This is a genomic window from Pedobacter gandavensis (assembly GCF_014172405.1).
Classification (GTDB): Bacteria; Bacteroidota; Bacteroidia; order Sphingobacteriales; family Sphingobacteriaceae; genus Pedobacter; species Pedobacter gandavensis.
In genome coordinates this window covers 1-115,343 of sequence record NZ_WNXC01000007.1, presented here as the reverse complement: position 1 = coordinate 115,343, position 115,343 = coordinate 1, and the positions used below count along the sequence as shown (strand labels likewise).

The 115,343-nt window shown below is 39.7% G+C and carries 99 protein-coding genes, 1 tRNA gene and 1 other RNA gene (1 of these 101 running past the window's edge); 50 read left to right on the top strand and 51 right to left on the bottom strand.

Annotated features, from left to right (window positions below):
- Nucleotides 1-861, bottom strand: partial view of an LptF/LptG family permease gene (locus GM920_RS17745; protein WP_182959956.1) — the 5' portion only. 243 nt of this gene lie to the left of the window's left edge; the window shows 861 of its 1,104 coding nt (coding positions 1-861); its start codon is at nucleotides 859-861; the stop codon falls past the left edge of the window.
- Nucleotides 862-1,992 carry a tRNA guanosine(34) transglycosylase Tgt gene (gene tgt / locus GM920_RS17740; protein ID WP_182959955.1) on the bottom strand — a complete coding sequence of 377 codons (1,131 nt, stop codon included), beginning with the start codon at nucleotides 1,990-1,992 and terminating at the stop codon, nucleotides 862-864.
- Between the two features lie 129 nt (nucleotides 1,993-2,121).
- Between tgt and GM920_RS17735 the strand changes: the two genes are divergently transcribed.
- The 4 genes from GM920_RS17735 to GM920_RS17720 all read left to right on the top strand — a co-directional run bounded on the left by GM920_RS17735 (nucleotide 2,122) and on the right by GM920_RS17720 (nucleotide 7,041).
- Nucleotides 2,122-3,243, top strand: a complete 1,122-nt coding sequence (locus GM920_RS17735) for a glycosyltransferase (protein WP_182959954.1) — start codon at nucleotides 2,122-2,124, stop codon at nucleotides 3,241-3,243.
- Nucleotides 3,234-3,866 carry a 16S rRNA (guanine(527)-N(7))-methyltransferase RsmG gene (rsmG, locus tag GM920_RS17730; protein ID WP_182959953.1) on the top strand — a complete coding sequence of 211 codons (633 nt, stop codon included), beginning with the start codon at nucleotides 3,234-3,236 and terminating at the stop codon, nucleotides 3,864-3,866. Before GM920_RS17735 ends, rsmG begins: the two co-directional genes overlap by 10 nt.
- A 569-nt stretch (nucleotides 3,867-4,435) precedes the next feature.
- Nucleotides 4,436-5,527: a DNA-processing protein DprA gene (dprA, locus tag GM920_RS17725; RefSeq protein ID WP_182959952.1), complete on the top strand. Its 1,092-nt coding sequence runs from the start codon at nucleotides 4,436-4,438 to the stop codon at nucleotides 5,525-5,527.
- 152 nt (nucleotides 5,528-5,679) lie between these two features.
- Nucleotides 5,680-7,041, top strand: coding sequence for a pyridoxal-phosphate dependent enzyme (locus tag GM920_RS17720; RefSeq protein WP_182959951.1), 1,362 nt, complete (start codon nucleotides 5,680-5,682; stop codon nucleotides 7,039-7,041).
- Nucleotides 7,042-7,157: 116 nt separating this feature from the next.
- Here GM920_RS17720 and murA read toward each other — a convergent pair whose 3' ends face one another.
- The 5 genes from murA to GM920_RS17695 form a co-directional block, all read right to left on the bottom strand.
- Nucleotides 7,158-8,483, bottom strand: coding sequence for a UDP-N-acetylglucosamine 1-carboxyvinyltransferase (gene murA / locus GM920_RS17715; protein WP_182959950.1), 1,326 nt, complete (start codon nucleotides 8,481-8,483; stop codon nucleotides 7,158-7,160).
- A 39-nt stretch (nucleotides 8,484-8,522) separates the two neighbouring features.
- Nucleotides 8,523-9,218 (bottom strand): DUF4290 domain-containing protein, encoded by a 696-nt coding sequence (locus GM920_RS17710; protein WP_182959948.1) that lies wholly within the window; start codon nucleotides 9,216-9,218, stop codon nucleotides 8,523-8,525.
- Between the two features lie 210 nt (nucleotides 9,219-9,428).
- Complete coding sequence (locus GM920_RS17705; RefSeq protein WP_182959946.1) at nucleotides 9,429-11,735, bottom strand: ATP-dependent helicase; 2,307 nt, start codon at nucleotides 11,733-11,735, stop codon at nucleotides 9,429-9,431.
- Between the two features lie 121 nt (nucleotides 11,736-11,856).
- Nucleotides 11,857-13,419 (bottom strand): PH domain-containing protein, encoded by a 1,563-nt coding sequence (locus tag GM920_RS17700; protein ID WP_182959944.1) that lies wholly within the window; start codon nucleotides 13,417-13,419, stop codon nucleotides 11,857-11,859.
- Nucleotides 13,406-14,017: a PH domain-containing protein gene (locus tag GM920_RS17695; protein WP_182959942.1), complete on the bottom strand. Its 612-nt coding sequence runs from the start codon at nucleotides 14,015-14,017 to the stop codon at nucleotides 13,406-13,408. The genes GM920_RS17700 and GM920_RS17695 overlap by 14 nt, the downstream gene beginning before the upstream one ends.
- 101 nt (nucleotides 14,018-14,118) lie before the next feature.
- Between GM920_RS17695 and GM920_RS17690 the strand changes: the two genes are divergently transcribed.
- The 3 genes from GM920_RS17690 (at nucleotide 14,119) to GM920_RS17680 (ending at nucleotide 17,153) form a co-directional block, all read left to right on the top strand.
- Nucleotides 14,119-14,664 carry a hypothetical protein gene (locus GM920_RS17690; protein ID WP_182959941.1) on the top strand — a complete coding sequence of 182 codons (546 nt, stop codon included), beginning with the start codon at nucleotides 14,119-14,121 and terminating at the stop codon, nucleotides 14,662-14,664.
- 120 nt (nucleotides 14,665-14,784) lie between these two features.
- Nucleotides 14,785-16,155 carry a dipeptidase gene (locus tag GM920_RS17685; protein WP_182959940.1) on the top strand — a complete coding sequence of 457 codons (1,371 nt, stop codon included), beginning with the start codon at nucleotides 14,785-14,787 and terminating at the stop codon, nucleotides 16,153-16,155.
- A gap of 77 nt (nucleotides 16,156-16,232) precedes the next feature.
- Nucleotides 16,233-17,153, top strand: a complete 921-nt coding sequence (locus tag GM920_RS17680) for a glycoside hydrolase family 25 protein (protein WP_182959939.1) — start codon at nucleotides 16,233-16,235, stop codon at nucleotides 17,151-17,153.
- Between the two features lie 12 nt (nucleotides 17,154-17,165).
- Here the strand turns inward: GM920_RS17680 and GM920_RS17675 are convergent, their stop codons facing one another.
- The 4 genes from GM920_RS17675 to GM920_RS17660 form a co-directional block, all read right to left on the bottom strand.
- On the bottom strand, nucleotides 17,166-17,504 hold the full coding sequence (locus GM920_RS17675; protein WP_182959938.1) for a MarR family winged helix-turn-helix transcriptional regulator: 339 nt from the start codon (nucleotides 17,502-17,504) through the stop codon (nucleotides 17,166-17,168).
- Nucleotides 17,505-17,798: 294 nt separating this feature from the next.
- Nucleotides 17,799-18,893 (bottom strand): mandelate racemase/muconate lactonizing enzyme family protein, encoded by a 1,095-nt coding sequence (locus tag GM920_RS17670; protein WP_182959937.1) that lies wholly within the window; start codon nucleotides 18,891-18,893, stop codon nucleotides 17,799-17,801.
- A gap of 78 nt (nucleotides 18,894-18,971) precedes the next feature.
- Nucleotides 18,972-19,220: a hypothetical protein gene (locus tag GM920_RS17665; RefSeq protein ID WP_235964574.1), complete on the bottom strand. Its 249-nt coding sequence runs from the start codon at nucleotides 19,218-19,220 to the stop codon at nucleotides 18,972-18,974.
- A gap of 131 nt (nucleotides 19,221-19,351) precedes the next feature.
- On the bottom strand, nucleotides 19,352-19,813 hold the full coding sequence (locus tag GM920_RS17660) for a hypothetical protein (protein WP_182959935.1): 462 nt from the start codon (nucleotides 19,811-19,813) through the stop codon (nucleotides 19,352-19,354).
- Nucleotides 19,814-20,183: 370 nt separating this feature from the next.
- Between GM920_RS17660 and GM920_RS17655 the strand changes: the two genes are divergently transcribed.
- From GM920_RS17655 to GM920_RS17645, 3 genes are all read left to right on the top strand, one after another.
- Nucleotides 20,184-20,684, top strand: coding sequence for an FKBP-type peptidyl-prolyl cis-trans isomerase (locus GM920_RS17655; RefSeq protein WP_182959933.1), 501 nt, complete (start codon nucleotides 20,184-20,186; stop codon nucleotides 20,682-20,684).
- Between the two features lie 301 nt (nucleotides 20,685-20,985).
- The gene (locus GM920_RS17650; RefSeq protein WP_182959932.1) at nucleotides 20,986-21,453 is read left to right on the top strand and encodes a RidA family protein; all 468 of its coding nucleotides are present in this window, start codon (nucleotides 20,986-20,988) and stop codon (nucleotides 21,451-21,453) included.
- 12 nt (nucleotides 21,454-21,465) lie between these two features.
- Entirely contained in the window at nucleotides 21,466-22,536 is a 1,071-nt protein-coding gene (locus GM920_RS17645) for a dipeptidase (protein WP_182959930.1), read from the top strand.
- A 68-nt stretch (nucleotides 22,537-22,604) separates the two neighbouring features.
- On the opposite strand, the gene GM920_RS17640 is transcribed toward GM920_RS17645, so the two are convergent.
- From GM920_RS17640 to GM920_RS17615, 6 genes are all read right to left on the bottom strand, one after another.
- Entirely contained in the window at nucleotides 22,605-23,039 is a 435-nt protein-coding gene (locus GM920_RS17640; protein ID WP_182959928.1) for a Fur family transcriptional regulator, read from the bottom strand.
- A 2-nt stretch (nucleotides 23,040-23,041) separates the two neighbouring features.
- Nucleotides 23,042-23,479: a hypothetical protein gene (locus GM920_RS17635; protein WP_182959926.1), complete on the bottom strand. Its 438-nt coding sequence runs from the start codon at nucleotides 23,477-23,479 to the stop codon at nucleotides 23,042-23,044.
- 16 nt (nucleotides 23,480-23,495) lie between these two features.
- A complete protein-coding gene (locus tag GM920_RS17630; RefSeq protein ID WP_182959924.1) occupies nucleotides 23,496-24,707 on the bottom strand; it encodes an ABC transporter permease in 1,212 nt (403 codons plus the stop codon).
- Nucleotides 24,704-25,333: an ABC transporter ATP-binding protein gene (locus GM920_RS17625; RefSeq protein ID WP_182959922.1), complete on the bottom strand. Its 630-nt coding sequence runs from the start codon at nucleotides 25,331-25,333 to the stop codon at nucleotides 24,704-24,706. Before GM920_RS17625 ends, GM920_RS17630 begins: the two co-directional genes overlap by 4 nt.
- A gap of 217 nt (nucleotides 25,334-25,550) precedes the next feature.
- Nucleotides 25,551-25,952 carry a MerC domain-containing protein gene (locus tag GM920_RS17620; RefSeq protein ID WP_182959920.1) on the bottom strand — a complete coding sequence of 134 codons (402 nt, stop codon included), beginning with the start codon at nucleotides 25,950-25,952 and terminating at the stop codon, nucleotides 25,551-25,553.
- A gap of 173 nt (nucleotides 25,953-26,125) precedes the next feature.
- On the bottom strand, nucleotides 26,126-27,748 hold the full coding sequence (locus GM920_RS17615; protein WP_182960330.1) for an ABC-F family ATP-binding cassette domain-containing protein: 1,623 nt from the start codon (nucleotides 27,746-27,748) through the stop codon (nucleotides 26,126-26,128).
- Nucleotides 27,749-27,840: 92 nt separating this feature from the next.
- On the opposite strand from GM920_RS17615, the gene GM920_RS17610 reads away from it, so the two are divergent.
- The 3 genes from GM920_RS17610 to GM920_RS17600 are packed head-to-tail and all read left to right on the top strand — an operon-like array spanning nucleotide 27,841 to nucleotide 29,535.
- Nucleotides 27,841-28,458, top strand: a complete 618-nt coding sequence (locus GM920_RS17610) for a hypothetical protein (protein WP_182959918.1) — start codon at nucleotides 27,841-27,843, stop codon at nucleotides 28,456-28,458.
- The gene (locus GM920_RS17605; RefSeq protein ID WP_235964573.1) at nucleotides 28,430-29,080 is read left to right on the top strand and encodes a nitroreductase family protein; all 651 of its coding nucleotides are present in this window, start codon (nucleotides 28,430-28,432) and stop codon (nucleotides 29,078-29,080) included. The genes GM920_RS17610 and GM920_RS17605 overlap by 29 nt, the downstream gene beginning before the upstream one ends.
- Nucleotides 29,080-29,535: a 3-oxoacyl-ACP synthase gene (locus GM920_RS17600; RefSeq protein ID WP_235964572.1), complete on the top strand. Its 456-nt coding sequence runs from the start codon at nucleotides 29,080-29,082 to the stop codon at nucleotides 29,533-29,535. The genes GM920_RS17605 and GM920_RS17600 overlap by 1 nt, the downstream gene beginning before the upstream one ends.
- A gap of 87 nt (nucleotides 29,536-29,622) precedes the next feature.
- Here the strand turns inward: GM920_RS17600 and GM920_RS17595 are convergent, their stop codons facing one another.
- A complete protein-coding gene (locus GM920_RS17595; RefSeq protein ID WP_182959914.1) occupies nucleotides 29,623-30,498 on the bottom strand; it encodes a polysaccharide deacetylase family protein in 876 nt (291 codons plus the stop codon).
- 8 nt (nucleotides 30,499-30,506) lie between these two features.
- Complete coding sequence (locus GM920_RS17590) at nucleotides 30,507-31,394, bottom strand: polysaccharide deacetylase family protein (protein WP_182959912.1); 888 nt, start codon at nucleotides 31,392-31,394, stop codon at nucleotides 30,507-30,509.
- 201 nt (nucleotides 31,395-31,595) lie between these two features.
- Here GM920_RS17590 and GM920_RS17585 point away from each other — a divergent pair, with 201 nt between their 5' ends.
- On the top strand, nucleotides 31,596-34,094 hold the full coding sequence (locus tag GM920_RS17585) for a S9 family peptidase (RefSeq protein WP_182959910.1): 2,499 nt from the start codon (nucleotides 31,596-31,598) through the stop codon (nucleotides 34,092-34,094).
- Nucleotides 34,095-34,496: 402 nt separating this feature from the next.
- On the opposite strand, the gene GM920_RS17580 is transcribed toward GM920_RS17585, so the two are convergent.
- The gene (locus GM920_RS17580) at nucleotides 34,497-35,600 is read right to left on the bottom strand and encodes a C1 family peptidase (RefSeq protein WP_182959908.1); all 1,104 of its coding nucleotides are present in this window, start codon (nucleotides 35,598-35,600) and stop codon (nucleotides 34,497-34,499) included.
- 141 nt (nucleotides 35,601-35,741) lie between these two features.
- Nucleotides 35,742-36,365, bottom strand: a complete 624-nt coding sequence (locus GM920_RS17575; protein ID WP_182959906.1) for an outer membrane beta-barrel protein — start codon at nucleotides 36,363-36,365, stop codon at nucleotides 35,742-35,744.
- A 430-nt stretch (nucleotides 36,366-36,795) separates the two neighbouring features.
- Here GM920_RS17575 and GM920_RS17570 point away from each other — a divergent pair, with 430 nt between their 5' ends.
- Nucleotides 36,796-38,403 (top strand): glycoside hydrolase family 130 protein, encoded by a 1,608-nt coding sequence (locus tag GM920_RS17570; protein ID WP_235964571.1) that lies wholly within the window; start codon nucleotides 36,796-36,798, stop codon nucleotides 38,401-38,403.
- Here the strand turns inward: GM920_RS17570 and GM920_RS17565 are convergent.
- On the bottom strand, nucleotides 38,400-39,407 hold the full coding sequence (locus tag GM920_RS17565) for a glycosyltransferase family 4 protein (RefSeq protein ID WP_182959904.1): 1,008 nt from the start codon (nucleotides 39,405-39,407) through the stop codon (nucleotides 38,400-38,402). The two genes, GM920_RS17570 and GM920_RS17565, sit on opposite strands and share 4 nt — an antisense overlap.
- 2 nt (nucleotides 39,408-39,409) lie before the next feature.
- The gene (locus GM920_RS17560; RefSeq protein WP_182959902.1) at nucleotides 39,410-41,704 is read right to left on the bottom strand and encodes a glycosyltransferase family 4 protein; all 2,295 of its coding nucleotides are present in this window, start codon (nucleotides 41,702-41,704) and stop codon (nucleotides 39,410-39,412) included.
- 120 nt (nucleotides 41,705-41,824) lie between these two features.
- Here GM920_RS17560 and GM920_RS17555 point away from each other — a divergent pair, with 120 nt between their 5' ends.
- On the top strand, nucleotides 41,825-43,036 hold the full coding sequence (locus GM920_RS17555; RefSeq protein ID WP_182959900.1) for an MFS transporter: 1,212 nt from the start codon (nucleotides 41,825-41,827) through the stop codon (nucleotides 43,034-43,036).
- A 72-nt stretch (nucleotides 43,037-43,108) separates the two neighbouring features.
- Here GM920_RS17555 and GM920_RS17550 read toward each other — a convergent pair whose 3' ends face one another.
- From GM920_RS17550 to clpB, 3 genes are all read right to left on the bottom strand, one after another.
- Nucleotides 43,109-43,735 carry an outer membrane beta-barrel protein gene (locus GM920_RS17550; protein ID WP_182959898.1) on the bottom strand — a complete coding sequence of 209 codons (627 nt, stop codon included), beginning with the start codon at nucleotides 43,733-43,735 and terminating at the stop codon, nucleotides 43,109-43,111.
- A gap of 25 nt (nucleotides 43,736-43,760) precedes the next feature.
- Complete coding sequence (locus GM920_RS17545) at nucleotides 43,761-44,396, bottom strand: outer membrane beta-barrel protein (protein ID WP_182959896.1); 636 nt, start codon at nucleotides 44,394-44,396, stop codon at nucleotides 43,761-43,763.
- A gap of 155 nt (nucleotides 44,397-44,551) precedes the next feature.
- Entirely contained in the window at nucleotides 44,552-47,146 is a 2,595-nt protein-coding gene (clpB, locus tag GM920_RS17540; RefSeq protein WP_182959895.1) for an ATP-dependent chaperone ClpB, read from the bottom strand.
- 378 nt (nucleotides 47,147-47,524) lie between these two features.
- Here clpB and GM920_RS17535 point away from each other — a divergent pair, with 378 nt between their 5' ends.
- Both GM920_RS17535 and GM920_RS17530 read left to right on the top strand, forming a co-directional pair.
- Entirely contained in the window at nucleotides 47,525-48,754 is a 1,230-nt protein-coding gene (locus GM920_RS17535) for an MFS transporter (protein WP_182959893.1), read from the top strand.
- A 7-nt stretch (nucleotides 48,755-48,761) separates the two neighbouring features.
- Nucleotides 48,762-49,592, top strand: a complete 831-nt coding sequence (locus tag GM920_RS17530; RefSeq protein WP_235964570.1) for an endonuclease/exonuclease/phosphatase family protein — start codon at nucleotides 48,762-48,764, stop codon at nucleotides 49,590-49,592.
- Nucleotides 49,593-49,671: 79 nt separating this feature from the next.
- On the opposite strand, the gene GM920_RS17525 is transcribed toward GM920_RS17530, so the two are convergent.
- The 4 genes from GM920_RS17525 to GM920_RS17510 all read right to left on the bottom strand — a co-directional run bounded on the left by GM920_RS17525 (nucleotide 49,672) and on the right by GM920_RS17510 (nucleotide 52,167).
- Nucleotides 49,672-50,070, bottom strand: coding sequence for an SRPBCC family protein (locus GM920_RS17525; RefSeq protein WP_182959891.1), 399 nt, complete (start codon nucleotides 50,068-50,070; stop codon nucleotides 49,672-49,674).
- A gap of 7 nt (nucleotides 50,071-50,077) precedes the next feature.
- Nucleotides 50,078-50,737 (bottom strand): orotate phosphoribosyltransferase, encoded by a 660-nt coding sequence (pyrE, locus tag GM920_RS17520; protein ID WP_202986142.1) that lies wholly within the window; start codon nucleotides 50,735-50,737, stop codon nucleotides 50,078-50,080.
- 128 nt (nucleotides 50,738-50,865) lie between these two features.
- The gene (locus GM920_RS17515) at nucleotides 50,866-51,033 is read right to left on the bottom strand and encodes a hypothetical protein (RefSeq protein ID WP_182959889.1); all 168 of its coding nucleotides are present in this window, start codon (nucleotides 51,031-51,033) and stop codon (nucleotides 50,866-50,868) included.
- Nucleotides 51,034-51,543: 510 nt separating this feature from the next.
- Nucleotides 51,544-52,167 (bottom strand): hypothetical protein, encoded by a 624-nt coding sequence (locus GM920_RS17510; RefSeq protein WP_182959887.1) that lies wholly within the window; start codon nucleotides 52,165-52,167, stop codon nucleotides 51,544-51,546.
- 254 nt (nucleotides 52,168-52,421) lie between these two features.
- Between GM920_RS17510 and GM920_RS17505 the strand changes: the two genes are divergently transcribed.
- Complete coding sequence (locus tag GM920_RS17505) at nucleotides 52,422-53,054, top strand: NUDIX hydrolase (protein ID WP_182959885.1); 633 nt, start codon at nucleotides 52,422-52,424, stop codon at nucleotides 53,052-53,054.
- Here the strand turns inward: GM920_RS17505 and coaD are convergent.
- Genes coaD through GM920_RS17490 form a run of 3 tightly spaced genes read right to left on the bottom strand, consistent with a single transcriptional unit; the run spans nucleotide 53,022 to nucleotide 54,899 of the window.
- On the bottom strand, nucleotides 53,022-53,486 hold the full coding sequence (coaD, locus tag GM920_RS17500; RefSeq protein ID WP_182959883.1) for a pantetheine-phosphate adenylyltransferase: 465 nt from the start codon (nucleotides 53,484-53,486) through the stop codon (nucleotides 53,022-53,024). The two genes, GM920_RS17505 and coaD, sit on opposite strands and share 33 nt — an antisense overlap.
- Nucleotides 53,487-53,538: 52 nt before the next feature.
- Entirely contained in the window at nucleotides 53,539-54,078 is a 540-nt protein-coding gene (locus tag GM920_RS17495; RefSeq protein ID WP_182959881.1) for an RsmD family RNA methyltransferase, read from the bottom strand.
- Nucleotides 54,069-54,899 (bottom strand): DUF3822 family protein, encoded by an 831-nt coding sequence (locus tag GM920_RS17490; RefSeq protein WP_182959879.1) that lies wholly within the window; start codon nucleotides 54,897-54,899, stop codon nucleotides 54,069-54,071. Before GM920_RS17490 ends, GM920_RS17495 begins: the two co-directional genes overlap by 10 nt.
- Nucleotides 54,900-54,967: 68 nt before the next feature.
- Here GM920_RS17490 and GM920_RS17485 point away from each other — a divergent pair, with 68 nt between their 5' ends.
- Both GM920_RS17485 and GM920_RS17480 read left to right on the top strand, forming a co-directional pair.
- The gene (locus GM920_RS17485; RefSeq protein ID WP_182959877.1) at nucleotides 54,968-56,404 is read left to right on the top strand and encodes an ATP-dependent DNA helicase; all 1,437 of its coding nucleotides are present in this window, start codon (nucleotides 54,968-54,970) and stop codon (nucleotides 56,402-56,404) included.
- A 24-nt stretch (nucleotides 56,405-56,428) separates the two neighbouring features.
- Entirely contained in the window at nucleotides 56,429-57,118 is a 690-nt protein-coding gene (locus GM920_RS17480) for an MCP four helix bundle domain-containing protein (RefSeq protein WP_182959875.1), read from the top strand.
- Nucleotides 57,119-57,136: 18 nt separating this feature from the next.
- Here GM920_RS17480 and GM920_RS17475 read toward each other — a convergent pair whose 3' ends face one another.
- On the bottom strand, nucleotides 57,137-58,015 hold the full coding sequence (locus GM920_RS17475) for an AraC family transcriptional regulator (RefSeq protein WP_235964569.1): 879 nt from the start codon (nucleotides 58,013-58,015) through the stop codon (nucleotides 57,137-57,139).
- Between the two features lie 162 nt (nucleotides 58,016-58,177).
- Between GM920_RS17475 and GM920_RS17470 the strand changes: the two genes are divergently transcribed.
- The 4 genes from GM920_RS17470 to GM920_RS17455 all read left to right on the top strand — a co-directional run bounded on the left by GM920_RS17470 (nucleotide 58,178) and on the right by GM920_RS17455 (nucleotide 63,565).
- Nucleotides 58,178-60,007: a sodium:solute symporter family protein gene (locus tag GM920_RS17470; protein WP_182959873.1), complete on the top strand. Its 1,830-nt coding sequence runs from the start codon at nucleotides 58,178-58,180 to the stop codon at nucleotides 60,005-60,007.
- A gap of 9 nt (nucleotides 60,008-60,016) precedes the next feature.
- A complete protein-coding gene (locus GM920_RS17465; RefSeq protein ID WP_202986141.1) occupies nucleotides 60,017-61,195 on the top strand; it encodes a glycoside hydrolase family 130 protein in 1,179 nt (392 codons plus the stop codon).
- Between the two features lie 237 nt (nucleotides 61,196-61,432).
- Nucleotides 61,433-61,843 carry a GtrA family protein gene (locus GM920_RS17460; protein WP_182959871.1) on the top strand — a complete coding sequence of 137 codons (411 nt, stop codon included), beginning with the start codon at nucleotides 61,433-61,435 and terminating at the stop codon, nucleotides 61,841-61,843.
- Nucleotides 61,844-61,855: 12 nt separating this feature from the next.
- The gene (locus GM920_RS17455) at nucleotides 61,856-63,565 is read left to right on the top strand and encodes an ArnT family glycosyltransferase (RefSeq protein ID WP_182959869.1); all 1,710 of its coding nucleotides are present in this window, start codon (nucleotides 61,856-61,858) and stop codon (nucleotides 63,563-63,565) included.
- Between the two features lie 16 nt (nucleotides 63,566-63,581).
- Here GM920_RS17455 and trxA read toward each other — a convergent pair whose 3' ends face one another.
- On the bottom strand, nucleotides 63,582-63,872 hold the full coding sequence (gene trxA, locus GM920_RS17450) for a thioredoxin (RefSeq protein WP_182959867.1): 291 nt from the start codon (nucleotides 63,870-63,872) through the stop codon (nucleotides 63,582-63,584).
- Between the two features lie 151 nt (nucleotides 63,873-64,023).
- Nucleotides 64,024-64,320, bottom strand: a complete 297-nt coding sequence (locus tag GM920_RS17445; protein WP_182959865.1) for a Dabb family protein — start codon at nucleotides 64,318-64,320, stop codon at nucleotides 64,024-64,026.
- A gap of 311 nt (nucleotides 64,321-64,631) precedes the next feature.
- On the opposite strand from GM920_RS17445, the gene GM920_RS17440 reads away from it, so the two are divergent.
- From GM920_RS17440 to GM920_RS17400, 9 genes are all read left to right on the top strand, one after another.
- Nucleotides 64,632-65,225 carry an RNA polymerase sigma factor gene (locus GM920_RS17440; protein ID WP_182959864.1) on the top strand — a complete coding sequence of 198 codons (594 nt, stop codon included), beginning with the start codon at nucleotides 64,632-64,634 and terminating at the stop codon, nucleotides 65,223-65,225.
- 71 nt (nucleotides 65,226-65,296) lie between these two features.
- On the top strand, nucleotides 65,297-66,418 hold the full coding sequence (locus tag GM920_RS17435) for a FecR family protein (protein ID WP_182959862.1): 1,122 nt from the start codon (nucleotides 65,297-65,299) through the stop codon (nucleotides 66,416-66,418).
- 291 nt (nucleotides 66,419-66,709) lie between these two features.
- Nucleotides 66,710-70,042 (top strand): SusC/RagA family TonB-linked outer membrane protein, encoded by a 3,333-nt coding sequence (locus GM920_RS17430; protein WP_182959860.1) that lies wholly within the window; start codon nucleotides 66,710-66,712, stop codon nucleotides 70,040-70,042.
- Nucleotides 70,043-70,065: 23 nt separating this feature from the next.
- Nucleotides 70,066-71,628, top strand: coding sequence for a SusD/RagB family nutrient-binding outer membrane lipoprotein (locus GM920_RS17425; RefSeq protein ID WP_182959858.1), 1,563 nt, complete (start codon nucleotides 70,066-70,068; stop codon nucleotides 71,626-71,628).
- 60 nt (nucleotides 71,629-71,688) lie between these two features.
- A complete protein-coding gene (gene eat, locus GM920_RS17420; RefSeq protein WP_182959856.1) occupies nucleotides 71,689-73,005 on the top strand; it encodes an ethanolamine permease in 1,317 nt (438 codons plus the stop codon).
- On the top strand, nucleotides 73,002-74,360 hold the full coding sequence (locus GM920_RS17415; RefSeq protein WP_182959854.1) for a glutamine synthetase family protein: 1,359 nt from the start codon (nucleotides 73,002-73,004) through the stop codon (nucleotides 74,358-74,360). Before eat ends, GM920_RS17415 begins: the two co-directional genes overlap by 4 nt.
- A gap of 10 nt (nucleotides 74,361-74,370) precedes the next feature.
- Entirely contained in the window at nucleotides 74,371-75,519 is a 1,149-nt protein-coding gene (locus GM920_RS17410; RefSeq protein ID WP_182959852.1) for an iron-containing alcohol dehydrogenase, read from the top strand.
- A 30-nt stretch (nucleotides 75,520-75,549) separates the two neighbouring features.
- On the top strand, nucleotides 75,550-76,266 hold the full coding sequence (locus GM920_RS17405; protein WP_182959851.1) for a gamma-glutamyl-gamma-aminobutyrate hydrolase family protein: 717 nt from the start codon (nucleotides 75,550-75,552) through the stop codon (nucleotides 76,264-76,266).
- Nucleotides 76,263-77,627 (top strand): aldehyde dehydrogenase family protein, encoded by a 1,365-nt coding sequence (locus tag GM920_RS17400; RefSeq protein WP_182959850.1) that lies wholly within the window; start codon nucleotides 76,263-76,265, stop codon nucleotides 77,625-77,627. The genes GM920_RS17405 and GM920_RS17400 overlap by 4 nt, the downstream gene beginning before the upstream one ends.
- A 99-nt stretch (nucleotides 77,628-77,726) precedes the next feature.
- Here GM920_RS17400 and GM920_RS17395 read toward each other — a convergent pair whose 3' ends face one another.
- The gene (locus GM920_RS17395) at nucleotides 77,727-78,764 is read right to left on the bottom strand and encodes an Atu2307/SP_0267 family LLM class monooxygenase (protein WP_182959849.1); all 1,038 of its coding nucleotides are present in this window, start codon (nucleotides 78,762-78,764) and stop codon (nucleotides 77,727-77,729) included.
- Nucleotides 78,765-78,876: 112 nt separating this feature from the next.
- Complete coding sequence (locus tag GM920_RS17390) at nucleotides 78,877-79,842, bottom strand: polysaccharide deacetylase family protein (protein ID WP_182959848.1); 966 nt, start codon at nucleotides 79,840-79,842, stop codon at nucleotides 78,877-78,879.
- Between the two features lie 176 nt (nucleotides 79,843-80,018).
- Here GM920_RS17390 and GM920_RS17385 point away from each other — a divergent pair, with 176 nt between their 5' ends.
- On the top strand, nucleotides 80,019-80,207 hold the full coding sequence (locus GM920_RS17385) for a hypothetical protein (RefSeq protein WP_182959847.1): 189 nt from the start codon (nucleotides 80,019-80,021) through the stop codon (nucleotides 80,205-80,207).
- A 64-nt stretch (nucleotides 80,208-80,271) separates the two neighbouring features.
- On the opposite strand, the gene GM920_RS17380 is transcribed toward GM920_RS17385, so the two are convergent.
- Nucleotides 80,272-80,691, bottom strand: a complete 420-nt coding sequence (locus tag GM920_RS17380; protein WP_182959846.1) for a hypothetical protein — start codon at nucleotides 80,689-80,691, stop codon at nucleotides 80,272-80,274.
- Between the two features lie 257 nt (nucleotides 80,692-80,948).
- Between GM920_RS17380 and GM920_RS17375 the strand changes: the two genes are divergently transcribed.
- From GM920_RS17375 to GM920_RS17320, 12 genes are all read left to right on the top strand, one after another.
- The gene (locus GM920_RS17375; protein ID WP_182959844.1) at nucleotides 80,949-82,256 is read left to right on the top strand and encodes a hypothetical protein; all 1,308 of its coding nucleotides are present in this window, start codon (nucleotides 80,949-80,951) and stop codon (nucleotides 82,254-82,256) included.
- A gap of 250 nt (nucleotides 82,257-82,506) precedes the next feature.
- The gene (locus tag GM920_RS17370; RefSeq protein ID WP_182959842.1) at nucleotides 82,507-82,863 is read left to right on the top strand and encodes a hypothetical protein; all 357 of its coding nucleotides are present in this window, start codon (nucleotides 82,507-82,509) and stop codon (nucleotides 82,861-82,863) included.
- 156 nt (nucleotides 82,864-83,019) lie between these two features.
- Complete coding sequence (locus GM920_RS17365; RefSeq protein WP_182959840.1) at nucleotides 83,020-83,175, top strand: hypothetical protein; 156 nt, start codon at nucleotides 83,020-83,022, stop codon at nucleotides 83,173-83,175.
- Nucleotides 83,176-83,221: 46 nt separating this feature from the next.
- Nucleotides 83,222-83,578, top strand: coding sequence for a hypothetical protein (locus GM920_RS17360; RefSeq protein WP_182959838.1), 357 nt, complete (start codon nucleotides 83,222-83,224; stop codon nucleotides 83,576-83,578).
- 184 nt (nucleotides 83,579-83,762) lie between these two features.
- The gene (locus tag GM920_RS17355) at nucleotides 83,763-84,329 is read left to right on the top strand and encodes an RNA polymerase sigma-70 factor (RefSeq protein ID WP_182959836.1); all 567 of its coding nucleotides are present in this window, start codon (nucleotides 83,763-83,765) and stop codon (nucleotides 84,327-84,329) included.
- A 72-nt stretch (nucleotides 84,330-84,401) separates the two neighbouring features.
- Nucleotides 84,402-85,550 carry a FecR family protein gene (locus GM920_RS17350; protein WP_182959834.1) on the top strand — a complete coding sequence of 383 codons (1,149 nt, stop codon included), beginning with the start codon at nucleotides 84,402-84,404 and terminating at the stop codon, nucleotides 85,548-85,550.
- Between the two features lie 164 nt (nucleotides 85,551-85,714).
- Nucleotides 85,715-89,074, top strand: a complete 3,360-nt coding sequence (locus GM920_RS17345) for a TonB-dependent receptor (RefSeq protein ID WP_182959832.1) — start codon at nucleotides 85,715-85,717, stop codon at nucleotides 89,072-89,074.
- 12 nt (nucleotides 89,075-89,086) lie between these two features.
- On the top strand, nucleotides 89,087-90,700 hold the full coding sequence (locus tag GM920_RS17340; RefSeq protein ID WP_182959830.1) for a RagB/SusD family nutrient uptake outer membrane protein: 1,614 nt from the start codon (nucleotides 89,087-89,089) through the stop codon (nucleotides 90,698-90,700).
- 128 nt (nucleotides 90,701-90,828) lie between these two features.
- Nucleotides 90,829-91,293 carry a glycoside hydrolase N-terminal domain-containing protein gene (locus GM920_RS17335; RefSeq protein ID WP_202986140.1) on the top strand — a complete coding sequence of 155 codons (465 nt, stop codon included), beginning with the start codon at nucleotides 90,829-90,831 and terminating at the stop codon, nucleotides 91,291-91,293.
- A gap of 16 nt (nucleotides 91,294-91,309) precedes the next feature.
- Entirely contained in the window at nucleotides 91,310-93,172 is a 1,863-nt protein-coding gene (locus GM920_RS17330) for a right-handed parallel beta-helix repeat-containing protein (protein WP_202986139.1), read from the top strand.
- Between the two features lie 32 nt (nucleotides 93,173-93,204).
- Entirely contained in the window at nucleotides 93,205-97,146 is a 3,942-nt protein-coding gene (locus tag GM920_RS23625; protein WP_202986138.1) for a beta-galactosidase, read from the top strand.
- A 153-nt stretch (nucleotides 97,147-97,299) separates the two neighbouring features.
- The gene (locus tag GM920_RS17320; protein WP_182959828.1) at nucleotides 97,300-100,149 is read left to right on the top strand and encodes a glycoside hydrolase family 2 protein; all 2,850 of its coding nucleotides are present in this window, start codon (nucleotides 97,300-97,302) and stop codon (nucleotides 100,147-100,149) included.
- Nucleotides 100,150-100,198: 49 nt separating this feature from the next.
- Here the strand turns inward: GM920_RS17320 and ssrA are convergent.
- From ssrA to GM920_RS17305, 3 genes are all read right to left on the bottom strand, one after another.
- Nucleotides 100,199-100,565, bottom strand: a transfer-messenger RNA (tmRNA) gene (ssrA, locus tag GM920_RS17315).
- A 28-nt stretch (nucleotides 100,566-100,593) separates the two neighbouring features.
- A complete protein-coding gene (locus tag GM920_RS17310; RefSeq protein WP_182959826.1) occupies nucleotides 100,594-101,796 on the bottom strand; it encodes a pyridoxal phosphate-dependent aminotransferase in 1,203 nt (400 codons plus the stop codon).
- A 61-nt stretch (nucleotides 101,797-101,857) separates the two neighbouring features.
- Nucleotides 101,858-102,250, bottom strand: coding sequence for a DUF1573 domain-containing protein (locus GM920_RS17305; protein WP_182959824.1), 393 nt, complete (start codon nucleotides 102,248-102,250; stop codon nucleotides 101,858-101,860).
- A 132-nt stretch (nucleotides 102,251-102,382) separates the two neighbouring features.
- Between GM920_RS17305 and GM920_RS17300 the strand changes: the two genes are divergently transcribed.
- The gene (locus GM920_RS17300) at nucleotides 102,383-104,806 is read left to right on the top strand and encodes an alpha-ketoacid dehydrogenase subunit alpha/beta (RefSeq protein ID WP_182959822.1); all 2,424 of its coding nucleotides are present in this window, start codon (nucleotides 102,383-102,385) and stop codon (nucleotides 104,804-104,806) included.
- 113 nt (nucleotides 104,807-104,919) lie between these two features.
- Here GM920_RS17300 and aroC read toward each other — a convergent pair whose 3' ends face one another.
- The 6 genes from aroC to GM920_RS17270 form a co-directional block, all read right to left on the bottom strand.
- Entirely contained in the window at nucleotides 104,920-106,014 is a 1,095-nt protein-coding gene (gene aroC, locus GM920_RS17295; protein ID WP_182959821.1) for a chorismate synthase, read from the bottom strand.
- 23 nt (nucleotides 106,015-106,037) lie between these two features.
- Nucleotides 106,038-107,291: a 3-phosphoshikimate 1-carboxyvinyltransferase gene (locus tag GM920_RS17290; RefSeq protein WP_182959820.1), complete on the bottom strand. Its 1,254-nt coding sequence runs from the start codon at nucleotides 107,289-107,291 to the stop codon at nucleotides 106,038-106,040.
- Between the two features lie 2 nt (nucleotides 107,292-107,293).
- Nucleotides 107,294-108,433: a chorismate mutase gene (locus tag GM920_RS17285; protein ID WP_182959819.1), complete on the bottom strand. Its 1,140-nt coding sequence runs from the start codon at nucleotides 108,431-108,433 to the stop codon at nucleotides 107,294-107,296.
- A gap of 60 nt (nucleotides 108,434-108,493) precedes the next feature.
- A complete protein-coding gene (locus GM920_RS17280; RefSeq protein ID WP_182959818.1) occupies nucleotides 108,494-109,330 on the bottom strand; it encodes a prephenate dehydratase in 837 nt (278 codons plus the stop codon).
- 400 nt (nucleotides 109,331-109,730) lie between these two features.
- Nucleotides 109,731-110,795 carry a 3-dehydroquinate synthase gene (gene aroB, locus GM920_RS17275; RefSeq protein WP_182959817.1) on the bottom strand — a complete coding sequence of 355 codons (1,065 nt, stop codon included), beginning with the start codon at nucleotides 110,793-110,795 and terminating at the stop codon, nucleotides 109,731-109,733.
- Nucleotides 110,795-111,001 carry an RNA-binding S4 domain-containing protein gene (locus GM920_RS17270; protein ID WP_182959816.1) on the bottom strand — a complete coding sequence of 69 codons (207 nt, stop codon included), beginning with the start codon at nucleotides 110,999-111,001 and terminating at the stop codon, nucleotides 110,795-110,797. The genes aroB and GM920_RS17270 overlap by 1 nt, the downstream gene beginning before the upstream one ends.
- A 97-nt stretch (nucleotides 111,002-111,098) precedes the next feature.
- Here GM920_RS17270 and GM920_RS17265 point away from each other — a divergent pair, with 97 nt between their 5' ends.
- Nucleotides 111,099-112,283, top strand: a complete 1,185-nt coding sequence (locus GM920_RS17265) for a proline dehydrogenase family protein (RefSeq protein WP_182959815.1) — start codon at nucleotides 111,099-111,101, stop codon at nucleotides 112,281-112,283.
- Nucleotides 112,284-112,379: 96 nt separating this feature from the next.
- Here GM920_RS17265 and GM920_RS17260 read toward each other — a convergent pair whose 3' ends face one another.
- The 3 genes from GM920_RS17260 to GM920_RS17250 all read right to left on the bottom strand — a co-directional run bounded on the left by GM920_RS17260 (nucleotide 112,380) and on the right by GM920_RS17250 (nucleotide 114,997).
- Complete coding sequence (locus GM920_RS17260; protein ID WP_182959814.1) at nucleotides 112,380-113,885, bottom strand: catalase; 1,506 nt, start codon at nucleotides 113,883-113,885, stop codon at nucleotides 112,380-112,382.
- A 108-nt stretch (nucleotides 113,886-113,993) separates the two neighbouring features.
- A complete protein-coding gene (locus GM920_RS17255; protein WP_182959813.1) occupies nucleotides 113,994-114,311 on the bottom strand; it encodes a DUF962 domain-containing protein in 318 nt (105 codons plus the stop codon).
- A 50-nt stretch (nucleotides 114,312-114,361) separates the two neighbouring features.
- Nucleotides 114,362-114,997 (bottom strand): HAD family hydrolase, encoded by a 636-nt coding sequence (locus tag GM920_RS17250; RefSeq protein WP_182959812.1) that lies wholly within the window; start codon nucleotides 114,995-114,997, stop codon nucleotides 114,362-114,364.
- 67 nt (nucleotides 114,998-115,064) lie between these two features.
- Here GM920_RS17250 and GM920_RS17245 point away from each other — a divergent pair.
- Nucleotides 115,065-115,138: transfer RNA gene (locus GM920_RS17245), tRNA-Ile, on the top strand.
- The last annotated feature ends 205 nt before the right edge of the window (nucleotides 115,139-115,343 follow it).

Here is a 115,343-nt window from a genome sequence, read left to right as displayed (position 1 = left end):
TAGATATCGTTTGTAGCGTTCAAATAAAAGGTCGTTCATGATACCAGAACCACGGATTTCTTCTTTTTTTATCTTTTCAGAAAGATCCTTATTAGATAGGTTTTCATAGATATTGTCATAGGCGGAGAAATCATCAGGACGCATATCCAAGACCGTATCTTTCGTTTTATTGCTACCATTAATCATGGTTTCTTTTAAGCCATCGATGTTTCTGATAGAATAATTGCTGAGCTTCCAGGAACGTTTCAAGGAATCCCATTTGATTTCGTCAGCTACAATTTTCTTGGTCATCACATCTCCTTTAAAGTTGTCTAAAGAGAACTGTACCCCGGTTTTAGTCTTATTGTCAAAGCTCCTCATGTAGATGTAAGTCTTCGCATCCAGCTTCATGTGAATGTCTGATTTGCTCGTCGGATCATTCTTTTTAATAAAGGTGTTTTCGAAGTTGTTCTTAATCTGGTTCGTATAAGGAAGGATGTACAGATTTGAGCCCAGGTTGAACGCAAAAATGATAAATGCCGAGATAAAATAAGGAAGGAGGAAGCGGTTAAAGCTTACTCCTCCACTTAAAATAGGAACAATTTCCGTCTGATCGGCCATCTTTGCTGTAAAAAAGATTACCGCAATAAAATTGATCAGCGGAGAAAGCATGTTGACATAGAATGGGATAGACCCTGCATAATACAGGGAAACCACTTGCCAAAAGGTCAGGTTGTTACCGAGAAAGTCATCGAGTTTCTCTGAAAGGTCAAAGATGACAATGATGACTACAAAAAGCGTTAGGGTATAAAGGAATGTACCCAAATACTTACTGATAATGTACCAGTCGATGATTTTAATCCTGCCTTTTAAAAAGCTCATTTATAATTTATTACCTAATATGGTCACCATTTTATTTTTCCAGGCATAAAACTCCCCACTAATGATTTTTTCTCTGGCAGTATTTACTAGCCACAGGTAAAAATGCAGGTTGTGTAAAGTAGCAATTTGTGCACCTAACATCTCTTTAGAGTGCATTAAGTGTCTTAAATAAGCCTTCGAGTATACTTGATCGGCGTATAAATCACTTTCTGCATCAATAGGAGAGAAATCATCTGCCCATTTCTTGTTACCGATGTTAATGATTCCATTTCTGGTGAATAACATTCCATTTCTTGCATTTCTGGTCGGCATTACACAGTCGAACATATCAACACCTAAGGCGATATTTTCCAAAATGTTGATTGGTGTACCTACGCCCATTAAATAACGTGGCTTCTCATAAGGTAAAATGTCACACACCACTTCGGTCATGCCGTACATTTCTTCTGCAGGTTCTCCAACAGATAAACCGCCAATTGCATTTCCCTCGCGGTCCATACTGGCTATAAATTCTGCAGATTTCTTTCTTAAATCTTTATATACAGATCCTTGTACAATTGGGAATAAGGTTTGATTGAAACCGTACTTTGGTTCTGTCGTATCAAAGCGCTTACAGCAACGTTTTAACCAACGGTGCGTCATATTGATCGAGTTCGCCGCATATTTATAATCACATGGGTATGGCGTACATTCGTCAAATGCCATGATGATATCCGCCCCGATAGTACGTTGGATGTCCATCGCATATTCTGGCGTAAATAAGTGTTTTGAACCGTCAATATGAGAACGGAAAGTTACCCCTTCCTCTCTAATCTTATTTACTTTACTCAAAGAATAGACCTGGTAACCTCCACTATCCGTTAAAATCGGACGGTCCCAGCCAATGAATTTATGCAATCCACCGCTTCTTTCAATAATGTCTAAACCTGGTCTCAGGTATAGGTGATAGGTATTTCCAAGAATAATCTTGGCGTCAATATCCTCTTTAAGTTCTCGTTGATGAACTGCTTTAACAGTCCCGGCAGTGCCTACAGGCATGAAAATAGGGGTTTGTATATCCCCATGATCTGTTGTTACTGTTCCTGCTCTTGCCTTTGAATGTGTATCTTTTGCCTGTAAGGTAAATTTCATAAATCTGTATGCTCCACTAAAATCTGCCAAAAATAGCAAAAATAACGCTATAAATGGCCCTAAATTTTTATCCACATAAAGGAATTTACAGATTAAAAACCTGAAATTTGGAGGCTACAAAAATACGACGTGGAATTAACCTTACTAGAGACCTGCCTGCTGGGCGCATTCATCTTCTGTTTCCTAATACAACTATACTTTAGCCTGTTTGTTCATCTGAAACTTGCATTTTATCCCGTAGAGCCTATCCCTGAAACGGCAAAAAAACCTTTAAGTGTGGTCATTTGTGCCCGCAATGAAGTCGAAAACCTGACCGCTTATTTACCCTCAGTATTGGCGCAAAATTACCCTGATTTTGAGGTGATTGTAGTGAACGATCGCTCCTGGGATGGTACAAGACAGTTACTGGAGAACTTTGCCGCACAACATAGACGATTAAAAATTGTAACCATTGGAGAGGGCGAGAAGTTCATCGCCGGAAAGAAATTTGCCGTAACGATGGGGATTAAAGCCGCGACTAATGATTGGTTGGTATTTACAGATGCGGATTGTCTTCCCGCTTCAGAAAACTGGTTGATGGGCATGCAACAAAGTGAAGATCCAGAGGTGGATATCGTTTTGGGCTATTCTCCATACTTGAGGAAACGAGGAATATTGAATGCCTTAATTCGTTTTGAAACCTTTTTTACCGCAGTTAATTACTTATCCTACGCCATTAAAGGCATGCCTTATATGGGAGTAGGTAGAAACATGGCCTATAAAAAGACACTTTTCTTTAAGAATAAGGGTTTTGCTGCTCACATGCATATTCCTTCCGGAGATGATGATTTGTTCGTCAATGCAAATGCAACTGCAGCCAATACAGAAATTCGGATCAATAAGGATGCCCAGGTATGGTCTGAACCAAATACAAGTTTTGGAGCCTACCTGCGACAAAAAAAGCGCCACTTCGGTGCTGGAAAGTTCTATAAAGGCAAGCATAAATTCATTCTTTCTTGTCAGATTATCTTTCAATTCCTCTTTTATGCATTCTTTACGGCATTGTTGTTCTTTAAAGCTACTTTATACCCGGCATTGGGTATCCTTGGCCTGAGCATTCTGATCCGTTGTTTTATCTATCCCCGCATTTTAAAGCGGCTTAATTATAGTGATTTAAGATGGTGTTTTCCGATTCTGGACATTCTCTTATTCATTTTCCTCGTGTTTAATGGCATTCTGTCTATATTTGTAAAAAAGGTAAAGTGGAAATAAGATCAACGCTAATACAAGAATATTTTAAGGATCTGACTGAAGAGCAAATTGCTCAATTCGATCAGTTATATGATTTATACAGTTTCTGGAATGCCCAGATCAATGTGATCTCCAGAAAAGATATTGAAGAACTTTATGTTCGTCATATCCTTCATTCTTTGGGAATTGCTAAGTTTTGTACATTCAAACCTGGTACAAAGGTGCTTGATGTGGGTACGGGTGGTGGTTTCCCTGGAATTCCGCTGGCTATTATGTTCCCGGAAACGCAGTTTCACCTGGTAGATTCTATAGGTAAAAAAATCAAAGTAGTCACAGAAGTTGCTGCTGGTTTAGGTTTGAAGAATGTGAAAGCGAGTCACCTCAGAGCAGAACAGGTGACTGATAAATACGATTTTGTAGTATCAAGAGCCGTGACACGCCTGATTGACTTCTATCCTTGGGTACAAGGTAAATTCAATAAAGAATCCAAAAATGCAATAGCAAACGGAATTCTTTACCTGAAAGGTGGTGATTTGAATGAAGAGATTAAAGAATCAAGATTGAAAGCAGAACTTTATCCTTTGGCAGATTACTTTAAAGAAGACTTCTTTGAAACGAAGTTTGTGGTGTATATTCCTCAATAATAGTAATTCTTCTCTTTGAGACGTACCATAAAAAAAGCAGTGACTCTTTTCATCCCCGAATATTTGCTGAAGGGCAAATCTTCGAATGTCTTCAAAGAGCAACTGCTTTTTTTCCAGGAGACCCTACATGCGGTTCATCGCTGGGAAAAGGGAAGGTCTGCCAGACTGCTTCAATCTAAAAGCAGTAATTAACCAATACTCCTTCATAATAAGCTTCCTAATCTGGAGCGCTACCTTAATCTTATTTCAATTCGATATTGCGTCCCGTTTAGTTATTGTGTCTTTACTGAGGTATTGTTCTCCTTATTAATCATTGCTCTTTTTTGTTTCATCCTACCATGGACTGCCGTGATCTTCATCATTGACCCCAGGTCTGTTTGGTTAACCAGACTTTTAAAATCGTAGTATTTAAAGGTAAAAAGAGGTTTTGCAAAAAACGATCTAGGAAATTTTGTGCTTTTTTAGCGCAAAAGATTCCAGTCGTTGTTGCTGAAACCTCTTTTTACAACGCATAATATCAGGATTTCAAAAGTATTTGATAATCCAACAGATAACACATAAGTTAGCCTATGAGCTTAATTTATAAAATTGCCCTAAGCATGATCCAAAATGTAGGGCACATCACAGCAAAACATCTGTTAAACCATTTTATTACACCAGAAGCGATATTTAAAGCGAGTAAGCAAGCATTAATGCGGGTTCCTGGGGTAGGCGTGATCACTGCGCAACATATTCTAGGGAAGGAAGCGCTGGAAAAAGCCAGGGAGCAGTTGAAGTTTATAGAGAAGTATCAAGTACAGGTATTGTTTTATACCGATGATAATTATCCTTATCGCTTGAAAAATTGCGAGGATGCGCCGATCTTATTGTACTATAGAGGAACGGCCAACCTGAATCATCCACGAGTCATAAGTATCGTTGGTACGCGCATGGCTACCAGTTATGGTAAGCTGCTCTGTAAGCAGCTTGCAGAAGTACTGGCTCCTTATGAGGTCTTAATTGTCAGCGGACTCGCCTATGGCATCGATGTAAACGCTCATCAGGAAAGCTTAACCCATGGAATTCCAACGATTGGGGTATTGGCGCATGGTTTGGATCGGATGTATCCACAGGTACATGGAGCTATTGCAAAAAAAATGGCATTGAATGGGGGACTATTGACAGAATTTCCTTCTTTTACGAATCCCGATAAGGAAAACTTCCCAAAGCGAAACCGCATTATTGCGGGAATTTCTGATGTGACGATTGTGGTGGAAGCGGCATCAAAAGGAGGGGCGCTTATCACTGCTGACATTGCAAATTCTTACCACAGGGACGTTTATGCTTTCCCGGGAAGGACTACAGATGTTTACTCTGAAGGCTGTAATGTTTTAATTAAGACCAATAGAGCTGGATTGATTAATCATGCTAAGGATCTTCCTGATTTTTTGGGTTGGGAGGAACCTTTGAAAAAGCTGGTCACGATAGCAGAAGTGTCGCCATTAACACTTGATGAAGTGGAACTGAGGATACTAAAAGTGCTAAAAGTTTCAGATTTAAACATTGATGAGCTATCCCGGCAATTAAAACTTCCGCAAAGTAGGCTATCCTTGCATTTATTGAACCTGGAAATGGAGGGCTTGCTGATTTCTTTACCGGGCAAGCGCTATCAACGCTGTTAAGATATTCTTTCTTCACCTATATAATAGATGGTAAATAAGTCTATTGGACTAGTAGATTAAAATATAATTCCGTTTATTTAGTATTTGTAATATTAAATAATGAATTATGATTTGTAAATAGAATTCTAAGGACCAATTCGTATTTTTGTATCATGTGGTACAATAATATTTTGGAAACCATTGGTAATACGCCATTGGTAAGATTGAATACAATTACGAAGGAAATTCCGGCTACGGTATTGGCTAAAATTGAAACCACTAACCCTGGGAATTCGATTAAAGACCGTATGGCACTTAAAATGATTGAAGACGCGGAGAAGAGCGGTAAGCTGAAGCCGGGTGGAACCATTATAGAAGGAACATCTGGAAATACCGGAATGGGGCTGGCTATGGCGGCAATTATTAAAGGCTATAAATGTATTTTCACAACTACAGATAAGCAGTCTAAGGAGAAAGTAGATGCTTTACGTGCTTTTGGTGCGGAAGTAATCGTTTGTCCGACAAACGTAGAACCTGAAGATCCAAGGTCTTATTATTCAGTTTCTTCGCGGTTAGAACGTGAAGTTCCGAATTCATGGAAGCCAAATCAATATGATAATCTGGCGAACTCTCAGGCACATTATGAGCAGACTGGACCAGAAATCTGGGCACAAACCGAAGGAAAGATTACTCATTTAGTGGTAGGAGTAGGGACTGGTGGTACAATTTCCGGTACAGGAAGGTACTTGAAAGAGCAGAATCCTAACATTAAAGTATGGGGAATAGATACTTATGGTTCTGTATTTAAGAAATATAAAGAAACAGGAATTTTAGATAAAAATGAGATCTATCCTTACATTACTGAAGGGATTGGGGAAGATTTCCTGCCAAAGAATGTAGACTTTGACGTCATTGATCTTTTTGAGAAAGTGACGGATAAAGATGCAGCCTTAATGACCCGTGAGATTGCACGTAAAGAAGGAATCTTTGTTGGTAATTCAGCAGGATCAGCTATTGCTGGATTACTGCAGTTGAAAGATAAACTGAAACCTGAAGATGTGGTTGTCGTGATTTTCCATGATCATGGAAGCCGTTATATGGGTAAAATGTACAATGAAGATTGGTTGAGAGAACGCGGTTTCCTTAAGGATGAGAAGCTGACTGCAAGGTCAATTCTTGCTAAGAAAGAAGCTACGGAAATCATTACAATTGATTGCGAGAAAAGCATTTTGGAAGCCATTAACAATATGAATACTTTAAATATCTCTCAGATTCCAGTTACCCAACAAGGAATGGTGGTAGGTAAATTAGCCGAGAGTGATATCTTGAAAGCACTTTTAGAGAATCCTTCTTTAAAATCTGCTCCGGTAAAAGAAATCATGTCGACCACTTTCCCTTTTGTAGATATGAATACTTCAATTGATAAGATCTCAGCATTGATCAATAAAGAAAACTCTGCGGTTTTGGTGGAAGACGAGCAAGGTAAGATTGAAATTATCACTCAGTATGACATCATCAACGCAATTTCTGGCTAGGACAGATTTGCATTGAAAACATATTTATTAGACATAAAAAAATCCCTGATTTTCAGGGATTTTTTTATGTCTTGTTATTTTGGGAGGGTCAACGTGGTTAACCCTTTTCTTGTATCCTAGTGACTTGGTGCCGAAGCATCGATACGTTTAATCTGCGCACCAAGGGCACGTAGACGCGTATCAATATCTTGGTAACCACGTTCAATTTGCTCAATATTGAATATCGTTGATTTTCCTTCAGCAGATAAAGCAGCGATCAACAGTGATACTCCCGCACGGATATCCGGAGAAGTCATGCTGATACCTCTTAGTTTATATTGCTTGTTGATGCCGTTAACCGTTGCTCTGTGTGGATCACAAAGTATGATTTGCGCACCCATGTCGATCAATTTATCGACAAAGAACAGACGGCTTTCGAACATTTTCTGGTGAATCAATACTGATCCTTTAGCCTGAGTAGCTACTACCAATACAATGCTCAATAAGTCAGGAGTAAATCCTGGCCATGGGGAATCTGCAATGGTTAACATTGATCCATCGATAAATGACTCAATGACATAGTGTTTCTGAGAAGGGATGAAAATATCATCACCTTTAAGTTCAAATTTAATACCCAGTTTTCTGAAAACTTCAGGGATAATTCCCAGTTCAGCATAGCAAACATCTTTGATGGTAATTTCTGATTCTGTCATTGCCGCAAGGCCAATGAAAGAACCGATTTCAATCATGTCAGGTAACATACGGTGTTCAGTACCACCCAATTTGGTCACACCTTCAATGGTCAGTAAGTTAGAGCCTACCCCAGTGATTTTTGCACCCATTCGATTCAGCATTTTACACAGTTGCTGTAAGTAAGGCTCACAGGCAGCATTGTAAATTGTAGTAATTCCTTTAGCCATTACTGCCGTCATCACAATATTTGCAGTACCGGTTACAGAAGCTTCATCCATTAGGATGTAAGCACCTTTAAGGGCAGTTGCATCTACGTTGAAGAACTCTTTTTTCGAGTCATACACGAATTTTGCACCCAGTTTCTCGAAACCTAAGAAATGCGTATCTAGCCTTCTACGACCGATTTTATCACCACCTGGTTTAGGGATTGCTGCTTTACCAAAACGAGCCAAAAGTGGTCCGACGATCATAATTGATCCTCTCAAACTACCACCTTTAGATTTAAATATATCTGATTGGAAGAAATCCAGATTGATGTTCTTTGCCTCAAAAGTATAAGTGTCTTTTGAAAGGCGTTCTACGGTTACACCAAGGTCTCCTAAAAGTTCAATTAATTTGTTGACATCTTTAATGTCAGGGATATTGCTGATCGTTATTTTTTCTTCAGTTAATAAAACTGCAGAGATAATTTGTAGGGCTTCATTCTTTGCCCCTTGAGGTGTGATCTCACCTTTTAACTTTTGTCCACCAATTATTTCGAATGCATTCATGTTGTAGTAAGCTTGTATAGTATTGTAAATTGGTAAGAACTAGTGACGTGGTTTTGGATTATTATTGTTACGCTGTGGGCGGTTGTTGTTACTATTGCTAGCGTTGTTTTGTCTGCCTTTACCGTTGTTGTTATTGTTTTGTCTGCCGCGGTTATTGTTGTTTGTTGGTCTGGCTACTGCAGGCTTAAATTCAACCTTTGCCAGGTTTACATTCTCGTCTAATTGTAGTTGTCCACCCGATAGCTCGCGTAAATTTTTAAGGATAGTTTCATCAGCTACACTATCTTTATTCCAGGTTACGTAAGCCATTTTCATGAAATTCGCGATGCCCTGTACCATTGCAGCTCTGCGCTCAGGATCGTCCACTGCCTTGGCTTTTTCGATCATGGTTTCTACAGTTTTACCGTAATGTTTATAGGTGATTTTTTGCTGAGGATAACCGATATGTTTTGGTTTTACCAATGCATCTTCTGGTGTAGGCTTAGGATATGGACAGTCTACATCGATTTTGTAACCTGAGATGATGTGTAAATGATCCCATAGTTTATGCTTAAAGTCAGCAACATCACGCAAATGGGGGTTCAAGAATCCCATAAGATCTATCACCGCCTGAGCGTATTTATTACGTTCTTCAAGCTCGGGTAATTCAATAATGTACTTCACCATGTTCTGTACATTACGGCCGTATTCGGCGAGGATTAGCTCGTTTCTTGTGGTATTATAATCGAAATTCATCTGTATAATTATACTTTATTATTTTTATGTGCGACCGGTTTTGCAGACCGGCCGGCCCTATTGGGCGTATTAAATCTTCTTGAGTAGGCTAAATCTGCTAAAGGCCGATCGTATCAGGTGATAACGAGATAAAGCCATTATTTGTATAATCGTTATTTAAATTAGTAATCAGGGCTTTATAAACTCATCCAGATTCTGTAAAGATATATTTTATTTAACAATTCGCAATTTAGCAAATTTTAATAATAACTGTTTATTACCCAGACCTTGAAAAAATACCGTTGCTTTTATATCTGGTAGACTACCTTCCAGACTCACAATCTTACCGAAACCGAACTTCTCATGTTCTACTTCCATTCCATTTTGGAATAGATTGGCCGCATCAGGGGCGAAGCCTGGCGTAGGAACGTGAGCTTTAGGTAAGACAGAAGTTTTTGGTCTGGAGGCCGTAGAGGTACCTGTGGTAGTAGTTGAACTGGCCGGTTTAGGCTTACTAAAACTATCTCTTTGTTGCGTCCAGCTTCTGCGTTCTGAAGAGAAACTGTCATCGCCAGTAACAGGTTTAGCTGCTTTTGGCACTTCTATCTCCAGGTAACGAGGGTTGATCTCTTCGATAAAACGACTAGGTTCACAATTGGTTAGTGTACCCCATCTGTATCTTGAAGTAGAATAAGTAAGGGTAAGTTTCTTTTCTGCACGGGTAACCGCCACATAGAACAACCTGCGTTCTTCTTCTAAGTCAGATCTTGAGTTCAATGACATTTGTGAAGGGAAAAGATTTTCCTCTAAACCAACTACAAAGACGTTTTTAAATTCCAGACCTTTTGAAGAGTGGATGGTCATTAAAGAAACCGTATCCACATTTTTGTCATTTGATTTATCATCGTTCGTCAACAAGGCGATATCCTGCATAAATACTTCCAGACTACGGTCTTCAATATCTTCGCGTTCTCCAAATTCTTTGATCCCGTTTAATAATTCCTGTATATTTTCATGTCTTCCACGACCTTCATCAGTCATGTCCGAATGTAGTTCTTTTAGAATTCCAGAGTGTTGTGCAATGTATAATGCAGCTTCATAGGCGTCCAATTTCTTGGCTTCCACAGTAAAGCTTTTGATCATCATGGCAAAATCATTCAATTGATTGGCGATTCTTCCTGCGATATATTGTTGCGGGTTACAAACTACCTCCCACATGGTGGTGTTGTGCTCATCTGCAGCAACCAATAGTTTTTCTACAGTAGTATCTCCAAGTCCTCTTTTTGGGTAGTTGATGACCCTTTTAATGGCCTCCTCATCACTTGGATTAAAGGTTAATCGGAAATAGGCGATTAAATCTTTGATCTCTTTACGTTGGTAGAATGATAGTCCGCCATAGATCTTATAAGGAACATTGAGTTTTCTTAAACCTTCCTCCATTGCTCTGGATTGCGCATTGGTACGGTATAAGATGGCAAAATCATTGTAGTTATAGCCTTTAGAACTGCGTTCCTGAATAATGGCCTCCGCTACAATTTTACCTTCCTCATTGTCAGTAAATGCACGCTGAACCCTGATCCTGTCGCCAGACTCATTGTCGGAGAATACATTTTTTTCCAATTGGTTTTTATTGTTGGCGATGATGCTGTTTGCAACTTCTACAATATTCTGGGTAGAGCGGTAATTCTGCTCTAATTTATAAACTTTTAAATCTGGGTAATCGCGTTCAAAATTTAGGATATTCTGAATGTTGGCCCCCCTGAAGGCGTAGATACTTTGCGCATCATCACCTACCACACAAATGTTCTGGTAAGCCGCCGCAAGCTTTTTGACAATTGTGTACTGGGAAAAGTTAGTATCCTGGTACTCATCTACCATCAGGTACTTAAATTTCTGTTGGTACTTGTTTAATACATCAGGATGGTTTTTTAACAATACATTGGTTTTGAACAATAAATCGTCAAAATCCATTGCTCCTGATTTGAAACAACGTTTGGTGTACGTTTCATAGATCGCTCCAATTAAGGGGCGTTTATTGCTAATGTCTTCTGCCTGAATTTCTGCATTCTCCTGGTATTCAATATGGGAAACCAGGTTGTTTTTTGCAGAAGAGATTCTGTTATAGACGAAATTCGCATTGTAAAGCTTGTCGTCCAGCTGCATCTCGCGTAAGATCGCTCTGATCAGACTTTTACTGTCGTCTGTATCATAGATGGTGAAGCTGGAAGGATAGCCGATTTTTTCTGCTTCTACTCGTAATATTTTCGCAAATACAGAGTGAAAAGTTCCCATCCAAATGTTTTTTGCTTCTGCGCCAATCACTTTCATGATTCTTTCGCGCATATCTTTCGATGCTTTATTCGTAAAAGTAAGCACCAAAATATTGAATGGATCAACTCCTTTTTCAATCAGGTGAGCTACTCTATAAGTAATGACACGTGTTTTTCCGGAGCCGGCACCTGCGACAATCATTGCTGGTCCCTGGGTGTTTTCTACTGCTGCGCGTTGTTGGGGGTTTAATCCTGCTAAATAATCCAAAATGCTATCCTGTTTCTGCTTTTTAAAGGTATTGTTTAAACCATGTATCGTTGTCGGCTTCCCCTGAGGTTGGCCCTGCTACATTCGGACAAAAATAAGAAAACTATGTCTCTTATTGGAGTTACATCCAATCTTTTTTGCCCGACTCTACTTTATATAACCAATAGTTTACCATACGATGAATATCGGCATACTTTCCATACTTAAAATGTAAGGTGCCAGCAGCAGTATGTAGGATTAAATGTCCAATATCTGCTTTTTTATGCCAGAAATATTGTTTTGTGGTTATCTTTTGAATTTTATGTGGCTCTAGCGTTTGGTACTCTATGTCCCAGATGCCGCTTTTTTTGATGATGAATTCTTCCGATACATAAAGGCGATGATGGGCATACTCAAAGTATAGCCCAATCCCTACCAAAATGGCGTAAGGAATAATCCAATATAAGTACTCCCGCAATGGAGGGTAGGATGTAGCTATGCCTGAAAAAACAAGTGCTGGAATCACGATTCGCAACATTACCATGAGGAATAAAAACCTATAGTTCGGAATAAAAAGCTTTCCCTGAACCGGAAGCTGGTTGTAGATCATTTTAAGGATTTCATTTCTTTCCTTTTCATCACATCCAGGAATCTCGATATCGTGCTTTTTATTGTCTTGATCGGCTTCCGCGGCTGTGCTGAAAGCCGCCTGTTTGAATCTTAAATTGATGAGATTTAGTTTCTTTTGAAAGTAATTCTGACTATAACTGCTGATTTGTACGCGTGCAGGCTTCAATAAGGTATGTTTCTTGTCAAAAAGTCCAGAGTTGATAGATAAGAAGTTTTTTTCTCTCCTGATCTCGAAGTCGAAGTATTTAACGAAGGTTCTGATCAGGTTAGTACCCAAAACAATCAATAAAGCAATAACCAGAAGTATACACAGCGAAATTAAACCCAATCCTTTGGTTGATAACTGGCTGATGGGATTTTGCTCTAGTTGAAAAGCTTCAGTATAATTTCTTGTAGCCTCGATGATGGCAAAGATAAAACCGGTCAATAGTGCAATGCTTGCTCCATAATTGGAGGTTAAGCCTATTTTTAATAGGCTGGAACTACTTAGTTTTAATAATGGCTGAATATTTCTACTTTGCGAAACTGGCTCATTTACATCGGCACCGATATGATCAGGTTCCGAAAGATTAGACTGCTCTGTATGGGAATGACCATTCGCTGTCTGATAGGTTCTAGCCAGTAGTTTTTCCCGTAGTATGGTGGCAGACTGATGGTCTATGGCCTTGATGCTGGCTTCTTTTTTATCGCTCCCCGCGGTATCAATTTCCAGGCTATAAACCCCAACAATTCTTTGGATAAGCGACTGATTGATGTTTACTTGTTGGATTTTATCAAGCCTGATGATCAGGTTTTCCCTATTAAAAATACCCTTCTGGATGATAAACTCTTGTTTCTCTTCATCGAGGAAAAAAGTAAATTTTAAGTAGCTGAGGTATGAATAAATGGCAAGAGTGATCAGGAAAAGCAAAATTCCGAATAGGATGTAGCCCTGAGTAATGCTTTTAGATTTAATAACGAGCACCAGGATCGGAATGATCAGGGCCCGAATACTATGTTGCAGGTGACTAAGGAACATAATGAGAACGCCCATCGCTGATTGCCTTTTCGGTGCGGAGAAATTAGTTTCCATCATGATCCTTGCTTAACTCTTGATGATCATTATTTTTCTGCGACTTTTCTAAACTGTGTTCTTTTGAATTTTGATGGGGGGTGGGGGTATCTTGATGGTTAACTTGTTTGGTCAGTTCTTCTTTAATAGATTTGGCGAGTTCAATATCCAATCCAGGGATCACAATGTTTCCTGAAATGCCGCCAGCAGTGTAAATGTGTAAAGCTGCCAAGTTAAACATTCTGGAAAATATACCTTCATTGAGGGTAATGTGTTGGATCCTGCTGAAAGGAATAACGGATGTCGAAATGGAAACAATACCACTTTTATAAATCAGGTCTTTTTCCCGGATCGCATAGCCTCTTTTCTTTATACTGATGGCATAAAACATCACCAGGAGGATCCCAAACAGGAGATATCCACCAATAAATAGATAGGGCTCAGGATTTGATGATTTTAACAAGAAAAACAGTAAGTAGCTGGCCAGCCCTAAAAAGAGCATAAAGACAGCGATGTTTAACAAGATGACCTTCCAATAGTTCTTATGAAGCTCACTAAGCGTCACGGTCTCATATTTTGGTAGTCGGCTTAGGTCTAAATTCTCGTTCGTAAAATCTTGCATTTTGTTTTAAAATAGCGTTCGAAACGAAGTTAATAAATTATTCTTATGGCAGGGCTCAGGTGGATTTGTGTTTATTTTCATATTTTTATAAAAAATTTTTTATGAAGTTAGAAATTGAAGTAGATGTTATAGGTGTTCATTTGGCTGATTTTGAGGGAAAGATAGTAGCACCTGCTTTTATTGATAGTGTGGATGGTGGTGTTAAATTGACGTTTTTGGGTATTGATTCCCTAAAAGAATATAAGTCAGAACTGATGAAGGAAGATGCGGAAGCTGTATCCGGACCAGAAACAGAAATAAAAGAGAAAATTAATAAGGGACTGAAAAAAGCGATTTCTGATCACATTAATGTGATGGAGTCCATTCGAGTTTACTCTGAAGCTTTATTCACTTTTATATATAGCACGGACGCGCATAGAGAAGATAAGAAATATATCTTCAATGAACTTATTGAAGGTTTGCGTATTGCAGAAAACGATGGCGAGTTGGATACCGCAATTAAGGACAGTACTTATGAAATGGGAGAATTTACAATCGGGTATAAAATGGCCTTCAGAAAGTATTCTTGTGATTTCGTAAACTATGATTTCCTTGCACTTAGAGATCAGTTGGTCACTGACTTGGTTGGCTTGCAAAAGAGTTTGTAAGGGAATTTTCCTTTATCTAACCCTTATTAATGATATTAATAAGGGTTTTTTTATGCGCTTTTCAGAATAAATTTTTCTAGTTTTATCGACTCAAATTATAGCGTTAAATAACCATTTGTTATGCAAGAGATTAAAAAATATGTAGAAGACAACAAACAACGTTTTTTAGACGAATTGTTTGAACTGTTACGTTTTCCATCAGTAAGTGCAGATCCTAAATATAAAGGTGATGTATTGAAGACAGCTGATTTTGTAGCTGAGAAACTGAAAGAAGCTGGTGCGGATAATGTTGAAATCTGTGAAACAGCAGGCTATCCTATTGTATATGGTGAGAAAATCATTGATGCAAAATTGCCTACCGTTTTAATTTATGGTCATTATGACGTGCAACCAGCAGATCCTTTGGAGCTTTGGAAAACGCCTCCTTTTGAGCCAACAGTACGTGATGGTAAGATCTATGCACGTGGTGCCTGTGATGATAAAGGTCAGTTCTACATGCATGTAAAGGCTTTTGAGCTGATGATGAAAACCAATACTTTGGCTTGTAACGTGAAGTTCATGATCGAAGGAGAGGAAGAAGTAGGTTCTGCAAATTTAGGTGTGTTTGTAAAAGCAAATACCGAGCGCTTAAAAGCAGATGTGGTATTGATTTCTGATACTTCTATGATCAGCATGGAAAACCCTTCTATTGAAACCGGACTTCGTGGTTTGGCTTATATGGAAGTGGAGGTTGTTGGTCCTAACCGTGATTTACACTCAGGTGTATATGGTGGTGCTGTGGCTAACCCGGCAACAATCCTATGTAAACTGATTGCCTCTCTGCATGATGAAAATAACCACATTACAATTCCTGCATTTTATGATAAGGTAGTAGAATTGACTGAGGCAGAAAAAGCGGCTTTAAATTCAGCACCATTCGACTTGAATGAATATAAAGAAGACTTGGAGATCGGTGCAGAATGGGGTGAAAAAGGTTATTCTACCCTGGAACGTACTGGAACAAGACCAACTTTAGAAGTAAACGGTATCTGGAGCGGTTACACAGGTGAAGGTGCCAAAACAGTATTGCCTTCTAAAGCCAATGCTAAGATCTCTATGCGTTTAGTTCCTAATCAGACTTCTGAGGAGATCTCTGAAATTTTTGCAAAACATTTTGAAAGCATTGCTCCTGATTATGTGAAGGTAAAAGTTACCGCACATCATGGTGGTGAACCGGTAGTAACCCCAACAGATAGCGTTGCTTATCGCGCAGCTGAACAGGCGATCCTGGATTCATTTGGTAAAAAACCAATCCCTACAAGAGGTGGTGGTAGTATTCCAATTGTAGCTTTGTTTGAAAGCGCTTTAGGGATTAAATCAGTATTGTTAGGATTCGGACTAGATAGCGATGCTTTGCACTCTCCAAATGAGAAATATGACATCTTTAATTATTACAAAGGAATTGAGACATTGCCTTTATTCCATAAATATTTCGCGGAGTTGAGTAAATAAACGCTTGATTCTAAATCGAATAAATAGTTATTCAAAAAAGGGCAGCCAAATCGGCTGCCCTTTTGTATTTTTACACCATGCCTTTAGTACCCCCAAATTCTCCTTTACTAAAAAAAACACCTGTTGCAAGAAAGCCGGCTGCACCTAGAAAGAAGCCTGCCGTAAAGCGTAAAGTCGTAAAGAAGAAAAAGCCATTGGCTTTGGAGTGGAAGTTTGCTATCGTTGGGCTTATGTTGATTCTATTGTCGCCATTTTATTATGGTTATATCATTAAAGGGTTTAGTTCTACCTGGCGCTGGGTGAAGGACTGGGGACAGGATCCGAATTACCGTACCTATAGCAGTTTTGATATTAAAATTCCCAAAATGCACTCGATTCATGGTATTGATGTTTCTTATTATCAGGGGAAGATCGATTGGCGCAAGGTAAAAGCAATGAAAGAGGATGAGGTACAGGTGAAATTTGCTTTTATTAAGGCTACAGAAGGGATTTTAAGCGTAGACCCATATTTTCAACGCAACTGGAGAGAAGCGGCAAAGGCAGGCGTTATTTGTGGAGCCTATCATTTTTTTAGAGCACAGAAGTCGGGAGAATGGCAAGCCAAATTTTTTCTGCAAACCGTGAAGTTTGAAGAAGGGGATTTACCCCCGGTTGTAGATATTGAGCAGTTGAATGGTGTAGATCCTGCAGATATGCGTAAGGAACTAAAAGAATTTATCAGTTATGTAGAGAAAAAGACTAAAGTAAAACCGATTATTTATTCGGGCCTTACTTTTTATAGAGATTACCTGAAAGGGCATTTTGATGAATATCCGCTATGGATTGCACACTATCACCAGGCAAAGTTGAAAGTAAGCAAGGATACCAATTGGTTCTTCTGGCAACATTCTGATAAGGCCAGAATTACCGGGATCAATCATGTGGTAGATTTCAATGCGTTTAATGGGGATAGTACTGCGTTTGAGCGACTGAGGATTCCTAAAATCCTCAGTTACTAAGTCGTTATTTTACTAGCCATGGGTGCCACCCATCAGATGGCATTGATGTAATTTTTCATGGAAGTGAATCATCTTTTCCATAGTTTCAGTCATCATTTCCAATTGCTTTTTTCCAATCAACTTTTCATATTTACTGGTGAGTAAACTTGCTTGTTGCGCCACTTGTAGATAGAAATTACGTCCATCTTCAGTCAGTTGAAGCAGATTGGAACGGGCATCGGTTCTACTTTTTTCTACTTTAATAAGCCCGTTCTGTTCTAGCTCCTTCATAATCTTACCGGTAGCTTGTCTGCTCACTTTAAGTGCTGCTGCAATTGCACTGCTTGACCTACCTTCTAGTCCAACAGCCATAAAAAAGGGCATAAAGGCCATGTTGAAGTGTGGCTGGTGCAGAGGGCATATATTTTTCTCGCCCCAGTCGTCTGTTAATTTTTTGAGGACGTATAGCTGTTGAAATAACACAGCTTGTTTATGGTAGTCTATCATCAATGTGGTGGTGTTTGTAAACTAAGTTTACCAAATTAATGAAATTGATTAAAAATATCAAGAGGTGTTTATACGGGAATTATTGAATTTTATTCTGGTAAAAATTAGGTATTAATGTAAAATGGCAGGAATGGTCTTGGTGTAGCGCTATTTGGATGGTTATATCAAGAAGCGTTCGCAGGTTTTTAAAAACGCTGGGTCTGCATCCGCACCGATACCGGGACTTTCCGGAACTTCTAAAAAGTAGCCATCATAAGTTAGTCCGCCAATTACCGGGTCAATCAGGTGTCCAAGTAAGCAGGTATCCAGGTCATAGAAGATTATATTCGGACAGGATAAAGCAAAATGAAGATTTGCAGTAGCCGCAATCCTGCTTTCCAACATCCCGCCAATCATACATTTCGTGCCAGTTTGAAGGGCAATTTCATGAATCTTTTGCGCCTCCAGGATGCCCCCTGATTTGGCGAATTTTATATTCAGATAGTCACAGGACTTACTATTGATGAGTTTACGTGCATCATGGTGGTTGTAACAGCTTTCATCGGCCATGATCTTAACGGGAGAGTTCAGGTTTAACTCCGGTAAGTAATCGTCATACCAGGTACGCATGGGTTGTTCACAGAATTCTATGTTGTATTCCTCAAGCTTGCCCAAGCCAAAAAGTGCATCGTCAAAATTCCATCCCTGATTTGCATCCAGACGGATTTTCATATTTTCTCCAACACCCTCCCGAATCTGTTTAATCCGTTCGATATCTTCTTTGATGTTTTTGCCAAGTTTGATTTTTAAAATATTGCAGCCTTGTTGCTGGTACTTTATTGCTGCTTTGGCCATAATTTCCGGCTCGTCAATACCAATAGTCATGTCGGTTTCGACTATCCTCTTTTGTCCGCCAAGAAATTGATATAAGGGTTGTTTGGCTTCTTTTGCGGAAATATCAAATAGGGCCATGTCAAAGGCACTTTTAATGGTTCCATTTTGTGCATAACCCATGAGATCATTCATTCTCTCCGGAATGTCAAGCGGATCTTTTCCAACCAGTATTTTAGCAAATACTTTTGCCACCGCCAGACAGGTTTCCTGGCTCTCTCCAACAATCATTGGAAAGGCAGAGCATTCTCCAACACCGTAAATTCCAGTATCAGTATGTATTCTGATCAATACATTCTGCGCGAAATCCATCGTTCCGGTTGCAATTACAAAAGGAACCATAGGAATGCTAAAGCGATAGATTTCTATATGTGTGATCTTCATGGCAATCAGGGTTTTCTTAAAAGTACTGATTTTGTGCCATTTGTCCTTGTCTTATTGAGGCAATAAACGGGAGGAGTATTATTTTTTAATCGTAATGGTTCTACCGGTGACCAAATGGAAGTTATAGATCCTATATAAGCCGTCGTCCGTAGTTTCAATCTCTTCTACCAGACCAGTTTTGCTAAATGTATCGGTCACTAAATCACCTTTTTTCACTTCCTGTAATACTTCTGATGGGGTGTCCTTATTTAATCTGATCATTTGTGATGTTTTATCTGCCTTGAATTTATGGTTAAAGATAGGGGCATCTATGGCTATTTTTGTCATGAATTGGAATATAAATACCAATGGACCTCAGGAGGAATCTCGAATAATGTAATCTCTGCATCAAATTCAACCACTCATGAGCAATAATGCTATGTAATTCAAGTGATTACTAATTGATGTATAATTGGAAACTAGCGCGTACTAATTTTTGGAGGTAGCGCACTCAAATTTTCTAGTTTAGAGCCATTATTTAGCATCTGATTTATTGCTTTAAAATCACCACTATGGAATAGAACCATACCTATATCACGACTTAAATATTCATCCCAATTATTTTTAATAGTTGTATACATTTTGGAATAAATGTTGGAGTCAGAGAATTTCATTTCGATTTCCTCTCCATTATCATTGGGGCATATGAAATAATCGGTCCATTCAACTTCTGGAAAAGTTAACCGACAAAATATATGAGGAATAAATAAAAACAACATCATTTCCTCTTGGTCAGATTTAGCTATCTTTTTAATTTCAGCTTTAATTTTACCGGGCTCTTGGTAATAAGTGAAAAAAATATCTACAGATTGCGCTATTGTTTTTGAAAATAAATCTACTTCATTTTTTTTCTTACCAAAGATCTTGTGAAATAATTGCATAGAGGTTCGTTAATCTATTTTTTTGTCGAATATACTAAACTAATAATATTAAATTTTATGCCTTTGAATTTCTTATTGAATAGCATGTTTCTCAGTAAACGAACAGATGTAATGAACAATAGTTACCACATTAATGGTTGGGATTTTAAGACTTATTGGTTGCTAACAGGGGGAATAGGTCGATATAAATAATAGGTTTTAATGAACAATGAAGCCTGTTTTTCTGTTGGATTATAAAATAGCTAATATTCCCAACGATTAAATAAAGGGGTTTATTTAAATCTGGCTATATTTGCCGAAAATAATTGTGCCAGTTGCCAGTAATTACTGTTGAGGAAGCATTGAAATTGATAACTAAAATAACATCATAATGAGTATTAAACCCAACACAGTAGTATCATTAACGTACGAATTGCATACGACTAATGAAGAAGGACAACAAGTTTTTGTAGAGAAAGCAGATGAGCAAAATGCGCTTGTGTTTTTATATGGTACAGGAATGATGTTACCTAAGTTCGAAGAGCATTTAGCAGGATTAAATGTTGGTGATGAGTATAGCTTCGAGCTTACTGCTGCTGACGGTTACGGTGATTTAGATCCGGGAGCGTTTGCTGACTTGCCTATTGAAATGTTCAAAGATGCTGGTTTACCTGCTGTAGGTGATGTAATTCCTTTGCAAGATAACCAAGGTAACCATTTCAGAGCTGGTGTTACTGCAATCCATGAAACAACTGTTTCTGTAGATTTGAATCACCCAATGGCTGGTAAAAACCTAATTTTTGCAGGTAAAATCCTTTCAGTACGTGAAGCAACTGAAGAAGAATTAAGTCATGGCCATGCACACGGTGCAGATGGTCACCAAGGTCACTAGTAGATCAGATCTTAATTGACATTAAAGAGGGCATCCTAAGGATTGCCCTCTTTTTTTTTGTTGCATAATTTTTGCAATACCGACTTGTGGTTCTGCCGATTTCGTTTTCATCATTGAGGGATTGTCACCAGTTTTAGCGGCGGGTTATAAGTTTGTGCGAAAAACATTTGCAAATAATATGCAGTTTAGGTAAAACAATTTTATATTTGATTTCCTGCCCGGCCTTTAAGTCAGCCGGCGCTTCTGTTGCCTATTTTGGTTTCAGTAAATAAAAAATATTTTAACACCAAATTTTAGCACCATGAATTTATCAGCCCAAGAAGCATTTTTGAAATTAGACCTTGTATTGCCACCTGCACCAAAACCACTTGGAATTTACAAGCCGTTTTTAGTAGATGGCAAATATTTATATTTATCAGGACATGGGCCTGTACAGCCAGATCAATCGTTGATTATTGGACGTATTGGTGAGGATATGGATCCTGAGGCAGGTAAGCTTGCAGCCAGACAGGTAGGCCTGACGATGCTATCTACTATTGTTACTAATTTCGGGAGTCTCAATGTGGTGAAAAGGGTGATTAAAGTCCTGGGAATGGTCAACTGTTCCGCTGATTTTGAAAAACATCCTTTTATCATCAATGGTTGTAGTGAGTTATTTGCTGCTGTATGGGGACAAGAGCATGGAATTGGGGTAAGAAGTGCAGTAGGGATGGGTTCTTTACCCGATAATATTCCAGTAGAAGTAGAAGCTGTTTTCGAATTATTCTAACCCTTAGAACCTATGTTTATAATTGATGCTCACCTGGACCTTAGCATGAATGCCATGGAATGGAACAGGGATTTGAGGTTGCCGGTAAGTACGATCCGAACCCTAGAAAAAGGAATGACGGATAAACCCGATAGAGAGAAGTCTACGGTATCTTTTCCAGAATTGAGGAAAGGGAATATTGGGATTGTGGTGGCCACGCAGATTGCTCGATATGTAAAACCTGATAGTTTAATTCCTGGTTGGAATTCTCCAGAACAGGCCTGGGCACAAACTCAGGGCCAGCTGGCCTGGTATAAAGCAATGGAAGAGGTTGGAGAGCTACAGCAGCTCAGGAATGCCGAGCAATTGAAAAGTCATTACGAGTTGTGGAATGACGGAAGTCCCAATGATAAGAAGCCAATTGGTTATATCCTGAGTTTGGAAGGTGCGGATTCTATTGTCGACATTTCTTATCTGGAACGTGCACATCAATATGGCCTGAGAGCAATTGGTCCGGCACATTATGGCCCTGGTCGATATGCGAACGGAACAGATGCCACTGGAAAGATGGGGAAAATGGGTTTGGACTTATTGAAAGAAATGGAGCGGTTAAACTTTATTCTGGATGCAACCCATCTTTGTGATGACGCTTTTTGGCAAGCATTGGATCATTTTTCCGGCCCGGTTTGGGCCAGTCACAACAATTGCCGGGCATTAGTAAATCACAACAGGCAATACAGCGACGAGCAGATTTTGGCTTTAATCAATAGGGGAGCGGTCATTGGTGGTGCTTTAGATGCCTGGATGTTGGTTCCAGATTGGCAAAGAGGGCTTTCTACACCAAAAGGCACAAACTGTGGCTTGCAAAAAGTTGTAGAGCATGCAGATCATATTTGCCAGCTGGCAGGTAATGCCAGGCACATTGGTATCGGATCTGATCTGGATGGTGCATTTGGTACCGAGCAGTCGCCGTACGACCTTGATACGATTTCCGATTTGCAAAAAATGCTGGGAATGTTTAGTGCGAAAGGTTATTCGGAAGCAGAGCTAGAACTTATCTTTCACAAGAACTGGCTCAATTTCTTGTATAAAGCATGGGCTTAGTCGATAAACCTAAAATAAAAAAAGCCGTTCGCAATCATTGATGCGAACGGCTTTTTTGTGAATGGGTATTATGCAGAAATTGGGACCTGGGCATTGCATTTTTCGCAAGTGCCATAGGCCGTCGTATTGACAGTCTTCGCAGTGAATCCATTCGGCATTTTAATTTTTGGTACGGTTACTTCAAGACAGTAGATTTTACCACAGGTCGTGCAGTTAAAATGTACATGTTCATCGTGATGGTGGTCTTCAGTGCAGGCAGAGGAGCATAAAGCATAGTTTGCAGTGCCATTCAGGTCCATAATACGGTGAACAATTCCCTTTTCTTCGTAAGTATTGAGGATTCTGTAAAGTGTTACACGATCGATCTCTTTACCCAGTTTTTTTTCTAATTCTGGCTGTGAGATCGCCACCGTATCCAAAGCAATTTCTTCCAGAACACGTACCCTTTGTTTGGTGTGTTTAAGCTCGTGTTCTTTTAAAATATTTACAGGATCTAATTTCATGGTTATAATGTTTTTGCGTTGACCAGGGAAATTGGTGGATTATCCATTGCATTTCCAGCGTTTAATTTCAACGTGCCTTTTACGACAATTGTTTTATAAGTGAATTTTATCGGTTCTGTCATTTCCACCAACACCATAATTGGAACGCCATTTTTACCACAGTAAAAGCATTGATTGATAGGTAAAGTAGAAAGCATAAACTTCGTTTGTTTCATACCATCTTTAATTGGAACAATATAGCCTTCCAATTCAAATGTTTTGTTGGCATGTTTCTTAATTTCAGGTGTATAGACTGCATACATTTCTGAGTCTTTAACAATTTTAAAGTCAACACCACCTACAACATCCCAGTTGTCAGACAGGATTTGATCATCAGGATTGTGCTGTGCTTTTACCGCAAATCCGGTAAAGAGTAAAATAGCGAGTAGGAATCGTTTCATTTCTTTTGTATTTGTGTTAGTTTTTAGACAATATCTTAGAAATATTGGACCTGTAAGCCTGTATTGCTGGGATGATAGCGGCAAATATACCAATCGCCAGGCCAGCAACAAATAAATATATTTCCTCCTTTAGGAAAATCATTCCGCTGAGACGGGCTTGGTTGCTCTCTTGGTAATGGCCAATAAATTGTAGGGCAAAATGGCCTAGTGCTAGGCCAATGATGGTACCAATAAGGGTAAGAATGATCCCTTCAATGATGACAATCAGAAAGAGTTTCCCTCTTGAAGCACCCAGTGTACGCATGATGGCCAGGTCATATTTACGTTCTTTTAAGGAATTGTAAAGGTTTACGAATACACTGATTGCTGCAATAAGCATGATTAAAACGGCAAACCATTGCAAGGTTTCTACACCAACACCAATTAAAGAAAATAACCTGGTGCTTTCCTGTGCAGGAGAGGCAGCTTGCATATTGGTGGTCTCGTTAACCATTCTAGGAAAGATCGCAACAGACATTGGGGAGCGGTATTGAATGAGTAAAGAAGTGAGTTCTTTATGGTCTTCTTCTCCGTCATGCTCATGATCATCATGTTTTTTGTTATCCTCCTCATGGTCGTCATGCATTTTCCAAACACTGGCGATATTGGTTAAAATCAGGTTGTCCGTGACATTTCCTTGTGATTCTAAAACTCCGGTTACCTTATAAGGGTGGCTTTTATGTACATCGCTGCTACTGCTTAATCCATGTGCGCCATAAAAAGTATCTCCAACTTTTAGCTGCTGACTTTCTGCTACACCAGCTCCGATAGTAGCTTCAAAATCACTGTTCCAAAACTTTCCTTGCGTTAGTTTCAAATGATATAGGGCTACGAAGTTGCTGTCTGTTCCAACAATTCGTGTTCCATTGTAATTGTCGCCTAAAGCCAATGGAACTGCCCTTTTTACAAATGGGCTGCGGGATAGCTCCTTAGCTGCTTTGAGTGGGATGTTTCCGGTTGGGAAATCTATATAATAAATGCTGCTTAGAATCAATTGCAGTGGACTTCCTTTGGCTCCTACAACCAAGTCAATATCTTTGGAGTTATTGTCTAGTTTTTGAGAGATCTGGTTAGATGCCAATAACAATATGGTCAATATTCCAGTACCAAAGGCGATGAGCATCATGTTTAATGCGGAAGAAAGTGGCTTCGACCATAAGCTCTTCCAGCTGATTTTTATAGGGCTCATGATAGTTCGTAAGTATGTTTAAAGGCGTCTTTTACTCTTTTGTCGTGGGTAGCTACCAGTAATGTAGCTTGGTTGGCTCCCGATTGTTGCATCAATAAATCAAGTACAACGGCTGCATTATTGTCGTCCAGACTCGAAGTTGGCTCATCAGCAATCAGTAATGCAGGCTTGTTAATTACTGCTCTGGCAATAGATACCCGTTGTAGCTGTCCTTGGCTCAATTGATCTGGATAGGCATTTTTCTTATGTGAAATACCTAAAGCATCCAATACCTCGTTCACCCGTTTCAGATCAGTAGGTAATTTTGCAAAACTTTGTGCAATTACTAAGTTCTCTGATATACTCAGGCTTTTAATCAGGTGTGGTCGTTGAAAAACGATCCCGATATTCCTTCCCCTGAACTGATCAAGTTCTTTGGAGGACAGGTCATAAATTGAGGTTCCTTTGATGCTAACACTTCCTTGTGTAGGCTTTAAAATACCTGTCAGGATGTGAAGTAAGGTTGATTTTCCACTTCCTGATGCCCCAAGGAGGAGCCATTGTGATCCGGCATCAATTTGCCAGTCCTCAAAACGGATGTCTTGTTGCTGGTCATATCGATGAGCCACAGATTTTAATGAAATCATAGATGTTTGGTATTTATTACACGGCTTTTTAAATATTTTAGGTACAGCTTTTTGCCATCTGGATGTTGGTGTGTGCAACCCGGATTAACCATGCTTACAAAAAGTAAAAATACACCGAATATCAGTTTGTTGTTCATGTTGTGTGCAATTACAAAAGTAGTGAATGCCATAAGATTGCAAGTGCTTTTGTTGTAAAGTATTTGCTACTGCCTTAATTTTAAAAATGATGCGCACAGTTCCGCGCATATTTCCAATTGAGCAGGTGTGCGAGCGCAATGGTAAAGCCACCTAATGGAATCAGTATCGCTTCTAAAGAATGTAGACCATAATGGCCGGTTCCAATTAGCATAAATCCGAGAATAAGTGTAAGAATGGGGATGATGCGTTTGTGTTTGGGGTAAGATGTGGCCAAAGACCAGGTTCCTATAAGCAGCGATAGGCCGATCATGCTAAACTCTACCCAGGGATTTGCGAGAAAACTCATGCCCCAGAGTGGCAGTAAAGTGATGAGGAAAGGTAATGCAGCACAATGGATGGCACAGGCTATAGAAGCGGTGATTCCAAACTGGTCTAAACGACCTGATTTTAATAAAGTTTTTTTGTTAGTGGCTTTTATCATAATGTAAAGATTCAGGTTACAAAGATAAAAGCAATAGTGTTGCGTTTGTTATATTATTTGCAACTTAATTGCAATAATATAAAGGGAGATGGTTATTCAGGATTCCTGAGCTGTCAAAAGAACAAGCTCAACCACTAGGGCATAAAAAAAAGGGGCCTCATGGCCCCTTTTTTTTATTTATACATTTCTGCTCTTAGTAGCGCAACATCTGGACTTGTAATGTAATCGTCGTAAGTCATCATTTTATCAATCACCCCTTTTGGCGTCAATTCAATAATTCTTGTCGCAACTGATTCCGTTAATGCATGATCTCGTGAAGTAAACAAAGCGGTACCTCTGAAATCTTTTAATCCATTATTTAGTGCCGTGATCGACTCTAAGTCCAAGTGATTCGTAGGCTCATCTAATAACAATAAATTCGCATGTTTTAACATCATTTGAGAGAACATACAACGCATTTTCTCACCACCTGACAATACTTTCACGTTTTTCAAAACCTCTTCACCTGAGAATAACATTCTACCTAGGAAGCTTCTTACAAACTGCTCATCCATCTCAGTACCTGAATACTCACGTAACCAATCTACCAGATTCTCATCTTTTCCTTCGAAATAAGGAGTATTGTCGTTAGGGATATCTGCCATACTAATGGTGATACCAAATTTAAACTCACCTGTATAGTTCTGCTCACGAGCAGTTAATACATTGTAAAAAGCAGTGGTCGCTAAGCTATTCTGAGACAGAATAGCTACTTTATCTCCTTTATTTACCATGAAGTTGACGTTTTTAAACATCACATCTCCATTTAAAGTACAAGAAAGATTTTCTACCTGTAGAATCTGGTCACCAGCTTCTCTACCCAGGTTGTTGAATAAAATTGCAGGGTATTTTCTGCTGGAAGCTTTAATTTCTGAGATGTCAATTTTATCTAAAGCTTTCTTACGGGAAGTTGCTTGTTTCGACTTCGAAGCATTTGCACTAAAGCGCTGAATAAATTCCTGAAGCTCTTTAACTTTCTCTTCCAGTTTCTTATTTTGATCACCACGTTGTTTCAACGCAAGTTGACTCGACTCATACCAGAAGGTATAGTTACCCGAGTAAATGCTCATTTTGCTGAAATCAATATCAACGATATGCGTACATACCGCATCTAAAAAGTGTCTATCGTGTGATACTACCAATACGATAGTCTGGTAATCAGCAAGGAAGTTCTCTAACCAGGCGATTGTTTCAATGTCCAAATCGTTGGTAGGCTCATCCAGTAGCAAAACGTCAGGATTACCAAATAAAGCTTGTGCCAATAACACACGTACTTTTTGGGTACCATCAAGTTCTTTTAACTGCTTGTAGTGGTATTCTTCTTTAATTCCTAAATTACTCAACATGGTGGCAGCATTGCTTTCCATGTTCCAGCCATCCATTTCTGCAAATCTATTTTCCAGCTCACCAGCACGCTCACCATCTTTGTCGGTAAAATCTTCCTTCAAATAGATGGCGTCTTTTTCCTTCATGATGTCATACAATTCCTTGTGACCCATCATCACCGTTTCAATCACCGGAAATTCATCAAACTCATAGTGATTTTGTTTTAAAACGGCCATACGTTCACCAGGAGTAAAAGCCACACTACCTGAAGTTTGGTTTACTTCTCCTGAAAGAATTTTAAGGAAGGTGGATTTACCTGCGCCGTTCGCCCCAATTACACCATAGCAGTTGCCATGAGTGAATTTTAGGTTCACATCTTCAAATAAGGTACGTTTTCCGTAACGGAGGGATAAGTTAGAAACTGAAATCATATTGCTGATAAAATAAGCCGCAAAGGTAGTCATAATTTATAAAATGATTTGAATAGGGATTGATTAGTTTTGTTATTCTAAAATTCAATAATGTGACCAAGGATGAATTAACAACCCGATTGGGTGCCCCTATGGAGGCTAAAATGGTAAAGGTGCTTTCAGAAATTGCAGACAAAAGGAATTTTTACAATAAATCTGAAGAATACTTTACAGTTAAAGATGTCATTGAATTGACCTTTCACTCCCGGAAAGAGCTGGCTTTCAGGGCGGCATGGATGCTGGAATATATTTTTCTGAACTACTATTGTTTGGGAGATCATCTGGAAGACTTTCTCAGTCGATTTCCAGCGAGAAAACAACATGGTCCAATGCGGCATTACGGTAAAATCCTTGCCTTTCTGACCAGTAAAAAAGCAAAAGGTTTGCATCCCGGACAACTGGAAAGGATAGATTTTGAACCCTTAATCGCTTTGATGTTCGATTGGTTGATTGACGAGGAGGTCTTGGTGGCTGCCAAAGTACATGCGATGCAAGTGCTCGCGAATCTTGCGCCAAGGTACCCATGGATCAAAGATGAATTACTGGAAACTATTGGCCATCTGGAAGATATGGAAAGTGTAGCCTTTTTTATGAGAGCAAAACAGGTCAGAAAGCAGCTTGAAAAAGTCAAGTCGGAAAACAATGACCATTTTAAACAAAAGGAAAGCTGATATTGTTACTTTTGCCAATAGTTATATCACAGTAGAAAGATCCATGGAAAAAGAAATAGATATATTAAGTCGCATTATTCAACGTCGCCGCAGTGTTTTCCCGATTAGCTATACGGAGCAAGAGATTCCTGTAGCATTGATTAAGCAGGTGTTGGAAAGTGCAAATTATGCACCTACTCATAAACTGACGGAGCCATGGCGTTTCACCGTTTTCAGAAATGAAGGTAAACTGAAGCTGGGAGCAGAGCTAGCCAGGTTATACAAAGAAACAACTCCGGAGCATCAGTTCCTGCAAAAAAAATACGATAGTATTCTGGAAAAAGCAGGACAAGCAAATTGTATCATTACCTTAAATGTGGCTTTACACAGCGATAAAATCCCGGAATGGGAAGAACTTGCTGCGCTCGCCTGTGCAGTACAAAACATGGCACTAACCGCTGAAGCCCTAAATATAGGTGCCTATTGGAGCTCTCCAGGAATGATTGAATCACTTGGTAGTTTTCTTGATCTTGAAGCGCATGAAAAATGTTTTGGCCTTTTCTATATGGGCTACCACAATGAAGCGCCTAGAACAGCAAAAAGAGGTCCGATCGCAGATAAAGTAAAATGGGTAGAATCATAATGATGAAGGATATTAAAGAAAAGCTATATCACCTGTGTTTGAACTTTATTGAACAGCGGATTCAGACTGCAGAAACAGCTTTAGAGCAATCTCGTGAAGCGAGTAATGACGATACGAAGAGTAGTGCAGGTGATAAATTCGAAACTACAAGAGAAATGATGCAACAAGACATCAGCAGGAACAAAAGACTGTTAATGGATGCGCAACAAAATTTACAGTTGCTAAATTCGATCAAAGATACGCCTTCAAATGAGAAGGTGAGAAATGGAAACCTGGTATATACTTCTGAGGGTGTTTTTTACATTAGCATAAGTGCCGGACAATTGAAATTGGATGACGAAAATATCTTTGCCATCTCTGCGGCTTCACCAATTGGCAACCTATTGATTGGGAAAGAAAAAGGCGCAGCATTTGATTTCAATGGTAAGCATTATGTGATCAAAGAAATAATTTAATCTGAAGCTAGATTTCCTTGCCTAAAAAAAAGAGGGATGATTTACTAATTATAGTAATTCATCCCTCTTTTTTTGACGCCAAAGCTATTATTTGAAGCTTTTATTGATGCTATTGTATAGATTTTTGGCAGTATAAGTTCCAGGGTCTATAATTCGGCGAATCGTAAACAATGGATATTCAAGATCGCGCTTTGTAGATAAGATAAAAGCAGCTTTGAAGCCATGTTCTTCTAACTTATGCAAACTAGCAGCTTTGGAAACACCGTAAGGGTAGGCGAAATATTCGACTTTCTTACCTGTAATTGCTTCCAATGTTTTAGTCGGCTTGTCGATCTGAACTTCCCAATCTTCATCAGTAAATTGCGCAAAGTTTTTATGGTTCCATGTATGACTGGCAATGACATGCCCTTCATCGGAAAGCTCCTTGATTTGCGCTTTACTCATGTACCTCGGTCGGCCAATTGAAACAGTCATGATAAAGAAAACGCCTTTAAAGCCATATTTTTTTAACTCCTTAGCACCTACCGTATATTGATCAAGGTCAGTATCGTCAAACGTGATCATGATTGGTTTTTCAGGAAGCGGTTTGTCATAGTTCAGGTAATCATACAACTCATCCGGTAAAATGGTATGGTAACCACTGTCAGCCAGCATTTTTATATGCTGACTAAAATTTGCCGGTGGAATGATGTCATCATGCGCACGCTTTGAATCACTGGCCTTCCAATCTCTGATCTGATGGTAGCAAAGTACTGGTACCTCTTTTTTTGCGAGTACTTCTGCTGAGCTTGCTTTTTTTCCAACCAAAGCAGAATCTGCTGTGGTTGGATCATTAGCACTTATTTTAGACTGATCTTTCATCCCTGATGCGATAGTACTCTCTTTTTCAGCCTTACTATTTTCCACACATGAAGAAAAAAACAGGACCGAGAGCGCGGCCAGTGTGAACAGTGTATTTCTCATTTTTTTTATTAAAAGCTATTTTTTATGCTGTTGTTTAAGGTTTTTGAAGTCCAGTAACCGCTGGCAATAATCCTTCTGATGGTATACAATGGATCGTTTTCATCGCGCTTTGTCGCCAAAATAAATGCAGATTTCATACCTCTTTTTTTAAGTTCTGGAATGGCTTCAGGGTTCCATAATCCGAATGGATAAGCGAAATGTTGAATTTTTTTGCCAGTAATTTCTTCCAGGGTTTTGGTTGGTTTCTCAATTTGTGTTACCCAATCCTGTCCTTGGTATTTTTTTACATTGTGGTGATCCCAAGTATGAGAACCGATCACATGACCCATATCTGAAAGTTGTTTTACCTGGTCTCTACTCATGTAATTTGGTCTGCCCAGGGAAACTGTCATCACGAAAAACACACCTTTGAAACCATATTTTTTCATTTCTGGAGCTGCAATTGTAAACTGATCTAAATCGGTATCATCAAAAGTCAGCATGATCGGTTTAGAAGGTAATGCAGTACCATTGTTTAAATAATCATACAACTGATCTGGCAAGATGGTGTGGTAACCACTATCTGCCAACATTTTCATGTGGTCTTTGAAAGTCGCAATAGGAATGATATAATCTTTAGCTGCTTTAGAGTCTTTTTCCCTCCAGTCGCGCACCTGGTGATAACATAAAATCGGAACTTGCTTACGTGCAAGGATGGTTTTAGCATCTGCCACTTTGATTTTGGAGATATCCGTGGTTGGCGCCGGGCTTTGCTCTGTTGCCGAAGTACCTTCCGAAGTTGTAGTGGTTAATGAATCTTTAGGGTGGTCAGTAGCACCAGTGGTTTGTGATTTTGACTGGCATCCTGCAGTAAATATTACCGCAGCTGCTAGAATAGGGAGGAAGGTATGTTTCATAATTCAGTATTTCATACAAAACTAAAAAATCAATCCTGATTTACTCATTATATTTACAATGTCTAATGACATTGTTATCCGGATTTGTCCAGTTTCAAAATCATCTTCTTGAAATCGTTAAAACTATCGCTTTTATTACAAAAGAAAACCTTTTCCTACCACCTTTTATCAATAATTTAGGCGGTTTATTTAAAACCACTAATGAAGAAACTTTACACCCCTCTTTTACTCTCGCTTTGTATGGGTTATGGAGCTTTGGCGCAAACCAAAACTTTCACCATTACTGAGTCGACAGTACCTGCTCCGAAGGCCAATTACCAATTGGCTTCTAGGTTCTCACCAGCCAAGATTAAAAAATTGGTTTATTCTACGGCAGTGGATCCACATTGGCTAAAACTGAGCAACCGATTCTGGTATGAATATGAAACACCGGCAGGAAAGGAATGGTATCTGGTAGATCCATCAGCGAAAACTAAAAAGAAGATCTTTGACAATGCGAAATTGGCGGCAGAAATCACGACGATTATGCGCGATCCTTTTGATGCACAGCACCTACCTCTGGAGAACCTAAAGTTCTCTGCGGATGAAAAGGCGGTTACCTTTGAGCTGAAAAGCACAGTTGATGAGCTAAAGAAAGATAGAAAAGATAAAAAAGCGGCAGACTCGCTACAGAAAAAGATCTACTTTTTCAATTATGTACTGGCGACAGCAAAGTTGACAGAAGTACCTAATTATACCAAACCTAAGGCTAAACCTAGCTGGGGTGCTGTGGCTCCGGATTCTTCAGCCATCATTTTTACCAGAAATTACAATCTGTATTGGATGGATAAAGAAAACTATAAGAAAGCGGTTAAAAATGAAGAAGATAGCACTATTGTAGAGAACCAGCTGACGAAAGACGGAGAGAAGTTCTATGCTTACGGTAGTAATGGGGATGGTGAGAATAATGAAGAGAATGAAAAGAACAATAAAAAAAGAAGAAGAGCTTATGTATTGTGGTCACCAGACGCGAAGCATTTTGTGCTGAATAGGTCTGATAGCCGCAAGGTAAAGGATCTTTGGGTCATCAATAATGTTTCCGCAGGAAGACCAACCCTGGAAACTTATAAATACCAGATGCCCGGTGAAGCTGAAGCACCTATCGATGAGATGTTGTTGTTTAACTTCGCCGCTAAGACTTATAAAAAGCTAAATACACATGCTTTTAAAGATCAGAATTTGTCCGTATGGCAGTCGCCAAACCTAAACAAGGATAGAGATAATGAGTTCCGCCCATCTATCTGGTTGGGAACAAATAATAAGATCTATTTTGGTCGTACCAGTAGAGATTTGAAGCGTGTGGATGTATGTGCCGTAGATATTCAATCCGGATCAGTTACGCCATTAATCGAAGAACGCTTTAACACTTACTTGGAATTAAATCGCCCTGGACTGGTGAATGATGGTAAAGAAATGATTCATTGGTCGGAGCGTGATGGATGGGGACATTTTTACCTGTTCGACGCTACAGGGAAACTGAAAAATCAAATTACTAAAGGTGCTTTTCATTGCGAAGAGATCGTAAATGTAGATCAAAAAAACAGAGTACTTTACTTCACGGCCAATGGTAAAGAGAGTAAGGAAGATCCTTATTATGTACACTTGTACCGCATCAATTTTGATGGTTCAGGTATGAAATTGTTAAATCCAGGCGATTTTGATCATGCGATTAGCATGAGCGATGAAGCTAAGTTCTTTGTAGACAATTTCTCGAGAGTAAATACAGCGCCTAAAGCCGTAGTGATGGACAATAGCGGGAAGGTGGTGATGAACCTGGAAACTACTGATTTGTCCTTGTTAATGGCTACAGGATACAAATTCCCAGAACCTTTTAAAGTAAAAGCGGATGATGGAATCACCGATATCTATGGGGTGATGTACAAACCTTTTGATTTTGACCCGAATAAAAAGTACCCGATCATCGAGTATGTTTACCCTGGTCCTCAAACAGAAGCCGTAAACAAATCTTTCAGTAAAAGCATGGACAGAACAGAGCGATTGGCGCAATTTGGCTATATCGTGATCACTGTAGGTAACCGAGGTGGAAACCCTGCCCGTTCTAAATGGTACCATACTTTCGGTTATGGTAACCTGCGCGATTATGGATTGGCTGATAAGAAAGCTGCTGTAGAGCAACTGGCGGATAAAAACAAGTTTATCGATGCAACTAAAGTAGGGATCACGGGACATTCCGGAGGTGGATTTATGTCTACTGCCGCGATGTTAGTCTATCCTGATTTCTTTAAGGCTGCGGTATCAAATGCCGGTAATCATGACAACAGCATTTATAACCGTTGGTGGAGTGAAAAACACCATGGTGTAAAAGAAGTGATTTCTGCCAAAGGGGATACTACTTTCAAATATAGTATAGATAAAAATCCTGATCTGGCGAAAAACCTAAAGGGTCATTTGATGTTGATGACTGGTGATATTGACAACAATGTTCACCCGGCAAATACGATTAGAGTTGCTAATGCATTGATGAAAGCTGGTAAGAGATTCGAATTTGTAATCGTTCCTGGACAGCGTCATGGATTTGGCGATTTAACAGAATATACTTTCTGGAAGCTTGCAGATCATTTCAATAAATACCTGATCGGTGATTTCTCCCAAACGGGAGAGGTTGATGTGACCGGGATGGAATTGGAACCGAAGAAGTAAGTTCTATTTTTTAAAATAGCCAGGACGCTTTTCGAACTTGAATCTTTATAGGAAAGATTTGCAGGTACGTAAAGCCTCCTGGCTTTTTTATGCACAAATCCCAGGGGTAAAAAATATTGGGTATACCCTGAAGCCAGTAGGATTGTATGTTAATGCGTTTTGATATTTAGATATCAGTACATCATGATATAGATGGGTATTGCGCAGTTAGGTGTCAGTATATCATGATATCTAGGTGTAAAGATGTTGATGTATATGTTTGAACGTAAAGGTAGTCAGGTTGTTAAAAACAAAAGGCCTGTGTTCTTTCTTTCGCGCCAACCTTTAAGCTAAAGATTTGGTAACGAAAAGAGCACAGGCCTTTTCTTAAATTTAAAAATTACGACTAAAAATGATTCAGAATTAGAGACCTAATTTCTTTTTCAATTTTGAGGGTAAAGCTGCCTTCGGTACCACTAAACTCACGGTGTTGATGGCGAAATAAGGCTCGGAAACTTCAATGTAACCTTTGAACGGGCCTACCTCACCCCAAGAGTTCTTCACCTTAAAGAAGTACTTGCCATCACTGGATTGCTCCAAACCAACCAGGTGCATCAAATGATCATCTTGAGTTGTTAGGTCCTCATATAATTGCTGACGCAACTCCGGAGAGTATGCTTTTTCTTTTGCATTAGGATTTAAAGTCTCCGCTTTCACATCTGCATCATCAGCAAATAACATCGCGTACCCTTTTTTCTGCTGGAAATTTTTGCTGCTCACATCAGCATCCCACATTACTGTGTATCCTTTTTCAACAGCACTCTTGGTCAGACTGATCATTTCATCAAGTGGCAGGTTATAGAATGAACCATTGGCAAAATTATCCGGAGCTTCCAGTACGAAAGAAGAGTAGTAAGGATGGTGCGTAAAAGAAGAGATGTTGACATAGTCATCAGGATTGAACTTTAACACTTCTTTAGCAAAAGTTTTTGGCGTGTAGTTTTTTCCTTTATAGTCAAAATTAGCTGGTGGCGTACCTAGTTTTTGATTCAGGATTTGCTCATAACCAACAAGCCAGTTGGCTGCAACAGGGCGTTTTTTCAGGACACTGTCCAGGTAACCTTTAAGTGATTGCTCCAGGCCACTATGGTTTGGAATTTCTCCGGTTGCCCCTTGAAAAACTTCTTGTGGCATGGCGCCATACAGTGCCGTTGCTCTGATCAGGTCATGACCCAGTCCACCTTCTCCAAATTGCGCTTTCCCTTGTCTAAGGATATAGTTTTTCGCCTTTTCTATATAGATATTTCTGGCAGGAAACATTTCTGAAAGGTTAAAATCACCCTTTCCTTTGCGTATTTCTTCTGATTCGATCAGTGAAGTGGTAGAGTAATTCCAGCAGGTACCAGTCTGACCTTGGTTTTTTACGACTGTCGCCGCATTGTCTTTAATCGTTTTTAATGGTGCTTCCTGCGCATAGCCGGATAAACCAAAGCCAATACCGCAGGCAATTAAAAATATCTTTTTCATAAAAGAGTAATAAGTTAGGTTAGTTATGGATTAAATCCACAGCTAAATTAACTAAAATCAGTAAAATATAAAACCCGTAAAATGCAAATGCCCGAAGAAGCACTTCGGGCATTTGTAAAAAAAATAGATTAAGTAGAGTGCCTAGAAATGGAACTGAACACCAAGTTTTGGAGAGAAGAAGTTAGCACCGAAGCTAAATTCATCATAACCTGCACCTTTTACTTTATCGCCATTCATATCTTCTTTACGAAGTGTATTGTAGTTTAATCCGTTTAATGCGAATTCAATACCGATTTTCTTAGTTGGGTAGAAAGCAAAACCTGGAGATAAAGCCACACCGATTTCAGTAGTAGTTCCTGTTTTTGCACCAGTATGACCGTCTGCATCTACTGCTTTGTCTTTACCAAAAGCCATTGGAACCGACAATTGTCCGAAGAATTTGAAAGATTCAGAAAGGTTGGCATAATAACGGCCAAATGGATTTACTACAAATGAGGTGTTTTTATTACCCAACTCAGTTAAGGTGCCGTTCGTTTTACTGTAACCATAACCAACACCTGTACCTACTGCGATGTTATCAGAAACAAAGTAACCTACACTTGGTACAATTTGGAAATTGGTATTTGATTTTGCACCAGCAGCATCACTTTTCTTGGTATCAAATGCAACATTACCACCTATAATAATTTTACCTTTTTCTGTTTGCGCCTGAGCGGCAATTGTGAATGCAGAAACTGCAACTAATGATAATAGTAATTTTTTCATTTTCTTGTTTTTTAATGATTAATCTGGTCGTTTTTAATTTTTATTTCTGACCATTTACGTTCTATAGTCAACACTGGTGCCAGTCGATTCCACGTGGATGGATCCAGATATCCATAATTTAGGTAACTTGTTAATTGATAATTAGATAGATTTTTTATAGAAAATTCATTATTATTTTAGGCTGACAATCCGCTGAGTATTGTCATTTTAGCGTCTGATGAACTCACTGTCATCCTGACTAAATTTGTATAATTGTCAGGATTAATTGTATCCTTTTCCAGACAATTACTGACAAATGGCAGGTTTCATGCTGGCACTAATTTTTTCAATTCTATGCCCGGCTCTCTTATAATTCCATAGTGCATATTATTTATTTTAAAAAATGTATAAATTCATAAACCTTTTTGCCCTTATGAAACGTTATTAAGACATGAGATTATCTGTAGAACGAAAACCGGTTAAAGTATATCCTGATCCAAAAAGAGTAATTGCACGCTTTTTCTTCAATGGAGAAGAGCGGGCTGTGGAGGTGGTAAAACATGTATTGGCACTTTCTGAAAAGGAGGTATTTGGTATCATCTCCCCATTGCTGCAGGAATATTCAAAAAGACATAGGAACATTACAAAGATCCTAACCAGGCATTGTAAGAAGGTGGGTAATGCCATTAGAGAATCAGGACATGATCCTGAATCCCTGGGTAAATATCAGCGTTTATTGATTGGGTCCTATTTTACCCATGAGTACTCTATAGAGTCTGCCGCTTTTTTTAACCCCTCTATTGTAGAAGATCCTGACCAATCGGAATTGGTAGAAGGTGAAAAACGAGTGATCATTAGTTTTAGGGCAGTAGGAGAGGGACACATCTCCTCAGTTGTGTTTAGAAGGGCGCTGATTGATAAAGATAATAACATCACCGTAATCCCTGCTGGTAACTATATTGATGAAGCAGAGGTGATTAAAAATGCAGTGTACAACAAGAAACTGTTTCTTAAGAAAGCTGCAGATTCTAAAATTGATATTGAAATCCTGGATGAACTGGGCCATAAGTTAGAAGAGAAGTTCGATTATGCCACGTTGAGGCGCATTATACTCGATACTAAAAGCCTGCAGGAAGATGATTTAAGGAAATTAGAATACGATAAAATACTCTGGCTTTCTGATACTTATCATGAAATTAGTTTTTCAAGAGATACCGATATTTCGGATCGTGTGATCTTTCCGATCTCCGAATTTGAAAGAAAAGGAATTGAAGATGCCAGATTTGTACGTTTCGTGAAATCAGATGGTTCAGTCATTTTCTACGCTACCTATACTGCTTTTGATGGGGCGATGATTATGCCTAAGTTACTCCAAACGACTGATTTCTATGATTTTAAGGTTAGTCCTTTACACGGTATTGGTGCCCAGAATAAAAATCTGGCTTTGTTTCCAAGAAAAATAAATGGGAAATATGTGATGATGTCCAGGATTGACGGATGGAACAATTACCTGATGTATTCCGATAGACTCACCGTTTGGGATAATCCAGTGAAACTTCAATCGCCAAAGTTCCCTTGGGAATTTATACAAATTGGGAATTGCGGATCTCCGATTGAAACAAAAGACGGCTGGCTAGTGATCACCCATGGGGTAGGCCCAATGCGTCGATACTGTCTAGGAGCCAGTTTGTTTGATCTGGAAGATCCTTCCATAGAGATTGGCAGACTAAATGAGCCTTTGGTAATTCCGAATACAGATGAGCGCGAGGGCTATGTTCCCAATGTGCTTTATTCTTGTGGGTCGATCATTCATAACGGAGAATTGATCATTCCTTACGGCTTATCGGATTATTGTTCTTCTTTTGCTTCGGTTAAAATAGAGTTGGTGCTAGACCGCTTAAAGAGTTCTGAATGTTTAATCAAAATGGCGGAACAGAGAGAGGCTCAGGGAGATGTTATGCTTCAGGAGGAAGACGCGGCACTAACAGGAGAGAAAACAGCAGCTCCTTCAGCAGTGGAACAAGGGAAAGAGGATCCGGATCCACAGCATAAGCATTAAATGGTCAAGATATGGTGGTAAAGACTAATGTAGTCTTTTACCATTGTTTCTTGTGAAAAACGACCTAATGCCCATTCCCTACATGTTTTTCTGTCAATCATATCAATTTTTTCCAGCGCTGCTACCGCTTCATCCACATTGCTTACTAAAAACCCCGTTTCCTGATCTTTAATTAATTCTGGCATAGCACCTCTGTTAAACGCGACTACCGGAGTCCCACAGATCATTGCTTCGGCTACACTTAATCCAAAAGGCTCTTCGAAACTGATCGGGTGTAATAAGGCTAATGCTTGTTTTAACAATTGGCTTCTTGCTGCCGGCCCGGCAGCCCCTACAAATTCAATGTCTGCATTTAAGAAAGGAGCAACCCTGGAGTTGAAATATTCCTGATCCTGAATTATACCTGCAATAACTAACCTTTTGTTACTTTGAATGGCAATTTGTATCGCCTCCGCAGTCCCCTTGTCCGGGTGAATCCGCCCAAAAAATAAAAGATAATCTTCAGGTGTCTCCTTAAATTCAAAGCCGGAAGGATCTATTCCGTTGTAGATAGTTTTAAGGTATTGTAGGGAAGGATGACGGTCTGAATCACTAATAGAGACATAATGACCGCGCGAATTATATTTCTGATATACTGGAATGATCTTTTCTGAAGAAAAACCATGGATCGTGGTGATCATCGGTGTTTTGATGAGTCCAGTATAACTAAGCGGCAGAAAGTCATAATGGTTATGTATGAGGTCAAATGATCCCGCTTTTTCCATCAGGTTACTGATGTGCAAGCATTCTACTACCTTTGCGTCCTGGTTCCTGTTTTCCTCATATCCCTGCGCGATTACGGCATCTAGTTTTCCCGAAGTCAGCGAATCACCAGTAGCGAAAAGTGTGACTTCTAATCCTGCTTCAACCAGACCTTCTGTTAAATTCGAAGCCATTTGTTCCCATGGCCCGTAGTGTCTTGGAGGAGTTCTCCAGGCTACGGGCGCCAATACTGCGATTTTCATACTTAAATTAAACGCTTGTTGTCTTCTTTCTGGATGGTAAATAATTCTCCGCTCTGGATGTATTCGTACTCCGATTCTAATGCACGTAAGACAATTAAATGGGAGATCCAATAAGCCAATGTACTTTCAGCGCCTTGATTTCTGTTTACGCCATGGGGCTGTAAACCATCGCCACACCCTTTAGTCTCGTGGTCATACAGGGGTAACTTCAGACTGTTTTCGCCTAAGAACCATTGGTAACACAAGTACATTTGCTTCACGTAGCTCAGGTCAAGGGTGATCTCATAAGCTTTGAAATACATCAGCACCATAGCCATCGTTTCAATGGCCTGCTGGTCATAAAGCGCCATTTGTCCAGTGTCTTTAAAGAGCCATCCGTCATTGCCCACTGGATTTAAATAGCCATCAGAAATGGTGTGTTCGGATAAGAATTGCATGCTTTCCAAGGCCATACTTAAAGAATCCTCATCTTTAGTCACCTGGTAATGACAAAGTAAGGCTAGTGGAAGAATCCCATTATCGTACGTCATTTTATCTTCAAACCAATGCCAGCTATCGCTGCGGTTTAGGTTGTAGGCTGCTTTTAAAGGGACAATCAGCAGATTCATTTGTTCTTTAATGTGTCCATCATAGGGGTGTGCTTCCAGGTATTTCCCCAAACCAATTACGGTGTTTGCAATCCCTCTAAGGTGCCTTAGCTTGCTGAAATGAGGCGCAGATTTTAGGAAAAGATCTTTAGCAAATTCCCTGTAAGAATTATTTGGGGCATTGCTGATCAGGTACCCTAATGCCCATACGGTGCGTCCAAAAGAGTCTTCAGAGCCAACTTCATCCAGGTATTCCCGTTTAAAGCTGAGGAAATTTCTGAAATTTCCATTGTCACATTGCATGTATTGAATGAAACTTAAATAGATGGGTAATAGCTCTAAAGCGGCCTTGCTTTTGTTTTGTTGATAGGCCAGAATCGCCAGGATGAGCGCCCTGGAATTGTCGTCCAGGCAATAGCCTTCTTTAAGGTTTGGAATCCCATATTTTGCATGTTGTACAATACCGGTGTCATCAGTTAAGCGCTGTACGTGCGCCAGACTAAAAGCAGGCATCATGTCTGGATCTATGATTTGCTTGCCACCTTTCTCCATTTCGGAGAGGTATTTGGAAACCGCCTCATCGAGCACATCAATAAATACCTGGCCGGTACTTGGCCAGCGTAAATGTAAACCATACTCATAAGCATTGGAACGTAGTTTTTCCAATTTACCCTGATCTTTAAATAATTCATTTACAATATTTGCCAGTCCATCAGCATCTCTGAAATCAAATAAACGGCCCCTATTGTCGGCAAGTAACTCCTGTGCATGCCAATACGGGGTAGAGATCACTGCTGAACCAGCACCTACAGCATAGGATAAAGTACCACTGGTAATCTGTGCTTCATTCAGGTAGGGGGTAATGTACATATCCGCCGCGCTGAGGTAATCAAACAACTCCTCCTCTGAAACAAATTTGTTAATGAAGGTCAGGTTGTCGGATACATCCAGCTTTTTTGCCAGTTTTTTCAAGCTATCGCGGTATTCTTCTCCGGAATTTTTGATTACTCCCGGGTGGGTAGTTCCCAGAATCACATACATGACGTCTGGATTTTGTGCTACAATTTCAGGTAAAGCCTGAATCACTGTTTCGAGTCCCTTGTTCCTGCTGATCAGGCCAAAAGTGAACAGGACCTTTTTATTTTTAAAAGCAAGGGATTGCTTTACTGGGTTTTCAATTTTCGCTTCCAGATCCGGAACACCATGTTCAATCAGTTGAATCTTGGAGAATGGAATTCCGTAGATACCGGTTAGAAAGCCTACAGCGCGGTGACTCATCACCACCACTCTGGAAGAGTGTTTTGCAATTTCTCTGATAATCGTCAATTGCAGGTAATTGGGATCTTTTAAAATCGTATGGAAAATAGTGATGAGTGGCTTTTGCAACCTTGCAATTAAGGGAAGGATATAAATTCCGCTTTCACCACCGTAAATTCCAAATTCATGTTGGAGAATACAGGCGTCAGCCAAACTGGTATTGATGTAATCCGCTGCACGGATATAGTCTTTTTGGTTTTCCTGCCGGATGATGTACTTTACTTCTTTAGGGTATTCATATGTGGCTAAATGTTCTGAATCATTCATGGCCACCACAAAGCTGTCATTGGATACAGAAACCTTATCATGTCCTATTGCCCTAAGCAAATTATGGTTAAACGTAGCGATGCCACACTCACGAGGTGGGTAGGACGAAATATAAGCGATTTTCATGATAACATATATTTTAAACGATTAACAATAGGGAGTACTCCAAGGTTTGGAGTTCATTATTAACAACATATCTGAAAGAGGATTGTTTTTTTATACCTTTGAGCTTAATAAAATCTCCATATGAATTCTGCTCCTTCTACGGGGAAAATGGTAGAAAATACTGTATTCCCTATTCTTTTCGCAATCAGTTTCTCGCATTTGCTAAATGATACCATTCAATCGTTGATTCCTGCCATTTATCCAGTAATAAAAGAGAGCTATAAGCTTAGTTTTTCTCAGATTGGTTTAATTACATTGATGTTTCAGATGTCAGCTTCTATATTTCAGCCTTTTGTGGGCATGTATACCGATAAAAAGCCACAACCATACTCTCTGGCGATAGGAATGGGCTTTACTTTGATCGGATTGATCACTTTATCGCTCTCCAATGGATTTTACATGATGTTATTGTCAGTAGCATTGATTGGTACAGGTTCTTCAATTTTTCACCCGGAAGCATCCCGAATGGCACATGCTGCTTCGGGAGGTAGAAGAGGCTTGGCACAGTCCATTTTCCAACTGGGAGGAAATGCTGGAAGTTCCTTGGGGCCATTACTCGCTGCCTGGATTATCGTTCCACAAGGACAATTCAGTGTGATTTGGTTCTCTTTAATTGCATTATTGGCAATTCTGATATTAAGTAGGGTAGGTAGATGGTACCGTGGACACATGTTAAATAAAGCAAAACAGCATGCTCAGGTAGAGGTGGTTGCCAGCAAGTTCTCCAGAAAGAAGGTGATTTTTGCGGTTTCCATTTTATTGATCCTGATTTTCTCTAAATATTTTTACATGGCCAGTCTGACTAGTTATTTCACTTTTTATGTGATTGAAAAATTTCATGTTTCTGTACAGACCTCGCAGTTATACCTGTTTGTATTCTTATTCTCTGTGGCCGCAGGAACACTGATTGGTGGCCCTGTTGGTGATCGTGTTGGTCGTAAATACGTGATCTGGTTTTCTATTCTGGGTACCGCGCCATTTGCTTTAATGCTTCCTTATGCCAACTTATTCTGGACCGGTGTATTGATTGTGCCAATAGGGGTGATTTTGGCTTCTGCATTTTCTGCGATTCTTGTTTATGCACAGGAGTTGATTCCTGGTAAAGTAGGTTTGGTATCTGGACTGTTCTTCGGTTTCGCCTTTGGAATGGGAGGAATCGGCTCTGCGTTATTGGGGAACCTGGCAGACAGTACCAGTATCGCTTATGTGTTTCACATCTGTTCTTTCTTACCCTTAATTGGACTACTTACCGGCTTCCTGCCGAATATTGAAGGGAGTAAAAAGAAAGTTTAATAAACATTATAATATTGAAAAGCCCTGATTAAGTTCAAACTTAATCAGGGCTTTTCAATTTAAGGCGATTTCTTAGAAATGGTAATTTATTCCAATTCTAGGACTCGAGGTGGTTAAGCCAAAATTAAAGAAATCATTAGTGGTTTTTCTTTGATCAAAAGATCCAACCGGATTACTAACATTTCTAAAGTAACCTAATAGTGGGAATGACATTTCTACTGCCCATTTCTTAGTCGGGAAGAATGCCAATCCTGGTCTTAATTCTGCACCATAGGAATGAACCCTGGTGTATTGTTCTACCGCAATTTCTGGATTTTGAAAACCTTTGTATTTTTCAGTGATCCAGTTAAGTTCGAATTCAGAAAAGAATCTGAACCGATCAGTGATCCTGATGTAATGACGTGCAAAAGGAGCAGCTCCAAAAGAAAGGCGGGAACTGTTGTTGATTGTCGTGTTTTCCTGCCTGGATTTAGTATAGCCAAGAGTCAATTTGGTTCCGATAGCAAAATTATCACCAACGAAATAGCCTGCTTTTGGAGATAACTCATAGGTGTAAGTTCTGTAGTCGTTCCCGAATTGAGTGTTGTTTGTGTTAAATCGAAACCCTCCCCCAATCAATTTTGTGCCTTTTTCTGTTTGAGCCTGGAGGGTAAATGTACTGATAGCTAATATGATTATGGAAATTGCGATTTTTTTCATGGATGTATTTGGTAAGGAACTTTGATTATAAATGGTAATTGACACCAATAGATGGACTGATCGTGTTTAATCCAAAATTAAAATAATTGGATCCGACATATCGGTTGTTTTCCGCGTCAGGGTTTGTGCTTTTGACTTGACTGTTCGTGTAATTAATCAGGTTAAAACGAAGGTCAACAGACCATTTTTTAGCGGGTAGAAAAGCCAGTCCTGGAGCGAGCGCAGCACTGTACTCCTTACGCTTATTTTTATAGATAAAGCCATTGCTAACTTCGTCTGATTTTCCTAAGCTCGCACCCATCATAAATTCAGCGAAGAATTTGAAATCAGAAGAGATATTTAAGTAATAACGGATAAAAGGATTTACACCATACAACGATTCTTTTCGGAAGTAAGAGGTGCTGTTGCTTTTTCTGTTTGTGTAGCTAATATTTGTACCTATAGCGAGGTTGTCATTAATGAAATAACCTGCTGTTGGAGAAATTGCAAAGGCATTCGATTTGAAGGTGTTGGTGGAGATAGCGGCATTTGAGGGGCCTTCATTGGAATTCCTACTGTAGCCTACATTCCCACCGACCATCAGCCTTCCTTTTTCAAGTTGTGCAGATGCAGCAATGCTTACCGCGCATAGCGCAGCCATCATGATAATTTTCTTGTTCATACGTTGGTTTCATTTGTGTAACGTAATATTAATAAAAACATATGATTATTGTTGTGTTGATTGAACTTAAATTTCTTAATCATAAAAAAAAGCCTTCAGAGTAATTCTGAAGGCATTTAATTTAACAATGGTTGCAATTAATTAAGCAAGGATGTTTATTTGTTGTTCAAAAACACGAATTTATGATCGAACGTATCTAGTTTTATCTTACTGTCTTTATCAATTTTTCCAGCAAGAATTTCTTTAGACAATTCATTTAAAATTCGCTTCTGGATGACACGTTTCAGTGGCCTTGCTCCAAATTGAGGATCGTATCCCAATTCCGCTAACCAGTCTAATGCTTCTGGTGTGGCTTCGATATCGATACCCATCTCAGCCAGCGTCTCTTTCACATGGTTGAACTGTAAGTCCACAATGTTTCTGATCTCGCTGCGGTTCAATGGGGTAAACATGATCAGCTCATCAATCCTGTTTAAGAATTCCGGTCTGATGGTTTGCTTTAAGATTTCGAACAACTCGCTTTTCGTCTTCGCAACTACCTCTTCACGGTTTTCGTCATTCAGGTCTTTGAAATTCTCCTGAATCATGTGTGCTCCAATATTAGAGGTCATGATGATAATGGTGTTTTTAAAGTTCACCACACGGCCTTTATTGTCGGTTAGACGGCCATCATCCAGTACCTGTAATAAGATGTTGAACACATCAGGATGCGCTTTCTCAATCTCATCGAGCAGTACAACCGAATAAGGTTTCCTGCGAACGGCTTCCGTTAACTGTCCACCTTCATCATAACCTACGTATCCTGGAGGCGCTCCGATCAATCTGGATACCGCATGACGTTCCTGATATTCACTCATATCAATCCTGGTCATGGCATTCTCATCGTTAAATAAGAACTCTGCCAATGCTTTTGCCAGCTCGGTTTTACCAACTCCGGTAGTACCCAGGAAGATGAATGAACCAATTGGCTTGCGTTTATCCTGTAATCCGGCTCTTGACCTGCGAATCGCATCAGAAATGGCTTCAATTGCTTCATCCTGACCAGCCACACGTTTGTGTAACTCTTCTTCCAGATGGAGTAATTTTTCCCTTTCACTAGAGAGCAGCTTGGTTACCGGAATACCAGTCCAACGGCCAACAACCCCTGCAATATCATCTGCAGTTACCTCTTCTTTCAGCATTCTACTTTCCGACTGCTGAGCTTCGAGTTTGGTTTTCAGTTGTTCCATTTTGTCCTGAGATTCCTTAATTTTTCCATAACGGATCTCGGCTACTTTACCATAATCTCCAGCACGTTCCGCCTGGTCTGCTTCCAGTTTATAGCGTTCTATTTGCTCACCTTCCGCATTAATAGCGTCTACCAGGTCTTTTTCACCTTGCCATTTGGCTTTTAGCTGATCGCGTTCCGCAGAGATATTGGCGATTTCCTCTCCAAGAGATTGTACTTTTTTATCGTCATTCTCTCTTTTGATCGCTTCACGCTCAATTTCCAACTGCATGATCTTACGATTCAGTTCATCCACTTCTTCCGGAACGCTATCCATTTCTAAACGTAATTTAGAAGCAGCCTCGTCCATCAAGTCGATGGCTTTATCTGGTAAGAAACGATCGGATATGTAGCGCTGCGACAGTTCTACTGCGGCAATGATCGCCTCATCTAAAATCCTCACCTTATGGTGAGTTTCATATCTTTCTTTCAGTCCTCGCAGAATGGAAATCGCATCCTGAGTATCAGGTTCGCCTACCAATACCTTTTGGAAACGGCGTTCTAAGGCTTTATCTTTTTCAATATATTTTTGATACTCATCTAAGGTAGTCGCTCCGATTGCGCGAAGTTCACCTCTGGCCAATGCAGGTTTTAAGATGTTGGCTGCATCCATAGCACCCTCACCACCACCGGCACCCACCAAAGTGTGGATCTCATCAATGAATAGAATGATGTCTCCATCGCTTTGAGTTACCTCCTTAACCACTGCTTTTAAGCGTTCCTCAAACTCTCCTTTGTACTTAGCGCCTGCAATCAGGGCCCCCATATCTAAAGAGAATACTGTTTTTGTCTTTAGATTGGTTGGAACATCTCCCTGGATAATCCGATGGGCAATACCTTCGGCGATGGCTGTTTTACCAACACCAGGTTCACCGATCAGAATCGGGTTGTTCTTGGTACGTCTGGAAAGAATCTGGATCACTCTTCTGATCTCTTCATCGCGACCAATTACAGGGTCAAGCTTTCCTGATTCTGCATATTCATTTAGGTTCTTTGCATATTTATTTAAAGCATTAAAAGTTGCCTCGGCATTTTGGTCGGTTACATGATTGTCTCCTCTCAAAGCCAAAATCGCTTTTTTAAGGTCTTTCTCCGTAACACCTTGATCCTTTAATAGCTTTGAAGTATTGTCGTTCACAGAAAGTAAGCCTAATAAAAGGTGCTCTACTGAAACGAATTCATCTTTGAACTCTTTCAAATAAGTTTGTGCCTTTTGTAAAGCGGCGTTACTTCCTGAAGTTAAATACGGACTACTTCCGCTAACTTTAGGGAACTTTGCTATCTGGCTATCTAAATGTTGATTTAAGACATTTAGATTTACATTTAATTTCTTTAAAACATAAGAAACCACATTTTCATCAACAGTGAGCAGGCCTTTAAGTATGTGCGCTGTCTCAATAGCTTGTTGCTGGTTGCCTTGAGCTATTTCAGAAGCCTGTTGAATCGCTTCCTGTGCTTTTATAGTGAAATTGTTGAAGTTCATATAATTTGGTAAACAAAGTAAATGCCATATTGTTCTTAAAGGAAATTTCGGAAAATATGTCCGATTCTATGAGATTGGTGTGACAAATTGACTGCTTTGTGCCTCTGTTTAGCGGAAAGCCTGTCTGATGGAAAGCAGGGCTCTGCTAAAAAATGAAAATTGTTAGAATCTGCAACAACAAAACAAGAAATGGATGCCCATTTCATGGTCGAAAAGGCAATATTCTTCTTAAATTCGCAAACCTGCAGGTCATCTTATTGGATGATTTTTTTTTTGGATTTCCCCCAGCATGTTTTATTTAAAATACCCCTCGGGTATAATTTGTATAAACTCGATTTGGAAAATCCGGCAGCTTAGCGTTTAAAATAAAGGAGAGAGATGAAGGAGTTTTTACGATTATATTTAGATGCCTATCGTGGGCTATCCACACCGGCCTGGATGCTGGCACTGGTGATGCTGATCAATAGGAGTGGTGCCATGGTGATCCCTTTTTTGGGGATTTACATGATCAATCATTTGAGTTTCTCTTTAGAGGATACGGGGATGGTTTTGAGTTGCTTTGGTGTGGGCGCTGTGACGGGTTCTTTCATTGGTGGCTGGTTAACGGATAAAGTAGGACATTTTAAAGTGCAGCTTTTCAGCTTAATCTTTACCGTACCCATGTTTTTTCTGCTTCCAGAGTTGAATACTGTCGTTAAACTGGCTCTAGGTGTATTTGTATTGAGTGTGATTTCTGAAACCTTCAGACCTGCAAACTCTGTGTCAATAGCCTACTATTCAAAACCTGATAACATTATCCGTTCTTTCTCTTTAAACCGGATGGCGATGAACCTCGGTTTTTCTATAGGACCAGCATTGGGAGGTTTCTTAGCGGCGATCTCTTATACCTTTTTGTTTTATGGTAATGCGATAGCGGCTTTCTGCTCCGCGATTCTGTTTTTCATTTATTTTAGAAATAGAAAAGGGAATGAGAAGCAAGAACAGGAGGTGGCATCACATGAGCTTAAGGAAACAGCAGATCCCAAAAAATCTCCTTATAAAGATGTTTTGTTTATGTTGTTCAGCTTGTTTTGTAGCATTTTTACGATTTGCTTTCTTCAATTACTCAGTACACTGCCTTTATATTACAGGGAAGTCTATCAAATGACAGAAGCGAATATCGGGGTAATCCTGGCCTTTAGTGGTATTGTCGTTTTTCTTTTGGAAATGCTCCTGGTACATATTGCGGAGAAACGTTTTACGCCAAGAGATATCATGGTGATGGGGACTTTGCTATGTGGTTTTTCTTTTCTGATCTTAAATCTTGCCCATGGTACATGGGTACTCTATATGGCAATGTTTGTCCTTTGTCTGGCGGAAATTCTAGCCATGCCCTTTATGGCGACCATCACTTTACAGCGTTCTTCTGTTCAAACGAGAGGAGCTTACATGGGTGTTAACGCACTTTGTGTTTCTGCTGCGCATGTGTTTTCCCCTTTCTTGGGTACGCGTGTGGCTGCGATTTATGGCTTCAACGTATTGTGGTGGGGCACGGTAGTAGTGTTATTACTGACCTCCATCGGCTTTTTCTTTGTGATGAAAAAAATGAAATTAAACACGATTAACTAAATATCTTTTGAGAAATTCCCTTTTGTGGATGCGCCGGAATGCGCTCCTGATGCTGTTTGCGCTTTGTTTTTTTACTGCCTCCGGGCAAAATGTCCGTGTAGGTTCCTGGAATCTTAAAGATTTTGGCCAGTCCAAAACGGAGGAAAATATACTTTTTATTGCCAATGTGGTCAAAAGTTTTGATGTGATTGCCATTCAGGAAGTGGTAGCCGGTTACGGTGGTCCAAAGGCGGTGATCAGGCTTGCCGAAGCTTTAAATAAAACAGGAGAAGTTTGGGAATATTCATTTAGCCATGGAACTTCCAGTGATAGATATAGTAAAGAACGCTATGCCTTTATGTGGAAGAGTAAAAAGCTAAAGAAGGTAGGAGAGCCTTGGCTGGAGAATAAGTACCAGTTAGAGGTAGAACGGGAGCCTTATTTTGGTAAGTTCCAGTTGGGAAAGAAAACATTTACCTTGGTTTCTTTTCATGCGAAGCCCAAAGCAAAACAGCCGGAAACGGAGATTAAATACCTGAAGTTCCTGCCGGACCTCCACCCAAAAGAAACTTTGATTTTTTGTGGGGACTTTAACCTTCCTCAGTCTCATTCCGTATTTAATCCATTAAGGAATATGGGTTATGTTTCCGCGATGGTCAATCAGAAAACTTCTCTTAAACAAAAGGTGGTGAAAGGGGAATATCTGGCCTCAGAATATGATAATTTCTTTTTTCATGGGGATAAGCTGAAGGTGGTCAGCACTGGCATTGTTCCTTTTTATACGCAGTTTGAGGACTTGAAGGAGGCGCGTAGGATTTCCGACCATGTTCCGGTTTATCTGGAGTTCTCTTTAAATTAGACCTGCAAAAAAAACAGCCCTCCATTAATGATAGGGCTGTTTTGATATATCGATCTCTTTTAGAGAATGGAATGATAAACTAATTTAATATTTCTGCTAGTTTTTGAGTCTGGTGGTCAGCTAGTTTTTGTAGCGGTCCGGCAGCAAGCATTTTCATCATCATGTTCAGGTCTGCAGAGATGATCAATGTAGCGGTAGTTCCACCATTACCATTGTCTGCTACAGTCCATTTCAACTCTAGATCAAAGGGAGGTTTCTCAGTCGGTATAGCCGTTAATTCCTGGTTTTCTACACGATTAGAAATCTTTATGGCCAATTTAGCCATGTTTTGAATGGTAAAACTGGCTTCATCAGTTGTGGACGACCAATTGTAAATGTTTTCCGGCATCAATTGCTGATGATTGTTCATATCAGCTAAAAATGCATAAACGTTGGCTACAGGCTGGTTGATGTCAGTAGTGCTCTCAATAACTGTCATTATGATTTTAGGTTAGTTGTTCTAATTCTTTTCCCCATTCTGATGGGTTTCTGCGCCATTTGGTCAATAGATCTACATCGTTTTGAGCAATGAAGCTATGTTCAGCAGCATATTCAATTAATGTATTGTAATTAGAAAGTGTGGCGAAACGACATTTTGCCGCTTTAAAGTTTTCTTCAGCCTGGTCAAAACCATAGGTGAAGATAGACACTAAACCTGCTACAGATAATCCCGCATTTCTCAATGCTTCTACTGCCTGTAAGCTGCTTTTGCCGGTAGAGATTAAGTCTTCTACCACAACTACACGTTGTCCTTCTACTATTTCTCCTTCAATCAGACTTCCAGTACCATGTTCTTTAGCTTTCGCTCTTACATAAGCAAATGGTAATCCCAATTCCTGGGCAACCAATACACCTTGAGGAATACCAGCAGTTGCTACTCCTGCAATCAAGTCCACAGAACCAAATTCTTCCTGGATCAATTGCGTCAGTTTTTGTCTGATGTATGTTCTTACTGAGGGGTGGGAAAGTGTAACTCTATTATCGCAATAAATTGGAGATTTCCAACCTGATGCCCATGTAAACGGGTTATTCGGTTGTAACTTTATTGCTTTTATTTGTAATAAAAATTCAGCTACCTTTAATTCAATATCACTTTTATTATACATGCTCCAAAATTACAGAATTCCTTACATTTGTCCTAGCACTAATTCAAACAATGTTTTTTAGCGTGCTGTAGAAAATTGTAGAAACTCAATTGTTTAACTGATTAAGTTTTGCCTCATCATAAATAATCTCAATAATGGTGCTGGGGATCTTCTTCGATATGCTGATCCTTTTTTAATTTAGCTTCAATTAAAACCAGTATTTGATAAAGGTCATCATCACCATTTTCCTTTGCAATGATCATTTCCAGCTGTAGCTGTTCAATCATTTCCTGTTTGGTTTGTTGTTTGTCTTCCATGATAATTTTAGCTCATTAAATGAATTAATCATAGATGAAAAACAACAGGATGAGTTGTGTTTGAGATTTACAACAAATTGGTGGTGTAAAGGTTTTGGCAACTTCCGGGGAGCTGTGTTCCAATATTAAAGTATGCCTTCCATCATTTTTATGCGCTAATAATCATCTTTTAAACCTTTTTAATTATTGATATTTTTAGGACTAGCCCGACTATCGTAAGAATAAATATTGTTTAACCAAGCTGTGCTGGATAAGTACACTCCTCCATCATTACTATAAAATATCACTAAAGTAATCCTTCGGATTTTGGGAAGTAAGAAAGTAAGTTTAAATTAATATTTAAATCTTTAATGGTGCTGTATAACCAAATCAGGAAAATAAATCTTCAACTTAAAGTTTTTTTAGGAATTAAATAAACGAAGTTCAAAGTTAAATCAGTAGAATTATTTTTTTTTAAATCCCTAAGCTTCAATTGATTTAAGGGTAAAATAGGCTAAGGTTCAAAGGAAACTATAGTGTAAAGACTATCCGTTGTACCAAATAAGCTTTTCCAAAATTATTCGGATCATGCGTCACAGTTGCCAGAATAGATTTCCATTTCGGAGCAATATATTTTTGTTCTTTCTTCTCGCGTTCGCGTATTTCTAAAGCATGTTGCCAGATTTCTTCCAATTGATCCTTCACCGTTTGATTGGCATAACTGAGCTGTAATTTCTCCTGAATGTACTGATATTGCGCTCCATCCTTTGTCAGGTAAATTATTGGACCACCTGGTACAAAAGACTTGATCATGCTGATGTTAAAGGGCTCGGCACCCATGTACTTTTGCTCGCTGATCACTTTTGAGAACTCAAACCATCTGTCTGAGGCATCCTGAAGCGGCTCTTTTTCTATATGAAAACGCGCTTTGACACGATAGGTATAGCCGGGCTTTCGGTCCATAAATCCTTGTAAGGAGAATTCTGCCGGTTCATTCTTCGGCATCATCAGTAAAGTCTCGCCAACCGCTGCATAGCGGTGATCCACGGATAATTCAACTTCCTGGCCATTTTTTAATTTTAAAGGGCCATTTACCTTGTCTTTTGAACAGGCAGAAAGGAAAATCACTAAAAAGAGTAAAGGAGAATATTTCATAGCGTTTTAAAGTTAAGTGGTTTAGGGTAAAAACGGAACGCTTTCCCTAAACGCTACACCTGATCGAAAATATCGAAACCTTCCTTCTTTTTGATGTCATTTATTGGATAAATATTTATAATTTTAAAAACTCAAATATCCAGGTGAATTTGTGAAAATTTCGAAGAAAACCCCTTTAGAATGCAATTCAAAGGGGTCTGTTTTTTGTAAGGAATTTTTACGGCCTGTAATAAAAAGCATTTTAAGCGCCAAGCATGAAAAAATACAGCATTTATATCAACGACAATACCCTGTTTATTGCAGATTCCATCCCTGTTCAGGAAAAGGAAATCCAGCAATTGGATGTTGCCGGTTTTGATTTCAAATTGTTCTACAAAAATTTACCAGCAAACACTGCTAAGGATTATTTACTATTGGTAACGGATCCTAAGGCGACTTTTAAGCAGATTAAAAACAACCTTACTTTAATTAAAGCTGCTGGTGGACTGGTTAAAAGTGCTAAAGGCAATTACCTGTTTATCTTCAGGAATAAAAAATGGGACCTGCCAAAAGGAAAGGTAGAAAAAGGAGAAGGAATGAGAGAAGCTGGTTTAAGGGAAGTAGAAGAGGAATGCGGTGTTACGATTTACAGCAACGATGAGAAGCTTTGTAAAACTTACCATGTTTATCCGATGGGCTCTAAATTGGTATTGAAGAAAACCAAGTGGTACAGCATGACTGTTAAAGGAGAACCAAAATTGATTCCCCAAAAAGAAGAAGGCATTACGAAAGCCAAATGGTTAAGTAAAGCAGATTTGGCACCTATCCTTGTAAACACTTATCCCTCCATCATCCAGGTATTGGAAGTTGGTTCCTTACTTGAGGAACGGGATAGCGTTTTGAGGTAAAAACTGGCTCACATCTCCGTGATTTCTAAGGATGTCACGGACGATGGTAGAGCTGATCGCCGAATATTCCGGCTTACTCAATATAAAAATGGTCTCCATTTCCGGCATCATGGTCTGGTTGATCTGAGCAATCGCACGCTCATATTCGAAATCACCAACAGAGCGGATCCCACGAACCATATATTGCGCATTAATTTTCCTGCAAAAATCAACCGTTAGCCCTTCATAAAGCTGAACGTCCACTTTAGCTTCCGATTCAAATACTGTTTTTACAATCTCTTCCCGCATTTCCGCAGAAAGGTAGCTTTGTTTCGAGCTGTTTAATCCAATACCCACCACCACTTTATCAAATAAGGGCAAGGCACGTTTCAGGATGTCTACATGGGCAATGGTAATGGGGTCAAATGAACCAGGGAACAGGGCGATTTTCATCTTCTATATTTTAAAAAAGCACCACATTTATAAATATGGCGCTAATAGATTATTATTTTACTTTCTCAAAGAAGCTAAAGGAAGAATTCCCATATCTTCTGGTTTCTTTAAAACCTGGTTGGGCATTCATTTTCAATAAAGAAGGATGCTCAACAATCAATAAACCATTATCCGTAAGTAAGTTGTTGTTGATCACCAATTCCGGAATTTTGGGAATCGTAGGCAAATCATAAGGAGGATCAGCAAAAATAATCTGATATGATTTCTTATGCGTCTCTAAAAACTTGAATACATCAGCTTTCTGCACATCAATCACATCGAGATGATGTTTAGCAATCACTGATTTCACCCAAAACACACATCCTGAATGTTTATCTACTGCCGTAACGCTTTTAGCGCCTCTGGAAGCAAACTCAAAACTGATGTTTCCTGTGCCACAGAAAAGATCCAGCACATCACAGCTGTCAAAATCGTAGGTATTGTAAAGAATGTTAAAAAGAGCTTCTTTGGCCATATCTGTAGTGGGCCTTACCGGTAAGCTTTCCGGGGCATTGAAACGAATGCCTTTTAATGTACCGCCAATTATTCGCATATATCCAGTGCTAGCAAGCTGCTGTAATAATGAGCAGGCATGTCTTCTAAAATTTTGTGATCTACCTGATCACTTAAGGGATTGTTAAATTCTATTTTCTGGAAATATTTCTCCAGACATTGATAGTAAGTATCATTCTCATGAATGATACCACTCAAGCGTACCTCCGTATCTTTGTGGTCTATTTTAATCTGATTGATGATCAATAGCAGGTAATAATTAAACTCCTCCGCATTTTCAATTTCGTAACAATTGCGGAAAATCAGTTTTTCCCCTTCGGTAAATACTGCGGTGAAAGAGGCCGCAGTGAAATCCAATACCAAAGTTTTTTGAGCACCATCGGGAACCATGGCCAACACTGGGGCCAGCTGATCAAATAACTTACAGCTCAATAAAGCATCTGCCAGTGTCTCATCCATGAAACGCTGAAGCGTAAAAATGGAGGTGAAACCGTAATTTGCAAATGGCCTGACATAGAGCTTGTCTGACTGCTCTTCTGTGAAGAATTTCGCGTATTGATTTAAGTTTTTAGCATCAAAGAATTCCGTCGGAATGGAAATAGAGTTTTCGCTATACACAGCTACCTTAATGTCTTTAAAAGCCAAGTTCAGGTAACTGTCGTTTTTTAATTTTGTAGCAAGATCTTGTGGAATATTCTTAGATTCCTGCTGGTCATAAACCGCTTTTAATTGGTTGCTGGTTTTGTCAATAATGGCATAGGAGAAGCTATCTGCGGTAATTTTTAACAATAAATTGCAGTCGGGCGCAGTACTAGGATCAAATTCAGGATCAACTAATAAAATGCTGTTTTTATGGCTCATCTGTATCAAATTATTTAAGATCAAAATTAATCCTTTTTTCTATAACATCACCATTGCATCTTTGTTAAATGGATAAAGCATCAATTATAGCCCAGTCTTATGCCTTTACACCAACGGCAGAACAGCTTGTTTTTTGCCAGGAAATGGCGGCTTTTTTAAGCCAAGGCTTAGATGATCAGTGTTTTATATTGAGGGGTTATGCCGGTACGGGAAAAACCACTTCTGTTGGCGCCTTAGTTAAAGCATTACCGAAATTTGGCTTTAAAGCGGTGTTGATGGCGCCTACAGGGCGCGCGGCCAAGGTGATGAGCAACTATACCGGGCGTAAAGCCCTCACAATTCATAAGCGGATTTATAGGAAAAAATCTGCAGTATCTACAGATCTGTCTTTTCAGATTGCCCCAAATCTGGCAGAACATACGGTGTTCATCATTGATGAGGCTTCTATGATTGCCGACGAATGGAATACCCAAACAGGTTCTTCCTTTTTGAGGGATTTGATGCAATATGTATACAACCAAAAAAACTGTGCGGCAATTTTTGTCGGAGATACGGCACAGTTGCCACCAGTAGGAAGTATGGATAGCCCAGCGCTAAATAAGGAATATGTAGCGGGTAATTTTGGGATGTCAGTACGCGCCGTAGAGCTTCAGGAGGTTGTGCGACAAGAGAAGGAATCCGGAATTCTCGCCAATGCCACCATGCTGCGGAGACTGATCAATGAAGGCTCCTCAGAAGAGGCGGATGAGATTGAGCTGCCTAAATTTATGACGACAGGTTATAAGGATATTTTTAGAATGACCGGTCTTAAGCTGGTTGAGGGATTAGAATACGCCTATAGCAAATTTGGTATGGAGAATACGTTAGTGGTCTGTCGGTCTAATAAATCAGCAAATGTATACAATCAGCAGATCCGTGCAAGAATACTTTATCGCGAAGAAGAGCTCACCGGGGGTGACCAGATCATGGTGGTTAAGAACAATTATTTCTGGCTTCCAGACAATGAATCTGCGGCATTTATCGCCAATGGTGATATGGCCAAAATTGTAAGGGTGAGGGGCACAGAAGAACGTTTCGGCTTCCGCTTCGCAGAAGTAGCACTCGAGTTTCTGGATTTCCCGGACGCCGGACAAATATCCTGTAAAGTCATGCTCGATACTTTAACCGCAGAAACACCCAATCTTTCTTATGAACTCGGAAATAAGCTTTTTGAAGCTTTAAATGTCGAATATGAACACCTGACCAATAAAAGAGAACGTTTCAATGCGATTAAAGCAGATCCATATTACAATGCCCTACAAATTAAATTTGCCTATGCAGTAACTTGTCACAAGGCGCAAGGTGGGCAATGGGAAGCTGTATTCGTCGATCAGGGGTATTTAACAGAAGAAATGATTGACCTGGATTTTTTACGATGGTTGTATACTGGTGTAACCAGGGCAAAAAGAGAATTATTTTTAGTAAATTTTGCTCCAAACCTTTTTGCTTCCCCTATAGAAGATTAACTTAACGCTAAATACCTAAACGATATGAAAGTTGCCTATTCTTTAAAACAGAAAATGAAAATCGCTACCTTTCTGTTTGCGATTATGGCCTGTATGATTCTGATCAGAATTTTGGAAGATAAGAGTGTGAAAAGCATGAATGAATCTTTCGTGTCCATGTATAATGATCGTTTAATCCCTGCAACAGACCTATTTTACATTGCAGAAAACATCTTTGCAAAGAAATATACCCTGGATAGTTTCCTATATTCCGGGAATCCGGAGCAGAAGGATATCGGTTTGCTAAAAAGTCAGTTTCAGAACTTCAATTCCACGATTGATTCACTGATGAAAAAATATGAAAAGACCTTTCTTGTGAAGCAGGAAAAGGAGCAATTGAAAGAATTGAAAGTTAGATTGATCAATTCTATAGCGGCAGAACAACATGTGATTTCTTTAAGTGACAGTCATAGCATCGAAGATGGACGAAAACTTTATGAGACTGTAGGAAGAGCGACTTCTAGAAAAACGCTGCAGCAGCTCACGGAATTGATGATCATCCAGACGCAGGTAGGGAAGGAGCTGATTCAGAGCTCTGAATCTATGGTGTCCAGAAGTAAGCTTTATTCGACCTTGCAGATTGCCCTGGCAGTTTTGATCGGAATTCTGGTCGTCGGGATTATTTCTGCATCCAATGTGGTGCAAGTGAGAAATGATAAGTTCAATATGAACTAGGTAAAGCGCAGATCCCAGCTAAATAAAGGAACGGGTACCGGAAAAACTGTCTCTAAACTCTTTAGGTGTACAGTTTTTCTTCTTTTTAAAAATGCGGTTAAAGTTAGAAATGTTGTTGAATCCACACTTGTAAGCGATTTCTGAAATTGTCTGTGTGCTGGAAATTAGCATTTTTGTGGCATGTCCCAAGCGGATCTCATTTAGACTGTCAATAAAAGTACTCCCCGTTCTCTTCTTAATAAACCTACTGAAGGATACTTCTGGCATGCTTGCCGCTTTGGCTACCTCCTCCAGGGAAACCCCTCTATTGTAATTCGCATTCATATAATCAAAGGCTTTTTCTATCCTGCGACTGTTGTAATTGAACTGTTCATTGTTGAAACTAGAGTTTGATAGCGTGCGTATATTCCTGGAAATAGAGAGGTCGTGTAAGATGGAAAATAACTCTAAAACAGAATCAAAACCTTTCTTCTGACTTAAAGAAAGAATTCTAGGAACCAATCGCTCAATTGTATCCGCCGAGAATAAAATCCCTTTTTGGGAACGGTCAAACATATTGGCAATGAAGCTTAACTGGTTTCTTTTGAGTAAACGATCATCAAACAGGTCTTTGTGAAATTGAATGGTAATCTCCAGAATTTCTTCACTTTTACATTGATGGGTAAACCAGGCATGGTACAGATTCGGACCTATAAAAACCAATTCCGCATCTTCTATGGTCTCAATATGATCTCCGACGATCCTTTTAGCCCCTTTCGCATGTAAAATCAAATTCAATTCATACTCTTCGTGGTAATGTAAAGGAAAGTCAAAATCCTTTTTTGTCCTGGAAAAAATCGTAAAGCAATCGCTCTGCGTTAAAGGGGTGATTTCCCTGACTATGTTATTGCCCATCATATAAATATAACAATTGTACGGTAATGAATTAGGTTTGTGTTAAAATAGTACTAATCGAAAGTAGTATTAATGACGTGTTAATGAGTCTTTTTGTTCTGTGAATACAATTAATTGTTAAAAAAGTATTGAAGCTATATGCGAAAATAGTATAGTTTTGATTTTATGAAGTTTCAACTCATAGATGTCCTCATCATCGTCACCTATCTGATCAGTACGATCATTATTGGCTTTTGGTATCGTAAAAAGGCGAAAGAAAATAACCAGAGTTATATCATGGGAGGCAAATCATTGCCTTGGTATAAGCTGGGGTTGAGTGATGCCTCGGATATGTTTGACATTAGTGGTACCATGTGGATGGTGAGTCTCTGCTTTGTCTATGGGATGAAAAGCATCTGGATTCCATGGCTATGGCCGGTATTTAATCAGGTTTTTCTGATGATGTATTTGTCGAAATGGTTGCGGCGCTCTAATGCCACTACGGGTGCAGAATGGCTTTCTACCAGATTTGGATTGAAAGGACGCGGAGTGGGCGCTTCTCATAAAGTGGTAGTTGCCTTTGCGCTGCTGAGTTGCCTGGGCTTTCTGGCCTATGGTTTCATCGGGCTCGGTAAATTTGTAGAGATTTTTATTCCCTGGGATTTTGTAAAAGCCTATGTGCCTTTTGAAGTTTCCCCGCATTATGTGCCTCATTTTTATGGTATTATATTCACGCTTTTTGCCATGTTTTATTCTATTCTGGGAGGAATGCATGGGATCGTGTTTGGCGACATGATCAAGTACGCCATCATGACGGTTGTTTGCATTTCCATTGCCGTAATTGCGATGGTTAACCTGAACGGTCAGCATCTAAATGTGCCAAAAGGCTGGGATAGTCCTTTCTTCGGAACGCATTTGGAGCTCGACTGGACGGGTATCATCAATGATGTCAATAAAAAAATAGAAAGCGATGGCTATTCATTGTTCAGCATTTTCTTTATGATGATGCTGTTTAAAGGGGTGTTTGCTTCCTTAGCCGGGCCGCCACCAAACTATGATATGCAAAAAATCTTGTCCACCAGATCTCCTAAAGAAGCAAGTAAAATGAGTGGGTTTGTCTCTATTGTATTGCTGCCAATCCGTTATTCACTTATTGTGGGTCTAACGGTTTTGGGGATTCTTTACTATGACCAAATGAACTTAAAAGGATTGGATGGCGCGATAGATTATGAAAGGATTTTGCCGGCAAGTATCCATAGTTTTGTACCGGTTGGCTTATTCGGATTAGTGCTTACAGGTCTTCTAGGGGCTTTTATGGGGACTTTTAGTGGAACATTGAATGCAGCTCAAGCCTATATTGTGAATGATGTTTATCTCAAATACATCAACCCTGAAGCCTCAAATAAAAAGATCATTTCTATGAATTATTTATCAGGGGTATTGGTGGTTGTAGTTGGAATAACCTTAGGCTTCTTTGCCAGGGATGTGAATAGTGTATTGCAGTGGATCGTATCTGCTTTGTATGGTGGATATATTGCTGCAAATGTCTTGAAATGGCATTGGTGGAGGTTCAATTCCAACGGTTTTTTCTGGGGAATGTTTACCGGAATCATCGCCGCCCTGGTATTTACCAGGTTCTTTTCAGGAGTAGAATTCCTGTATTATTTCCCATTGCTATTCCTGCTTTCCCTGGCAGGTTCAGTAATTGGAACCTATATGGCTCCGCCCACAGACGAAGAGACGCTTAAAAGTTTTTACCGAACTGTTCGGCCCTGGGGATTTTGGAAACCTGTTCATCAACTGGTTTTAAAAGAGGATCCATCCTTTCAGGCGAATAAAAATTTTGGCAGGGATATGTTCAATGTGGTACTGGGCATTATTGCACAGCTTTGCCTCACCCTGCTGCCAATGTACCTGATTTTAATGATGAAAATGCCCTTGATGATTACAATAGCCATACTGGCAGTCATTGTATTCATCCTGAAAAGAACCTGGTGGAATAAACTCGAAGATTAATAGAACTATATGATGGATTACGACAAAAGACTGGAGGAGCTCTCCCTAGCCCATCAGTCTTTACTTACGCGCAGAAACAAATCTGAAAACTTAGGAAATGGTATTTTTAACCGATATGAAAATCCGGTTTTAACCGCTGCACATACTCCGCTTTATTGGCGTTATAATTTGAACAGAGAAAGTAACCCTTTCCTGATGGAACGAATTGGTATCAACTCGGTGTTTAATGCCGGTGCGATTAAGTGGAATAACAAATACCTCCTGATGGCCAGAGTGGAGGCGAGTGACAGGAAGTCTTTTTTTGCCATTGCGGAAAGCGACAATGGTATTGATCAGTTTAAATTCTGGGAATACCCCGTCGTCATTCCTGAAACAGATTTGCCGGATACCAATGTGTATGATGTGCGGCTAACCGCTCATGAAGATGGCTGGGTTTATGGCCTGTTTTGTACGGAAAGGAGAGATCCTTCGGCATCCCCAGGAGATCAATCAGCGGCCTTGGCACAGTGTGGAATTATCCGCAGTAAAGATTTGTTAACCTGGGAGCGCCTGGCAGATTTGAAAACGAGCTCTCAACAGCAGCGAAATGTGGTGCTTCATCCAGAGTTTGTCTCCGGTAAATATGCATTTTACACGCGGCCGCAAGATTCTTTTATCGAAGCAGGAAATGGTGGTGGAATTGCTTTTGGCCTTTCTGAATCTATAGAAAATGCAGAGATTCCTGAAGAGTTGCTGATCGATAAAAAGGAATATCATACGGTTTACGAAGCCAAAAATGGTCAGGGACCTGCGCCTATTAAAACGAAATATGGTTGGTTGCACCTCGCTCATGGGGTTAGAAATACAGCTGCGGGATTAAGGTATGTGCTGTATGTGTTCATGACAGACCTCAATGACCTGAGCCGGGTAATCCATAAACCCGCGGGATATTTTATTGCACCAGAAGGAGCGGAAAGAATTGGTGATGTGTCTAATGTGGTGTTTAGCAATGGTTGGATCGCGGATGAGGATGGCAGGGTGTTTATTTATTATGCGGCCTCAGATTCCAGGATTCATGTGGCCACAAGTACGATAGATCAATTGTTGGATTATGTGTTGCATACGCAGGAAGATGGTTTGAGATCTGCGGAAACAGTACAACGTATTCATCATTTAATTGATCAGAATAAAGAAAACGAGAGATTGTAATCGGTTTCCTCCTTAGGAGGAGTTAGGGTTGTGGTCGGGAAGAAGTGCAGGTTGGAATAGGGTATAGTAGGAGGATGGTAAGAGTTGCGCTTGGGTTGATGTAGCATTTTGCCTATTGGACTCCTTCGGAACTCCTACTCAACTGCTACTGGAGTTAACCTTCTTCCCGACCAAACCAGAATCTTTCATAAATGAAATTAATATGTACTTTTGCGGCACGTACAGATTTCTATTGCTATGATGAACCTTGCCCTGATTGAATTTAACCAGACCTTATTGTATAAGTTTATCAGATTTGGTGTGGTTGGGTTTTCTGGTCTGGCTATTGATTTTGGCATTACTTATGTCTGTAAGGAAAAGCTTAAAATCCATAAATACGTATCGAGTTCATTGGGTTTCACGGTCGCTACGGCCTCCAATTATACACTTAATCGCAACTGGACTTTTGAAGACCATGCAGCAGCCAGCATCACGCAGTTTAGTAAGTTTTTTATGATTGCGTTGGTGGGTTTATTCCTCAGTAATATCCTCATTTATCTGCTTCATGATAAATTGAAATGGAACTTTTATGTGGCCAAAGCCTGTGCCATTGTGGTGATCTCCCTGTGGAACTTTTTCGCCAATTACCTATATACTTTCTCTAGCTAAAACCAACGCTTCATGCTGCAAACAAAAAAAAGTCCTGAACAAATATTGTTTATTTTCTTAGGCATCTGGACGATATTAAACATCATTCAGGCCAGTGTTGTAGAGGTTCATCCTGATGAAGCTTATTATTGGATGTACTCCAGGTTCTTAGATTGGGGTTATTTTGACCATCCACCGATGGTCGCATTATTTATTAAAATTGGAGATTTCCTGTGGCCTTCCACTTTGGGGATGCGTTTCCTAACCGTGATCAGCAGCTCTCTTTCCGTATTTTTTCTCTGGAAAATTGTGAAGCCTTATGGCGAAAATATCAAGCTCTTTATCTTGTTGTTCAGTGCTGTGCTGCTATTCCATGTTTATGGGTTCATTACCACTCCTGATGCGCCTTTATTCTTTTTTACCATCTTATTTTTCTATGTCTATCAGAAATACCTGGCTTCAGATCAGTTGAAATGGGCTTTGCTGTTGGCATTGGTGATTGCTTGCTTGTTGTACAGTAAATACCATGGGATTTTAGTCTTGTTATTTACGATTCTTTCTAACCTGAGCCTGCTGAAAAGACCTTCTTTCTGGCTGATTGTAGGGGTAGCCACCTTGGCTTTCTTTCCCCATATTTATTGGCAAATGGAAAACAATTACCCTTCATTTTATTATCATGTGATAGATCGTTCTGCAGCTTTTTATAAATTGAAGTTTACAACGGAATATTTGCTGGCTCAGTTGGCATTAGCAGGCCCATTGGTGGGTTGGTTTTTGTATCGCGCTGCAGTGGTATTGAAAACCCCGGATACGTTTATCAGGGCGATTAAAGTTAACTTTTTTGGGATATTCATCTTTTTCTTCTTCAGTACTTTTAAAGGTAGGGTAGAGGCACATTGGACTTTACCAGGCATGATTTGCCTGTTTATTCTAGCCTATCTTTATTTGTCAAACAGAACCGTTCCTAAATGGTTTGAAAGGCTGGCACTTGCCAATATCGCCTTGATATTGATCGCCAGATTGGTCTTGTTGATTCCTATTCCTTTCTTGATGAAGAATAAAAGTGTGGCTTATTATTTTGGCAATGAAACCTGGGCAAAACAAATTCAGGAAAAGGCAGGAGATGCACCGGTGATCTTTATGGATAGTTTTCAAGAGCCATCAAAGTACAATTATTACAACCGTACCACAAAAGGCTTTAGTTATAATTCCCGTAATTACCGCAAAAATCAATACGATATCTGGTCGTTGGAGGACAGTTTAAGAAATAAGCGAGTGTATTGGGTTGGACGAGATAGCAAAGGTTTAGCTGGTCAGGATACGTTGGAGACCTCAAAAGGTCTGTATTATGGCAATTGGATTGATTCGGTAAGGCTATATCAAAAGGTCTCAGTTAATCCGGTAGAAAAGTCAGTACTACTTGGGAAAAATCAGCCTAGAGTATTAAAGCTCCGGATCACCAATCCTTATGATGAGGATATTTACTTAGGGAATGATGCTGGCGAAAAATGGCCTTGTGTTTTGGAGTATGGCTATAAAAATGGCCCGGATCTCTCTGAGTTCAGATTGGTCAAAGCAGCCAACTTGCAAAAACTGAGGATTCCTGCAAAACAATCGGTAGTGCTGAACGCTGAAATCCTGGGGCCTAAAGAAGGAGGTATGTATAAACTGATCTTTTCTTTAAGAACAGACCCTTTTTCGGGAGCCAGGAATAGCAATATGATTAAGGCAGAAGTTCATTAAATGACAGCAGTAGCGGTTAAATAGAAAGTTGCTTTAATAAGGTCATTTGATCGATCGTACCGGAATGTCTCCAAACGATTTCACCGTTTTTAAAGACCATGAATGTCGGTACTGACCTGACATTGTATTTGTTAGCTGCGGCCGGATTCTTATCAATGTCAATTTTGATAACCCGGGCGTTGCCTTTGGTAATTCTTGCAATTTCCTGAACGATTGGATTCATGGTTTTGCAGGGGCCGCACCAATCTGCATGAAAATCAACGAGTATTGGCGTACCTGATTGAATCAATTCTTGAAATGCACTCATAGCTGTTTGTTTAAGGGCTTGATGTTTTTAAAGGAAAGCATTTATAGGGTATTCCGGAGAAAAACAGCCCAGCAGGGATTTTGGTTTTCTCCGGTTAAGGATTTTATGGTGTAGTAATTTTGTAATGCAATTGACCAGCCACCATTAAAAATTAATGTGCGTCATAAATGATTACTTTTTCAAAAAGACCACGGAATTCATCCAAAAATGCTTTGTGCAATTCATGAACCTGATAAACATCGTGTCCGGCAAGGTCTGAAAAGAACAATACTAAGGAGAAAGTATAAGTGGTGTCTACTACTGCACGGTCAATCGGAGCAGGAGTACCGATATGGAAAGCTTCTACCGTTTCGATTGCTTCTAATTTTTCAAGGCCATCTCTGAAAGCGGCTTTTTGTTCTTCGGTCGTGTCGGCTTTTAGCCAGAATAAAACGTGATGAGCTAACATATAATAAGGTTTTTTGGTAAATATAGGGAATTGTATGCTGCCAGCGTATTGGATTTGAATATTCCCCCGCTACAAGAAGCCTGAAGATGGGAAAAGGAACCGGAGAAAGGTATGGGACCTTCCTCCGGTAACTTAATCTAGCGTGCAATTATAGAAACGGGAAGGAAGGTCTAAACGCTACAGTCAAATTAAATATTTCTCCAAGATTTAATAAGCGCAGAATTTTGAGCTTGTATTCCATGAATTGTTAATTTCAAAACATTGAGGTTACATTGATTTAATTTTGATAATTTAGTTTCGGGGATTTCCAAATGCCAACAAAACAGACCATTTCCGACCAAGAGCTTCAAGCCAAATTAATGGCAGGGGAGGAGTCTGCTTTTTCGGAACTCTATGACCGTTATAGTAGGGTGATCTCTACCTATATCAAAAGATTTGTAAATTCTTCAGACCTGGCTGAAGACCTGACTCAAGAAGTTTTTATAAAAATTTGGCAGCATAAATCCAAACTTTCTGAGGTTCGCTCGATCAAAGCTTACCTATTAATTATGGCAAGAAATCATACCTTAAACAGCCTTAAAAAAGCAATGCGTTCTGATGTTGCTATGGCCGAAGTGATCAATTGCTTTGTAGAACAAAGGAATGATACTGAAGAAGAACTGTTGAGTAAAGAATATCTGCATTACCTGGAAAAAGCATTGTCAGAATTGCCATTAAGAACAAGAGAGATATTTAGACTTTGTCGGCAGGAAGGAAAAAGCTATGATGAGGTAGCTTTCGCCTTGGGGATTTCTAGAAATGCAGTCAAAAACCACATGGTTGGCTCCATGAAAATATTAAGTGCCTCCGTAAAAAAAGACCTTGGGATATCGCTCAGCATCCTTTTAACCGTCTTCCTCAAATAGTTTAAAAATAAATAATTTTCAGCTACCCTATAGCCCCCTCCATATTGTCTTAATGTTTGAAGGGACATCCTATGGAAGAAAGCGATTTTTACGAAACTTTGGTGCAGCGTTACCTAAAAAAACAACTGAACGATCAGGAGCTGGAACTTTTTGCCGAATTGGTGAAAACCGGTGAACTGGACGATCACTTGTTAATGGCATGGAATGAGGATTTGGAAATCACGGAAGAAGATGAATTGGATTTTAATCGTGCGCAGAAGGTCAGGTTCTTATGGCCTAAGGCTGTGGCAGCAGCAGCCATTTTAGTGATGCTCTCTTTTGGTGGATATTTTTATTTTCAAAAATACGCCGCTGTAAATACCAATGATTTAAGGGCCAGTCTGAATGATGTGGATCCCGGTGGCAATAAGGCTACGCTGACTTTAGCCGACGGCTCAAAAATTTCCCTTACAGACGCGGATAATGGCGAACTCGCCAAGCAAAGTGGGGTAAGGATTTCAAAAAGTAAAAACGGAGAATTGGTCTATAGTGTGATCGCATCCGATACGAAACAGCCTGTTTTTAATACCATCAGTACCCCAAGAGGTGGGGTATACCAGGTGAATCTTCCTGATGGCACCAGGGTATGGCTCAATGCGGCATCTTCTCTAAGATTCCCAACCACATTTACTCAGTTAAAAGAACGTAAAGTGGAGCTGGAAGGAGAGGCCTATTTTGAAGTTGCAAAGAATAAGAAACTTCCTTTTATTGTTTCCACAGGTGCCCAGCAAGTGCAGGTTTTAGGGACACACTTTAACATCAATTCTTACCAGGATGAGGAGGAAGTGAAAACAACCTTATTGGAAGGTAGTGTGAAAGTTTTTGCAGCAAATATGATGGTATTGAAACCAGGAGAGCAAGCCAATGTAACTAAAAATGGTGCAGGGAATGTGAAAGTTAGTCAGGCAAATATTGAGCAAGTGATGGCCTGGAAAAATGGCTTCTTCCATTTCGAAAAAGATAACCTTCATGCCGTAATGCGACAATTGTCGCGCTGGTATGATGTAGACATTGTATATGAAGTAGACCGACCTGACGACGAGTTTATGGGGGATATCCCAAGAGGGATCAAATTATCCGAAGTCCTTAAAATGTTGTCTTTTGAAGGGACACAGTTTAAGATTGATGGCCATAAACTCATCGTTAAAAAGTAAAATAAATGATCATCCTATAACCGAATTGTTAACCCAATCCCATTCGCTTATGAAAAGATAAATACTCAATAGCAACACTGTGATGAAGGAATAAACAGGACCCTGCTCGCAACAGGGCCCTGTTAGCGCCCATCCGATCATCTCAGATAGGAACACTGTTCCGGTTGACCTCAAAAAAAACTTATTGGATAATTAATGAATAAACCAAAACATACCAAAAATATGAAATTAAACTCATGTAGTAAAGCCCCTCTTTTGAGGCGGCTATGCTCAACTCAGACCATATTGGCCATGAAACTCACCGTAATTTTAATCTTCTTTTGCTGCCTTCAGGTATCAGCTGATGGGTTCTCACAAAAAATTACACTTTCGAAAAGAAACAGCACATTCAACGCAGTTTTTGAAAGCATAAAACAACAAAGTGGTTATACTTTCTTCTACAATAATAAAATGATTAAGCAAGAAGGCTTGATCAGTATTGAACTGGCTGATGCTAGCCTGGAAGATGCATTAAGCAAAATTTTCAAAAACCGCCCGTACTCTTATATGATCCTCAATAAAACAGTGGTGATTAAAAAGAAAACCTTGGAGAGTATGGCTGCTGAACCTTTAACCATGAATTCAATGGTTGCCATGATGCAGATCAAAGGGAAAATAGTGGATACCGAAGGTAATCCTTTGCCAGGAGCTTCAATCATTGTTAAAGGCACAAAAGACGGTGCTTCTTCGAGTACATCCGGGGATTTTGTGATCAATGCAAAAACAGGAGATGTACTTGTGATCAGGTACCTGGGCTATGCCACAAAAGAAGTTACCGTGAGTTCAAGTACTACGGTAATGACGATTGTGTTGGAGGCGCAAAAACAAGACCTTAGTGAGGTAGTTGTAACTGCTTTAGGGGTGAAACGTTCTGAGAAATCATTGGGGTATGCCGTTCAGAAGATTGCCGGTGATAAGGTGCAGACCGTGAAAGGTGTCGATCTTGGTACTTCCTTAACAGGACAGGTTGCCGGATTGGTGGTGAAGAATTCTACGGAATTTAATGCTAAGCCAGCTTTGGAACTTAGAGGTGAAGGCGTGCTATTGGTTATTGATGGAGTGCCTTATGGTAACATGACACTTCGTGATGTTCCTGCGGATGATATTGAAAGCATGGACCTGTTAAAAGGATCTACGGCTTCTGCTTTGTACGGCTCACGTGCTGGTGGAGGTGTGTTATTGATTACCACGAAAAAAGGAGCTGCTGGTAAAGGATTTGCTGTTGATATCAATAGCAACACCATGTTTCAGTTGGGCTATCTGGCTGTTCCGGAAGTGCAGAGTTCTTATGGACGTGGACAAAATGGGGTGATCGACAATGACTATGTTTGGGGTCCAAAATTAGACGCAGGTAATACCGCCAGAGATTGGAATCCGGCTACCAAGCAGTTCGAAGACAATCGTCCTTTGGTTTCTGTAGGAAAAGACAACCTGAAGAACTTCATGAATACGGGTATCATCACCAATAATAATGTTTCTATCGCTCAGACTGGTGAAAATGGAAGTTTCAGAATCGGATTAAACCATATTTATAATAAAGGACAGTTTCCAAATCAGAAGCTGAACATGCTGAATTTTACTTCCGGTGGAGAAATTAGAATCAATGATAAATTTAAAATTGAAAGTCATTTTGGTTTGAGTAGACGCGATGCACCGCAAGTATGGGGTGGTGGCTATGACAACCAGGGTTACCTTTATCAATTGGTGATGTGGACTGGTACCGAATATGATATCCGTGATTATAAAGATTACTGGGTAATTCCTAATAAAACTCAAAACTGGATGTATACCAACTGGTATGACAACCCTTATTTGATTGCAAATGAGAAATTAAATGGCAAAACGGAGAATACCGTTAATGCAAACGTAACGGCAAATTATAAGTTTAATGACGACTTTAACCTGATGTTGCGTTTGGGTTATGACAACTATAACAACTCAGAAACGATGCGTAACCCTACGGCAAATATCTTCTCTACCAGAGGGGGATGGAATGCAAGGGGAATGTATAGTATCAATAACACCACTGGGTACAGTACCAATGATGACTTGATTTTAACCTATAAAAAGAAATTGAATAAATGGTCATTTGACGCGCTTGCCGGTGGAACTATTTATTATTATGCAGATCAGGGTTTAAGGTCTACGACTAAAAACGGATTGATTTCTCCAACCTTCTTTTCATTGGCAGGTTCTATCGAGCCACCAACTGTTACGCCATACCATAAAGCCAGACAAATCAATAGTTTGTACGGACGTGCTTCCATTGGTTGGAATGACGCTGTATTCTTAGATGTGACCGGAAGAAATGATTGGAATTCCGCACAGCCGAAATCGTCAAGAGATTATTTTTATCCTTCTATCGGTTCCAGTGTCGTGATCTCCGAATTGGTGAAATTCCCGGAAGTAGTAGATATGTTTAAAGTTCGTGGTTCCTGGACCATCTTTAAAAATGCATTTGATCCTTATGCCATCAATAGTGTATATAGCACAACTACAGCCGCATGGAATACACTAAACTCTGGTAGTTATCCTAATTACCTGTTGGGTGATGGCTTATTGCCAAGTTCGCAGCGCACCTGGGAAATCGGTGCAGTAGGTTACCTGTTTAAGAAACGCCTTCATTTCGATGTTGCCTATTTTAACAAGTATTATTACAACAGACAAACAGATTTGTCAGGGGGTAGTAATACGGCATTTTTACCTAATTCAAGTGGCTTCAGTATGGCAATTGTCAATACTAAAGAAACTTATGAACGTCGTGGTATTGAGATTACAGTAGATGGATCGGTGATTAAAGGCAGGGATTTCGAATGGTATGCAACCATGAACTGGGCACAACAACACCGCTATTATGTTGATTTAGATCCTTTATATTCTCCAGATGATTTGTGGACTAAAAAAGGAGAAAGATTGGATACTTATAAAGCGAATTATTGGTTGAGAGATCCTCAAGGTAATATCATTTTCAATAACGGTTCTCCGGTTAACAGTGATTACAATAAAAAATATGGCTATGGTGAACCTGATTTTAGTTTTGGTTTCATCAATAGTTTCCGGTACAAAAACTGGAACCTGAATGTAAATGTTGATGGTCGTATTGGTGGTCTGATGTACAATTACATGTATGATAAGATGTGGGATACCGGAACAAATCCTGATTCTGATAACCAGTATCGTTATGATCAGGTCGTAAACGGCAAGAATAATTTCGTGGGTCAAGGGGTTAAAGTGACTTCAGGAGCAGTAGTTTTTGATAAATATGGTCAGGTAGTGAGTGATACCCGTGTGTATGCACCAAATGATGTACAAGTAGGTTATCAGGACTATGCACAGAAATTTAGAGGTGGCGATAAAGGGATTCAGAATGAGTCTTTTGTGAAACTTCGTGAGTTGTCGCTGGGCTATAGTTTCTCACCAAAATTCATTAACAAATTAGGGTTAAAAAGAGCTTCCTTCTCTGTGACGGGACAGAACTTATGGATGTGGACCAATTTTAAATACTCAGATCCGGATGTAGATACGGAGAACCTGAATTCACCATCACAACGGATGTTGGGTTTCAATTTTAAAGTAGGCTTCTAACCATTAAATAAAAATATACTCATATGAAAACTAGAGTTTTAAAATATATATCGATTCTGCCAGTGTTGGCAATGATGGGTACTGGTTGCCAGAAGTTTGAAGACATCAATTCAAACCCGGACAGAACCACAGAAGTAAGTTCTTCGATCCTGGCAACAGGTATGATTCTGAATATTACCAGAAATGAAATTGGTACTCAGAAAGCATTTATGCAGCCTTTTCTTTTAGGGAAGTACATCACCTGGGGGGAAGGTCAGGAAAATTTACAATACAATAAACTGGGTAGAGCAGATTTTGGACGTCTGACTTTGTTGCGTAATATTCCGCCAATGGAAAAATATGCGACCACGGAAGGTTTGAGGAAATCTTATCAGGCCCTGGGTCATTTTATCAGAGCATGGCAGTTTTTTCAAGCGAGTATGCAAGTTGGAGATATCCCTTATACTGATGCGATTAAAGGAGAAAGTGAAAAGGTGTTACAGCCAAAGTATGATACGCAAAAGACGGTCTTTTTAGGGATTTTAAATGAGCTGGATCAAGCGAATCAGTTGTTTTCCGAAGGTGCGAATTTTGACGGTGATCCAATTTATGCCGGTAAAGTAGACAGCTGGAGAAGGTTAACCAATAGTTTTGAACTTCATGTGCTGATGAATTTGTATAAGAAAACAGCTGATGCAGATTTAAAAGTGATCGAGCGCTTTAAAGATATCGTTGCCAACCGCCCATTAATGCGTGATTATAAAGATAATTTTGCTTTGGCTTACAACAATGTTGCCGGACAGAATTATCCATGGTCTGATGTGCCGGCAGGTTCTGGAAATTCATTCGTGAAGTCTAATTATACGATGCTTTCCAATACTTTATTGGCACCAATGAAGGCCAATAAGGATCAACGTTTATTCTATTATGCGAAACCTTCCCCAGTGAAAATTACTGCCGGACTTTTGGCTTCAGATTACAATGCTTATCCAGGTGTAGAACCTTCAGATGCTTTCTCTAGCTTGCAGACACGTAGAGTGGGAAAAGATTATGCAGATTTGAATAACCGTTATGTGCAATTGGTAAATGCAGAAGCAGTGAGTTTGTTCAGTTATTGGGACCAACAATTTATCCTGGCTGAAGCTAATGTAAGGGGATGGATTACGGGTACCTCAGCACAGACTTACTATGCTGCGGGTATCAGTAGCTCGATGAATTTTGTTGCGATCAGTACTCCGGATGTGGTAGACTACAACCACAATATGAAAATGGAAGCTGCTTATATTGATGCTTTTCCTGCTTCTGCCGGTGTAGCGCTTGCAGGAGCACCTGCACAGCAAATTGAACAGATCATTACCCAAAAATATCTCGCTAATTTCTTACAAGGTGGAAAGTTTAGCGCATGGATGGAAAACAGAAGAACTGGTTACCCAGTGTTTACGTTAAACAGCAACACCAATTTAAACACACCAACTACCAATTTCCCATTACGTTGGTTGTACCCTGGAAATGAACTGGATTATAACTCAGCAAACGTATCTGCAGCTGTTCAAAGCCAGTATGGTGGAAATGATGATGTGAATCAAATCATGTGGATCTTAAAGTAAGATTTTATGTTATATTTATAATACAGTAATTTCATGTAAAACGCTAAAATGTAAACGCCTATGACGCCAAGTAAGGGTTTAAAGAAAACACTGACTCCTTTTATGTTGTGGGGTCTTGGCGTAGGATATGTGATCTCCGGGATGTATTTCGGATGGAATCTCGGCCTTGAAAAAGGAGGGACAGGCGGGATGGCAATTGCCACGCTTGCCATCATGTTGATGTACATTACTTTTACATTTAGTTACGCAGAATTGGCTTGCGCAATTCCTAAAGCAGGAGGAGTATTCGATTATGCAAACAAAGCAATGGGGCAAAATATCGGTTTTATAGCCGGTATTGCCCAAATTGTTGAATTTATATTGGCACCGCCGGCAATCGCATTTGCCATCGGTGCCTATTTTAATGCTTTCTTTCCCCAGGTACCCATTCTCACGAGTGCCATCTCTATCTATTTTATCTTTACCGCACTCAATGTTTATGGTGTAAAAGCTGCCGCATCTTTTGAGGTCATCATCACCGTTTTTGCAGTTGGAGAGTTGCTGTTGTTTTCAGGAATCGCCCTCCCAAAATTTGAAATGGCAAACCTGACACACCATGCTTTACCAAATGGTTGGAGCGGTGTATTTGCTGCGCTTCCTTTTGCCATCTGGTTTTTTCTGGGAATTGAAGGGATTGCCAATGTCGCTGAAGAGACAAAAAATCCACAAAGAGACATCAGCAGAGGTTTTGGCTGGGCAATTTTTACCTTAGCAATTTTGTGTGTCCTGGTTTTTATTGCCGCAACAGGAATTGCCGGTTGGGAAGCGATCGTTTATAAGAATGGCGTAAGTGGAGAGACTTCCGATTCACCGCTGCCCCTGGCATTGGCTAAAATCACTGGGAGTAATCATCTGATGTATCATTTGCTGATAACGGTTGGCTTATTTGGATTGGTTGCTTCTTTTCATGGCTTGATTCTGGCAGCGGGACGCTCTACCTATGAGATGGGACGGGTGCATCATATCCCTTCTTTTTTAGGGAAAATCTCTCCCCGATTTCATACTCCTGCAAATGCATTGATTGGTAATATGCTGATCGGTATTCTAGCTTTGCTCTCCGGAAAAACCTCAGAAATCATCATTGTTTCCGTATTTGGCGCCTTAACACTTTACATCCTTTCCATGATTTCCATCATGATTTTAAGGAAAAGAGAACCGGATTTGCCAAGGCCTTTCCGATTGCGGTTTTATCCCTTGTTTCCAATCATTGCTTTAGTTATTGCCAGTATATCCATCATTGCCATGTTTATTTTTAACCCTAAACTTGGACTAATTTACTTCTCCATTTTAGCGGTTGCTTTTTTATTATACAGGACTTTTAAATCTGCAGATCAATGACAACAGAAGAAATTTTAGCTTATGTAAAACAACATCCCTCCGGGAAAGTAAAAGTAGCCGTTGCAGATATTGATGGGGTATTGAGAGGAAAGTACATTTCAATAGAGAAATTTCTGTCTATCCTGGATGGGAGAATGGGCTTTTGCGATGTAACCTTTGGCTGGGATATGGGTGATGCGGCTTATGATAATGTCAAGTTTACCGGATGGCATACTGGTTATCCGGATGCACAGGTGAAATTAGACTTACAGAGCTTTCGTAAGATTCCCTGGGAAAATGAACTGCCGTTTTTTCTAGGTGATTTCGTTGATGAACATGATCAGGCATTGTATACTTGTCCACGGCAATTGCTCCATAAGATTCGTGCTGAAGCCGAAGAATTAGGCTTTAAGCCTTATTTTTCTCAGGAGTTTGAATGGTTCAATTTTGCAGAGACACCAGCATCTGCCCATCAGAAGAATTTCCAGCACCTGGAACCCCTAACACCTGGAATGTTCGGCTATTCTATCCTGCGTGGCAGTCTTAAAAATAGCTATATGTCAGATCTGTTTGAACTCCTCAGCAAATTTGGGGTTCCTATTGAAGGATTACACACCGAAACAGGCCCTGGGGTTTATGAGGCCGCGATTAAATATGCGGGCGTAATGGAAGCGGCAGATCAGGCGGTTTTATTTAAAACCGCAGTAAAAGAAATTGCTTATCAGCATGGGATAATGGCCACTTTTATGGCAAAGATCAATGAAAATCTGCCAGGTTGTAGTGGGCATGTACACCAGAGTTTATGGGATAAAGAAGGTAAGCATAACCTGTTTTATGAAGACAAGGATATTGATAAAATGTCTGAGCTGATGAAGGCTTACATTGCCGGACAATTATATTGTCTGCCTTATATTTTACCCATGCTTGCACCCACCATTAACAGCTATAAAAGATTGGTGGAAGGAGCCTGGGCACCAACCACATTGACCTGGGGAATTGACAATAGAACAGTAGCCTTAAGAGCCTTACCGGGTCATTCAAAGACGACTCGTTTGGAAACCAGGGTGGTGGGCTCAGATACCAATCCTTACCTCGCGCTTTCGGCCTGTTTGGCCGCAGGATTGTATGGGATCAAAAACAACCTGGTATTAACTAAGGCCGCTACAGAAGGGAATGGATATTTGGATATTTCCAATGGTGTACTTCCAGGTAGCCTACAGGAGGCTACGAAGAAAATGAAGGAATCACCTTTGGCAGTCAGTTTATTCGGTGCTGAATTCGTAGCGCATTTCACGCAGACCAGAGCATGGGAATGCAAGCAGTATGCGAAGGCAGTGACCGATTGGGAAATGAAAAGATATTTTGAAATAATTTAAAACGCCAGCCATGATTTTTGATAAAATCCATCAGTTTAATTTCCCGACTACCATTCGTTTTGGTGCAGGTGCAATTAGAGAATTGCCCGCTTATTTGAAAGCCAATGGCTTGAGTCGTCCTTTAGTGGTGACCGATCCGATTGTGGCAAGCTTACCCTTTTTTAACACGATTGTCGAAGATCTAAAAGCAAAAGGTTTTTCGGTAACGGTTTTTTCTGATATTCATAAGAACCCTGTTAAAAGTGATGTTTATAAAGGAACCGAAGTTTGGGATGGGGACTCCAGAGATAGTGTGATTGGAATCGGTGGTGGTGCGGCGTTGGATGTGGCCAGAGCTATTGTTTTGCGGGTAAACCATCGCGAAGATTTATTTAAATACGATGATTTGATCGGTGGCGATGTGTTTGTAACCAATGAGGTGCCTCATTTTATAACCGTTCCTACTACTTCCGGTACAGGGAGTGAGGTAGGTAGGAGTGCGATCATTTCTGATGATGAAACGCATCAAAAGAAGATCTTATTCTCTCCAAAACTGATGGCTAAAATTGTGTTTGCAGATCCCTTGTTGACGATGGATCTTCCGCCACACATTACCGCAGCCACCGGAATGGATGCCCTCACCCATAATATGGAAGCCTTCCTCGCTAAAAATTACCATCCTTTATGCGATGGGATTGCCATAGAAGGAATGGGCCTAATTAAAGATGCATTGGTCAATGCTACCCACCACCCGGATGTAGAAAGTCGGAGTAAAATGCTGTTGGCATCGATGATGGGGGCCATTGCTTTTCAAAAGGGTTTAGGCGTAGTACATTCTCTTGCACACCCGCTTTCTTCTTTGTTAGATACCCATCATGGCTTGGCAAATGCCGTAAATCTTCCTTATGGAATGGAGTTTAATATTGCAGGTTTTGAAGATAGATTTATCCGAATCGCTAAAGCCTTAGGTTTGAAAGATGAAAACGGAGCAGGGGTAGTCAGGTATCTTTCCGGGCTCAACTCTACTTTGGGAATCCCACATCATTTGAGAGAGATTGGGGTGAAAATGGAACATATAGATACCCTGGCTGATCTCGCTTTTGCTGATTTTGCACATCCGAATAATCCTAAACCAGTGAGCAGGGAAGATTTTAAAGCCTTGTATTTAAAGGCCTATTAAGTTTTAATATGATAAATAATGATTTGATCCATGCGGAAAAAGATAGGAATTAGCTTTACAGAAGCGGGTTTTCAGAATTATTGGAATTGGTTTACTGCTACTGAATTAGCAGAAGATCTGGAATTGCTGGAACTTTCTTTTGAAAAGGGAAATACGGAGGACATCGAAAAATGCGATGGTTTTGTGTTGACTGGAGGGATCGATGTGACCCCTGCCATTTCCGGTGGGGTGGAAGACTACCCTTACAGACCAGCATTATTCTCGCCAGAAAGAGATGAGTTTGAACGTAAGCTTTATGAGTTTGCGAAAAGGGAAAAATTACCATTACTGGGAATTTGCAGAGGGATGCAGTACATCAATATTTTGGAGGGAGGAGCTGTTTTTGATGACATTGGAGAACCCGAAAATGCAGTACACAAGAAAGGTGAATTGGATAAAGTTCATGAGTTAAAGGTGCTGGAGGGGACTTTATTGGCAGAAATTGCAGGGGAAACACAGGGTATGGTCAACAGTGCACACCATCAGGCAGTGAATCCAGATCGCCTTGGGGAAAACTTAATGATCAATGCGTATGCTGTTTCTGGAAGTGGTATGGTGGAAGGATTGGAGTATAAGGACAAGGAAAACCATGGTTTTATGCTTGCTGTGCAATGGCATCCGGAAAGAATGAAGGATAAGGAAATTGAGCCTTTCTCTCAAAAGATTAAAGAACAATTTATTCAGGAAGTAAGAAATCATCAAAAATGAATATCATAAATCCAGCTACCGAAGAAATAATAAAGACCGTTCAGGAAGACAGCCTGGCCATTTTGCAGGAGAAGTATGATTTACTCCACCTGGCACAGAAAAAATGGGCAAAGAAAAGTTTAGGGGAACGACTGAGTGTCGTACAGCGTTTTTATGACTTGTTGGATTTAGAAATGGAGGCATTGGCGGGCGTATTGACTGCCGAGGTCGGAAAACCAATTCAGCAGTCCAGGAATGAGATTAAGGGCGCAAGAACCCGGGTTTTATGGATGATCACGCATGCGGAAAGGTATCTATCGGAGGAATGGATCACCGATACCCCGGAGCTTCAGGAAAAGATTTCTTATGAGCCTTTAGGGGTGATCTGTAATATTTCCGCCTGGAATTATCCTTACCTGGTTGGTGTAAATGTATTCGTTCCGGCATTAATTGCTGGAAATGCAGTACTCTATAAGCCTTCTGAATATGCAACCTTAACAGGGTTCGAAATTGAACGGCTTTGGACAAAAGCGGGATTACCCGATGGTATTTTTAAATTGGCGATCGGTGCTAAAGAAACAGGGGAGGCTTTGCTAAACCTTGATTTTGATGGTTACTTTTTTACAGGTTCCTACCGCACTGGAAAATATATTTATGAAAAGGTGGCTGCTAAAATGGTGCCTTGTCAGCTGGAACTAGGAGGGAAGGATCCTTTATATGTGGCCAATGATGTACCGGATGTGGCTGCAGTAGCCATAGGGACGGCAGATGGGGCCTTTTATAACAATGGGCAGAGTTGCTGTGCGGTGGAGCGTATTTATGTTCATGAGGATGTTTATGAGGATTATGAAGCTGCATTTTTGAAAGAAGTAGCGTCCTGGAAAATTGGTGCGCCAACAGAAGAGGTGGTTTATATTGCTGCTTTAACGAGGAAGGAGCAGTTAAAGGTTTTAGAGGATCAGGTGGCGGATGCTTTATCAAAAGGAGCAATATTGCTGTGTGGGGGGAAAAGAAGGCCTGGGAAAGGCCATTATTTCGAGCCAACGGTACTGACCAATGTGACCAATGAGATGAAAGTGATGCGGGAAGAAAGTTTTGGCCCTATTATCGGCATCATGAAAGTGAAAGACGATGAGGAAGCGATCGCCCTGATGAAAGACACGGAGTATGGATTAACTGCTGCGGTGTATTCAGCTGATGGTGATCGTGCGCAGCGAATTCTTGCTAGTATCGATAGCGGATCTGGGTATTGGAACTGTTGCGATCGGGTAAGCGCAGGTTTACCATGGTCTGGGAGGAAACATTCCGGGTTTGGCGCTACGCTTTCTCACCAGGGATTGAGGGCTTTTACGAAACCAAAGGCCTGGCACCTGAGGAAATAAAAATACCTGTCAGTTATCATGGCTGGTATGGGGTAATTAAGTTGCCTATCGGTTTTGAAGGCAACTTAATGTTTTTTTTAGCCATTAAACATCTCCTGTTTAAAGCTGATTTTGTGTTTCTTTTCTGATGACTGGGGCAATCTCAGTACCTAATAATTCAATGGTTTTCAGCACCTGTTTATGGGAAATAGATCCGGTAACCAGTTGTGCCAGGAATCTGGTGTTTTTGAAAAGTTCATACTGGTGCATGATTTTATCAATTGCTTCTTGTGGACTACCAACTACCAATGGCCCGGCAGTTCGTAAATAATCGAATTGCTGTCTGCTCATCGGCGACCAACCTCTGTCTTTACCAACCCGATTCATCAATTGCTCGTAAGAAGGGTAGAATTCATCTGCCGCTTGTTGTGAATTTTCTGCTACGTAAAACTGTGAACTGATGGCCAGTTGAAGTTTAGTAGGATCGTGGCCTGCTTCTGCTGCTGATTTACGATAAAGGTTGATAAAAGGAACAAATTGTTCTGGTGGGCTTCCTAGAATCGCTACTGCCATAGGAAGGTTCATTCTTCCAGCGCGCTGCGCAGAGGCAGGGGTGCCACCTACGCCGATCCAAACCGGAATAGCAGGTTGAATTGGACGTGGATATACACCTCTTTTTACAATAGAAGCCCGGTGTTTTCCTTGCCAGGTGATGATTTCCTCTTCATTGAGTTGCAATAGTAAACCCAGTTTTTCCGTAAAAAGCTCATCATAGTCGTTCAGATTATAACCGAATAAAGGGAATGATTCTGTGAATGATCCTCTCCCTGCGATAATTTCTGCCCTCCCATTAGAGATGAGATCTACCGTAGCGAAGTTTTGAAAAGTCCGGACAGGATCTGCTGAACTCAATACAGTAACAGAGCTGGATAATTTGATGTTTTTAGTGATTGCTGCGGCTGCAGCCATCATGATCTCAGGCGAAGAAATCACAAAATCGGCACGGTGGTGCTCTCCGAATGCATAAACGTCCAGACCTACTTCATCCGCAAGTTTTACTTCTTCTAATAATTCTTGAACTCTTTTATGCGCGTTAACGGCTTTTCCTGCTACGCCGTCAGGTTGTAGTTCTCCAAATGTGCTGATCCCAATTTCCATGTGTAATTTTTATTGCTTTGCTTTTATGCCCCTCAATGGGCTCCTGTAAAGAAGATAACCCTGTATAGGTATTTAAGTTTTAATTTATGCCTGGTTTTTCTAGTTTGTAATCTTATCGGAATTCATTCTCAATACTTGTTCTTAAATCATAAAGCAACCATTGTTGTTGGTTGATGGTCGCTTTCTCTGTAACCAAAAGCTTGATGAAGTCCTTAACACCAATAGGCTCGTTTCCATTTCCATGGATCAACACAAGGCTTCCAGCATGGCTCTGCTGACCTTTTGCAAGCCAGGCATCACTTCCAATTGGGATAAGGCCGTAGCTGGTTACTTGGTCGACTAACTTCTGATCTGATACCAATCCTGGAAATCTAAAGAAAACCGAAGGTAATAATCCCCGTTCAATCATGGCTTTTTCCAATCCTAGTATTTCGAAGTTAAGGTCTGTTCCTGGTTCCATTAAAAAGTTGATTGCCAATGGGGCTTTCGGATTATAATGGTGGTTAAAAGTATGGTTAGTCCAGGTAATGTTTAAATCTCCCGACTTTTGAAGCCCCAATAACCAGTTGATGTCATCGCTATGGTTCAGCATAAATTTACCCGTAATTGATAAAGCGACAGGCACTGGTCGCTCGTGTTTTTGAAATGCAGCAATTAATGAGCTGAAAATGGTTCTGTCTAGAGGCTTATGGGAAGGACATAGGTCTATGGTCAGGGTAATCCCTTTTTCTTTGGGAAAGCCATGTGTAATTCCTGCATCCTGAAGAAGGAGTGACTGTTGTTGTGCCGTTTGAAGGGCGCTAAAATAGGGTGTGTTTTTGAGGTATGTTCCAAACTCCTGAAACCTGATCGGTTTTACCGAAACTTGCTTGCTGTTTATAATCTGTGTTTCCAAGGTCTGTGGATTCACAATCAGATAGGATTGCTGTGCTTCTTGCTCAAATTGGCGTAAAACAAGTATGTTTTTTCCGTTATAACTGCCAGTTGCAAAGTAAGCTTTATAGTGTTGTATTTCTTTTTGAGCCTTCGCAAAAAGACTGCAAAATACAAGCGTTAATATGGTGTGTAATTTTATCATCTGTAGCTGGTCTGGAGTCCAAAAATCAAGATTAATATAGCTTTTTATGTTTAGAATTTAATCGTATGGTTGTTAGATGATCGTCCTTTTTGAAGTATAAAGATATATATTCCGATATTTGTAGTAGATCAACAATTGATCTTTTACCAATCAATTCAACAAAAAGACAACATACAATGACGGAAAATCAATATTTAGATTATTGCAAGGCTCAGGTTAACGGTCCACTTAAAGAGGAAGATTTGATCTTAATGTTGACCGCCTGGGGACACATTAAGTATTCCATAGGATACAATCAGGCATTAAAGGATAATGGTATCGAGCCTAAACAACCTTCAGCTGGGACTGAGGAGTTAGAGAACTAAGGTTTGTTTTTTTGCCGACTTAGTATTTAGAATTAGCCCTCCATTAGCTGAAGGGCTAATTTATTTAATCATTATTGATTAATTCTTCATCAAACAGTTCAAAAAACAGATTTTGTAATTTATGAACATGTTGTAGCGTTTTAAAATCTCCGGTTTCGTCATTTGCTGGAACTTGCTTATAGCAATCATAGTAATCATCTTCTTCCACATAAAATAAGAAGAAATTGAAATCCTCGTGTTGGAAATATCCGCCGCCATTGTCTTTGAAACCGAATCTGTTTACCAACCAGTCTGCATTTATAGAGATCGGCTTAACCTGATCATGACTGCATTCTTTTACTTGATCCGAAGCTTTATCGTTTAACTGGTAGGCTATGTTTTTGTTTGGGAGGATACCTATGACTTCGCAAGGACTGCCCACCTCATTTACGATCTCACCATCTGGGAATACATAGTTGCCAATTCTTAGCTCGCTTACGTTCATATTTATTTGTAATTATAGATATTTCGCTAATTTAATTAAAAGAACGACAGGCGAGTAATTTTAGCTCATGTACCCATCCATGAACAGCTGGCAAATCAGAAGAATTTATTCTTACGCATTATTTGCTCAGCTAAGATTGAATGTGAAATTGGAAAGAATTGTTCGCTATAAAAAAAAACAGAAATGGTGAAAAGATTTGAACTCAGGATTAGGTTAGCTGTAATTTTATTTTGTGACATTTTTTAATATCTTTAAAAATGCTCTCTAAATTTAATAAAGTGTTATTCTTATCGTTGTTTTATTTCCTAATAGCTATTGATTCTATAGCGCAAAATTACACCTCTATTAGATTAGATTCTTCTAAAAACTCTATTATCACAGTTCATCCCCCAAATGGAGGCAATGAGATAGAAAGGAATAACTATACAAATGCAATTTATTACATAAAGAACTTTAAAACGAAATTAAAAATTAGTACGAGAAAAAATGTAATAATTGATTTAAGAAGAAGCCAAAAGTACCAATGGATTTTTATTATTCTGGAAAAGGTAGACAGTCTTACAATCTTAGGTAATGGAGAAACTAATATTTCCTTAAATATTCCAAAAATTGGGGCAAATAAAAGTCAACGAATTGTTAATGCTATTAAAGTAAGCAATTGCGTAATTAATGAACTTAACCTGCCAGAGACGAAGGTGAATTCGGTAGAGCTTAACAATTCTTCAATCAATTATTTGAATTTTAAAGATGGAGCAATTTACAATCGTTTTATTATACATACTTCAAATGTAGACAGTTCCAACTTTTATCATACCTATCTTCCTGAGATTATGTATTTATCAAAAGTAGATTTGGCTAGAAATGGATCGCTAAATTTTGACAACCTAATAAGACTTGAAAATACAAATGATCAGCCTGCCTTAGAATTAGAGCGAACAATAAATTTGCGGGAAATTGATTTAGAGAGAATTACACTTCCCTATGATAGATTTAGTTTTCATGTTGATTCTTCACAAAGTGATCAGCATAGGATTTGGATTTATCAAAAGCTTCTTAGACGCTTGAACAATGAAGGTCTCACGGCCCAACACCAAAAGTATAATACTGATTACACTGAATTAGTAGACAAAATAAACAGACGGGAATTTACTAATTGGATTAGTAAGGTATGGTGGAATAAAGGACGTAACAAGGGAAGAGTTATTTATTGGGGCATTGGCTGTTTTGTTTTTTTTCTACTGTTTAATTTTATCCTAGTAAAAAGCATGCCTTCTGTTTATTATCCAAACACTTTTAAAGTCTATTTTGAATTAAAAAGCCGTAGATATCGACAAGGTTGCAATGGAAATATAATTAATTGGAGATTTACTAGTGCCTTCTGTTTAGGATGGTACTATTTATGGGGGGTATTTTGGTATACAACATTTATTTTCTGGGGACTTAGACTCAATTTAGATATTTTGAAATTCAAAAGTTTATGGTTGGTGTCCTATATCATTACGCAATACACTCTAGGGCTAATATTTGTTGCTTATATTGTTAGTTTTGTAATTATTAGGCTTTAGCATAGGTTGATAACGAAATCGATAATTCAAAGGATACAGTCACTATAATCATAAAAAATGATAAGTGTTTTTTCTACATAGAGAATATATCTACATCTCTGGCTAGCTTTTCTAATTTTTTTATCAATTCTGAGTTTTAATGACACCCCGAAGATATCTAAGAGTTAAAAGCGTTGAGAGGAATTTCTCAGCAATTGGCAGAATATTATGTAAGCCCGAATGTTATTCCTAACTTTTAATAAATTAAGACATGAATCCAGATATAATTAAAAAATATGGTATAGAATTTGAAAATAAACTCATTGAAGAATGGGGAGTAGAAAAAATTCCTCATACAAATTTAGACGCCTTAACATTTTTTTTACATGGATGGAATGCGGATGAATTAGATGAAATCTTATTGCCTGATATTAACAATGCATTAGGGCTGGTCGATAGCGAAATCGAGAATGCAAATGATTTCGTCACCATAATAATAAATAATTATAAAGTTTTTTTCTATTGGGAGAATAAACCTACGTCTTCTATTCCAACTATTGATTTTAAACAAATAGTAGAAGGGTGGCGAGCTTTTCTACTATCACCTCCTTTAAACCGGAGCAAATAATTGTAAAATTTTTCAAGGAATTTTCACTTGAAAGTTGGATTAACAAGTTAGCTATGGAAAAAGAACATTTAATCCTTTCAAAATACCAGGACAGGCTGCTAAAGGCGTAGAAGCAGCAATGGACTCGGGGCAGGTGGAACGAAGAAGTAAATCTTCATGAAAGCAGTTTCGACTCATTTAAACAAACAGCTTTCCTTGGTTGAATATCCATCAGAAGGGGAATTGCTCCTTAAAATGCCTGCCATCAGAACCCACCAGGATCAGGAAATATTTGAGGTCAAGAAATGGAAAAATAACATCTGCACATCCTGATTTTACTAAAATCTAAGAATCTGTTACTATTTTAACCAAAAAGAATATGAATCAAGATATAATCAAAAAATACGGAATAGACTTTAAAAATAAGAATATCAACAATAAAATAGATAAAGTTCCCCATACTAATTTTCCAGATTTAACCATATTTCTTTATGGTTGGGGAGCTTCTGAATTAAATGAAGATCTGCTTCAACAGATTAATGAAGTCTTGAATGAACCAGGAAAGGAGTTTGAAAGTCAGAATGAAATGATTTTAATCGAAGTTAATAAAGATGATGTATGTTTTTATTCGGATGAAATCGATGAATTTCATATGCCTACAATTGAATTCAAACAAATTGTTGAAGGCTGGCGTGATTTTCTATTATCTCCCCCTTTAAACGGATCCAAACCATAATAATAAAATTTTCTAAGGAATTTCTATAGGTATGTTCCAAAGTATGTTTAGATAAAACGATTGAAGGAATTATTTATATGATTAGAGTTAATCACACAAATTTTTTTATCAATTCTGAGTTTTAATGACATAAAGATGTATGTTCTCTAATATTTTGTAATTTCGTCGAGGGGATTTATTAAGCATGCATGAGTATAATGTAATTTCAGACGATAAACTTGTGGAATTGATCCGCATAGAGGATCATGTCGCCTTTCAAACACTTTATCAGCGGCATTGGTCAAAACTTTACCAAAGTGCTTTTAATGTTTGCAAAGACCGTGAAATCTGTATGGATATCTGCCAGGAGGTATTTATTTGGTTTTGGGAGCACCGAACATCAGCAAGTTTAATCAGTTCGGTTCAGGGTTATTTACTCGCTGCTGTAAAGTATAAGATGATTAGTCACCTCAGAAAAGGGAAGGTAAAGGATAATTTTATTGTCAATACTAAGAGCTTGTCTGAAACCTATACCATAGAAGGTAATATTGAGGTAAAAGAACTTCAATCCATTATTCGCGAGTTTGTCGAATCACTTCCCGAAAAATGTGCGGAAATCTTTAAAATGAGCCGCAACGAATACCTTAGTAATAAAGAAATTGCCGGCAAATTAGGTATTTCAGAGAAGACAGTAGAGAATCAAATTACTATTGCACTTAGAAAACTGAAAGGTGCTTTGGGTAATCTCAGCTGTTGGTTCCCTCTTATTTAAGAAAAAGTTTTTTTTATTTTCCTTTGGGGGCTAGGCTACTCTAAAACGCCTTACTCTATATAGCCCTATACTATGGAAAAGGAAAAATTGTTTAAACTTCTGGAAAAGATTGAATCTGGTGCAGCTTCGACTGACGAAATTGCTCAGTACAACCAGTTTTTTATGCATTTTCAAAAATCCGAAGACTGGGATACTAAGGAGATGGGAGAAAAACAGGAGATTGGAGATGAGATGTATAAAAATATCTCCACTGCAATCAAAGGCTCCACAAAAAAAACTAAATCTTATTCATTCATTAGATATGCGGCTGCCGCAGTTCTATTTATTGCAGTTTCGGTAGGGTACTATTTCCATAAGGAGAACAACTTAGTAACACCAAATGATCATAACAGAAATTTGATTAGTAAAAATGATATTGCACCAGGTGGAAACAAGGCAACACTAACGCTTGGAAATGGAACTAAAATATCCCTTACTGATGCAGCCAATGGAGATCTCATTAAGAAATCTGGTCTATCGATTACCAAAACCGTTGAGGGGCAATTGGTTTATAAAGTTTCTGCAAGTCAAAATAGTGGAAAATCTTCAGCAGAATATAACACCATTAGCACCCCAAAAGGTGGACAATATCAAATATTACTCCCTGATGGATCAAAAGTATGGCTTAATGCGGCCTCTTCTTTAAAATTTCCTACCCTGTTTGCCGGAACAGATCGTAATGTAGAATTAACTGGTGAGGCCTATTTTGAGGTCGCAAAAAATAAGAATAAGCCTTTTACCGTGAATGCCAATGGTACTAAAGTACTGGTACTGGGAACACATTTTAATGTGATGGCTTACGAAGATGAAAAAGAGCTGAAAACTACACTGCTAGAAGGTGCTGTGAAACTAATCCATGCAAATGCGGTAACTTCTCTTAAACCAGGCCAACAAGGTTCAATAACCCAAAATGGTCGAGAATATAAAGTTTGTGAGGCGGATCTAGCTTCTGTGATGGCCTGGAAAAACGGATATTTCTTGTTTGATAATGCAAGCTTACCGCAACTCATGCGTCAAATATCAAGATGGTATGATGTAGAGGTGATTTATGCTCCGGGACTTAAAGACCATGAGTTTGTAGGTGAGGTAAGCCGTGGATATAGCTTAAGGAAGATTTTACGCATCCTTGAATTAAGTGATGTCACATTTAAACTAGAGGGAAGAACATTAACAGTTAAATAAACCAAATACTTAAACTAAACCAAAAATGAACATGGAAAAATAGCTACTAGAGTGATGAGACAAAAAACCAGATCCCGATTGCCGTCGGAACCTGGAAAAGTCAGGAATAATTTTAAAATTCTTGTTGACAGAAATCTAAACCATTAACCTAACCGTATAAAAGTATGAAATTAAACCAATATGGTAAAATTCCGCCTACATGGAACTTACTATTGAACAAAACTACCAGGGTTATGAAACTAACCGTAATTTTATTAACCATTACCTGTTTACATTTATCTGCCAAAGTATACTCCCAAAGGATAAATCTTAATGAAAAAAATGCTGCCTTTTCTACCATACTAAAATCAATCGAGAAGCAGAGTGACTATAGATTTTTTTACGACAATAAGCTGATCAACCCCCAGATCAGGATTACTGTTTCTCTAAAGAATGCATCACTTGAGCAAGCTCTTGAGCAGATACTCGATGGCAAATCTCTGGTTTATACAATTGTTGACCAGACTGTAATACTAAAACATGCTGACCCAAAAGTTTCGGTACTTGCTTTTGACCGCGTTAGCGGAAGGGTGGTTGATGAGAAAAATCTTCCTCTTCCGGGTGTTAGTGTTAAAATTAAAGACAATTCAAGTGGAGCAATTACCAATAATGATGGTAGGTTCCAGATCGCTGCAAAAAAGGGCGACATTCTTGTTTTTAGCTTTATTGGTTACAGCAACAAAGAAGTTGTTTACACTGGGCAAGCAAATATTGAAGTTTCACTTAGTGCTGCAAACATTGATATGGCTGAGGTTGTGGTAGTTGGATACGGACAACAAAAGAAAATCAATTTAACCGGTGCGATAGGAACGGTTTCTTCAAAAGACTTGGAAAACAGGCCTGTTACCAACGTTACCAATGCCATTCAAGGAAAAGTTGCCGGAGTGAGTATTACCACTACTAACGGACAACCGGGAAGGGATGCAGGTACGATCAGAATCAGAGGTATCGGATCTGGACTTGGTTCTGGTGGTGCCAGCGCTGGTCCTGCAATTATTATTGACGGGGTACCTGGTGCATTGGGAGATGTAAATCCAAATGATATTGAGAGTATTTCCGTTCTTAAAGATGCGGCCTCTGCTTCCATTTATGGTGCCAGAGCTTCAAATGGTGTAATTTTGGTCACCACAAAAAAAGGAAAAAAAGGGGACTTACAAATGCGTTACGATATGTACGTCGGCCCTCAGCAAGTGATCAAAAAGCCAGATTTTTTACCGTCCTGGCAACAGGCTTTGTTGTATAACGAAGCAAGAGCTAATGAAGGAGCTGCCACTAGATGGACTGATAAAGATATCCAACTGTTCAAGGATGGTACCGATAAAACAGGTGCACATCCGAATACCGATTGGTTAGCGTTATTGTATTCGAAACCAGGTTGGCAACAAAACCACAATATCAGTGTGAATGGTGGTGATCAAAAAACCAATTACATGGTTTCTTTAGGCTATTTCGACCAACAAGGAAATGTAGAAAAAACGAGATATCAAAAATATAATGCACTCTTTAACGTCAGCTCTCAATTAACGCCAAAATTGGGGGTGACTGCAAAATTAGGTTTCTTATATGCGCCATTTGAAGAGCCGGTAAGTACTTATGCAACCAGCTTTTCGCAAATCATTCGCATGTCCAACCGCATTTCTAATACCGTGCCTAATAGATGGGAGAATGGCGCATTAGGGTATGTGTCAGATGGTAGTCCGACTGCCTGGTTAGAATCCGGATCATTTAACAGATGGCAAAATTATACGGTTACCGGTAACATCGCTGGAGATTGGTCACCATTGAAAGGTCTACATTTCAAACCTTCCTTTGGCTATAGATTAGGACTGGGCCAACAACAACAATATGTTTCGGAAATACAGTATTATAAAGGTGGCCCGGCGGGTACTCCACTTACACCTACAAAATTTGAAGGACCAAACAACTTAACCAATTCAACCGATAGAACCACTTATAGTCTGGTACAGGCTGTGGCAGATTATGAGAAAAGTATTGAAAACCATAATTTCAAAATTTTGGTTGGTGCTTCACAAGAGTATTCGATTTACAATACTTTTAGCGCACAGCGTCAAAATTTCCTGAACAATGAATTAACACAAATTAATGCTGCTCCTGCTCTTGGTCAGACTACATCAGGATATGCTAATGATTGGGGGTTGAAATCGGCTTTTGCCAGATTTAACTATAATTTTAGTGAAAAGTATCTGTTAGAGGCTAATTTTCGCTTCGATGGATCTTCGCGTTTTGCGCCTGGTCACCGATGGGGTAGATTCCCTGCACTTTCTGCAGGATGGGTGATGTCAAAAGAAGATTTCTTTAGTAACCTCCTAAACACCATTAACTCCTTAAAAGTTCGTGGCTCATGGGGTAAATTAGGTAACCAGCAAATTGCCAATAACTATGCTTATTTTGAGTCAATTGCAAGTGGGAAAACCTATTCGTTTAACCAAACACTGGTAACCGGTCTATCACCAAACGCCGGAGCTAATCCATTGTTGCAGTGGGAGAAAACACAATCTATAGGAGCTGGTATCGATGCTACATTTCTGGAGAACAAGCTAGATGTATCGCTGGATTATTTCGAAAGAAAAACTTCAAACCCTTTAATGATTACACAGGCAAGCGCCATTTATGCCTTCACTCCTCCATACGTAAATGTTGATGGTGAGATGATGAATAAAGGTTTTGAATTCAGTGCAGGATATAAAGCTAAAGCAGGTGAGTTTAACTATAATATCAATGGTAATTTCTCCTACATAGAAAATAAGGTGACCAAGTTAACCGGCGGTAAAGTAATTAATGACAATACCTTTTATGATGTAGGTACACCATTTTATTCGCTTTATGGTTACCAGGCTTTAGGGATTTATAAAACCGAGGCAGATGTAACAGGAACAGCGGTGTTGAATAACAAGGTGTCTGCGGGCGATATCCAATATAAAGACCAAAATAATGACGGAAAAATAGATGCTGATGATAAGGTTTATTTGGGTAATTATTACCCGAAAATTACTTTCGGTCTCTCTTTCTCCTCTAGCTGGAAAAATTTCGAATTATCGTTGTTCCTGCAAGGTGCCGCAGCTGTAAAAGCAATGGGTGGGAACCTGATTGGACAAATTGGTCCAGATGTACAGAAACCTACCACTGTGTTTTTAGACAGATGGACACCATCAAATACCAATGCAGACTTTCCAAGGTTATGGTATAGCTATAAGCAGAATGATCCAGGTAGTACGCCTTCGTCTTTCTGGGTTAAAGATGCCTCTTATCTACGCCTAAAAAACGTAACATTTGCATACAATCTGCCTAAAAATGTGATGAAGAAAGTGGGCTTAAATAACGTTAAAGTTTACTATAGCGGTCAAAACCTCCTAACGTTTACCAAGTTCTATAAATGGATAGACCCGGAACTAGGATCAGCAGGAAGCATTAACAATTACCCTCAGGTAATGGTAAATACACTTGGCCTTAATGTTACATTTTAAAAACAGAAACAGATGAAAAAGAAATTAATCTATATACTGCTTACCACAACTGTATTGATGGGGTGTAAGAAAGATATTTTAAATACAAAACCATTAGATCAATACAGTAATGAGACCTTATGGTCATCAAAAGCAGATGCCAATGCTGCGCTAACAGGATGTTATAGTGGTTGGGAAACTGGCGATAACGTGATATATGATGACTGCCTGTCGGATAATGGCATTGATCAGTTTCCATGGGAAAATTATGAAACTTTTGCCTCTGGACTTGCTACAGCTTCCGATTCACAGCCAGGGGTGAATAAATATTCTTATTTAACCATCCAAAGATGTAATTGGTTTTTGGACAATGTGGATAAGGTTCCATCTGCCTCACTTGACAATACGCTTAAAGAAAGAATGAAAAGTGAAGCCAGATTTTTAAGAGCCTACAGGTATGCCATTTTAACTCAGATGTATGGTGACGTGCCATTTACATTACATAACCTGACAACCGATGAAGCCAATAAAACACAGCGTAGCCCAAAAGCTCAAGTCGTTGATTTTGTCCTTCAAGAGCTGGCTAGTATTGCCCCTTCATTACCAGTTAGCTATTCCGGTAGTGATATAGGCCGCATTACCCGCGGAGCTGCATTGGCTTTGAAAGCAAGGGTAGAATTGTTTAATGCAAAATACACCGATTGTATTACCACCACCCAACAGCTGATGACAGGACCTTTCAACTACAGCCTGTATCCGGATTATGAGGGAATATTCCGTCCGCAAAATTCTAATAACCAAGAGGTGATTTTAGATGTACAGTACCTGCAGAACGACAATTCTGAATGGGTATTGGGGGCTGCGCTTCCTAATTCTCATGGTGGATGGAGCTCAATGGCACCAACACAAGCATTGGTAGATGCCTATGAAACCACAAATGGGAAAACAATTCAAGAAGATGGCAGCTATAATGCACTGCAACCTTATACCAATAGAGATCCGCGTTTAGATGCTGCTGTTATCCATCCAGGTTTGCTGTATATGGGTTCTTACTTCGATCCCTTAAGTGCCGGATCCAGCGATTTAGTTGGAAATAACAATGCATCACCAACAGGGTATAACTTTAAAAAATACCTCGCTAATATCGACGATTATAACAATACTGCTTACGGGACAGACGTGTGGAATACCGGAGGAAGTATTATCGTGATCCGCTATGCAGAAGTTTTGCTGACTTATGCAGAGGCAAAAATTGAAGCGAACCAGATAGATCCTTCCGTTTATGATGCAATTAATAAGGTAAGACAGCGCCCAACAGTAAATATGCCTGCGGTAACCGCTGCTTTGTATCCTGATCAAGCTTCGTTACGTGTGCTTATCCGTCGCGAAAGAAGAGCAGAGTTAGCTGGTGAAGGTCTACGTTGGTACGATATACAACGTTGGAAAATTGGAGCAGATGTATTAAATGGAGATGTAAAAGGTAGCTTAAAAGGATCGGTAAACCCATCTAATGGGGTCTTAACTTTAACACCTAATTCCAATTTTGTGGCTGGATCGAGAACGTTTGATAATAAAAACTACTTATGGCCAATTCCGCAAAAAGAATTCGACATTAATCCTTCGTTGAAACAAAATCCGGGATATTAATAGGCCAATTTTACAATAGGATTTTTCTAAAACAACTGATAAAGGGGTATTTAATTACCCCTTTATTTTGATAGGTCGTTGTAGATCTAGCATATCTAATTCAAGCAAACTTTATCTCTTTCAGCAATATGAATAAAAAAATATGCTCCCGAAAACTAATGTTACTCTTTGCAATATCCCTTTGTTCGCTGACCTTATTTTTACAAACGAAAATCGGAAGTAAAAAGTGGGTTGCCTGGTCGGCAAAACCGGCCCTTGACTGGCAAGATGCATTTGTAACCGGGAATGGCAGGCATGGCACGATGGCTACCGGAAAGCCCGGTGAGGAAAGGGTAATCTGTGTGGATGAGGAGCTTTTCATCCGGACCTGGGATCGACATAAAATAGCAGTTCCGAATGTGGCAGGCTTATTACCCGAGGTAAGGGCCTTAGCCGACTCTGGTAAATTTGATAAAGCGGCAGCCTTAGGTACCGATGAAGCAAGACGGAAAGCCGGTAAAAACGATATTTGCACATTTGTATATGGAACTAAGGTTAAAACCTTAAAACTGGTGGTTGGCAGAAAGTATGTGATAGATGGACAGTTTAATTAACAAAATATTTAGCCGAATGAAGATGATTAGAAGTAAGGAACTATGGCTTTCTACATACCTCGTTATCATAGGCTGTATACAATTTGTACAAGCTCAAAAGAGGGATGTAAATCATAAAGAATACCATGTATCCGGGCATGGAAATGATGCGAATATTGGTAGTATAACCAAGCCTTTTAAAACGATTGCTGCCGGAGCCAAAGTCGCAATGCCCGGAGATATCATTACGGTACATGCTGGCGTTTATCGGGAGCAAGTTGCTCCGCCCCGGGGTGGTAGCTCCGAGAATGAACGGATTTGGTATCGGGCTGCAAAAGGGGATAAAGTGGAGTGGAAAGGTTCCGAGGTTATTAAAGGATGGCAAAAGTTGGGCAGCTCGATATGGATGGTTAAAATACCTAATGGTTTCTTCGGCGCATTTAATCCATATACAGATACCCTACACGGAGACTGGCTGGAAAAAGGGAAGTGGTGCCATACAGGAGAGGTGTATTTGAATGGAAACCAGCTAACAGAGACCAATCAGTTCAATCGATTAGATTCTGCTCATGCCAATTCACCTTTGTGGTTTTGTAAGGTGGATGAAACTCACACGACCATCTGGGCTAATTTTTTTGCCGTTAATCCCAATGAACAGTTAACCGAGATAAATGTTCGGCAAGCAGTATTCTATCCTTCAAAACCTGGTATTAATTATATTGGTGTAAAGGGATTTGTAATGAGTCATGCGGCCAGTCCCTGGGCGCCACCTACTGCTGAGCAAATTGGCTTAATTGGCACCCATTGGAGCAAAGGATGGATCATCGAAAATAACGAAATCAGTTATTCGAAATGTACAGGAATTACACTCGGAAAATATGGGGATGAATGGGATAATAAATCAGAATCAGTGGAAGGATTTATTAAAACTACAGAACGAGCATATAAAAACGGCTGGAACAAAGCGCAGGTAGGTAGTCACCTGGTTCGCAACAATCATATCAGTCATTGCGGACAGGCTGGTATTGCTGGCAGTCTTGGAGCCATATTCAGTACAATTTCAGGCAATACGATCACCAAGATCAGTAAACAACAATTATTTTGGGGATATGAATTGGCAGGAATTAAGCTACATGGGGCTGTTGACGTAGAAATTAGTAAAAATCATATTTATGATACTGAGGGAGGAATATGGCTCGATTGGATGGCTCAGGGCACCCGGGTAACGAAAAACTTCCTCCATGACAATAGGGTGCAAGATTTTTCATTGGAAGTGAATCATGGGCCTGTCTTGGTAGACAATAACCTGTTTCTTTCTCCGCAGTTGGCACAGGTAAGGCTTTCTCAAGGGGTAGCATTTGTTCATAATATGATTGCCTGGGATCTTTGGAAAACAGACAATATTGATGCTCGTGAAACGCCTTTCCTTAAACCACATTCAACAGAGATAGCAGGATTTCGCAATAACCCCTGTGGTGATACTCGTTTTTACAATAATATATTTGTAGGCAGAACTCAGCTGTCGCCTTACAACGAATCGATATTACCTGTGCAAATGGAAGGTAATGTATATTTGGGGGATTCCAAGCCTGCTAAACAGGAGCTTCAGCCAATAATAAAACCGGATTACAATCCCGGAGTGGAACTGGAAGAAAAGCATGATGGCTGGTACCTTACTATTAATCTTGAAAATCCCTGGGCAAAAGAGGAGAAACAGCTGCTGATCACTAGCAAGAAATTGGGAAATGCGATAATCCCTCAACAGCCATTTACAGATCGGAGCGGGAATGCAATTACAATTGATACCGATTTTTCAAATGTCAAGCGAAATAAAACCAAGCCCTCTGCCGGGCCTTTTGAGATCAAAAGAAGCGGAAGATTGCAATTTAAAGTTTGGTAATAACTAAGTAGAATAAACCTTTTAAATATATTATGATAAAAAAAACATTGCTTTTATTTCTTGTTTTCTTTTGCAAGGAATCAATACCTCTGCATGCTCAATCTGCCAAGTCGGAAAATGTGTGGACGGCAGATAATAAAAACGGTACATTTAAAAACCCATTGCTTTGGGGCGATTGGCCCGATCCTGATGTCATTCGCGTAGATGATACTTTCTATTTCATTTCTACAAGTATGCACTATGTGCCTGGTTGCCCTATCTTAAAATCGAAAGATCTGGTGAACTGGGAAATGGCAGGGTATGCCGTAGATAAATATAATGAAGATCCCCGCTATAATTTTCAGGGTGGAGATAGATACCTCAGGGGCTCCTGGGCGGCAACCATACGGCATCATAAGGGATTGTTTTATGTCGGCTTTTGCACGCCAAATTGGGATAAAGAAAAAGGAAATTTCTCAATTTGCACATCAAAAGATATAAATGGTCCCTGGAAGAGAACTATTTTTCCGGAGTACTTGTATGACCCGGGTTTGTTTTTTGATGATGATGGGAAAGTGTATGTCGCTCATGGTCAGCAAAAACTCTATATCACCGAATTAAATGCCGATGCTTTATCGGTGAAAACACCACAAAAGGAGATTTACAACAATCGTGATTACCCTTATCTGGAGGGCTCCCATGTATACAAAATCAAAGGGAAATATTATATTTTGGGTTCTACAGGTGGTACACAAGGAAGGCAGGTTTGTTTGCGATCTGATAATATTTATGGGCCTTATGAATCGAAGGTGATCATCAATGACGATCATACTTATCCAGGCAATGGGCTGCACCAGGGCGGAATGCTGCAACTAAAAGATGGCTCCTGGTGGTTTATCATTATGCAGGATCGCGGAGCAATAGGGAGAACCCCTAATTTGGAACCTGTGACCTGGGTTGATGGCTGGCCGATGTTGGGGATAAATGGAAAAGGAGTAGAAACACATAAAAAGCCGGATGTGGGTAAAGTCTATCCGGTCACTGTTCCGGCTACTTCCGATGAGTTCAATACCTCAACACTTGGTTTACAATGGCAGTGGAACCACAATCCTGCTGAGGATAAATGGTCGCTAAAAGAGAGAAAGGGATACCTGCGTTTGCATGCCTTGCCTGCAAAAGAGTTGACAACGGCAGTGAATACACTGAGTCAACGGGTGCAGGGTCCTGCATCAGAAGGTACCGTAGAGATGGAAGTGTCGGGGCTGAAAGATGGCAATATAGCTGGTTTCGGTATTTTTCAATCCCCTTATGCTTATATCGCAATTCGGAAAAAAGGGAATAAAAAAACTTTGCTGATGGTAAACAACGGTAAAGTGATCGACAGTATTCCTAATTTTTTACCCAATAAACTATGGTTAAAAGCAAATGCCACGCACATTGGTTTTATTGCTTCTTTCTCCTACAGTGTGGATGGAAAGAAATTTATTCCATTTGGGAATCAGCTTAATATGGGCCTAGGTTTAGATTGGACTGCCAACCGATTTGCCCTATTCAATTACAGCACCAAAAATACAGGGGCTGGTGGTTATGCCGATTTTAATTGGTTCCGTTTCAAGGGAGAGAACCCTATTCCAAATAATCAAAAGGTAACTTATGATGGCAATAGTCTTAAAATTGACGGTAAAGAAACCTTTGTGTATAGCGCCGCATTTCATTATTTCAGGTGCCCCAAAGAATTATGGCGGGACCGTTTTAAGAAAATAAAAGCTGCAGGGTTTAATACCGTTGAAACTTATATACCCTGGAACTGGCATGAAAGAAACATGCCAAAGAATATCAATGATTACTCCCAGATAGATTTCTCTGATTTGCAGGAATGGCTACAAATGGCTCAAAATGAGTTTGGATTGTATACCATCGTTCGCCCCGGTCCGTTTATTTGTGCAGAATGGGCTGGAGGTGGTTATCCGCGTTGGCTTGCAAAATTCAGACCAGAAGGCCTAAAAGATTTTTGGCTCAGAAGCAATGATCCCGAGCATGTGAAATGGAGTCTACATTGGTATAAAGCCGTGAATAATTTTATCGCCAATGAACAAATTAGCCACAAGAAAAAAGGGGAAAAAGGAATTATTCTGGTTCAAATAGAAAATGAATATGACTCGGATGAAAGCAAGGATAAGACTGCGTTTTTACAATCCTTATATCGTTCCGTTAAGGATGCAGGCATTACGGTACCTATATTTACCTGCCTAACCGAGCAATGCAGAGGAAGCAAGGACAGCTTATTGTCGGACGTTTTTGACTGCGATAATTATTATGTAGGATTAAATGATGCGATTAGCTGTGCCAAACGCATGAGTGATTTAAAACACAAACAGCCCAATGCACCTGGTTTTGTTACCGAATTGCAGGGCGGCTGGTTTTCTACTGTAGCCGGGCGTCTAGGTGAAGACCACGAGTCCGATCATAGACATTTCTATGCGATCGGGATGATGTCTATTTTGGGTGGTGCTACCGGCTTGAATGATTATATGTTTTATGGGGGGACTCACTTTGACGGATGGGGTGCAAGAGGGCAAACTACCTCATACGACTATAATGCGGCCATCAGAGAAAATGGATCGCTATCGAAAAAATATATTGCTGCCCGCAACATTGGGTCATTCATCAAAAAATATGAACAGCAGTTGATTCATGCTAAAGGTGGGATTTGTGCTTTTGAAAATGTGCCGGATGAGTTAAAAGGTGGTGTCCGAATTGCTTCGGATGGGACCAAATTTGTTTTTCTTCATAACAGTTCGGCAAAAAAGAAATTGTCAGGCACTGCATTGGTTAAGCCCGGAGTAGATGCTGACATGGCGAAACCCATTTACAATGTAAATCAAAATGAAGAAAAAGTGCTGATCACGACGGCAGCTAATGTGAAAAATGAATTGTCATCGGAGGCTTCATTTGAAGTGGAGTATACCTTGGATTCTTTGGAAACGAAGGTGCTGGTTATCCCTCCAAAAGCTGGGGCCAATAAAGGTTTTTGGTGGAGTATGCAGGAAGATCTAAACAAGCAGGTGGTTGTACAACAGCCTAAAATCCATATTCCAATAAAGGAAGTGCAGACCATCAATGAAGATTTTAATGCAGATTGGAAAGTATTAAGCCCGAATGTTTCATTGCCCGAGATGGGAGTGAATGATTCCCGATATGTGCTTTATCGTTCGCAAGATTCATTAACACAAAAAGAAGCAAAGCGCTTTGTGAAATTGTTGTTCAACACTTATTCAAGAGATGTCTTGAATGTTCAGGTAAACGGCAAATTGGCAACACGTCTGTATCCTACGGATAAATATGCTGCGGTTGTAACGAGAAATGTCAACAAATCTTTTGAAAGGATCAAAGACAATGAATATGATAATATTTTTGATGTCGCCGGATTACTACATGCAGGAGAGAATGAAATCACTGTGGTGTATGAAAATATAGGTCATGAACACGGTTATTATCCAATGGAAGAATTGAGTGGGATTAAAACTGCCGGGCTGTCTGATACAACGACAATGATACAAAAGGTGCTGAAATGGAAAGTAGCAACCAACCTGGCAGGTATAGATCATGGTTTTGTGAAGCCTGAATTCGCCGCCGACAAATGGAATAAAATGCAATTAGATACTGCCTTCTCCATCCCAAGAAAAGGAAATGGGATACAGCCGCAGGGAAAACAAACCGCTTTATTTACCTGGTATAGGGCAGAATTTGAGTTGCCTGCAAATGCTGATCCAGCTACCACCTGGCGAATGCTTATTAACGCTTCAGGTAATGGATATATGTACCTCAATGGACATAATATTGGAAGACACTGGGAGGCTGGCCCACAACGCGAATTTTATCTGCCCGAATGTTGGTTGAATTTTGGAAAGGATAAAAAGAACGTGATCACTTTTGGGCTGCGTCAAACCATGAATGGAGCTGTAATTAAAGGAATGGAGATAACGGAGTATTAATCAGAAATAATTATGACCAGTAGACTAATTTTCTTTGTTTTAAGCATATGCAGCCTACAAAGTGCTTTTTGCCAAAACAAGGGGAGAAATGTTAAGGGAACAACAGCTAGAATAGCTCAAAATCAATCGGATCCTACAAGGAAAGTTTTTAATTTGAATACAAATTGGGCCTTTTTCAGAGGAGATGTTAAAGGAGCCGAGTCGCTTAAGTTTAATGACGACAAGTGGTTTTCCGTTGCGGTACCACATAGTATGCGGCTGGAGAAAAAACACAATGGTGGTGCTCAAATTTACCAGGGTGTTGGCTGGTACCGTAGGTATTTCAAAGTTGATCAGTGGGCCAGTAGAAAGCGGATTACATTGAATTTTGAAGGGGTACAGAAGAATTGTGAGGTGTTTCTGAATGGGGAAAAGGTAGCCACACATTATGGCGGATATTTGGGTTTTGTGGTGGATATAACAGCCGTAGTTAAGTTTGATCGTACCAATGTTTTGGCCCTGCGGGTTGTAAATACCAACGATCCCCTTACCCCTCCGGGGAAAGAACTGGATAGACTGGATTTTAATTATTATGGTGGCATTTATCGTGATGTATCTTTAATAATAACCAACAAACTCTATATTTCTGATCCTCTTGAAGCCAATAAAATTGCCGGAGGAGGTTTGTTTATTACCTATCCAAAAGTGCAAAAGGAGAAAGCGGAAATAAATATCAAGACACACCTGGTAAACGGAATAGGAATAAGTGACTCCGTTACGCTGGTTAGCAGCATAAGAGATCGCAATGAAAAGGAGGTTGCCCGTTCTGTAACCAAGGGTTTAGTTAAAGCTGAAATGGAATTTGATCAAAACCTGGTTGTTCTGCAGCCAAAGTTGTGGCATCCCGATCATCCTTACCAATACCATGTGGTATCCCAGGTATATAAAGGCAAAAAACTGTCAGATGAAAAAATAACTTTAATGGGAATCCGCAGCATTGCTTTCAGATCTCCTGAAGGGAAGTCAGATGGTTTTTACATGAATGGAGAGAAGTTATATCTGAGAGGTGCCAACAGGCACCAGAATTACCAGTTTATTGGTGATGCAGCCGCTAATTCTATGCAATACAGAGATGCCATGCAATTGAAGAAGGGTGGTTTCAATGCGGTGAGAGCCGCACATTATCCACAGTCTCCAGCTTTTTTAGATGCTTGTGATAAAATCGGTTTGTTGGTGATAGAATGTGAGCCTGGATGGCAATTATTTAATAAAGATTCTGTATTCATTAAAAGAACCTACCAGCAGGTACGGGAAATGATTCGGCGTGATCGAAATCGTCCTTCTGTTTTCTTATGGGAAACCTCGTTAAACGAATCACCCACACCGGATTCATGGGCAAAAGAAGTCGTAAGGATAGCCCATGAAGAAATGCCCAACAACCAGATGTTTACAGCAGATGATTTCTTTGCTAAAGGAAGAAAGTATTATGATGTAAGTTATAAGGTGATTAATGAAGATGGTACCGACCCTAACCCTGAGATGCCTTCCCTTACGAGAGAATGGGGCGATACCTGGATGGCCGATCCGCAAAAGGAAAATGGCTTGAGGGCATCAAGAATGTATACGGCTAAAGGTCTCTTAGCACAATGTGTTTTAAGACAAAATGCATTGAATGGAACTATGTTGGAGGAAGAAGGTGGATACTGGGATCATGCAAAACTGGATGCCAACAAAAGAATTGGTGGATATTTTTTGTGGAGTTATAATGACTATACCCGGGGTTCAGATGTAATTACTGCTTTCAGTGGCGTAGTGGATATCGACCGTTATGAGAAGTTTGGGTACTATCAGTTACAGGCGATGCAAGATGCACGAAATCCTGTATATGGACCAATGGTTTTTATAGCGAGTTATAACAGCCGACCAGATTTGGATTCAACAATTACTGTTTTTTCGAATTGCGACCAGGTGAAATTATACCGAAACAATCAACTGATTGGCGATATGACCAGAAAGGACAATGCGGTTACTGCTCCTTTTGTAGCTGCAAAAGGAGGAAGTCCATATTATACATTTAAGACGAGTGGTTACGAACCAGGCGAATTGAAAGCCGAAGGTATAATGGATGGTAAAGTGGTTGCAAAATCTGTTGTTAAAACACCAGGAAAGCCAGACCACCTGGAAATTGAAATTGCTGACTGGGGTATAAAACCAGTTGCAGACGGATCGGATATGATACCGGTATATATTAAAGTATGTGATAAGGATGGAACGGTCATTACAAATACAAAAGCGCTGCAGTCGTTTAAAATCAATCTGCAGGTAACTGGGGAAGGAGCCTTGATAGGAGCGGCTATTCCAAGAATTGAAGCAGCTGTTCAGTATACCGAAGGAGGTATCGGATATGGTATCATCCAAACTTCTGAAAAGGCAGGAAATATTATAATCACAGCAGGTAGTTCCGGATTAAAATCAGCCAGTACAACGATGAGTACAATTCCTTATGCTGGGAGATTTTTACAAGATGGGATTCATGCAAAATGGAAGTTTGAAAAAGAAACAGAGGATAGTTCTGTATTGCCAACCGATGCTGTCGATGTGTTGCCTCCTCCAATTAAAGTTACTCCTGAAATGATCAGGGAACCACTGGGAGGGCTGCCAACTAAAATTGAAAATTTGATTGACGATAATCTTTCTACGATCTGGATGCCAGGGAAAAATCAACTGCCGACTGAATTAGTGATCAACCTTGGGGATAGCTATACACTCAAAGGCAGCCGGATCATTTGGGGGAAAGATAGTGATTGGTATACCTATTCCATTGCCCTTTCCACAAATGGGATCAATTGGCAAAATGTAATCACCAATAAAAAGGTTTCGGGTCAAGAGTACAAGCCCTTATCTTACAATTATGAAAATGTGAGACAAATCAAAATAACCATTTCTGAGGTGCAACCGGAAAAGAGTAAGGTGGCCATTAAAGATCTGCAGTTTTATGGGGTAAAGACCAATGAGAAACGCTAAGGCATTTTAGTCTGTAAAAAAAGAGGGGAATCATGAATGATTCCCCTCTGGGTGGAGCCGAAGGGGTTCGAACCCTTGTCCAGTTGTGTGATAAGTTATGCCTTCTACATGCTTGTTTTCCATTTTATTGTCGGGAGCAGACGGGCCGGAAACCTACCTTGTCTTTTTCCTTAGGTACTTTATCTCGCCGCTAATCCGTACCTATTAGCAGCCAGCATTGTTATTTCGATGCCCCATATTCTAACCTAACGATGCAGCAGTCAGAGGGACAAAAGCTAGCGTAATTCTAAATTAGGCAGCTAAGGCGTAGTTATTTTCGCCAATTATAGTGTGAACGTTCTCTTTTAAGTGCTCGCCGTACAACGCACTGCATGCTAACATACGTAGCGCCACCCTGTCAAATCCAAAACGGCCCCATGTGTTAGTAACACAAATGTATGAATTTTATGCCATAGTTCTACCAGGATATTGTTTTAATGCAATTTCCAGACAATCCATAGCTTGGTTAATGTCATCAGTATTTAAGACATAAGCCATTCTAACTTCATTTTTTCCAGAACCAGGAGTAGAGTAGAATCCTGTAGCAGGAGCCATCATAACTGTTTGATTGTTATGCTCAAAGCTTTCCAGCATCCACTGACAAAATACGTCAGCATCATCAATTGGAAACTTCGCAACCACGTAAAATGCACCACCTGGATTCGGACAAAAAACACCTTCAATCGCATTCAATCTTTTTACAATTGTATCTCTACGAAGCGTATATTCTTTATTAACGGCCTCAAAATAGCTGTCTGGAGTATCCACTGCTGCGGTACCTGCAATTTGTTCAACCATACCCGGACTAAGTCTTGCTTGTGCAAACTTTAACCCAGATTGGATCACTTCCTTGTTTTTCGTAATCAAACAACCTAATCTTGCACCACAAGCACTGTATCTTTTTGATACCGTATCCATGATTACCACATTTTCATCAAGACCATCTAAATGCATTGGAGAGATGAACTCTTTTCCATCGTAGCAGAACTCACGGTAAGCCTCATCAGAAAATAAGAATAAGTCGTATTTCAGACAAAGTTCCTTAAGTGCTTCTAATTCTTCTTTAGAATATAAATAACCAGTTGGGTTATTCGGGTTACAAATGATGATTGCTTTAGTACGAGGCGTGATTAACTTCTCAAATTCCGCAATAGGAGGAAGGGCAAAGCCATTCTCAATATGTGATAAGATTGGTTTTACAACCACATTACTCATACAAGCAAATCCATTGTAATTCGCATAGAAAGGCTCTGGAATGATGATTTCATCACCTTCATTTACGCAGGTTTGCATGGCAATAGTGATCGCCTCAGATCCACCAACGGTAACTAAAATATCCGCAGGAGTGATGTTGTACCCTAATTTATTATAGTATTCCGCTAATTTGGTTCTGTAAGATAGCGTTCCTTCTGATGGGGTATAAGCCCAAACATCAAAATCTATATTCTTGATGGCATTCAGCATGCCTTCTGGTGTCGCTATATCTGGTTGTCCAATGTTTAAATGAAAAACTTTTTTGCCATCTTTTTTTGCTTGGTCAGCAAATGGAGTTAGCTTTCTGATTGGTGATGCGGGCATTTGGAACCCTTTTTCTGAAATGTTAGGCATATCGCAAAAATAAAAGACCTCGTTATAGAACGAGGTCTTAATAAAAATATCGTTTTAAAAATTACTTAGTAGGAGCTGCTACAGTTTCACCTTTGATGTATAAAACTTTAGTAGTGGTTTTAGCATTTGAAGTGATGGTAATCGCTTTGCTAAATGGCATTGCAGCACCAGTTGGGTTATAAGTCACTTTAATGGTACCACCTTCTCCTTTTTTCACAGGAACTTGAGTGTATTCAGGTACTGTACAACCACAAGTAGTCTCTACTTTTGAAATAATCAATGGTTGATCTCCAGTGTTAACGAATTTAAACTCAATGGTTGCAGCTTTGTTTACAGGGATTTTACCAAAATCGTTCAGCTCCTTATCAAATTTGAACTCAGCTGGTTTTGTTTGAGCGTTAGTAGCAACACTTACTCCTAAAATTAATGTAAATAATAGTAATAACTTTTTCATGATTATGGTGATTTAAAGCAAATTTAAACTTTTGATTCATAAATCAAAAAGTATTCCAATATATAAATTACAGAACAGCCATAAGTCATACTTTAGATTTTATGTATCTTTGTGCCCTAACTAATATTGCTTATGATGCCTGATATTACACCTACTACCAATCCTATTGATGCTTCAGAGTTAAGTTTTGAGGACTTTAAGACTATTGTGGTAAACGACTATAAAATTGCTTTCGAGAGTCGACAAGCCAGTTTATTGGGTCGTAAGGAGGTGTTAACGGGTAAGGCGAAGTTTGGTATTTTTGGTGATGGAAAGGAAGTTCCTCAGATTGCCATGGCCAAAGCCTTTAAGAATGGAGACTGGCGCTCTGGCTATTACAGAGATCAGACTTTTGCATTTGCTACAGGCATTTGTACCATCAAAGAATTTTTTGCCCAATTATACGCCAACCCTAGTGTTGAAGCTGAACCTGCATCCGCAGGCAGACAAATGAACTGTCACTTTGCAAGCCGTTCTATCGATGAAGATGGAAATTGGAAAGACCAGACAGCCATGAAAAACTGTTCTTCAGATATTGCTCCTACAGGTGGACAAATGGCAAGATTAGTCGGACTGGCTTATGCTTCCAAATTGTTCAGACAAAATCCAGAGTTAGAATACCTGAAAAACTTTTCTGTGGAAGGAAATGAAGTAGCCTTTGGAACAATTGGTAATGCTTCTACCTCTGAAGGGATCTTTTTCGAGTCGATCAATGCCGCAGGAGTTTTACAAATTCCGATGGCCATCTCTATTTGGGATGATGGATATGGAATTTCTGTTCCTGCAAAGTATCAAACTACTAAAGAAGATATTTCTGAGATTCTCAAAGGTTTCCAAAGGGATGAAAATGCCGATGGATATGAGATCTATAAAGTAAAAGGTTGGGATTACCCGGCTTTATGTGAAACCTACCAAAAAGCGATCGATGTATGCCGTACAGAACATGTTCCGGTAATGATCCACGTTACAGAGGTTACACAGCCACAAGGACATTCTACTTCTGGTTCCCACGAACGCTATAAAGATAAAGCGCGCTTAGAATGGGAAAAAGAGTTCGATTGTATCGTTCAGATGCGTAAATGGATGATTGAATCAGCCATTATCTCTGAAGAAGAATTGGTGGAAATGGAAGATACGGCCAAGAAAATGGTTCGTGATACCCAAAAAGAAGCCTGGAATGAGTTCCTTGCTTCAATTAAAATTGAAAAAGATCAGGTCATTGAATTGATCAATAAGGTGGCTAACGGAAATCCTGCCATCACTAAAATTACAGCTCAATTGGCCAGCACGCCAGATGCCATGCGTAAAGAGGTGATTTCCTCTGCCAGAAAAGCTTTGCGCCTAACTGTTCAAGAGCTTTCCAGCGAAAGAACAGCACTGCTAGAATGGTATAATGAACAAACTGAGCTGAATGCAGAAAGATACAACTCGAAGTTATTTACCGATGGAAAAGATAGCCCTTTCTTAATTGATGTGCTGCCTGCTGAATACAGCGATTCCAGCAAAATGGTAGATGGTCGTGAATTGTTAAATGCTTGTTTCGATGCGAACTTTGGTCGCGATCCAAGATTAGTTGCTTTTGGAGAGGATTTAGGTGCTATTGGTGATGTAAATCAAGGTTTTGCAGGTTTGCAGGCTAAATATGGCGACCTCAGAATTACCGATACAGGAATCAGAGAAATGACGATTGTTGGCCAAGGAATTGGATTGGCAATGAGAGGCCTTAGGCCAATTGCGGAGATTCAATACCTGGATTACCTGTTGTTTGCTTTGAATGTATTAAGTGATGATTTGGCAAGTTTATCTTACCGTACTAAAGCCGGACAAAAAGCACCAGTAATTATCAGAACCCGCGGACATAGACTGGAAGGGGTATGGCATTCCGGATCTCCTATGGGAATGATCCTTGGTTCTTTACGTGGATTGCATATTTGTGTGCCTCGTAATATGACTCAAGCTGCTGGTATGTACAATACTTTGTTCAGATCTGATGAGCCAGCTTTAGTAATTGAATGTCTGAATGGCTATAGATTAAAAGAAAAACTTCCTGAAAATGTTGGCGACTTTACCGTTCCTTTAGGTAAAGCCGAAGTGATTAAAGAAGGTGCTGATATCACGATTGTTTCTTACGGATCAACACTGAGAGTGGTAGAGGAAGCAGCAGAAGAACTGGCTCAATTTGGTATTTCTGTAGAGATCATTGATCCCCAGACTTTACTTCCTTTTGATACCGATCATGTATGTGCCCAGTCTTTAACGAAAACCAATAAATTATTGGTCGTAGATGAAGATGTGCCAGGTGGTGGCTCTGCTTTTATCTTACAACAGATTTTAGAAGAACAAAAAGGGTATTATAGCCTGGATGGACAGCCAAAAACAATTAGTGCAAAAGCACATCGTCCTCCTTATGGTTCTGATGGTGATTATTTCACTAAACCTTCGGTAGATGATATTATCGAGGCTGTTTACCAAATGATGCATGAACATAATGCGACTAAATTTCCCGCTATATTTTAATACCAAGGAAAGATCATTCGTCTTTTAGAAATTATATATAAAAAAAGGTGTTCTGTTGAGGAACACCTTTTTTATTGACCAGCTTTAACAGACTGAGCTGCTAAATCATTGGATTAATCCAGTTTACTGCTCTTATTTCTAAGTAATTGATCTGCTAACACCAAAGCTGCCATGGCTTCCACAATGACCACTGCGCGTGGCACCACACATGGATCATGACGACCTTTTCCTTTAATTTCTGCAGCTTCACCAGCTGCATTAATGGTTTGTTGGTTGTGCATAATCGTTGCTACAGGCTTAAATGCAACTGTAAAGTCGATTTCCATGCCATTAGCAATCCCTCCCTGAATTCCTCCGGAGAAATTGGTTAATGTTTTTGGCTGGTCCTCCCCAACAAGGAAGATATCATTGTGTTCCGATCCTCTCATTTCGCTTCCGCTAAATCCTGAACCGTATTCAAAACCATGTACCGCATTGATGCTCAACATCGCTTTTCCAAGATCAGCATGTAGTTTATCAAAAACAGGTTCGCCTAAGCCAACCGGGCAGTTTCTGATGATACAGCTTACTTTTCCACCAATCGTATCTCCATCTTTTCTAATGCCATCAATACATTCGATCATTTCCTTTGCCGTAGCCGGATCTGCGCAACGTACGATGTTCTCCTCCCTGATCTCCAAAAGCTGATCTATCGTTAAAGAAGAGTCCAGATTCGGTGCATTAATCTTGCCTACTGCCGATACATGCGCAAAGATTTCAATGCCATGGTGCTTTAAAAACAACTTGGCAATAGCACCAGCAGCAACGCGAGCAGCAGTCTCTCTTGCAGAGGAACGGCCACCACCACGGTGATCGCGGATGCCATATTTTGCATCATAAGTGTAATCGGCATGAGAAGGACGGTAAACGTCTGTATTGTGACTGTAATCTTTACTCCGTTGATCTTCATTCGGAATCAGCATCGCAATAGGAGTACCGGTACTTTTACCTTCAAATACACCAGAAAGAATTTGAACGGTGTCGCTTTCTTTCCTTTGGGTGGTGATTTTCGATTGTCCGGGTCTGCGCTTGTCCAGTTCCGACTGAATAAATTCCAGATCAATGGGCAATTGTGCCGGACAGCCATCTAAAATAACACCAATAGCTGCACCATGTGATTCGCCAAAAGTGCTGATGCGAAATAATTGTCCGAATGTATTACCTGCCATTTTTTGTTTTTTTATGGGTTAATTTAAATCACTGTAACTGTAAATCCTGCTTTTTCCAGGTCTTTCCAAAAGTCTGGGTATGATTTTTCAACCACATCCATTTCTTCCAATACCACTTCTTTGATCAATAAACTCAGCGGGGCAAAAGCCATCGCCATGCGGTGATCTTCATAAGTACCGAAAATAACGCGCTCAGGGAAATGAAGATTTTCGCAGTTTAAAGTATAAATAAGGTTGTCCTCATTTAAAGTTACACCAATTTTTGCAAGTTCATTTTGTAGCGCTTTAACACGGTCAGTTTCCTTAATTTTTAAGGTCTCCAATCCAGTGAAAGCAAGGTTTTGCTTCAAAGCTGCCGCACATACAATAATGGTTTGTGCTAAATCCGGACAATCTTTAAGGTCTAAAACCTCTTCGTCGAAATTTTTATCAGTAGAGGAAAGGGTAATTCCTTCAGCTGTAGTCGCTGTTTTTACGCCGAAGGCAGTCATGATTGACCTGATTCGGCTATCACCTTGTAAGCTTTTTTCCTTTAAATAAGGTAGAGAGATTTCTGCTTTTGAGGCCAGACAAGCAATGCTATACCAGTAAGAGGCTGCGCTCCAATCCGGTTCTACTACTAATGTTGCTGGTTTAAAAGGTTGTGGTTTGATGCTGATGTTTTGGCCATCCCAGGAATGACTGATACCAGCTTCTTCCAGCATATTCAAGGTCATATTTACATAGGGAAGAGAGGTTAATTCCCCTTCAATCTGTAAAGTCAGGCCCTGCTCCAAGCTAGGGGCAATCATTAACAAGGCAGAAATATACTGACTGCTAATGTCTCCTTTGATTTTTACAGTTGCCGCTGTTTGTTTTAGTGGACCCTGAATGTTCAATGGCGGGAAGCCTTCTTTTTCAGCATAACTAATGTCGGCGCCTACTGCTTTTAAAGCTTCTGTCAGAATACCGATCGGACGTTGTTTCATTCTTTCGGTACCAGTCAGCAAAAACTGACCCGGAAGGGTAGGAAGGTAAGCCGTTAAAAAGCGCATGGCAGTACCCGCAGGTCCCACATCAACGGTTTGTTGATGTGGAGTTGCGGTTGAAATCTGATTTAAGATGCGTTCAAGGGTGACAGAATCGGCAGCAATAGACATATTCTCTACTTTTACCGCTCCTTTACTTGAAGCACTAATGATTAATGCCCTGTTGCACTCGCTTTTTGAACCCGTAAGGGTGATCTCTGTATGGATTTCTGTGTTTCCGGTAAAAGAAACAAGTGCATGCTTACTCATTCTTAAGATTTAACTTCTGTATGTGTTTCTGCTGCAATGCCTTTTTCTACTTTGCCAGCATTCATGATTTCTGTTTGTTTGCGGATAGACTCACCGTGAACCAACTCTAAGAATTTCTCTGTAAAGTTCAGATCTAATTTCAATGCTTTTGCAAATGAAATTCCTTTGTTCATGATTGCATCCCAACGGTTAACTTGTAAGATCGTTACTTGGTTGTCGCGTTTGAACTCGCCAATTTTACCTACGATCGCCATACGCTCACCTAGTTTTTGTAACAATTGATCATCGATTTTGTCGATTTGCTTACGTAAATCCGCCAATTGATCTACAAATACTTCGTTTTTAGACTCTGGCTCACGAACGGTTAAACGCTCAACTAATTCGCTTAAAGCTGCAGGAGTTACTTGTTGTTTTGCATCTGTCCAAGCTACTGATGGGTCAACATGTGACTCAATCATTAGACCTTGCATGTCTAAATCAAGTGCTTTTTGTGAGATGTAAGGGATTAATTCGCGGTTACCGCAGATATGACTTGGGTCGTTGATGATCGGAAGATCAGGACATAAAGTTTTCAATTGAATCGCAAGTTCCCACATTGGTTCGTTACGGAACGAGCTTTTCTCGAATGAAGAGAAACCACGGTGAATCGCACCTAATTTAGTGATACCAGCACCATTGATACGCTCTAATGCACCAATCCATAACTGAAGATCTGGATTTACTGGGTTTTTAACCAATACTGGAACGTCAACACCTCTTAAAGCGTCAGCAATTTCCTGAACACAAAATGGGTTTACAGTTGAACGTGCACCAATCCAAAGGATGTCTACACCAGCTGCTAAAGCTTCTTCCACATGTTTTGCGTTGGCAACTTCTACTGCTGTAGGTAAGCCTGTTTCTGCTTTTGCTCTTTTCAACCACTCTAATCCAATGCTTCCGATACCTTCGAATTCTCCCGGACGGGTACGTGGCTTCCAGATACCAGCTCTAAGTACAGATACTTTACCTGTAGCAGCTAGTAAATGTGCGGTAGTTAGCAATTGTTCTTCAGTTTCTGCACTGCATGGTCCTGAAATGATTAGTGGTTCGTTGTTGGTGTTCAACCAAGTACTGATTGGCTGGATGTTCAATTGTAATTTCATCTTTTTTGGGGTTTAATTTTTGTATGTTTTATGAAGGGTTTGATATTGGGGTTCTGTTTATTATACTTTATCGTTTCTCATGTATTCTCCCATAATGTTGAAGTTTACCGTGTATTTTAGCGTTTGACGAATGGCTTTGTCGTATTGCTCGTTGTTGGTCCATTCCATGTCTACGTAGAAATAGTATTCATTTCTTTTTCCTAGAACCGGCATACTTTGGATTTTAGTTAAGTTTACATCTTGCTCAGCGAAGATGTTGAGTACTTTAGATAAGGCACCAACATGGTTGCCTACCTGGAAGCAGATAGATGCTTTATTGATTTCCGGCAGATCGTCTGTTTTATCTTTTTTTAACACAAGGAAACGGGTATAGTTCTTTTTGTTGGACTCGATTCTTCTTTCAATGATATTTAGTCCGTATAATTCTGCTGCTAGCGTATTCGCAATGGCTACAGTGTCAGTTAATTGCTCTTCTTTAATGCGTTTTGCACAAGCTGCAGTATCGTTGCTTTCAATCACCTGAATGTGAGGGAAATCATCGAAGAAATCTACACACTGACGAATCGCAATCGGGTGGGAGGTCGCAAATTTAATGTCTTCAAATTTAACACCTGGCAAAGCCATTAGGTGCAATTGAATCGGTAAGTAAACCTCTCCAACGATCGCAAAATTGTATTCGCGGATCAGGGTGTAGTTTGGTAAAAGGCTTCCCGCAATGGAGTTTTCAATAGCCATGATCACAAAATCAGACTGCTTGTTTTCCAGGCTTTCACAAGTCTGTTTAAAAGAATTACATTCTATGGTTTCAATGTCTTTTCCGAAGAACTTGAATGCGGCCTCTTCATGAAATGATGCCTTAATACCTTGAATTGCTACTCTTGTTTTTTTCTGTTTCATTTTGCCTGATTGAATTTTCTTGTGGTTCTTACGCTTGCGAAAGGTTTTTGACCTCCTGCGGGCTTTAAATTTTTTGGTTAAAAAAAAAAGTCCCGGCTTTAGGCCGGGACTTTTCATATACACTCTTATCTTATGATTTATGTTGCATATCAGTCCCGGCTCTTACTAAAGTAGTAAAAGTAACCAAACCAATATGTAGTAACATTTTTCATCTCGATTGTTTTTTCGTTTTTGTTTTTCCAAATGTAACAACAAAATTTAATTTGTCAATACTTTCTTAAAAAAAATTATTTATCGTGTGTACTGTGTTATTCGTTGTGTGACAAAACATTAGCTGTTTTAGCCCCGGTTCTCTCTATATTTATTTTTTGAAAAACGCAGCTAAAAATAGTTTCAGACCTTATTTAGCCTGATTATTATAGTAAGCTAAAGCTTCCAAAATATCCTTTTCTGTAACGATGCAATTGTAATCACAAGCACCTGTTTTACTTAGTAAAGAAAACATAATTTGTCCATGTTCATTCTTTTTATCGCTCTGCATGAAACCTAAAAGATCAGTAAAGCTTTCTTTTTTGATGTGATATGCAGGGTAAATGCTTAGGATATATTGGGTAATGTCTGCTAATTCTTCTGGACTCAGCGTATTGTTCGTGCTAGATAAATAGGCCTCCGCAACCATTCCGATAGCGATGGCCTCCCCATGGGTCAGTGGCGCTTTATCGTTGATTAGGGCATAGCTTTCTACCGCATGACCAATGGTATGACCAAAGTTTAATATTTTACGGCGACCTTTTTCCTGAGGATCTTCAGTAACCACTTCATTCTTGATTTCTACTGAACGGTGAACCTCAATAGGAGCGATATCTTTATAGTCAGCAGCTTTTAAGCGTTGGTAGTAAGCTGCATCTACAATCAAACCGTGTTTGATCATTTCTGCAAATCCTGATAGTAATTCTCTTTCCGGTAGTGTTTTCAAGAAGGATGTTTCAATAAATACAGCTTGTGGAAGGGCAAAAGTACCCACCATATTCTTTACATTGTCGATGTCGATCCCGGTTTTTCCACCCACAGAAGCATCTACTTGTGCCAATAAGGTAGTTGGGATGTTGATGAAATCAATTCCTCTTTTATAGGTTGATGCAATGAAACCACCCATATCTGTAATCACACCTCCACCGAGATTGATCATTAGACATTTACGATCTGCTTCAAAATCTAATAAGGTCTTCCAAATACCAATACAAAAATCAATGTTCTTGTTTTCTTCTCCAGGATCTGTTTCAATCAGGTCGAAGTTGGTATAATCGTCCAGCATTCCCTGTAACAAAGGCAGACAAAATTCCGAAGTATTCCTGTCTACGAAGATAAATACCTTACTGTAGTTACCCTCTTCTATGATTTGTGCTAATGGCGCAAGTTCCGTTTCAAAATGGATGTTATGGCCTGAGCTTTCTATAACGTTCATTAAATTACGGTTATTTTTTGACCCATAAAGCTAATTACATCGCCTACGCGAACTTTTAACCGCTTGCGGAAGTCTACTTTGCCATTATATTTTACCAAACCGTCTTCTACAACTGTTTGTGCTTCGCCACCACTTTGTACTAGTGAAGTTGCTTTTAGCAACTGAATGAGTGGAATAAACTCACCTTCTAATTTGAATTCTATCATTATACCTGCAAATTTACAATTATTTATAAAGGGTTGTAGCATGGTTAGCCGTGGAATTTATACTTTTGCATGCAATATGACTAACCATACGACTTAAATGGAAATTTTCCCCAAAAAAACATTAAATTTTGACAACACTGAGGTTGCTTTTCGTAACAAATCAAATTCAGAATTAAACGCTGGATATTGGCTTTTCAAAGTAATCAGCAGTAATTTCTTAACAAAAGTTGGTCCTCCAATTACCAATTTTTTTCTAAACATAGGCTTGCCTATAAAATCAATCATCAAGGCTACTATTTTTAAACATTTTTGTGGCGGCGAAACGATTGCGGAGTGTGAACACACCATTGCACAGCTGGCTATCGGAAATGTAGGTACGATTCTGGATTATTCAGTAGAAGGAGAAGAGGAAGAATCAGTATTTGATTTTACTTGCGAAGAGATCATCAGAACGATAGAAAGAGCTGCAGGAGATCCACGTCTTCCAATCTCTGTATTTAAAGTGACTGGTATTGGCCGTTTTGCCCTGCTGGAAAAGTTAGATGCAAAACAAACTTTAACAGCTGCTGAAGAAGCGGAATATGCTAAAGTGAAAGCCAGATGCGAAAAGATCTGTAGCGTAGCTTATGATAAAAACGTACCAATCATGGTGGATGCAGAAGAAACCTGGATCCAGGATACCATTGATGAGTTGGCTGTAGATATGATGCGTTTGTTCAATAGAGAGCGTATTATTGTGTACAATACTTATCAAATGTACCGTCATGATAAACTAGCTGACATGAAAGCAGATCATTTGATCGCCAAAGCAGCCGGTTATATTCTTGGTGTGAAAATGGTAAGAGGTGCTTATATGGAGAAAGAGCGTAGAAGAGCGGAAGAAATGGGCTATTTATCGCCGATTCAACCTAATAAAGCGGCTTCCGACAGAGATTATGACGAATCTTTAAACTATTGCATGGCCCATATTAATGAAATTGCAATTGTTTGTGGTACGCATAACGAAGACAGCTGTAGAGTGCTTGCAAACCTGTTGGATAAGCACAAAGTAGACCATAACCACCCTCATGTGTATTTTGCCCAATTGTTGGGAATGAGTGATAACTTGAGCTTCAATCTATCTGATGCTGGTTATAATGTAGCTAAATATGTTCCTTACGGGCCGATTAAAGCCGTTATGCCATATCTTTTCAGAAGAGCGCAGGAAAATACTTCAATTGCAGGACAAACCAGCAGAGAGCTTGGTTTGATCATGAAAGAGAAAGAACGCAGAAAATTGTAATCTGATTATAAATGAAAATCCCCGCCTGATTCAGGCGGGGATTTTTTATTGGAGCCTTGTCCCGTTTAGCGGGTTCTTGCTTGTTTTATCATTTGATTAGTGCTTTTGTCCCATAGCCTGATCCACATCAACACCCAAGCCTTTCGCAACCGCCATACCCAATTGAATATCTGCTCTAAAGAAATGGCACAATTGTAAATTGATGATTTGTGCTTTTTTAGGACCGGTAATGCCACTCATGGCGCCAACAATATTGTTTACCAGATTTGTACGGTCTGCCGGGCTCATTACCTTGCGGTAAAGGTCGCCGGGTTGTGTATAATGATCGTTATCACCTGGACCTTCATTTCTATCGTACCAATCGGCAACATTAGAATCTAATTCCCATGCTGGTTCTTTATAACTTTCATCAGGAATGACATCCCCAAAGCTGTTCGGGTAGTAGTTTGGATCATCATTTCCATTATCGTCAATGCGCATTTGTCCATCACGATGGTAATTGTTCACCATAAAAGGGCAAGTGTTTACCGGGATTTGCTCGTAGTTTACGCCTAATCGATAGCGATGTGCATCCGCGTAAGATAATATACGTCCCTGAAGCATTTTATCAGGCGAATATCCAATACCGTCAACAGTATTTGAAGGCGCAAAAGCAGCTTGCTCTACATGAGCAAAGTAATTTCTTGGAATTTGATTGAGTTCGAGTACTCCTACATCTAAGAGTGGGAATTCTCCATGTGGCCATACCTTAGTCAAATCAAAAGGATTCCATCTAAATGTTTTGGCTTCAGCTTCTGTCATGACCTGAATTTTTAGGTCCCATTTTGGGAAATCTCCACGGTCAATTGCATCCACTAAATCACGCTGAGCATGGTCCATATCCTGAGTACGCATCGCATCTGCTTCAGGTCCGGTAAAGTTTTTAATGCCTTGCTGAGTTTTAAAGTGGAATTTTACCCAGGTGCGTTCATTGTTTTTATTGATGAAGGAGTAGGTATGGCTACCAAAGCCATCCATGTTACGTAGGGAGTAGGGGGTACCACGATCAGACATCAAGATCACTACCTGGTGAAGACTTTCTGGATTTAACGACCAGAAATCCCACATCATGGTAGGGCTTTTTAAATTTGTTCTTGGATCTCTCTTTTGAGTATGAATGAAATCACTGAATTTCTTTGGGTCCTTGACAAAGAATACCGGGGTATTGTTCCCAACAAGATCCCAGTTTCCGTCTTCCGTGTAAAATTTTATGGCAAAACCACGTGGATCCCTTTCAGAATCGGCACTACCTTTTTCACCACCAACGGTAGAGAACCTTAAGAATATTTTACATTCATTACCAATTGCTCCGAAGATTTTGGCTTTTGTATAGGGAGTGATGTCATGTGTTACCTTAAATGTACCATAAGCACCGGTTCCTTTTGCGTGAACTACACGTTCAGGAATCCTTTCCCGGTTAAAGTGGGCCATCTTTTCATGGAGAATAAAATCCTGTAGCAGTAGCGGTCCGCGACTTCCTACAGATTGAGTATTTTCATGTTCAGCATAAGGTCTACCAGATGCAGTAGTAAGTTTGCGTTTGTTCGTATTGTTATTTTCCATAAACGGTGATTTATTGTTTATGATAAAATTATGGTTAATAACGATCGGTAGCAAACTGTAAATATCTATACTGATATAGAGTATTTCTATGCTGGTAATCAGCTTATACTAGCTCACTTTGAAGTCCTGATTTCCGGTCAGTAATTCCCAGAACAATATAAAGTCGCTGGCAAGACTGAACATCGGATATTTGAAGGTGGAAGGTTTGTTCTTCTCAAAAAAGAAATGGCCAATCCAGGCAAAACCGTATCCCAGGAATGGCGTCGCTAAAATGAAACGCCATTCGTGAAATAGGATTCCTGTAAATACAGAAAGAATTACGAGGCCTGTTCCTATAAAATGTAACACCCGACTGGTTAAATTTTTATGCTCTGTCAAATAATATGGATAGAATTCTTTCAGAGTTTTAAATTTTTGTTCAGCCATTGTGTCTTATTTTTATTTAGGCCCGCAATTTACGTTTTTTTTAGGAGGCATTAAAGGATATGGTGCTCCTTTAATACTTCTTCGAGGTATTTTGGGTGCTTTGTCATCAACAAGGTCTGCATACCTGCTGTTTTTGCGCCTACAAGGTGCTGTGGACTGTCGTCGATAAACAAAGTCTCTTCCGGGATGAGGTTGTTCTCCTTCAAAACCTTCTCAAATATTTCTACATGTGGTTTTCTCAATAACATTTGCTGAGAATAGTATGCTTTTTCAAATAACCCGCTATTGTCTAACATGTCAAATTCCCTTTTCAAATAATCTACGATCCAATTGTAATGGATCTCGTTGTTGTTACTCAGTAAAAATGTGCGGTATTTTTCCTTCACTTTTAACAAAACTTCATGCACATTTTCTGGAACTCCGATCAATAAACTGTTCCAAGCAGCATCAATTTGTTCATCTGTGATGTCTTTATTTGTCGATTCCTGACGAATTCCTGCCCTAAATTCGGCTGGACTGATCGATCCGGTCTCAAAATCATTAAAAATATTGTGGTGGTTTTTATGCGCAAAAAACTCTTCAATGTTCTCTATACCGAGTTGTATTAGAGCTTTTTGAGCGCGTTTAAAGTCTATTTCAAAGATGACATTGCCGTAATCGAAGATGATATTTTTTATTTTTTTCATAGAAACTGTTTCGAAAATTCGATTCAAATATGTAACATTGCATTCGCAAAATCAATAAGATTTTTCAGGGCCATTAGCTCAGCTGGTTAGAGTAGAAGACTCATAATCTTTTGGTCGATGGTTCGAGCCCATCATGGCCCACTGCTTAAAAAGCCGTTTTTCTGAAAAGAAGAACGGCTTTTTTCGTTTTATAATTTTGACTAGATGAAATTACTAATAAATCATGGATCAATCCCAAAACTTGTGGAGCACTGATACTTTTTTTCGATTTTATGCATACAACTGGGTTAGCCTGAAAAGGAAGAATTCAATATTTTTTACCCCTCTAAATTGCGATCTGAATGCC

Bases quoted from the DNA above. Each gene is read 5' to 3' on its own strand.
- trxA (WP_182959867.1), bottom strand. From the start codon at position 63,872: ATGAGTGCATTTCAAGAATTGATTCAATCAGGTACGCCAATACTCGTT.
- tgt (WP_182959955.1), bottom strand. From the start codon at position 1,992: ATGAAATTTACCTTACAGGCAAAAGATACACATTCAAAGGCAAGAGCA.
- GM920_RS17410 (WP_182959852.1), top strand. From the start codon at position 74,371: ATGATTTTTGATAAAATCCATCAGTTTAATTTCCCGACTACCATTCGT.
- GM920_RS17340 (WP_182959830.1), top strand. From the start codon at position 89,087: ATGAAAAAGAAATTAATCTATATACTGCTTACCACAACTGTATTGATG.
- GM920_RS17440 (WP_182959864.1), top strand. From the start codon at position 64,632: ATGCCAACAAAACAGACCATTTCCGACCAAGAGCTTCAAGCCAAATTA.
- GM920_RS17655 (WP_182959933.1), top strand. From the start codon at position 20,184: ATGAGTATTAAACCCAACACAGTAGTATCATTAACGTACGAATTGCAT.
- GM920_RS17475 (WP_235964569.1), bottom strand. From the start codon at position 58,015: ATGATGGGCAATAACATAGTCAGGGAAATCACCCCTTTAACGCAGAGC.
- GM920_RS17405 (WP_182959851.1), top strand. From the start codon at position 75,550: ATGCGGAAAAAGATAGGAATTAGCTTTACAGAAGCGGGTTTTCAGAAT.
- GM920_RS17415 (WP_182959854.1), top strand. From the start codon at position 73,002: ATGACAACAGAAGAAATTTTAGCTTATGTAAAACAACATCCCTCCGGG.
- coaD (WP_182959883.1), bottom strand. From the start codon at position 53,486: ATGAAAATCGCCCTGTTCCCTGGTTCATTTGACCCCATTACCATTGCC.
- GM920_RS17600 (WP_235964572.1), top strand. From the start codon at position 29,080: ATGATGAAGGATATTAAAGAAAAGCTATATCACCTGTGTTTGAACTTT.
- GM920_RS17575 (WP_182959906.1), bottom strand. From the start codon at position 36,365: ATGAAAAAATTACTATTATCATTAGTTGCAGTTTCTGCATTCACAATT.
- GM920_RS17720 (WP_182959951.1), top strand. From the start codon at position 5,680: ATGTGGTACAATAATATTTTGGAAACCATTGGTAATACGCCATTGGTA.
- GM920_RS17425 (WP_182959858.1), top strand. From the start codon at position 70,066: ATGAAAACTAGAGTTTTAAAATATATATCGATTCTGCCAGTGTTGGCA.
- GM920_RS17335 (WP_202986140.1), top strand. From the start codon at position 90,829: ATGAATAAAAAAATATGCTCCCGAAAACTAATGTTACTCTTTGCAATA.
- GM920_RS17595 (WP_182959914.1), bottom strand. From the start codon at position 30,498: ATGAGAAATACACTGTTCACACTGGCCGCGCTCTCGGTCCTGTTTTTT.
- GM920_RS17545 (WP_182959896.1), bottom strand. From the start codon at position 44,396: ATGAACAAGAAAATTATCATGATGGCTGCGCTATGCGCGGTAAGCATT.
- GM920_RS17665 (WP_235964574.1), bottom strand. From the start codon at position 19,220: ATGACAAAAATAGCCATAGATGCCCCTATCTTTAACCATAAATTCAAG.
- GM920_RS17270 (WP_182959816.1), bottom strand. From the start codon at position 111,001: ATGATAGAATTCAAATTAGAAGGTGAGTTTATTCCACTCATTCAGTTG.
- GM920_RS17565 (WP_182959904.1), bottom strand. From the start codon at position 39,407: ATGAAAATCGCAGTATTGGCGCCCGTAGCCTGGAGAACTCCTCCAAGA.
- GM920_RS17640 (WP_182959928.1), bottom strand. From the start codon at position 23,039: ATGAAATTAGATCCTGTAAATATTTTAAAAGAACACGAGCTTAAACAC.
- GM920_RS17560 (WP_182959902.1), bottom strand. From the start codon at position 41,704: ATGAAAATCGCTTATATTTCGTCCTACCCACCTCGTGAGTGTGGCATC.
- GM920_RS17330 (WP_202986139.1), top strand. From the start codon at position 91,310: ATGAAGATGATTAGAAGTAAGGAACTATGGCTTTCTACATACCTCGTT.
- GM920_RS17365 (WP_182959840.1), top strand. From the start codon at position 83,020: ATGAAAGCAGTTTCGACTCATTTAAACAAACAGCTTTCCTTGGTTGAA.
- GM920_RS17625 (WP_182959922.1), bottom strand. From the start codon at position 25,333: ATGATTTCATTAAAATCTGTGGCTCATCGATATGACCAGCAACAAGAC.
- GM920_RS17660 (WP_182959935.1), bottom strand. From the start codon at position 19,813: ATGCAATTATTTCACAAGATCTTTGGTAAGAAAAAAAATGAAGTAGAT.
- clpB (WP_182959895.1), bottom strand. From the start codon at position 47,146: ATGAACTTCAACAATTTCACTATAAAAGCACAGGAAGCGATTCAACAG.
- GM920_RS17620 (WP_182959920.1), bottom strand. From the start codon at position 25,952: ATGATAAAAGCCACTAACAAAAAAACTTTATTAAAATCAGGTCGTTTA.
- GM920_RS17480 (WP_182959875.1), top strand. From the start codon at position 56,429: ATGAAAGTTGCCTATTCTTTAAAACAGAAAATGAAAATCGCTACCTTT.
- pyrE (WP_202986142.1), bottom strand. From the start codon at position 50,737: ATGTATAATAAAAGTGATATTGAATTAAAGGTAGCTGAATTTTTATTA.
- GM920_RS17580 (WP_182959908.1), bottom strand. From the start codon at position 35,600: ATGAAAAAGATATTTTTAATTGCCTGCGGTATTGGCTTTGGTTTATCC.
- GM920_RS17515 (WP_182959889.1), bottom strand. From the start codon at position 51,033: ATGGAAGACAAACAACAAACCAAACAGGAAATGATTGAACAGCTACAG.
- GM920_RS17485 (WP_182959877.1), top strand. From the start codon at position 54,968: ATGGATAAAGCATCAATTATAGCCCAGTCTTATGCCTTTACACCAACG.
- GM920_RS17285 (WP_182959819.1), bottom strand. From the start codon at position 108,433: ATGAAATTACAATTGAACATCCAGCCAATCAGTACTTGGTTGAACACC.
- eat (WP_182959856.1), top strand. From the start codon at position 71,689: ATGACGCCAAGTAAGGGTTTAAAGAAAACACTGACTCCTTTTATGTTG.
- GM920_RS17675 (WP_182959938.1), bottom strand. From the start codon at position 17,504: ATGGCTGTTGGACTAGAAGGTAGGTCAAGCAGTGCAATTGCAGCAGCA.
- GM920_RS17460 (WP_182959871.1), top strand. From the start codon at position 61,433: ATGATGAACCTTGCCCTGATTGAATTTAACCAGACCTTATTGTATAAG.
- GM920_RS17505 (WP_182959885.1), top strand. From the start codon at position 52,422: ATGAAAAAATACAGCATTTATATCAACGACAATACCCTGTTTATTGCA.
- GM920_RS17680 (WP_182959939.1), top strand. From the start codon at position 16,233: ATGCCTTTAGTACCCCCAAATTCTCCTTTACTAAAAAAAACACCTGTT.
- GM920_RS17380 (WP_182959846.1), bottom strand. From the start codon at position 80,691: ATGAACGTAAGCGAGCTAAGAATTGGCAACTATGTATTCCCAGATGGT.
- dprA (WP_182959952.1), top strand. From the start codon at position 4,436: ATGAGCTTAATTTATAAAATTGCCCTAAGCATGATCCAAAATGTAGGG.
- GM920_RS17630 (WP_182959924.1), bottom strand. From the start codon at position 24,707: ATGAGCCCTATAAAAATCAGCTGGAAGAGCTTATGGTCGAAGCCACTT.
- GM920_RS17650 (WP_182959932.1), top strand. From the start codon at position 20,986: ATGAATTTATCAGCCCAAGAAGCATTTTTGAAATTAGACCTTGTATTG.
- GM920_RS17445 (WP_182959865.1), bottom strand. From the start codon at position 64,320: ATGTTAGCTCATCACGTTTTATTCTGGCTAAAAGCCGACACGACCGAA.
- GM920_RS17345 (WP_182959832.1), top strand. From the start codon at position 85,715: ATGAAATTAAACCAATATGGTAAAATTCCGCCTACATGGAACTTACTA.
- GM920_RS17585 (WP_182959910.1), top strand. From the start codon at position 31,596: ATGAAGAAACTTTACACCCCTCTTTTACTCTCGCTTTGTATGGGTTAT.
- GM920_RS17260 (WP_182959814.1), bottom strand. From the start codon at position 113,885: ATGGAAAATAACAATACGAACAAACGCAAACTTACTACTGCATCTGGT.
- GM920_RS17395 (WP_182959849.1), bottom strand. From the start codon at position 78,764: ATGGAAATTGGGATCAGCACATTTGGAGAACTACAACCTGACGGCGTA.
- GM920_RS17635 (WP_182959926.1), bottom strand. From the start codon at position 23,479: ATGAAACGATTCCTACTCGCTATTTTACTCTTTACCGGATTTGCGGTA.
- GM920_RS17690 (WP_182959941.1), top strand. From the start codon at position 14,119: ATGAAGTTAGAAATTGAAGTAGATGTTATAGGTGTTCATTTGGCTGAT.
- GM920_RS17470 (WP_182959873.1), top strand. From the start codon at position 58,178: ATGAAGTTTCAACTCATAGATGTCCTCATCATCGTCACCTATCTGATC.
- GM920_RS17430 (WP_182959860.1), top strand. From the start codon at position 66,710: ATGAAACTCACCGTAATTTTAATCTTCTTTTGCTGCCTTCAGGTATCA.
- GM920_RS17265 (WP_182959815.1), top strand. From the start codon at position 111,099: ATGGAAATTTTCCCCAAAAAAACATTAAATTTTGACAACACTGAGGTT.
- GM920_RS17400 (WP_182959850.1), top strand. From the start codon at position 76,263: ATGAATATCATAAATCCAGCTACCGAAGAAATAATAAAGACCGTTCAG.
- murA (WP_182959950.1), bottom strand. From the start codon at position 8,483: ATGAATGCATTCGAAATAATTGGTGGACAAAAGTTAAAAGGTGAGATC.
- GM920_RS17455 (WP_182959869.1), top strand. From the start codon at position 61,856: ATGCTGCAAACAAAAAAAAGTCCTGAACAAATATTGTTTATTTTCTTA.
- GM920_RS17495 (WP_182959881.1), bottom strand. From the start codon at position 54,078: ATGCGAATAATTGGCGGTACATTAAAAGGCATTCGTTTCAATGCCCCG.
- GM920_RS17670 (WP_182959937.1), bottom strand. From the start codon at position 18,893: ATGAAGATCACACATATAGAAATCTATCGCTTTAGCATTCCTATGGTT.
- GM920_RS17555 (WP_182959900.1), top strand. From the start codon at position 41,825: ATGAATTCTGCTCCTTCTACGGGGAAAATGGTAGAAAATACTGTATTC.
- GM920_RS17605 (WP_235964573.1), top strand. From the start codon at position 28,430: ATGACCATTTTAAACAAAAGGAAAGCTGATATTGTTACTTTTGCCAAT.
- GM920_RS23625 (WP_202986138.1), top strand. From the start codon at position 93,205: ATGATAAAAAAAACATTGCTTTTATTTCTTGTTTTCTTTTGCAAGGAA.
- GM920_RS17250 (WP_182959812.1), bottom strand. From the start codon at position 114,997: ATGAAAAAAATAAAAAATATCATCTTCGATTACGGCAATGTCATCTTT.
- GM920_RS17305 (WP_182959824.1), bottom strand. From the start codon at position 102,250: ATGAAAAAGTTATTACTATTATTTACATTAATTTTAGGAGTAAGTGTT.
- GM920_RS17350 (WP_182959834.1), top strand. From the start codon at position 84,402: ATGGAAAAGGAAAAATTGTTTAAACTTCTGGAAAAGATTGAATCTGGT.
- GM920_RS17615 (WP_182960330.1), bottom strand. From the start codon at position 27,748: ATGATTTCAGTTTCTAACTTATCCCTCCGTTACGGAAAACGTACCTTA.
- GM920_RS17700 (WP_182959944.1), bottom strand. From the start codon at position 13,419: ATGATGGAAACTAATTTCTCCGCACCGAAAAGGCAATCAGCGATGGGC.
- GM920_RS17695 (WP_182959942.1), bottom strand. From the start codon at position 14,017: ATGCAAGATTTTACGAACGAGAATTTAGACCTAAGCCGACTACCAAAA.
- GM920_RS17375 (WP_182959844.1), top strand. From the start codon at position 80,949: ATGCTCTCTAAATTTAATAAAGTGTTATTCTTATCGTTGTTTTATTTC.
- GM920_RS17590 (WP_182959912.1), bottom strand. From the start codon at position 31,394: ATGAAACATACCTTCCTCCCTATTCTAGCAGCTGCGGTAATATTTACT.
- GM920_RS17465 (WP_202986141.1), top strand. From the start codon at position 60,017: ATGATGGATTACGACAAAAGACTGGAGGAGCTCTCCCTAGCCCATCAG.
- GM920_RS17310 (WP_182959826.1), bottom strand. From the start codon at position 101,796: ATGCCTAACATTTCAGAAAAAGGGTTCCAAATGCCCGCATCACCAATC.
- GM920_RS17490 (WP_182959879.1), bottom strand. From the start codon at position 54,899: ATGAGCCATAAAAACAGCATTTTATTAGTTGATCCTGAATTTGATCCT.
- GM920_RS17360 (WP_182959838.1), top strand. From the start codon at position 83,222: ATGAATCAAGATATAATCAAAAAATACGGAATAGACTTTAAAAATAAG.
- GM920_RS17300 (WP_182959822.1), top strand. From the start codon at position 102,383: ATGATGCCTGATATTACACCTACTACCAATCCTATTGATGCTTCAGAG.
- GM920_RS17255 (WP_182959813.1), bottom strand. From the start codon at position 114,311: ATGGCTGAACAAAAATTTAAAACTCTGAAAGAATTCTATCCATATTAT.
- GM920_RS17550 (WP_182959898.1), bottom strand. From the start codon at position 43,735: ATGAAAAAAATCGCAATTTCCATAATCATATTAGCTATCAGTACATTT.
- aroC (WP_182959821.1), bottom strand. From the start codon at position 106,014: ATGGCAGGTAATACATTCGGACAATTATTTCGCATCAGCACTTTTGGC.
- GM920_RS17685 (WP_182959940.1), top strand. From the start codon at position 14,785: ATGCAAGAGATTAAAAAATATGTAGAAGACAACAAACAACGTTTTTTA.
- GM920_RS17535 (WP_182959893.1), top strand. From the start codon at position 47,525: ATGAAGGAGTTTTTACGATTATATTTAGATGCCTATCGTGGGCTATCC.
- GM920_RS17390 (WP_182959848.1), bottom strand. From the start codon at position 79,842: ATGATAAAATTACACACCATATTAACGCTTGTATTTTGCAGTCTTTTT.
- GM920_RS17290 (WP_182959820.1), bottom strand. From the start codon at position 107,291: ATGAGTAAGCATGCACTTGTTTCTTTTACCGGAAACACAGAAATCCAT.
- GM920_RS17710 (WP_182959948.1), bottom strand. From the start codon at position 9,218: ATGAATTTCGATTATAATACCACAAGAAACGAGCTAATCCTCGCCGAA.
- GM920_RS17645 (WP_182959930.1), top strand. From the start codon at position 21,466: ATGTTTATAATTGATGCTCACCTGGACCTTAGCATGAATGCCATGGAA.
- GM920_RS17385 (WP_182959847.1), top strand. From the start codon at position 80,019: ATGACGGAAAATCAATATTTAGATTATTGCAAGGCTCAGGTTAACGGT.
- GM920_RS17525 (WP_182959891.1), bottom strand. From the start codon at position 50,070: ATGACAGTTATTGAGAGCACTACTGACATCAACCAGCCTGTAGCCAAC.
- GM920_RS17510 (WP_182959887.1), bottom strand. From the start codon at position 52,167: ATGAAATATTCTCCTTTACTCTTTTTAGTGATTTTCCTTTCTGCCTGT.
- GM920_RS17355 (WP_182959836.1), top strand. From the start codon at position 83,763: ATGCATGAGTATAATGTAATTTCAGACGATAAACTTGTGGAATTGATC.
- GM920_RS17370 (WP_182959842.1), top strand. From the start codon at position 82,507: ATGAATCCAGATATAATTAAAAAATATGGTATAGAATTTGAAAATAAA.
- GM920_RS17280 (WP_182959818.1), bottom strand. From the start codon at position 109,330: ATGAAACAGAAAAAAACAAGAGTAGCAATTCAAGGTATTAAGGCATCA.
- aroB (WP_182959817.1), bottom strand. From the start codon at position 110,795: ATGAACGTTATAGAAAGCTCAGGCCATAACATCCATTTTGAAACGGAA.
- GM920_RS17435 (WP_182959862.1), top strand. From the start codon at position 65,297: ATGGAAGAAAGCGATTTTTACGAAACTTTGGTGCAGCGTTACCTAAAA.
- GM920_RS17570 (WP_235964571.1), top strand. From the start codon at position 36,796: ATGAGATTATCTGTAGAACGAAAACCGGTTAAAGTATATCCTGATCCA.